Here is a 115,108-nt window from a genome sequence, read left to right as displayed (position 1 = left end):
CTTGCGGGACTTGCCTTCGGCGGAAAATTCCTCGATGGGCTGGCGCTGCTCCTGGACGTGGCGGGTGAAGCGGCGGCGGGTCACCTCCGCGATCGAGGCCACGTCATCGGAACGACCGCCGCCGGCGGCCTCGCGGATCGCGAAATGCCGGTAGTCGGACTTGCGCGGCAGACCATCCTCGAACACCACCAGGGAGGCCACCACGTCGGTGCCCTGGACATGGCTGATGTCGACGCACTCGATGCGCAGCGGTGCGTCGGCCAGTCCCAGGGATTCCTGAATATTCTGCAGCGCAGCCGATCTGGCGGTGAAGTCGCCGGCGCGCTTGAGCTTGTGCTGCTGCAGGGCATCCTGGGCGTTGCGGTGCACCGTCTCGGCCAGCGCCTTCTTGTCACCGCGTTGCGGCACCCGCAGGTCCACCCGCGAGCCGCGCAGCGCGGAGAGCCAGTCGGCCACCTGCTCGGCGTTCGGCGGTAGGCACGGCACCAGCACCTCGCGCGGCACCGGGTTGGTGGATTCGTCTGCGGCGCCACCCAATTCGGCCTGCTCGCCGTAGAACTGCGTGAGGAACTGCTCGACCAGCTGGGCTTCCGCGGAATCGCCTGGGTCGGCGGGCTTTTCGACCACCCAGCCACGCTGGCCGCGTACCCGACCGCCACGGACGTGGAAGACCTGCACGGCGGCCTCGAGGTCGTCATCGGCGAACGCGACGACGTCGGCGTCGGTGCCGTCACCGAGCACGACGGCCTGCTTTTCCAGTGCGCGCTTGAGCGCGGCGATATCGTCACGCAGCCGGGCGGCGCGTTCGAAGTCGAGCTCCGCGGATGCGGCATTCATCTGGTGTTCCAGCTCGCGGGCGAAGCGATCGGTCTTGCCGGACAGGAAGTCGCAGAAATCTCCGACGATCTTGCGGTGTTCCTCGGCGCTGACCCTGCCGACGCACGGTGCCGAACACTTGTCGATGTAGCCGAGCAGGCACGGACGCTCGATTTGGCTGTGCCGCTTGAACACTCCGGCCGAGCAGGTGCGGGCGGGAAACACCCGGGTCAGCAGATCGAGGGTTTCGCGGATTGCCCAGGCATGCGAGTACGGGCCGAAGTAGCGGACGCCCTTGCGCCGCGGCCCGCGGTAGACGAACAGCCGCGGGTACTCCTCGTTGAGGGTGACCGCGAGCACCGGGTAGGACTTGTCGTCGCGGTAACGGACGTTGAACCGAGGGTCGAACTCCTTGATCCAGTTGTATTCCAGCTGCAGTGCTTCGACCTCGGTGTTGACCACCGTCCACTCGACGTTGGCCGCGGTGGTCACCATCTGGCGGGTACGCGGATGCAGGGCGGAGATGTCCTGGAAGTACGACGTGAGCCGGCTGCGCAGGCTCTTGGCCTTACCGACGTAGATCACTCGACCGTGCGGATCCCGGAATCGATAGACACCCGGCTGGAGTGGAATGGACCCGGGCGCGGGGCGGTACGTCGCGGGATCGGGCACGCTAAACAGGTTAGTCCGAGCGTCCGACTGGCCGGCCACACCCATTACCGTCGACGACGTGCCCACGGCGCGGATCACCCGCCTCACCGAGTCGGACTGGGAGCAGTTCGCCGAACTTCGGCTGCGCGCACTCAGCGAGACGTTCGGCACCGCGGATCAGCAGTACCTCGTCGAGGCGCGCTTCACCCCCGCCGACTGGCGCCGGCGACTGCGCGATCACGCCCAGTTCGTGGTGGTGCTGGCCGGCCAACCCGTCGGCATGATCGCCGCCTACCAGGAGAGCGCTGAGACGGCCTACGTGTACTCGCTGTGGCTCGACCCGGCATCGCGTGGGCGTGGGCTGGGGAGCCGCCTGGTGGCCGCGGCGCTGGACTGGGCCGGCCGGCGCGGGGTGCGCACCGCGACACTGCGAATGGCCCGCGACAACACCGCGGCGCGCGCGGTGTACGAGGGCCTCGGATTCACCGAAGTGCCCACCGGCGGTGCCGTGGGCGAAGTGGTGATGAGACTCACGATCCGGTGACGTCGGGCCGGTACTTGGCCAGCATCGCGCGCAGCGTGTCCATCGACGCGACGGCGCGTTCGCCGTCGACGGACTGGACCGCGAGTACCGGGACGTATTCGTAGTCGGCCAGGTCGACTCGGGCCCACCGGGCGCCCTGCGGGAACGACACGTCAACCACGTCACTCCAGGGCACGACCCGCTCGGTCAGGATGTTGCGCACCCCGATACCGCCGGGGCCGATCCGGACCCGCGGAGTCGCCAGCAGCAGGATCGCGCCGGCCAGGATCACCCCGAGGACACCCATCGACACCTGGTCGGCGGTCTGGATGATGGCGCCGGTGTAGCGGATCTTCAGCAGCAGCCCGACCACGATGCCGGCCGTGGCGACGACGGCGGCCGCGAGGTAGGCGACGTACGGCGTCAGGCGGGGCCGCAGCACCACATCCCAGTCGCTGTCCGCCGTGGTCATGCCCTGCGCAGGTGGCGCAGCGTCAACGCGGTCGACAGTGCGGCGGCGGCGGCCTGTGCGCCCTTGTCCTCGGCCGAACCGGGTAGCCCGGCGCGGTCCAGCGCCTGCTCCTCGGTGTCGGTGGTCAGCACTCCGTTGGCCACCGGTGTCGACGCGTCCAGCGAGACGCGGGTCAGCCCCTGGGTGACCGCGTCGCAGACGTAGTCGAAATGCGGTGTCTGGCCACGGATCACGACGCCGAGCGCGATGACCGCGTCATGGGTGCGAGCGAGTTCCTGCGCGACGACCGGGATTTCGATCGCGCCGAGCACCCGGACGACGGTCGGACTCGGCACCCCGGAGTCGTCGGCCACTCGGCGGGCGCCGTCGAGCAGCGCGTTGCAGATCTTCGAGTGCCAGGTGCTGGCCACGATCGCCAACGACAGATCCGATGCGTCCATCTCCGGAAAATCCGGTACGCCGGCGCCTCCGCTCATTCGCCCGCTCCGCGAGTGTCGCGCGTGGCCCTCATCTAAAGCGCTCCCCCGAGATCGCCGGGTACGGCCTCGTCGTAGTCGTCGAGTCCGGTCAGGTCGTGACCCATCCGGTCACGCTTGGTCATCAGGTAGCGGATGTTCTCGGCGTTGGCCCGCACCGGCAGCGGCACCCGCTCGATGATGTGCAGCCCGTAGCCGTCCAGGCCCACCCGCTTGGCCGGGTTGTTGGTCAGCAGCCGCATCGAGCGCACTCCGAGATCCACCAGGATCTGCGCGCCGATGCCGTAGTCGCGGGCATCAGCAGGCAGCCCGAGTTCGAGGTTGGCATCGACGGTGTCGGCGCCGGCGTCTTGCAGCTGATAGGCCTGCAGCTTGTGCATCAGGCCGATGCCGCGGCCTTCGTGCCCGCGCATGTAGAGCACGATGCCGCGGCCCTCGCGGGCCACCATCGCTAGCGCGGCATCCAGCTGAGGACCGCAATCGCAGCGGCGCGAACCGAACACGTCGCCGGTCAGGCATTCGGAGTGCACGCGCACCAGGACGTCGTGACCGTCGTTCTCCGGTCCGGAGATATCGCCCTTGACCAGCGCGACGTGCTCGACCTCTTCGTAGATGCTGGAGTAGCCCACCGCCCGGAATTGGCCATGGCGGGTCGGGATCCGCGCTTCGGCGATGCGCTCGATGTGCTTCTCGTGCTTGCGTCGCCATTCGATGAGGTCCGCGATGGAGATCAGGGCCAGGCCGTGTTCGTCGGCGAAAACCCGCAATTCGTCGGTCTGGGCCATCGAGCCGTCGTCCTTCTGACTGACGATCTCGCAGATGGCGCCGGCCGGTTGCAGACCGGCCAGCCGGGAGAGGTCGACGGCGGCCTCGGTATGACCGGGGCGGCGCAGCACGCCACCGTCCTTGGCGCGCAACGGAACGACGTGGCCGGGCTTGGTGAAATCGTCCGAAACACTGGTCGGATCGGAGAGCAGCCGCATGGTCGTCGCCCGGTCTGCCGCCGAAATACCCGTTCCCACACCATTTTTGGCGTCAACGGTGACGGTGTAGGCGGTGCCGTGCTTGTCCTGGTTGACCGCATACATGGGCAGCAGGCCGAGCTTGTCGCAGATTTCGCCGGACAGCGGGACACACAGGTAACCAGAGGTGTAGCGGACCATGAACGCAACCAGCTCCGGCGTCGCCTTCTCGGCGGCGAAGATCAGGTCGCCTTCGTTCTCGCGGTCTTCGTCATCGATGACGACGACGGCCTTACCGGCCGCGATATCGGCAACCGCCCGTTCGACGGTGTCCAGCCTCGTCATCCTTGCCACCCTGTAACCGTGGGAGTTCCACATCGGGAATTCCAAGTGATCCTGCTGCAAACAGTATGAACCACCTCGCGCGGGCGGTTATTGCCCGTCTTGCTCAGCGGCCCGTTCACGGACCGTCACCGGGGATATCTGCAGGCCAGCTGCGCGGTGTGACGTATGTGACAGGGCGGACCCTTGGGTCATGCGGACGGGGCGGTGAGCCGCTGGTACTGCTCCCACGACGCCCGTTCCACCCAGTTCGTCAGCAGCTTGCCGTCCTCGCGTACCGCCCACACCGCGGTGCCGGTGACCTCGACGTCCTCCCCGTTGGGTGCGGTGCCGAACATCCCGTTGTTCTTCCCGGTCAGCACCCATCGTGACGCGACCCGGCTGCCGTCCTCGTTCTGGAACGACTCGCTGACCGCCAGATGCAGATCGTCGAGCACCGCCAAAAACCCCGCGATCCATGCCTTGAAATTCTCCCGGCCCACGATCGTCTCGCCGCCGCTGACGATGACGAAATCCTCGACCACGAAGCCGTCGACCGCGGAGGAATCGTGTGCGTTCCAAACGGCGTCCCAGAACGCATGCACGAGAGCTACCGAATCCTGCTTAGCCATGCCTGTGGAAACGCGATCGAGGCCGCTGGTAGTCCCGTGCCGCCGCTACGCTGGCGGTGCCGAAAACCAGCTGCGACGCCATGACACTGAGGAGTGCGATGAAGGGTCTCGGTCACGATGTCGGAGTGCTCGGTGTCCTACCGGTCCGGCCCGCCCAATTGGACTCGCCAGAGGCGGTCAACGCATGGCTGTACTCGGTCGGATCCGCCGAGCGAAGCCGCCAGGTGGGCGCCATGTCCCGCGAGAAGCTCACCAACTTCGTGGCACTGCTCGATGCGGCCACGGGTCCCGAGCTGCTCCGGTCGGTCGACCCCGGCCTGGCGACCCGCATCGTCGGATCGGCGGACGCCGCGCAGGCGGCCCGCTGGCTCGAGTCCATCGAAACCGACCCGGCCGCCGAAATCCTTCGGCGGCTGACGAATTCGGCCCGCGACAGGCTGCTGGACCAGATCGACGTGCCACAGGCGGAGACTCTGCGGGAGGTGCTGCAGTGGCCGCCGACCTCGGTGGCCGCGCACATGCACCCTGACGTCTTCACCGTCCCGGACTCGATCACCGCCGCCGAGGCCGCGGTGTTGGTCCGCACTCAGAGCACCCAGGTGCGCAACAGGATCCAGCACGGCGCCCTGATCTACGTGACCGACGCCGACCGCCGGCTGACCGGTTTCCTCGAATTCCAGGATCTGGTGCTGGCCCAGCCCGACCAGACCGTCGCGGAATTGGGCAGTGCGGATCCCGTCTGGGTGCGTCCCCGGATCGACGCCGAGCAGGCCGCCCAGTCGCTGGTCGACTACGACTTGGCCGCACTGCCGGTGGTCGACGAACAACACAGGCTGCTCGGCGTCCTGACCTACGACGCGGCGGCCGACATCATCGATTCCGCGGCGACCAGGGACGCCGAACGCCAGGGCGGCTCGGAACCACTCGAAGTCCCCTACCTCCGCGCCTCGCCATTTCGGCTGTGGCGCAAACGAATTGTGTGGCTGCTCGTGCTGTTCGTGGCCGAGGCCTACACCGGCACGGTATTGCGCGCGTTCGAGGACGAGATGGAGGCCGTCGTCGCATTGGCGTTCTTCATCCCGCTGCTGATCGGAACCGGCGGCAATACCGGCACCCAGATCACCACCACGCTCGTGCGGGCGATGGGAACCGGACAGGTTCGGCTACGCGATCTCCCGCAAATCCTGGCTAAAGAAATGTCGACCGGCTTCCTCGTCGCGCTGACGATGGCCGCTGCCGCGATCGTCCGGGCGTGGACACTCGGGGTTGGACCGCAGATCACGATCACGGTGTCCCTGACGGTCGCCGCGATTGTGCTGTGGTCGGCGCTGGTCTCGTCGATACTGCCGCTGCTGCTCAAGAAGTGCCGGGTCGATCCCGCGGTTGTGTCGGCACCGATGATCGCGACGATCGTCGACGGCACCGGGCTGATCATCTACTTCCTGATCGCCCACGCCACACTGCCTCAGTTGGCCGGGCTGTAGTTACCCGAACTGGTGCTTGTGCCGTTCCACTGCTTCCACACTCGAGACGGTGTCGGGGCGGAGATCAGACCTGCTTCTGGCCCGGCGTGCTGGTCACCACGCCGTTGGACGTCCTCCAGTACCCGTCGTAGACGGTGATGGTAAACGCGGAGAACTTGGTGAGGGCGGCGGTGCCGGAGTTGAGGTTGCCGGTCAGGGAGTCCCCGGTGGAGACGATGTACCCCGAGCCGGGGTTGGCGTCAGTGGGCACCGCGCTGAGTTTCGTGGTCGAGATCGTCTCGCCATCGGGATCGGTCGCTTTTATAGACGTCCAGCTATTGCCGACCTTGTTGGCGCTCGAACCCGGGTCCCTGTTTTCGGCGTAGATCGGGACGACCACTTTGACGGTGCTGGTGCCGCCGTAGCCGTCGGTGACGGTCAAGTTGAACCAGTCCGTCTTTTGCGCCGCGCTGGCCCCCATCTTGGCTGCGGCGTGGAAGTAGGCCGCGTTCTGGCTGATCGAGTACGACATGGTGCCGTTGGAGTTGACGGTCACAGTGCCGCCGTTGGCGGTGGCGATGGTGCCGCCGCTGGCCAGGGCGAATGTCGTGCCGGTGCCATCGAACTTGTTGTTGATCAGCAGTGCGTCGGCGTCGGCGTCGCTGGCGACGAATGTCATGCCGGTGACCGTCTGGACCCCGGCCGCGTTGGGGTTGGTCTTGGATCCCGGACCGGACAGCGTGACCGTCCCGGAGCTGCCGTTGACGGTCACGGTGGGTGCGTTGTTGATCTCCGACGGCGCCACGTTGATCGTCGCGATGATCACCGACTTCCCGGTGGCATCGGTGGCCTTGATCGTGAAGAAGTCGTTCGTGGTCGTGGTGTGGCCCAGACCCGCCGTCCGGGTGTAGGTGTACGTGCCGTTGGCGTTCACGGTCACGCTGCCCTTCGACGGCGCGCTGCCAAGGCTGTATGTCAGCCCCAATCCGGTATCGCCGGCCGGCACGTTCAGCGAGCCGTTGGTTACGCCGGCCACCCCGTTGGTGTTGGTCTGCGGCGACGGCGTCGTCAGCCCGTTCAGGGTGACCGTCGCCGTGGTCGTGCCACCGTGGTTATCGCTCACCTGGACTTGGAACGTGTCCGACGTGGTTCCCGACTTCGGGATGTAGGTGAACGAGGTGCCGCTCATCGTGATGATGCCGCCGCTGGATCCGTAGACCGAGCCACCGGTCGCACCGACCAGGGTGTAGGTCAGGCCGTCACCGTCACCGTCGGAGCCACCCGTAATGGTGCCGCGCACGACACCGAGGCCACTCGTGCTCGAACTGGCCACCCCGCCGCTCAAAGTCGGTGCGGCGTTTTGCTTTTCGATCGGAATGCCGTAGGTCACCGCGGTGGTACCACCGAAGGCGTCGCTGACATTGATCGTGAACGTGTCGCCGGGGTCACCGGTGACCGCATGGTCGTGCCAGTAGCTGTCTGAGACACCGAACCAGGCGTACTTCTGAATGGTGTAGGAGTAGGTGCCGTTGGCATTGACGGTGATCGAGCCGCCCTGTGCGGTGCTGTACGTGCCGGCCGCCCAGGTGACCGCATCGCCGTCGGCATCAATGGCCTTCAGCGTGCCAGTCGTATCCTGCTTGTCGTTCGGTCCGGTGACCCGGCTCAGCGACGAACTGCCCACTGTCACACCGTTACCCGCCGGTGCGGCGTTGGCGACTGTCGGGGTGACGCTGATCGTCGCGATCGTCACGGTCTTACCGGTGCCGATCTCCGTGGCGACGATGGTGAACGAGTCATTCGGCGTCGTGGTGTGGCCCAGACCGGCTGTGCGGGTGTAGCTGAAGGTGCCGTCGGCATTGAACGTCACGGCACCCTTCGACGGTCCGGTGCCCAAGCTGTAGGTGTACAACCCACTGTCACTGGCAGGAACGTTGAACTGGCCGGTGACCTTGCCCGGAGTGCCGGTATTGACATTCGTCGTCGGCGACGGAGTGGTGAGTCCGGTGAGGCTGACGGTCGCCTGCGTAATGCCCTCATGGCCGTCGTTGACGAGCACCTGGAACGTATCCGACGTGGCGCCGACGTTCGGGGTGTAGGAGAACGAGCCGTCCGAATTGATCCTGACGATGCCGCCACCTGAGCTGTACACCGAGCCGTTCGTGGCACCGACCATGCTGTAGGTCAGGCTGTCGCCGTCACCATCGGAACCCGCGATGTTGCCGCGCACCACACCCATGGCCGAGGTGGTCTTGTTGTTCACCGTTCCACTGTCGACAGTGGGCGCCGCGTTGAGCTTCGCGATCGGGACCGAGTACGTGACCGCCGTGGTGGCGCCGTAGCTGTCTTTGACATTGATGGTGAACGTGTCGCCGGGATCACCAGCGACGGCATGGTCATGCCAGTAGCTGTTGTGAACTCCGAAGGGAGCAAACACATTCTTGTCGTAGGTGAACGTGCCGTTCGCGTTGACCGAGATCGACCCACCCTGGGCCGTGGTGTAGGTGCCGGCCGTGAACGTCACCGGATCGCCATCGGCGTCCGTCGCGTGCAGCGTGCCCGTCGTGTGCTGCTCGTCCCGCGGACCGCCGCCCGCGTTGTACGTCGGCGCACCAACGGGAGAGTCGGTGGTCAGACCCGTGCCCACCGGCGCGCTGTTGCCCAGGGTCGCGTTGACGTTGACCAGAGCGACGGTCACCGTCTTCCCGGTGCTGTCGGTGCCCAGGATCGTGAAGGAGTCTGTGGTCGGCTGTGATCCAGCCGTCGACGACCTGGTGTAGACGAACGTGCCATCGGCGTTCACCGTCACCGTGCCCCTGGCGGGGTTGGGGCCGGTGCCGAGGCTGTAGTTCATCAGTCCGACGTCGGCACTGCCCGTGGGGATGGTCAGGCCGCCGGTCACCGTGCCGGTCCGGGTGTTGAAGGTGGTTACCGGCGACGCGGAGCTCACGGGCACCGACACGGCAGTCGTGTAGGCGTGGCCGAAGCTATCGGTGCTCGTCAGCTGGAACGTATCCGTCGTCGCGCTCGATGCCCGGTTCGGGGTGTAGACGTACGCGCCGGTGGCCGCATTGAGCTTGACGATGCCGCCGTTGGCGGTGTACGCCGTTCCCCCGCTGGCGCCGTTGAGCGTGTAGGTCGTCGGGTTGTCCGGGCTCGCCGGTGTCGAGACCACACCGCGAACCACGCCCAGCGCCGAGGTGCTTGCGACCGTGTTGGTCATCGACCCCACGGCTTGGTTGTAGTAGACGGTCACGGTGACGGTCTTCTGCGTGGTGGCGGTGTCGCCGTCCGGCATGTACGGATGCAGCACGCTGATCTCGCCGTCGCCTTGCGCCAGGACCGTCAGAGTGAACGTCAGAGTCTTGGGGGTCGAGGCGCCGAGCGGATTCCAGTCCCACACAGTCCAATTCATCCGCCCGTTGGTGCCGTCGACGACGGTGACGGTAAAGCGGCTGTCGTTGGGTTCGGTGAAGCCGTACGAGGTGATCGGGTCGCCGTCGGCATCGTAGAACTGCACGTAGCCAGAGACGGTGGTCCCGCTGGCGCCCGGTAGGCGCGTACTGGTCTGCTGCATGTCGGTCACGACGGGCGCGTGATCGGTCGCCACGTCCGCGAACCGCTGGAAGATCGCGACCACGACGACGTACATCATGAGCGACACCGGATTCGCCGGGACCCCCAGGTTGATCGTCGAGTCCAGGACGGTCTTCGGGGAAAGGAAGGCGCCGGACGCGGCCGACGTGATCGGATCCGACAAACCGTTGATCAGATCGCCACTGGCGAGCGCCACCATCGCCGCCCCGAGGCTCATCGCCTCGTTCCCCCACGCGATCGGGTCGGGATTCTGCGCGTAGTTGAAAACCACAATGGCGCCCGCGAGCACCGCCGCCGTCACCGACGCCGGCGTGATCGTGGACGGTGCGCCATCCACCATCTTGAACGGTGGCACGAACTGGTTGATGAGGCTCGCCAGGCCATTGAGCTGGTAGGAGAACCTGTCCGCCACGACCGAGGACGTGAAGAACGCGTTCAGGAATGTGATCGGGAATTTGAGCCAGCTGTTGGAATAGGTCAGCGGAGCCGCCAGCAAGGCGTTTATCTGCGCGCCCCAGGCGTCAAGTGAGGTCTGGAGGGCGTAATTCGCCGGGGTGGTGATCGGGCCCGCGTCGTCCTGAGCCGCCGACACATTGCCATTCATTGAGTACGCCGCTGCGGCGACGGCGGTCTTCCCCGCGCTGGCCTTGGCGGTGGTGGACTTCGGATCGACGACGGTCGTCGCGCTCGGGGTCGACGGAGTAGTGGCCGTGCCGGTCGTCGTGGTCGTGGTCGTCGTGGTCGTCGCGTCGGTCGGAGTGGCGTCAGTCGATGGCGTCGTCGTCGTGCCGTCGGTCGACGTAGTCGTTGCTGGCGTCGTGGTCGTTGCTGGCGTTGTCGAGGTTTGCGGTTGACTGGTCGTGCCCGTCGGCCGGACCGACACCGTAGAACCGCTGTTCGAGTCCGCGGTCTGCTGTTTGCCCGTCGAGCGAGTGCGCGCAGACCCGACAGATCCTTTTGCGCGGTTGGAGCTGGCGGAAGGGCCGGAATTGCTCCCCGAATTGCTCCCCGAATGCGATGCCGCGCCGGAATTCGATGACCCGCCGTCGGTGGTGGCCGAGGCCACCCCCTGCCCCATGCCTACGGCCAGACCCAGCCCCATCGCAGCGGCGAAAATGCCATTGCGGGCAGCGCGCTTCCGGTTGCGAGCGACGACTTTCCGGTGGCGAGCAGCCTGCTTCCGGTGGCGACCCACCTGCTTCTTCTTCGAAGCCACCAACTCTCCCGACACGTCCGATGTGACTGATCCCCGCAATCCAGCACGCGGAGATGAACGTCACTGACCGGCCCGCAACGTAACACTACTTACAACGTTTCGCCAAAGCTTGTCTCAGTCAAGTTTTTGCGAAACGCAGCGACCTGCGGTTTTATCGTCAAAGTTCCACACGCGTGTCGAAAACGAATGCTGAGCATTCGCCTAGCATCAGGAATTTAGCAAAGGTACGTTTCGGATGGTTTGACGGGCGCGTAAGACGCCGGAAAACGCTAAGCGTTCTGCTGAGCCGTATACGTCTTGGAGATGCTGGACGGGGTGGTGCTCACCACGCCGTTGTTCACCACGTAATAGCCGTCGTACACGGTCAGGACGATGGTGTCGCCCGTCTCGGTGCCGGTCGTGCTCAGGATCTGCGATCCCGAGTCGTAGCTCGCGATACCGTTCGCCGGCTGCTGGGTGATGGCGTAACTCACCGAATCGCCGTCGTCGATGTCACTACCGAAGACCGTCGTCCACGTGGTGGAACTGCCGAACATGGTGCTCCCGGGCCACCGGATGCCGTCGGTGAGCGACGGAGCGGTGTTGGTCGCATAGATCGGCACTACGGCCGTGAACGTCGTGCTACCACCGAAGCCGTCGCTGACCGTCACGATGAAGTTGTCCCCGACGGCGTTGCCGAGGGCGCCGATCTTTGCCGCGTCGTGGTAATAGCTGCTGACCAGCGATTTGCTGATGGTGTAGGTGAACGAACCGTCTGCTGCAACCGTCACCGACCCGCCATTGACGGTCGAGAGGGTCCCCGCGGTGAAGGTGAGCGCATCGCCGTCAGCGTCGGATGCGCCGATGGTGCCCGTGGTCGTCTGCTTCCGAGTGGCAGCCGACGTCAGCGACGAGGACGCGACCGTCACTATGCCTGCCGCCGGAACGGCGTTGTCCACCGTCGGAACGACGTTGATCGTCGCGATCGTCACTGTCTTGCCGGTGGCGACCTCGGTGCCGATCACGGTGAACGAATCGTTCGGCGTCGTGGTGTGGTTCAGACCGGACGTGCGGGTGTAGCTGAAACTGCCGTCGGGGTTGACGGTCACCGAGCCCTTCGATGGGCCAGCGCCGAGGCTGTAGGTCATCAGCGCGCTATCGGCCGCCGGGATGTTCAGGTTTCCGGTGACAGTCCCGTGGGTGGAGGTGTTGACGTTCGCCAGCGGCGACGGAGTACTCAATGACACGTTCACGGTGGCCGTCGTGGTGCCGCCATGGCCGTCAGAGACCAAGACCTTGAACGAATCCGACGTCGACGCCGACGCGTTCGGGATGTAGGTGAACGAACCGTCCGGGTTCAGCGCGACGATGCCGCCCTTGCTGGTGTACGTCGACGCGGACGTGGCGCCGCCCGGATTACCCGCGCCGGCAAGGGAATACGTGAACGAATCGCCGTCGCTGTCCGACCCCGACACCGACCCGCGCACCACACCGAGACCGTCGGCACTGCCGACCGAGGCGCTCGAGGACGGCGCCGCGTTTTCGGTCGCAAGCGGCACTGAGAACGTGACCTGGGAGACGCCGCCCATCGAGTCGGTGACGTTGATCTTCACCGTGTCGGCCTTGTCGGTGGCCGGCGCGTCGAGCGCGGCCGCTTTATGCCACTCGTCGTCGAGTGCGGTGTGCGAGTAGAGGAATCCGCCACCGGCGGCCACCGTGATCGTCCCGCCCAGAGCCGAGGTGTAGATACCGGAGGCGACCGTCACCGGCTGACTACTCGCATCGACGCCGCTGAACGTGCCGGTCGTGGTCTGGGTCCCCGGCACGGTAACAACACCGAGGAGCTTGGTGGGCGGAATGAACGTCCCGCCCGTGACAGTGGTCGTGGGTGTCACGGTAATCAGTGGGGGCGAGACCGAGACGGTCGGCAGAGTCACCGTCTTGCCGCTGGTATCGGTGCCGATGATCGTGAAGGTGTCGGAGGTACTGCCGGTGCTCGAGACGCTGCGGGTGTAGGTGTAGGTCCCGTCGGCGTTGATCACCACCGAGCCCTTCGACGGGCCGGCGCCGAGACTGTAGGTCAGCAGGCCCGAATCATCGCCCGGGACATTGACTTTGCCGTTCTCGGTGTAGGCGCTGGTGCTTGTTGTCGTGGTGCCGGGCGAGAGGTTCGAGAGCACCACGACCGATGCGGTGGCGGTGCCACCGTTGCCATCGGCGACCTGCACCTGGAACGTATCGGTATCCAATGCGGGAAGGAGGTCGGTCGACACCTTCGGGATGTACACGAACGCGCCGGTGGCCGTGTTCAGCGCAACGATGCCACCTTCAGTGGTGTAGATCGAGCTGCTGGTCGCGCCTGTCGTGCCCGGGTTGACCAGGCTGTACGTCAGGGAGTCCCCGTTGAAATCGACTGCCGTCACAGTGCCCCGCACGACGCCCATGCCGTCGGGCAGCCCCGCTGACCCGACAGCGACCGGTGCGACGTTCAGCGTGCCGGTGTAGCTCACGTTGACGACGACGGTGACCGTGTGACCGTCGGGCGCGTACGGATGGTCCAAGCCCCCTTGGCCGATCTGGCCCAAGCTGTCATCGATGGTGATGGTGAACGAGTCGGTGTCCGAGCTCGCGAGGTCGGAGGTGCGCGTGTAGGTCCACGAGCCGTCCGGCAGGACAGTGACGATGCCCTTGGCGGCCTGGGTGGAGGTGTAGATCAGCGGGTCGCCGTCGGCGTCGGTGGCGGTCACCTTGCCGGAGACGATGGTCAGAAGCTGGCCGGTCTGGGTACTGCTGGCCACCATCGGGAGGTGGTCGAGGGCCACCCATCGGAATCGGTCATAGACCGCGACCACAGCGATATACGCCATCAGCGAGAACAGGTTGGGTTGCGCACCCGTGGTGAACGTCATGTTCAGGACGCTCGACGGGTTCGTAATACCAGCCGTCCCGCCCGCGACGGCGGCGTCCCGCCAGTGCTCCGGGTTGAAGTCGCCGGCCAGCAATTCATCCATGACCTTCACCATCGCGCCGACGGCCGCAGCGGCCACCTGCGTCTTGGTCAGGGTGGCGCTTTGGGGGTCTTTGATCGTGAAGGGCGGCACGATCCGGTTCAGCAGGGAACCCAAGACGTTGAGCCCGATGGCGAACGTGTAGTCGGGGTCGATCGGCTGGATGAACAAGTGCACGATGCGCATGAGATCGGGGGCCCATCGAAAGGACGGGGTCGGATTCGCGAAGTTCAGGTCGATCGTGAGGTCGTGGGCATCGAGCGCTTGGTCCAGGAGGTAGTTCGCCGGGGTGACGAACTTGAAGGTCGGCGGCTCGGGCCAGCCCACGAGTTGGTTCAGCACAATCTGGAGTGTGTCGAGCGCCTTTTCGACAGGTGTTTCCGATGCGGACGCAGTCCTTGACGCCACGGTGGGCTGGGCCACGGTGGGCTGGGCCGCCGCACTGCTGGGAGCGGGCAGGATCTTGTTGAGTTCGCCTGTGATGCGGCCGATTTCGGCGCGTAACTCGTCGCCGGCACGGGCGCCGTTGCGGAGCACCGCGGTCCCCATCTCGGACAGGTTGTGCTGCATCAGACTGATTGCGTTGGCCACCGGGTCCGCGGCAGGCGCGGGCGTCAGCACGACGGTGCGGACCGCTGTGACGGGTTGGCTGGTCGACGTCACCAGCGCGGCGGCCGCACCCGATCGCGGACGGGGACGGGGCGTGGTCGCCGTCGCCGTCGCCGTCGCCGTCGACACGGGCGACCGTTTCGACCCGGCATTGCCCTGCGCGTTGCCCGGAGCGGTTCGCTGGTGATTTTGCGACGCTGCCCTGGCCGGTCCCGCCGACGGCGAGTTGTTGGCAGAGCCGGCATTCGATGAGCCATCCGTACTCGCCGACGCGGTGCCCTGGCCGCCGGCGACGGCCGCGGCCAGCCCGACACCGACGGCTCCGACACCCAGCCAGTGCGCGCAGTTCGAGGTTTCGAATTTGGACGGCTTGCGATGGCGGCCTTGAGTCCGGCGCGGTTTCCGCGGACTAACGGCGGCCATGGCTACTCCTTGTGCTCCGAGTGTTCTACGTCGACAGATTCACCACGGCCCCCCTTCTGCCGAAGGGCCGTACGGTTGCGACGCGGCTCACACACTTTGCTCGGGGGAGACGCAGGTTACGTACTGCTCCGCAACTTAACATCGCCGAGCGTTTTCGCCAAGGACAATTAAGAATGCAAATTCAAACAGTCCGCTGAACAGCCGATTCGGGACGGGTACTCCCGTTCTCATCCCGCAGGGAACACGTGAAGAATCACGAGGCAGGGCCGAGCAGCAAACGCCTGTGCCTGATCAAGTGATTAGCTGCGCGCTGCGGGTCACCCCGCGCGATCGGCGAGCAAACGCTCGACATATTTCGCGATGACATCCACCTCGAGATTCACCGGAGTCGCGACCGGAGAGCGACCGAGAGTGGTCAGCCCCAGCGTCGTCGGAATCAGCGACACCTCGAACCAATCCTGACCGAGTCCGGAGACCGTCAGCGAGATGCCGTCGACGGTGATCGAGCCCTTTTCCACGACATAGCGCGACAGCTCGGGCGGCAGCGCGATCCGCACGACCTCCCAATGCTCGGACGGCGTCCGGCTCACCACCCGACCGGTGCCGTCGACGTGACCCTGAACGATGTGGCCACCGAGCCGGCTGTTGAGCGCGGCGGCGCGCTCGAGGTTCACCGCACTGCCGACGTCGACAGCGGCCAGGCTGGACCGGTTGAGCGTCTCGGCCATCACGTCGGCACTGAACCGGCCGTCGGGCAGCACGTCGACCACGGTCAGGCACACGCCGTTGACGGCGATCGAGTCGCCGTGGCGGGCGTCGGTGGTGACGACGGGCCCGCGGATGACGAATCGGGCGGAGTCGGCCAAGTCATCCTTGCCGACCACCTCGCCCAGCTCCTCGACGATTCCGGTGAACACGCGCCCAATCTAGCCCGGGCCCGACGACACTCGCTTAGCTCCACTAAAATCGCAGGTCACGGCCCACGAGGCGGGGCCATGCCGCCCTGGCGACTGAAGTCAGGTCGGGTCGACCCTCTACGATGCACCTATGCCGACGCGCCGCCGAATGTTTGCCGTCCTTGTCGCCCTCTTCGCCACAGCAGCCCTGTTCGTCGCCGGCTGCTCGTCGTCGTCGAAGCCCTCCGAGCCACTGCCGGACGCAGCTGGACTGCTGCAGCAGTCCATCGCAGTCACCAAGGGCCTCAAGAGCGCCCACCTCGACATCAGCGTGAACGGCAAGATCGATGGCCTGCCGGTCAAGAAGCTCACCGGCGACCTGACCAACATCCCCGCCGTCGCGGTGTCCGGGAACTCCACGATCTCGATGGGCGGCTCTGACGTCGACATCCAGCTGGTGGTCGTGGACGGCACCCTGTATGCCGCGCTGACCCCCAACAACTGGCTCGATATGGGCCCGGCCAAGGACATCTACGACCCCTCGGTGGTGCTCAACCCCGACAACGGCCTTGGCAACTGGCTCGCCAACATCACCGACCCCAAGTCGGAGGCCAGCGAGACCATCAACGGCGTCGACACCGTGCGGGTCTCCGGCAAGGTCAGCGCCGACGCCATGAACAAGCTGATCCCGCTCAAGGCGACCAGCCCGCTGCCCGCCACCGTGTGGATCCAGAAGGCCGACCCCCATCAGCTGGTGCAGGCCAAGGCCGACACGGGCAATGGCGGCAGCATTCAGATCACGCTGTCGGAGTGGGACAAGCCGGTCACCGTCACCAAGCCCGCCGTCTGACGGTCTGAGTCATGGCTGACTCCCCCGATATCGCCGCGCACCCGGCGCCGACCTCCGGCCGCAGCCGCCGGATCGTGATCAGCGCGGGCAGCCTTGCCGTATTGCTCGGGGCGCTCGACACCTACGTCGTCGTCACGATCATGGTCGACATCATGTCGACGGTCGGCATCCCGGTGAACAAGCTCCAGCAGGTCACGCCGATCATCACCTGGTACATGCTGGGCTACATCGCGGCCATGCCGCTGCTGGGCCGGCTGTCCGACCGCTTTGGGCGCAAGCTGATGCTGCAGCTGTCCCTGGTCACCTTCGCGGTGGGCTCGGTGGTGACGGCACTGTCGACCGACCTGACGATGCTGGTGATCGGTCGGCTCGTCCAGGGCATCGCCGCCGGGGCCTTGTTGCCCGTCACGCTGGCGCTGGCCGCCGACCTATGGGCCGCCCGCAGCCGGGCCACGGTGCTCGGCGGTATCGGCGCCGCCCAGGAACTGGGCAGCGTGCTCGGCCCGCTATACGGCATCGGGGTGGTGCTCCTGCTCGGCAAGTGGCAGGACGTGTTCTGGATCAACGTGCCGCTGACCCTGATCGCGATGATCGCCATCCATTTCAGCCTGCCGGGCCACGATCGCACCGCGAACCCCGAGAAGGTCGACCTGGTCGGCGGCATTCTGCTCGCGATCGCGTTGGGCCTGGTCGTGATCGGTCTCTACAACCCGGCCCCCGATGGCAAGCAGCTGCTGCCGCCGCACGGCCTGCTGCTGGTCGGCGGGGCTGTCGTCGCGGCGATCGCCTTCTTTGTCTGGGAACGCTTCGCCCGCACCCGGCTGATCGAACCCGCCGGCGTGCGGTTCATCCCATTCCTGGCCGCACTGGGCACCTCGCTGTGCGCGGGCGCGGCGCTGATGGTCACCCTGGTCAACGTCGAGCTGTTCGGCCAGGGCGTGCTGGGCAAGGACCAGACGCAAGCCGCCTTCCTGCTGCTGCACTTCCTGATCGCGCTGCCGATCGGCGCCCTGATCGGCGGCTGGGTCGCCACCAGGATCGGAGACCGGATCGTCGCGGTGGTCGGCATGCTGATCTCCGCGGGTGCCTATTGGCTGGTGTCGCACTGGGGAACCAATGTCGCCAGTGCGCGCCACGATCTGGGCTTCGCGTCATTGCCGGTGATCGACACCGACCTCGCGTTGGCCGGTCTCGGGTTGGGCCTGGTGATCGGTCCCCTCACCTCGGCTGCGCTACGCGTGGTGCCGGCGGCCCAGCACGGCATCGCGTCGTCGCTGGTCGTGGTGGCCCGGATGACGGGCATGCTGATCGGCGTCGCGGCACTGAGCGCATGGGGCCTGTATCGGTTCAACCAGATCCTGGCGACCCTGCCCAGCCCGGGCGGCAACAGCCTGGCTGCCAAACTTGCCGGCGAGGCCGTGCGCTATCGCACCGCGTTCGCCATGCAGTACGGCTCGATCTTCTTCATCACGGTCATCGTGTGCCTGGTCGGCGCCGCACTGGCGCTGTTCATCGGCGGCAAGCAGGCGCACGCCGACGAGCTCGAAGCCGAAGAGACGCTACCCGCTTCGCGGTAGCTCCACGTCGCGGGCCAGCAGGTCGGCCCAGGTGTCCCGGCGCACCACCAGCCGGGCATCGCCGCCCGTGGCGAACACCACCGGGATCCGGCGCGCGCCGTTGTACTGGTTGGACATCGTGTAGCAGTACGCCCCGGTGACGGGCACGGCCAGCAGGTCGCCGACGGCGGGATTGTCAAGGCGCACACCGTCGATCAGTTGGTCTCCGGACTCGCAGTGCCGGCCTACCACCGTGACGGTGTCGCCGCCGCCGAGCCGGTCGACGAGCGCGGCCTCGAATCGCTGGCCGTACAGCGACACCTCGAGGTTGTCCCCCATCCCGCCGTCGACCGCGACGTGGGTGATCTGCCCGCGCTTGACGGTGGTGACCCGGTAGACCGTGCACGCGGCGCCCGCGGTCATCGACCGGCCCGGCTCGACGATGATGCGTGCGTCGGCGGGGATCAGCCCGCGGGCCTTGTCGATCATGGTCTGGGCGTAGACGTCCACTTCTGGCGGGTGATCGGCGTAGGTGTAGCGGACGCCGAGCCCACCGCCGAAGTCGTAGACGTCGAAGCTGCCGAGCTCGGCGATCGGAGCCACGGCGGCGGCCAGCTGCTCGGCATCGAGCAGCTGGGAGCCGACGTGGGTGTGCACGCCGTCGCAGCGCAGCACCCTGCTGCGGCGGATCTTCTCGATCGCCACCCTGGCATCTTCGGGCAGCAGACCGAACTTCGAACCGGCGTGCCCGGTCGCGACGGCCGCATGAGTGTCGGCCTCGATACCGGGCACCACCCGCACCAGGCAGGCCTGCCGGTGACCTGGTTCGACGATGCGCTCCAGCCGGTCGATGTCGTCGAAGTTGTCGACGACGATCAGGCCGACGCCCTTGGCGACGGCCAGTTCGAGTTCCTCGTCGGTCTTGGCGTTGCCGTGCAACAACATTCGCGCCGGGTCGGCGCCGGCGGCCAGCGCGGTCATGATCTCTCCCCCGCCCGCGACGTCGAGCATCAGCCCCTCTTCGCTGACGAGGCGCTGAATTGCGGTGCACGGGAACGCTTTTGATGCGAACGCCACATCGCTTCGGGCCCAGCGGCCGCGGAACGCCGCCAGATAGTCCCTGGCCCGCTGCCGCACCGCGTCCTCGGCGACCACCATGACCGGAGTGCCGAACTCGGCCGCGAGCACGTCCAGGCGGCAGCCGCCGACGGTGAGCATGCCGTCGTCGATCAGGGAGCCGGGCGGGAACAAACCGAGCACGTCGGGATCGCTCATCTGAGTCATCTTGCTCCACGCAGGCGTATTAATCGCGGGTCCGCGGGTACCCGAACGGCATGAGCAACGAACTTTCCGGCAAGCGAATCGCATTCCTGGTCGCCCCCGAGGGCACCGAGCAGGTCGAGCTCACCAAGCCGTGGGAGGCCGTCGAAGAGGCCGGCGGGACCCCGGAGCTGGTGTCGACGGAGGTCGGCAAGATCCAGGCGTTCAACCACCTCACCCCCGCCGACACTTTCGAAGCCGACAAGTCCGCCGACTCGGTGTCGGCGGACGAATACGACGGGCTGGTGCTGCCCGGCGGCGTGGCCAATCCGGACTTCCTGCGCACCAAGCCGGCCGCGGTCGGGTTGGCCAAGAGCTTCTTCGACGCCGGCAAGCCGGTGGCCGTCATCTGCCACGGACCGTGGACCCTGATCGAGGCCGACGTGGTCGAGGGCAGGCGGATCACGTCGTGGCCCAGCGTGGCGACCGATCTGCGCAACGCCGGCGCCGAGTGGGTCGACGAGGAGGTCGTGGTGTGCACCAGTGGCCCGAACACGTTGGTGTCCAGCCGCAAGCCGGACGATCTGCCGGCATTCTGCGGAAAACTGGTGGCCGCCTTCGCCGGCTAGCGCGGAACCAGGCTCAGCAGCACGTCGGGCCCGATCCGGTCCACGCCGTCGTACCGCCAGCGCAGCGCCCGCGCGATGCTGGGCACGCCGACATCGTCGACGGCGGTGACGGGGCCACCGAGCAGGATCGGGCCGACGTAGGCCAGGATCCGGTCGATCACCCCGGCCCGCAGGAAGGCGCCTGCCAGCGTCGGGCCGCCCTCGACGAGCACATCGGTGCGGTCCGACAGCGCCCGGATGACCTCGTTCGGATCGTGGGTGCGGATCACCATCGTGCGCGAATCATCGTTGAGCACATTGGCGTCCGAGGAGATCTCCCGTTTGCCGACGACCACCCGCAGCGGCTGGCGGTCGGCCAGTCCGCCACCGGGTAGCCGGGCGGTCAGCGTCGGGTCATCGATCAACACCGTGCCCGTGCCCACCACGATCGCGTCGCACGCCGCGCGGCGCACGTGCAGATCGGCGCGCGCCGCATCACTGGTGATCCACTGCGAGGAACCGTCGGCGGCGGCGCTGCGCCCGTCGACACTGGTGGCGTACTTCCAGGTGACGTGCGGCTGGCCGGTGCGCTGTTTGTGCAGCCATTCCCGCAGCGGGCCGCCGGTCACCTCCTCGTCGCCCACTCCCGCGGTCACTGTGATCCCCGCGCTGCGCAGCCGGTCGGCGCCGCCGGAGGCAACGGGATTGGGATCGGCCACGGCGTAGACCACGGCGGCCACCCCGGCCTGGATCAGCGCGTCGACGCAGGGCGGGGTCCGGCCGTGGTGATTGCACGGCTCGAGGGTGACCACGGCGGTCCCGCCTGCCGCGCGCTCCCCCGCCGCGCGCAGCGCGATCACCTCGGCGTGCGGGCCGCCCGCCGGCTGGGTGCCGCCGGCGCCCACGACGTCGCCCACCGCATTCAGGATGACCGCTCCCACTGGGGGATTCGGATACGTCGAACCCTTGACCCCCTGCGCCTCGGCGATGGCCAGTCGCATGGCGGCCTCGACCGCCGTCATATCCGCAGATGCTGCGAGGCACGCGCCGCCTGGCGGCGCAGCGCCTCCACCGCGACGGCGGGGTCCTGTGCGCCGTACACGGCCGAACCCGCGACGAAGCAGTCCACGCCTGCCTCGGCGGCCAGCTCGATCGTGTCGGCGTTGATGCCGCCGTCGATCTCCACCAGAATCGTCAGCTCGCCGGAATCGACCAGCCGTCGCGCCGTCGCAACCTTGGATAGCACCTCGGTGATGAAGCTCTGACCGCCGAAACCGGGTTCGACCGACATCACCAACAGGGTGTCGAAGTCGCGCAGGATCTCCAGATACGGCTCCAGCGGGGTGCCCGGTTTGACCGACAGCCCCGCCTTCGCGCCGGCGGCCCGGATATCGCGGGCGACCGCGACCGGATTCTCGGTGGCCTCGGCGTGGAAGGTGACGTTGTACGCCCCGGCTTCGGCGTACCCGGGCGCCCAACGGTCTGGGTTGTCGATCATCAGGTGGCAGTCCATCGGGATGTCGGTGGCCGCCAGCAGGCTCTCGACCACCGGCAGGCCGAGGGTCAGGTTGGGCACGAAGTGGCCGTCCATCACGTCGACGTGCAGCCAGTCGGCGCCCTCCACCGCGGCGGCCTCGTCGGCGAGACGGGCGAAATCGGCGGACAGGATCGACGGCGCGATCAGCGGACGGGACGGTGCGATCGTCGGGCGCATGGCTGCCACCCTAGGGGTTCTTCCGCAGGGCGGCCGCGAACATGGCGTCGGTCCCGTGCCGATGCGGCCAGAGCTGTACGTACGGACCGTCGCCCAGCTGGTCAGCCGGAGCGAACAGCGGCCGAGCGTCCAGGGCGGTCACCGGCTGACGGCGCAGCGCGTCGGAGACCACCCCGACGGTCTCGGCCAGGTGCGGCGAGCACGTGGCGTACAGGATCACACCGCCGGGACGGGTCAGCGCGATCGCGGCGGCCAACAACTCACGCTGCAGCTTGGCGAGCACCGGGACGTCGCCAGGGGTCCGCCGCCAGCGAGCCTCCGGCCTGCGCCGCAGCGCACCGAGCCCGGTGCACGGCGCGTCGACCAGCACACGGTCGAAACTGCCCGGCTCCAGCCCCGATTCGCGGCCGTCCACCCGCAGCACCTCGACCGGCAGGCCACGGGTGTTCTGCTCGACCAGCTCGGCGCGGCGCGGCGTCGGCTCGATCGCGGTCACGCTGCCACCGTGTTGCGCGGCGATCGCGGCGATCAGCGCGGTCTTGCCGCCCGGCCCCGAGCACAGGTCCAGCCAGCGCCCGCCGTCGTCGCCGATCAGCGGGGCCAGCGTCAGCGCCTGAGCCACCAGCTGGCTGCCTTCGTCCTGCACCAGCGCCTTGCCGTCGCGTATCGCCGCCACCCGGCCCGGGTCACCGCCACCCAGGTACGCCGCATACGGGGAATACCGGCCGACCGTCCCGTCGACCTCGGCGGCCAGCTCCTGTCCGGTCAGCACCCCCGGCCGAGCGGCCAGGTGCACGGCCGGGCGGGCGTCGTCCGCGGCCAGGGCGGCGTCCAGCTCCCCCGCGTCGGCGCCGAGCGCATCGGCGAACGCCTGGGCGATCCAGCGCGGGTGGGCATGCAGGAACGCCAGATGGCCGACCGGGTCGGTCGCCGCGGCAGGCGCCAGCTCGGCCACCCACGAGGCCTCGTCGCGACCGGAGATTTTGCGCAGCACGCCGTTGACGAAACCCGCTCTGACACTGTCGAATTCGATGCCGGCCTGCTCGACCGTGGTGGACACCGCGGCATGCTGGGCGACGTTGGTGCGCAACAGTTGGTAGCTGCCGAGGCGCAGCAGGTCCAGCAGCACGGGGTCGATCTGGTCGATCGGACGGCCCGCCGCCGCCGCGATGACAGCGTCGAGCACACCCAGCATGCGGCAGCTGCCGTAGGTCAATTCGGTGGCGAACGCCGCGTCGCGGCCGTGGATCCCGCGCTCGGACAGCATCGACGGCAACACCAGGTTCGCGTAAGCGTCGCGCTCCGACACCGCGCGCAGCACGTCGAAAGCGGCCTGACGGGCCGGATCCAGTGGCGTCCGCGGCGCGCGCCGGGGTGGACGCTGCTGAGCGCGATCACGACCGGGTGGCGCACCGGTGCGCTCACGCTTCTGGCCCGACTGTTGACGCGACTTTTGAAAATGCTTGCCGCCGTTGGGCTTTCCCTTATCGCCAGGGCCGGGACGCTCGCTCATGACGCCCGCACCGTTTCGTCGAGTCGGGCGCCGCGGGCCCAGTCGGCCGCGTTCATCAGCTTCTTGCCCGGCGGCTGCACCTGGCCGAGGAGCACCGGCTGCGACCCGGTGCCGACCCTGACCCCGGACCGATCCACCGCGATCTCCCCCGGCGCCAGCGGCAGCGCCGCCTCGTCGACACTGACCGGGCCGAGCTTGACCCGCAGGTCACCGATCATCGTCCAGGCGCCGGGATTCGGGATCACCGCGCGGATCCGACGGTCGACGACATGGGCGGGCAGGTCCCAGCTCACGCGCGCCTGCTCGACGGTGATCTTCGGCGCCAGACTGACCCCGTCGGCGGGTTGGGGTACGGGAGTCAGCGTGGCATCGCCGATACCGTCCAGCGTCGCCTCCAGCAGCCCCGCACCGGAGACGGCCAGCCGGTCCAGCAGATCGCCCGCGGTGTCGGCGGGCCGCACCGTCTCGGTGACCACGCCGTAGATCGGACCGGAGTCGAGGCTCGGCTCGATCAGGAAAGTCGTTGCGCCCGTTACCGTGTCACCCGCCGCGATGGCTGCCTGTACCGGTGCCGCACCCCGCCAGGCGGGCAGCAGCGAGAAATGCAGGTTGATCCAGCCGTGCGCCGGCACCGCCAGCAGCGCCTCGCTCAATAGCGCGCCGTAGGCCACCACCGCGCAGCACTCCGGTGCGAGTTCGGCCAGTTCGGCGATGAACTCACCGCTGTTGGGCCGCGTCGGGCGCAGCACTGGGATGCCCGCCTCGTCGGCCAGCCGCGCCACCGGCGACGGCGCGGGTTTGCCGCGACGCCCGGCGGCGGCGTCCGGGCGGGTGAGCACCGCGATCACGTCATGGCGCGGCGAGTCGATCAGCCGCTGCAGCGACGGCAGCGCCGGTTCGGGAGTGCCCGCGAAAACAATTCGCATACTTCTACTTTGGCACCTGATAGAACTCGCGCTGCGACACCCCTGCCATGCCGGCGACGAACATCGTCGGAATCGTGGTGATCAACCGGTTCACCGTTGCGACGGCGTCGTTGTAGTACTGCCGCGCGAAGGCCAGCTTGTCCTCGGTGTCGGCGAGGTTCTGCTGCAGGTTCAGGAAGTTGTTCGATGAGTTCAGCTGCGGGTAGGTCTGGCCCAGCGCCAGCACCTGGCCGACCGCGGTGTCGAATTCCTTTTCCGCCGAAGTGCGTTGTGCCACGGACTTTCCCGAGGTGGCGGCGGCAAGCGCGGTTTGCGCGTCGGCCACGTGATCCAGGATCGCCTTCTCATGGGCGGCGAAGGTCTGCACGGTGTGCACCAGCCCGGGGATCAGCGCGGCCCGCCGGGTGAGCTGCACATCGATACCGCCGAGAGCCTCGTCGACGCGGACGTCGGCGGCCCGAACCTTGTTGTAGCCCAACACGAAACCGATCAGCACCAAGACCGCCAGCACCAGCACCACGATCAGCACGAAGCTCACCATGAACCGCCTCCTCCTCCGCCTCCGCCACCGCCGCCTCCGCCACCACCACCGCCGCCACCGCCACTGCTGGACGACGACGAGGACTGTGAGGCGCTGTAGGCGCCGATCGACGACGACAACGCCGACTCGAAGCTGTCGAAACTAGCACCACCGCTGCTGGCCGCATGCCAACCGGTACCCGACGACGAGTGGTACCAGTCCGGCTGCGGGTCGACCTCGCCGGTGGCCGTCTGGTACTTACGGGCCCACAGGGCGGCGACCCCGCCGGCGATCGCGAACGGGATGTAGGCGGTGTACAGGTCCTTGCGGGCGGCGAAGTCGAAGCGCGACTCGGCCGAGTCGGTGGACAGCATCCGGTAAAAGCCGCCGGCCTGCGACCACAGTTCGCGCCCCGCGGCGGTGCGGCGGCTGCCGACCCCCATGGTCCACGATCGGGCCGAGAACAGGAAGAACAGCGCGAACGGCAGACCCCACAGGGTGATCGGGGACCAGATGAAGGCGCACACGGCCAGCACCAGGGCGAGGAAGGTGAAGAGCCGCAGCCACAGCTCCCGTGAGCGTTTGACCATGAAGCCGTCGAACGCCCACTTCGTCACCGACGCCATCATGTCCGTCTTGGCGCTGGACAGCTTCTTGCCGGAAGCCACGGTGCCGTTGGCGTCGAAGCGGGCGTCGGGTCCGATGATCTTGAGCGCGGAGCCGATGTCCACGCTGACCGGGTCGACGTCCGCCCACGCCGCCGACGGGGCGGCGCCGGTGACGGTCCACTTCTTGTCGCTGACCTGGTGCAGGGTGATCAGCTTGCGCTCGGCCAGGTAGAACAGCGTCGCGGTCACCCCGTTGGGCGGCACCTTCTCGGTGCGGATGTACTCACATTGCACCGGGCCCAGACCCGGCGGCGGCGCGTACTGCAGCGGAAAGCCGGGTGGGGGCTCGACGGTGGTCCGCCACCACAGAAAGCCACCCAGAGCGGCCGCGATGCTGGCGCCGACCAGCCACAGCGCCGCGGGCAGCGACCGGCCAAGGACCGGGTCCCAGCGGTAGGTCCACGGCAGCTCGGCGCGCGGCGGGGTGGGCACGTCGACGCCGACCCGCACTGTGACCGGTGTGCGCGGGTCCAGGTCGCGGGCCGACAGATGGACCCTGTTGCCACTGACCGTCACGTTGTCGCAGGCCCGCCCGACGCCGTAGCCGACCGAGCACTGGGCGCCGGTGACACCGCCGGGCAGTACGACGGAGATGTCGGCACGTTCGATCATGTTGTTCCACGCCGGGGCCACGACATTCCAGAAGAACGCCGACCGACCCGCCGGGTCACCGGTCGACGACGCGAACTTCCGGTCCGCGCCGGTGCCACCCGGGTCGAGGACACCGTCGATGGTGTAGCGGATCCGGAAGACGTGGAGCCCGTAGTCGAGGTACTGGCCCGGGTCGCCAATCTTGGCCACCCGGAAGCGTTTTCCGCTCTCCCACTGCATCTTGTAGGGCACCGGGCGGTCGTCCATGAGGATCTCGGTCACCCGCGGTTCCTGGCGGACATGCGCGCTGTTGAGGTTGGCGACGTCCCAGTACCGGAAGATGCCGTGCCGCCCGCTGGGGAAATTGCCGGTGATGATCTCGGTGGCGTCGAGCCTGCCGTTGGCGTCGACGACGAACTCGGCGTGGTAATCGGTGATGACCACCGGGTCCGCCGGCGGCCCGCCCTGCGAGCTGTTGGCGGCCACCATCGGCCACAACAACCCAATGACGATGAGCAGCAAGGCGATCGAGAACCAGATGATCCGGCCGGCCCACTTCATCTCGCCTCCCCCTGTCGGATTGTGGGCTTCACCCTATGTGCAACGGGTCGATCTGTACCCGAACCGCCTCGTGGTCGTGCCGGGCACTGGCGATGGCAATGGCATGGCGCAGCGACGCGGCCAGGCCAAGACCGTCGTCCTTACTCACCCGCACCAGCATCCGGATGACGGGTTCACCGGGCTTCGTCGCGGGCGGGCGACGAACGCCGGGCGGCAGGTCGACGGGGCCGAGTAGGTCGGCGTCCTCGGGCAGCTCGGCATGTTCGAGCAGCGCGCTGACCGCCTCCGAACTGCCGTCGACAGCGGCCATGTGCACGCACGGGGGCAGCCCGACCTCGGCGCGGGCTGCCAACTCCGCCTCCGCGTGCCCCACCGGATCCCACTTGATCAGCGCCTGCACGGTCGGGATCGCCGATTCGGCCACCACCGCCACCACCCCGCCGTCGCCGCGGGAACGCACCTGCGCGGCGACGGCCATCCAGCGCCTCAGGGTGTCCTCGGCGGCACGCAGGTCCTGGCGGCCCAGCATCGCCCAGCTGTCCAGCAGAAGCGCGGCGCCGTATCCACCCGGCACGTGGGGCTCCGCTCCCGGGGTGGCGACCACCAGCGCAGGGCCCGGCTCGATCTCGGTGTGCACCGCGTCCCCGGCCGAGGTGATGACCGTCGTGCCGGGAAACGCCCGGCCCATCTCCTCGGCGGTGCGGCGCGCCCCCACGATCACCGCGCGGATCGCATCGGAGCCGCAGCGCCGGCAGCGCAGCGAGCTGTCCATCCGGCCACACCAGCGACAGACCGCGCCGGCCGCATCCCGCTCGGACAGCGACAGCGGCCCCATGCAGTGCCGGCAGCGGGCGATCGTCCGGCAGCGGGCGCAGGCCACCGATGGCACGTAGCCGCGCCGCGGCACCTGGATCAGCACCGGGGCCTCCTGCTCGAGTGCGCCGCGGGCGGCGCGCAGCGCCAGCGACGGCAGCCGGGCCGACCGGGCGGCGGCGTCGCGTTCCTCGGCGTAGCCGGTGTCGTCGAGCGCGACCACCCGCGGCGCGGCCGCGCGTACCAGCGGCCGGGGCGCCACCAGGTCGTGCGCCCAGCCGCTCTGCACCAGCGCGTGCGCCTCGGCGGTGCGGGCGTAGCCGCCGATCACCGCCGCGCAGCGCAGCTGATGGGCACGCAACATCGCCACCTCGCGGGCGTGCGGGTAGGGCGCGCGCGGTTCGGCGAGGTTGTCGTCGCCGTCGTCCCACACGATGACCAGGCCGAGCCGCTCGACGGGCGCGAACACCGCGCTGCGGGTGCCGATGACCAGCCGGGCGTGCCCGCGCAGCGCCGCCAGCCAGCGCCGATATCGGGCCGAGGGGCCCAGCCCGGCCGATAAGGCGACGACCGCGGACGGGTCGATCCGCGCGGTCGCGGCCTGCCACAGCGCGTCGATATCGCGCTGGTCGGGAACCACGGCCAACACCCCGTAGCCGCCGCTCACCGCGGCGGCGGCGGCTTCGGCGATCCGGTCGCACCACTGCTCGCCGGGCAGCGCCTGCCATACCGCGCGGGCGGCGCGGCCGTCGCGCAGCGCGGTCAGAAATCCCTCACCGCGGGTGTAGCGCGCCCAGCCGGCGGGGTCGACCGGATCGATGACGGGCAACAGCGGCGTCTCGGTCTGGGTTTTTTCGGCCCTGGCATGCCGGGGCGGGATGGCCAGCCGGAGCACGTCCGGACGGGTGCCTGCGTAGCGGGCGGCGACCGCGTCGACGAGCCGGCGCACCTCGGGGGTGAGCACCGGCTCGGCCGAGATCACCCGGTCCAGCCAGCCCAGCTGGCCGACATGGTCGGTGTCCGAACGCCGTTCGAGTACGAAGGCGTCGACCAGCCGGCCGTGGAATCGGACCCGGACCCGCACCCCAGGCTGCGCGTCGTCGGACTGTTCGGCCGACACCAGGTAGTCGAACTCGCGGTCCAGGTGCGGCACCGACAGCATCGGCAGCACCCTGGCGATGGGTTCGTGCTCGGCGGCGCGCCGGATCGGCATCGTCGAAGACTATCGACGGGTCCGACAGGGTCGTAGTCGCCGGTGGCTCGGCCTGTTAGTTGCGCCCGGTTAGTCGCGCCCGGCCCGGCCGAAGAAGAACCCGGCGGTGATCAGCACCTGCGACGTGGCGTACACCCACCAGATCGGTACTTCGAGTGCCTGCGAGTCCAGCACGAAGCGGCCGATGCCGATCATGCCGTCGGAGATCGCGAAGCACACCGCTCCCAGTGCCGTCCACGGCGTGGGCAGCCGGGCCAGCAGCGCCGCGCACACCATCGCGGCCAGCACCGCCATGTAGACCAGGACGGGAATGGTCAGCCCGTCGGCGACCAGCCGCGGCCAGAACCACACCAGCAAACCCATGCACGCGACGACAACGACCGCCGAGGCGAGCAGGCGGGGCCGACTGGGCGCCCTCAGCGGCAGCAGCGCGCCCAGGTAGCAGAGGTGGGCCACCAGGAACGAGCCGAGCCCGAGCACGAACGACGGCTGCCACCACGGCATCGCCAGGAAGAAGTCGCCGCCGGCCGAGAACAGCAGCGCCGCGACCAGCCAGCGTCGCTCCCGTGCTTCTCCGTGCCACAGCGCGCCGACCGCCAGCAGGACGGCCATCAGCGCCTTGACCGCGGGCTGGCCCGCGAATAGGCCGGTGAGCTGGGAGTTCTCGGGCAGCCGCAGCGCGGTGATCAGCAGAAAGATGCCGTAACCGATCGCCACGGCGGCGCCGGCCAGCCACCACGGTGTCGGGGTGCGTAAGTACGGTGGGCTGATGACCAGCTTGGACCGACCGCCGGTGGATGCCATCCTGCAGAAGGTACTGGAAGCGGTGCCCTTCCAATTGACCATCGACGGCGGAATCGACGAGTCGCGCCGCCGGTTTCGCGACCTGCCGCGCCGCCCGCTCCATCCCGAGCTGCGGGTGGAGAACCACCACATCGACGGGCCGGCCGGCCCCATCCCCGTCCGGGTGTACTGGCCCGACGGAGTTGATACCCCGCCGGTCACGATGTATTTCCACGGTGGCGGCTTCGCCGTCGGCGACCTGGACACCCACGACGGGACGGCCCGCCAGCACGCGGTTGGCGCCGGCAGCCTGGTCGTCTCCGTCGATTACCGCCTGGCCCCCGAGCATCCGTACCCCGCCGCCGTCGACGACGCATGGGCCGCCACCCGGTGGGTGGCCGCCCATGCCGACAGCTTCGGCGCGGACGGCTCGCGGCTGGCGGTCGCCGGTGACTCGGCCGGCGGCACGCTCTCCGCTGTCGTGGCCCAGCTGGCCCGCGACAGCGCCGGTCCGCCGATCGCGTTCCAGCTGCTCTGGTACCCGTCGACGATGTGGGACAACTCGCTGCCGTCGTTCGCCGAGAACGCTGACGCGCCGGTGCTCGACAGGGCCAGCATCGACGCCTTCAGCCGCTGGTACGCGGGCGAAATCGACTTGGCCGACCCGCCGCCGGGCCTGGCCCCCGGCCGGGCGGCCGACCTGGCCGGCCTGCCACCCGCCTACATCGCCGTCGCCGGCCACGACCCGCTGCGCGACGACGGCGCCCGGTACGCCGAGCTGCTGGCCGCCGCCGGTGTAACGGTCGAGCTGCATCAGGCCGACACACTGGTGCATGGCTATCTCGGTTACGCCGGGATCGTTCCGGCCGCCACTGAGGCGACCGAACGTGGATTAGCCGCACTGCGCGCAGCGTTGCACGCATGAGCAGCTTTGAAGAGCAGTGCTAGCAGCAAACCTTGTCGGGACCGTCCGGACAGGCCACAATGGCAACAGAATTCAAATGTGGAGGGATTTACCCCATGAAAATTGCTGAAGCCGCCGGAACCCGGCGAACACTCGGCATCTGTGTCGGCGCCATCACCGCCGGCCTGGTCTCGGCGGTCATCGCCGCCCCGGCCGCCGTCGCCGCACCCGACTGCAGCCAAGGCAACATCGACGCCCAGGTCGCGACCGCACAAGGCGGGATTCAGGGCTACCTGGCCACCCACCCGGACGGTCAGAAGATGCTGATGACCGCGGCGATGCAGCCGCGCGCCCAAGCCAGCGCCACCCTGCAGGCCTATTCGGTGTCCCACCCGCAGGAATACCAGGAGTTCACCGCGATCCTCGCGCCGCTGGGCACGCTGCAAAAGCAGTGCGGCGTTCAGGTCATCCCGCCGCAGTACCAGTGGGCGTTCGACCAGTTCGTCGGCTAGTCACATAACGGTGCACGACGGCCGGGGGTAACCCGGCCGTCGTGATCGTTGCGCATACTCGCGTGGTGAATGATCGAGCGATGCCGGCGCAACGGACACCGGAGTACGGCTCCTGGCTGCTGGGTCGCGTCTCGGAGAGTCAACGCCGCCGACGCATTCGCATCCAGATCATTCTCACGGTGTTTGTGGTGGTCGCCAATCTCATCGGCGTCGCCGTCGCCTTGTCCGTCATCACGGTCGCGATCCCGGTGCCCAACATCTTTGCCGGCCGCGCGCACCTGCTCACCACCCGCGTCGCGTCGACCTACGTCGTCGTCGCGGTCGTCATCGGCTGGATCTGGGCGACGCGCCGCGTTCTCGACACGCTCCGCTGGGCGATCGAACAACGCCCTCCCACCCCGCGCGATCAGCGCAACACGTTCCGCGCCCCCTGGCGGCTGACCGTTATCCCGTTGGTGCTCTGGGGTTTTGGTGCGGCGCTGCTAACCACTCTGTACGGATTGGTCGACACGGCATACATCCCCAAGATGTTGTTCGCCACCACGTTCAGCGGCATCGTCGTGTCAGCGAGCTGCTACTTCTTCACCGAATTCGCACTGCGCCCGGTGGCGGCGCAAGCACTCGAGTCCGGTAAACCCGAGCACCGCGCCGGCCCGGGAGTCTTGGGCCGCACGATCATGGCCTGGGTGCTGGGCTCCTGCGTGCCGGTCGTGGGAATCGCGTTGGTGGCAGCATTCACCCTGACGCTGCGCAACATGACGGTGACCCAACTCGCGGTCGCCGTGCTGCTGTTGGCTGCCGCCGCAGCGATTTTCGGTTTCATCCTGATCGTGATCGTGTCCTGGTTGATCGCCACGCCGGTTCAGGTTGTGCGTGCCGCGATGCAACGCGTGGAAGACGGCGACCTCGACGCCCACGTGGTGGTCTTCGACGGCACCGAACTCGGTGAACTGCAACGCGGCTTCAACACGATGGTCGAGGGCCTCCGCGAACGCGACCGCGTTCGGGATCTGTTCGGACGCCACGTCGGGCGCGACGTGGCGCTGGCGGCCGAACAACGCAACATCAATCTTGGCGGCGAGGAATGCCGCGCCGCAGTGCTTTTCGTCGACATCGTCGGATCGACCGAGGTCGTCGGCAGCCGTCCCCCCGTCGAGGTCGTGGAACTGCTCAACCGGTTCTTCGCGGTCGTGGTCGAGGAAGTCGAGCGTTGCGAGGGATTGATCAACAAGTTCGAAGGCGACGGCGCATTGGCGGTGTTCGGTGCACCGGTCGCGCAGGAACAGCCCGAAAGCAACGCACTTCGCGCCGCCCGGGCGATCGCGGAACGCCTGCGGCATGACGTCCCCGAGATCGCCGTCGGCATCGGCGTTGCCGCAGGAATCGTGGTGGCAGGCAACATCGGATCGCACCACCGTTTCGAATACACGGTCATCGGGGACCCGGTCCACGAGGCCGCCCGGCTGTGCGAGTTGGCGAAGAAGACGGATGCAAAAGTGCTGGCTTCCGCAGACGCCATGGACGCCGCCGACGCCGAAGAACAGCGGTTCTGGAGAACCGGTGACGAGGTCGTCCTGCGCGGACGCAGTACACCGACCCGCTTGGCCGTCCCCGTCCAGCCGGAATGATTCCGGGTTGCAGCCACTTGTTCACAGGTGGCAACCCCATGGTGGGAACTCCATGGTCCGACTGATCAACAACGGAGGAACCCGATGACCACTCCCCTGGCCGGCCGGCGCGCGCTGGTCACCGGCGGCTCGCGCGGTATCGGCGCCGAGATCGTGCGGCGCCTCGTCGCCGACGGCGCCGCGGTGGCGTTCACGTATCAGTCCTCGGCGCAGACGGCTCAAGCCCTGGCCGACAAACTGGTGGCCGCCGGAGGCACCGCGGTGGCGATCAAGGCCGACAGCGCGGATGCTGCCGCCGTCTCCGCAGCGGTCGACGAGACCGTCTCAACCCTCGGCGGCCTTGACATCCTGGTCAACAACGCCGGTATCGCGTCCGCGGGGACGATCGAAGACTTTCCGCTCGAGGAGTTCGACCGGCTGGTCGCCGTCAATGTGCGGGGCGTCTATGCCGCCATCCAACGCGCGGTTCCGCATCTGGGCGAGGGCGGTCGGATCATCACCATCGGCAGCGTCAACGCCGACCGGGTCCCGATGAACGGCTTGGCGGTGTACGCCCTCACCAAGGCCGCTGTCGCCGGCCTCACCCGCGGCCTGGTTCGCGAGCTCGGGCCCCGAGGTATCACGATCAACACCATTCAGCCCGGCCCGGTGGCCACCGATATGAACCCCGAGGTGGGCGGGTTCTCCAATGAGGTCCGGCCGTTCATCGCCGTGGGCCGCTACGGGCAACCACGCGATATCGCCAGCGCGGTGGCCTACCTGGCCTCCCCGGAGGCCAGTTACGTCACCGGCGTGACGTGGAACGTGGACGGCGGTTTCGTCATCTAGAACCCTTGCCATCCGGTGCGGCCGGAGGCCAGGCTGGGGCAATGACGCCCGACTACGAGACGCTGATCGTGGGCGCCGGGTTCTCCGGCATCGGCGCGGCGATCCTGCTCGACAAGGCCGGCCTCGGCGACTACCTGATCATCGAAGCCGGCGAGGGCCCAGGCGGAACCTGGTACTGGAACACCTATCCCGGGATCGCCGTCGACATCCCGTCGTTCTCCTATCAGTTCTCCTTCGAGCAGAGCCCGCACTGGTCGCGCACCTACGCACCGGGCCGCGAGCTGCGCGCCTACGCCGAACACTGCGTCGAGAAGTACGGACTGCGCAGCCGAATCCGGTTCAACACCAAGGTGACTGGGGCGGTGTTCGACGAGGAGCACGACGTCTGGCAGGTGGAGCTGGCCTCGGGTGACGTGCTGAGCGCGCGGTACCTGATCAACGCCAGCGGTGTGCTGACCATCCCCAAGCCGCCCGACATCGACGGGGTGGACTCGTTCGCCGGGCTGACCATGCATACCGCGCGCTGGGACCACGGCCAGGATCTCTCCGGCAAACGGGTCGCCGTCGTCGGTACCGGCGCGTCTGCCGTGCAGGTGATCCCCGAGATCGCGCCGATTGCCCAGCGGCTCACCGTTTTTCAGCGCACCCCGATCTGGTGTTTCCCGAAGGCGGATCTGCCGATCTCACGGGTCGCCCGCTTGGCGATGCGGGTGCCCGGCGGCATGGCCCTGCAACGACTCGTCAGTCAGGCCTACGTCGAGCTGACCTTCCCGCTGGCCGCCCACTATTTCACCATCAACCCGCTGGCCCGGCAGATGTCCGAAATCGGAAAGGCCTACCTGCGCAAGCAAGTTGACGATCCGGAGGTGCGGGACAAGCTCACCCCGCGCTACGCCGTCGGCTGCAAACGACCGGGGTTCCACAACACCTATCTGTCCACGTTCAACCGGGATGACGTCGACCTGGTCACCGACCCGATCGACACGATCACCGGCTCGGGGGTGACCACCGTCGACGGCGGGTCCTACGACGTCGACGTCCTGATCCTGGCCACCGGGTTCAAGGTGATGGACACCGACAGCGTGCCGACCTACCCGGTGACCGGGGTCGGTGGCCAATCACTGGCCGGATTCTGGGACGAGAACCGGCTGCAGGCCTACGAGGGTGTCAGCGTGCCGGGCTTTCCGAACATGTTCACGGTGTTCGGGCCGTACGGCTACGTCGGGTCGTCCTACTTCGCGTTGATCGAGGCGCAGAGTCACCACATCGTCCGCTGTCTGACGCAGGCCCGCCGCGCGCGGGCCACCCGGGTCGAGGTGACCAGCGAGGCCAACGACCGGTTCTTCGCGTCGATGATGGCCAAGCGGCACCGTCAGATCTTCTGGCAGGACAGCTGCAAGCAGGCCAACAGCTACTACTTCGACAAGAACGGCGACGTGCCGCTACGGCCGGCCAGCACGGTTGAGGCGTACTGGCACAGCCGGCGCTTCCCGCTTGACGACTACCGCTTCACGGCCTAGCGGCCGGTTAGACCGAGTTCTTGAGGTCGTCGACCTTGTCCAGGCGCTCCCAGGGCAGGTCGATGTCGGTACGGCCGAAGTGGCCGTAGGCGGCGGTCGGCGCATAGATCGGACGCAGCAGGTCAAGGTCGCGGACGATCGCACCGGGCCGCAGGTCGAACACCGCGGTGATGGCCTTCTCGATGCGGGCCGGGTCAACAGTCTCCGACCCAAAGGTCTCCACGAACAGCCCGACCGGGGCGGCCTTGCCGATGGCGTAAGCGACCTGCACCTCGACCCGCTCGGCCAGACCGGCGGCGACGACGTTCTTGGCCACCCAGCGCATCGCGTAGGCCGCCGAGCGGTCCACCTTTGACGGGTCCTTGCCGGAGAACGCACCGCCGCCATGGCGGGCCCAGCCGCCGTAGGTGTCGACGATGATCTTGCGGCCGGTCAGGCCGGCGTCACCCATCGGGCCGCCCAGCACGAACTTGCCGGTGGGGTTCACCAGCAGCCGGAAGTCCGAGGTGTCCATCGAGTCGTGATTCAGGTCGGCCAGCACGGTGTTGACGACCTTCTCCCGGATGTCCGGGGTCAGGGTGCCTTCCAGATCGATGCCGGCGGCGTGCTGCGTGGAGAGCACGACGGTGTCCAGCCGCACCGGGGTGGTGCCGTCGTACTGCACGGTGACCTGGGTCTTGCCGTCCGGGCGCAGGTAGTCCAGCACACCGCTCTTGCGCACCTCGGTCAGGCGGCGGGCCAGTCGGTGCGCCAGCGCGATCGGCAGCGGCATGAGCTCCGGGGTGTCCGTGATCGCGTAGCCGAACATCAGGCCCTGATCACCCGCGCCCTGCAGGTCCAGCGGATCGGCGCCACCCTCGACGCGGGTCTCATGGGCGGTGTCCACGCCCTGGGCGATATCGGGTGACTGGCGGCCGATGCCGATGTTGACGCCCGCGGTCGCGCCGTCGAAACCCTTCTCCGAGGAGTCGTAGCCGATCTCCAGGATGCGATGGCGGACGGTGTCGTTGATATCGGCGAACGCTTCCTTGGCCAATGTCGTCACCTCGCCGATGACATGGACCTGGCCGGTGGTGACCGCCGTCTCGACCGCAACCCGCGACTTCGGATCCGCAGCCAACAGCGAATCAAGAATCGAATCGCTGATGGCGTCGCAGATCTTGTCGGGATGACCCTCGGTCACCGACTCACTGGTAAACAGCCGACCTGCGCTCACGTTGTCATCCCTTCCAAGCACTTAGTTCTGCGAATCATATATTCGCCCCTGACAGACCAAACCGGGACGGTACGTCCCGCGCAACCGTTAAGCGCAACTTTCTTCTAATCGACGCCGTTCTGATTGCCGACCGCTAGGCCTCGCGCCGCAGCAGCGTGGCGATCGCGTCAACGATACGACTTGCCATCAATGTCTTCGACCCGTGCTCCAGAGCCGCCTCGGTGCCGTCGGCGCCCAGCAACCAACCGTCGTTGCTGTCGACCTCGAAGGCGCGACCCTCCCCGACCGCGTTGACGACGAGCAGATCACAGCCCTTGCGGGCGAGCTTGGCGCGGGCGTGGAACAGCACGTCGCCGTTGGCGTCGCCGGTTTCCGCGGCGAAGCCGACGATGGCCCGCATGTTCGGCAACTGCCCGTCGGCACGCTGACGCACCGCGTCGGCCAGCACGTCGTCGGTGCGCAGCAGGTCAATGGCGGGCGCATCCACCACGTCGGGCTGCTTCTTGATCTTGCTGGTGGCCACCTGGGCGGGCCGGAAATCGGCGACGGCAGCGGCCATGACGAGCACGTGGGCGTCCGGCGCGTGCTTGGTGATCGCCTCGTGCAACTGTGCCGCGGAGGTGATGTTCAGGACATCCACGCCGGCCGGCTCGGCCAGTCCGGCGGTGTTGCCGGCGATCAGCGTGACGTCGGCGCCGCGCTGGGCGGCGACCCTGGCCACTGCGTAGCCCTGCTTGCCGGAGCTGCGGTTGCCGATGAAGCGGACCGGGTCGATGGCCTCCCGCGTGCCGCCAGCGCTCACCAGCAGCTTGATGCCGCTCAGGTCGTACGGCATTGCGTCGGAGCGGGCCAGCAGCAGCTCGGCGAAGGTGGTGATCTCCTCGGGCTCGGGCAGCCGCCCTGGCCCGGTGTCGGCACCGGTGAGCCGTCCGGAAGCGGGTTCGAGCACCACCGCGCCGCGGCTACGCAATGTCGCCACGTTCTCAACGGTGGCCGGGTGCAACCACATCTCGGTGTGCATGGCCGGCGCGAACAGCACCGGGCAGCGGGCCGTCAGCAGGGTCGCGGTCAACAGGTCGTCGGCGCGGCCGGCGACGGCGCGGGCCAGTAGGTCCGCGGTGGCCGGTGCGACGACGACGAGGTCAGCTTCCTGCCCGAGCCGGACGTGCGGGACTTCGTCGACGTCCTCGAAGACGCCGGTACGGACCGGATGCCCGGACAGCGCCTCGAACGTCGCGGCACCGACGAACCGCAATGCCGATTCGGTGGGGACGACGCGGACGTCGTGCCCCGCCTCGCTGAGCTGGCGGACCACCGAGCACGCTTTGTAGGCGGCGATGCCTCCGGCGACGCCGACGATGATCCGCTTGCGGTTCATCAACTAGCCCGGGCTTGGTGAGCTACTCGCCTTCGGTGTGTTCGAGCAGATCGCCGTGGATTTCGCGCAGCGAGATCGACAACGGCTTCTCCTGCAGGCCAGGCTCGACCAGCGGTCCGACGTATTCGAGGATGCCGTCGCCGAGCTGGTTGTAGTAGTCGTTGATCTGGCGGGCGCGCTTGGCGGCATAGATGACCAGGGCGTACTTGCTCGACACCCGGTCCAGCAACTCGTCGATGGGCGGGTTGGTGATGCCCAGCGGTGTGTCATAGGCGGTTGCGGCACCCGGGGCCGGATCGTAGTGATCCGAGGTGGCTTGCGTCACGTAGAACTTCTTCCTGGCGGATTATGTGGGGCAAAAATTGGAGTTATCGACGTCTCACGCCGGCTTCGGGGCGTCAATCTTGCGCGCCCACCAGCAAGGATACCAATTCGGCGCAGGCCGAATCCAATTGGCTGTTCACGACGACGACATCGAAGCCGCCCTGAGCGGCAAGTTCAGCTCGCGCGGTGTCTAATCGGCGCGCCCTGACCTCTGGGGTCTCGGTGCCCCGGCCGGTCAACCGCGCTTCGAGCGCCTCCCAGCTGGGCGGCGCCAGAAACACCGTCAGGACCTCGGGCATCGCCCGTTTGACGGCCTCGGCACCGGCCAGATCGACCTCGATGAGGACGGGATGTCCCGCCGCCACCGCGTCGGCCACCGGTGCGGCCAGGGTGCCGGAGCGCTGCAAACCGTTGTGGATCTCTGCCCATTCGAGCAAGTCACCACCGTCGATCAACTGCTGGAACTGCTCGGGGGTGACGAAGTGGTAGTCGACGCCGTCCACTTCACCCGGGCGCCGGTCCCTGGTGGTTGCCGACACGCTGAAATGCAGGTCGGGCACCTGCTCGCGCAGGCAACGGACGACTGTCGACTTGCCTACCCCGGATGGCCCGGACAGCACCACCACTCGGCCACGGCCGCGGTGGTCGGGCATAACGCCCGCGCTGTCCGGCCCTCCGCCGGCATCCACTACTTAGTCGGCAGTGAAGTCGAACTTTTCCAGCAGTGCCTTGCGCTGCCGATCGCCGAGGCCGCGCAGGCGGCGCGTCGGGGCGATCTCCAACTCCGTCATGATTTCCTGCGCCTTGACCTTGCCCACCTTGGGCAGGGCTTCCAGCAGTGCGGAAACCTTCATCTTGCCGAGAACCTCGTCGGACTCAGCGTCCTTGAGCACCTGCTTGAGGTTGGTGCCACCACGCTTGAGCCGATCCTTGAGCTCAGCTCGTGCACGACGCGCGGCAGCAGCCTTCTCCAACGCGGCTGCGCGCTGCTCGTCGGTCAACTGGGGAAGGGCCACGGGTTCCTCCGTCTCATCACAATCATTGTTTTGCCTGGGCCGGGTACTTCAGCCAGCGACGCCGACCGTACCCACGGCCTCTGACGAAATCTAACCCCACCCCCTGTTTGGCGGTGCAAACCCGCAGGATATGGCCCAAGATCACGTTGTCCGGACAGCTGTCGAGACAACATTCCGGGCCATGTGTGCGGCCATTCAGAAACCCGAGCGCTGCCCGATAAAGGTAGGTCTACCTGCGGTTTTCCCGGGACGCCCCGGGCGACCAGGGCTTGCGGGCAGAGCAGCGGGAGCCAATTGAGGTCAAATTTCACCTCACAGGCAGGTCGCGGCGTGTCGGGCGTGTCGACGCCGCACTCGGCGGTCACTTACCGCACACACAGCTGCGCGACAGATTTTGCATAGCCGGGCTACCTAGCGTGGGCGGTGTCGGGGGTTCAGTGCTAGTTCAGCGGCCGATCCGAACCTCGAAGGGGCGTGCCATGTCCATCACCCAAACCACCCGCACCCAATCCACCCGCACCCGATCCATCCGCATTGGCAGCCGGATCGCCACCGTGGCGATCGGGATCACGATCGCGGGGCTGACGGTGGGCGCGGCTCCCGCCCTCGCCCAGCCCGGCCACGGCGGACCAGGCGGTCCCGGCGGCCCATGCGGATTCCAGGGCTGCCAGGGACCCGGTCAGCGCGGCCCTGACGGACCAGGGCCGGATCGACGCGGCCCCGGTCCGGCCGACTGGCGCGGCGGCCCTGGTGGCGGGCCTGGTGGGCCGCAATGGCGCGGTGGCGGCGACGACCGCGGCTGGCGGCCCGGACCTCCGCCACCCGAGCTGGGCTGGCGTGGCATCGACCAGGGCCGCTGGGATCACCAGCCGTTCAACTACGGCGGCAACTGGGTCAACCCGATCTTCGACCCGGGCTACCAGACCTGGGGCTTCTGGCTGTTCGGGACGTGGATCCCGCTGTAGACCCGGCTAGGCCAGGTAGGCGACCTCGTCGCGCAGCTTCTCCCCTGCCGCCCGGACCGCGGCGACGTCCGGTCCGGCGCGCAGGACTTCCCGCGATACCGCGGGCAGCAGCTGGCCGGGCCGGGCGCCCCCGAGACCGCCGAGCGCCGCGGGGCGTCCGCCCTGGGCACCTACCCCGGGCACGAGTACCGGCCCGCCCAGCTCACTGAGATCGGGCACGACGTCCAGCGTGGCGCCGACGACCACACCGACCGAGCCCGGGTGCGGCAACGTGGACCGGTTGACGGCGGCCGCGTCGTCGACGATGGATTGCGCCACCGTGCGTTCGCCGGCGACCGCCCGCTGCACCGATGCGCCTTCGGGATTGGACGTGGCGGCCAGCACGAACACTCCACGCCCGTTGGTGGCGGCGACATCCAAAAGTGGCTGCAGCGAACCGAATCCGAGATACGGCGACGCGGTGACAGCGTCAGCGGCCAGCGGTCCGGTACCGGCCCACGCCTGCGCGTAGGCGGCCATCGTCGACCCGATGTCGCCGCGCTTGGCGTCGGCGAGCACCAGCACGCCGGCATCGCGCAGTGCGGCGATGGTGTGCTCCAGCACCGCGAAACCCGCTGAGCCGTAGGCCTCGAAGAACGCCACCTGCGGCTTGACGATGGCGAATCCGGCGAAGGCCTGCACGCAGATCTCGCTGAACCGGGCCAGGCCGTCGGCACTGACCGGCAGGTCCCAGGACCGCAACAGCTCCGGGTGCGGATCGATACCCAGGCACAGCGGCCCGCGGTCGGCGATCGCGGCGGCCAGCCGGGCGCCGAACCCCGGCTCAGTCATTGGCCCATCTCAGTCATGACCCAGGCTGGCGTGCAGTTCCTGCAGGGAGCGCACGTCGATATCCCCGCGGATACCGGCTTCGATGCCCTGCACGGCCGCCGAGGCGCCCTGCACGGTGGTGATGCACGGGACGTTCATCTGCACCGCGGCCGACCGGATCTCGTAGCCGTCGATGCGCGGGCCCGAGTTGCCGTACGGGGTGTTGATCACCATGTCGATGCCACCGGCGAGGATGGCGTCCACCGCCGACATCGCGGGCCTGCCGTCACCCGGCTCCTCGAAATGCTTGCGCACCACGTCGCAGGGAATACCGTTGCGCCGCAGCATCTCCGCGGTGCCCTCGGTGGCCAGCACCCGGAAGCCCAGATCGGCCAGCCGCTTGACCGGGAACACCAGCGACCGTTTGTCGCGATTGGCCACCGAGACGAAGATCGTGCCGGTGCTCGGCAGCGAGCCGTAGGCGGCGGTCTGGCTCTTGGCGAACGCGCTGCCGAAATCGCGGTCGATGCCCATCACCTCGCCGGTGGACTTCATCTCCGGCCCGAGCAGCGAATCGATGGCCGAACCGTCGGCCTTGCGGAACCGGTGGAACGGCAACACCGCCTCCTTCACCGCGATCGGCGCGTTGGGCGACGGCGTCGCTCCATCGCCGGTCAGGGCCAGCACACCTTCGGCGCGCAGCTGGGAGATGCTGGTGCCCAGCATGATTCGCGCACACGCCTTGGCCAGCGGTATCGCGGTGGCCTTCGAGACGAACGGCACGGTGCGGCTGGCCCGCGGGTTGGCCTCGAGCACGTAGAGCACGTCGTCCTTGAGCGCGTACTGCACGTTGAGCAGCCCGACCACCCCGACGCCGTGCGCGATGGCCTCGGTGGCCCGCCGGACCGCCTCGATATCGCTGCGGCCCAACGTCACCGGCGGAAGCGCGCACGCCGAGTCGCCGGAGTGGATGCCGGCTTCCTCGATGTGCTCCATCACACCGCCGATGTACACCTCGGTGCCGTCGCAGAGGGCGTCGACGTCGATCTCGATGGCATCCTCGAGGAACCGGTCAACCAGAACCGGATGCGCAGGTGAGAGCTGAGTGGCCCGGGTGATGTAGCCGTGCAGCGTCTTCTCGTCGTACACGATCTCCATACCGCGTCCGCCGAGCACATAGGACGGCCGCACCAAGACCGGATAGCCGATGCGCGCGGCGATTTCGCGTGCCTGCTCGAAGCTGGTGGCCAGCCCGAACTTCGGCGCAGGCAGCCCCGCGTCCTTGAGCACCTGCCCGAACCGGCCGCGGTCCTCGGCGAGGTCGATGGCCTCGGGCCGGGTGCCGACGATCGGGACCCCGGCATCGGCCAGCCGCTGAGCCAGCCCCAGCGGCGTCTGCCCGCCGAGCTGCACGATGACCCCGGCCACACCCGGACCGCCCTGCCCGGACTCGGTTTCGGCGTGGAAGACCTCCAGCACGTCCTCGAACGTCAGCGGCTCGAAGTACAGCCGGTCGGCGGTGTCGTAGTCGGTGGACACCGTTTCGGGGTTGCAGTTGACCATGACGGTCTCGAATCCGGCCTCGCTCAACGTCGTCGCCGCATGCACACAGCTGTAGTCGAATTCGATGCCCTGCCCGATTCGGTTGGGCCCCGATCCCAGGATCAGCACCTTCGGCCGCTCGGTCTGCGGCGCCACCTCGGTCTCGGCGGCGGGGTCGAGCTCGTAGCTGGAGTAGTGGTAGGGCGTCTTGGCCTCGAACTCGGCCGCACAGGTGTCGACGGTCTTGAACACCGGGTGAATGCCGAGGCGCTGGCGCAGCGTCCGCACACCGTCCTCGCCGGCCAATTCGGTACGCAGCGCGGCGATCTGGCGATCGGACAACCCGTTGTGCTTGGACCGGCGCAGCAGGTCCTCGTCGAGGACCGGGGCCTCGATCAATTCCCGGCGCAGGCCCACCAGGCAAAAGATCTGCTCGACGAACCACGGGTCGACACCGGAGGCCTCGGCTACTTCTTCGACGCCCGCGCCAAGCCGCAGCGCCAATTCGATGTCGTAGAGCCGTCCCTCGGTTGGGGTACGCAACCGCTCCAGGATGTCGGCAACTGAACCGTCCTCGTCGGGCCCGGTCCAGAACCCGGCCCGGGTGGTCTCCAGCGAGCGCATCACCTTGCCGAGCGCCTCGATGAAGTTGCGGCCCAACGACATCGCTTCACCCACGGACTTCATCGTGGTGGTCAGCGTCGGGTCGGCGCCCGGGAACTTCTCGAACGCGAACCGCGGCGCCTTGACCACCACGTAGTCCAGCGTCGGCTCGAAACAGGCCGGGGTTTCCTTGGTGATGTCGTTGACGATCTCGTCGAGGGTGTAGCCGATCGCGAGCTTGGCGGCGATCTTGGCGATCGGGAATCCGGTGGCCTTGGAGGCCAGCGCACTGGACCGCGACACCCGCGGGTTCATCTCGATCACGATGAGCCGACCATCTTTCGGGTCCACCGCGAACTGGATATTGCAGCCGCCGGTGTCCACGCCGACCTCACGCAGGATCGCGATGCCCAGGTCGCGCATGGTCTGGTACTCGCGGTCGGTGAGCGTCATCGCCGGCGCCACGGTCACCGAGTCACCGGTGTGCACACCCATCGGGTCGAGGTTCTCGATCGAGCACACCACCACCACGTTGTCGTGATGGTCGCGCATCAGTTCGAGCTCGAATTCCTTCCAGCCGTAGATGGATTCCTCGATGAGCACGTTGGCAGACGGGGACGCCGCGAGTCCGTCGCCGGCCATCCGCTCCACATCCGCGAGCGAATGCGCCATGCCGGACCCCAGCCCGCCCATGGTGAACGACGGGCGCACCACGACGGGCAGGCCCAACTCGGCGACGGTCTCGCGAACCTCGGCCATGGTGAAGCAGACGGCCGATTTTGCCGACTCGCCACCGACTTTGGCGACGATGTCCTTGAACTTCTGCCGGTCCTCGCCGCGCTGGATCGCGTCGAAGTCGGCACCGATCATCTCGACGTTGTACTTCTCGAGGACGCCGTCATTGTGCAGGGCGACAGCGGTGTTCAGCGCGGTCTGCCCACCGAGGGTGGCCAGCACGGCGTCGATCTTGTTGCCGCGGGCGGCCTGCTGGGCGATCACCTTCTCGACGAACGCCGAGGTGATCGGCTCGACGTAGGTGAAGTCGGCGTACTCGGGGTCGGTCATGATCGTGGCCGGGTTGGAGTTGACCAGGCTGACGGTCAATCCTTCGGCGCGCAACACCCGGCAGGCCTGGGTGCCCGAATAGTCGAATTCACAGGCCTGGCCGATGACGATCGGCCCGGAGCCGATGACGAGAATGTGGTTGAGGTCGGTCCGGCGTGGCATTTAGCGCTTCCCCTCGTCCATCAGGTCCACGAATTGGTCGAACAGGTAGTTCGCGTCGTGTGGTCCGGCCGCGGCCTCCGGGTGGTACTGCACCGAAAAGGCCTTTCCGTTGGCGAGTTTGATGCCTTCGACGACGCCGTCGTTGGCGCAGGTGTGGCTGACCAGAGCCGGGCCGAAGTCGGTGTCGAAGTGCTCACCGGCCTCACCTTCCAGCGCGAAGCCGTGGTTCTGCGCGGTGATCGCGACAGTGCCGTTGGCATGGTCGATCACCGGCACGTTGATACCGCGGTGGCCGAAGACCATCTTGTAGGTGGACCGCCCCAATGCTCGGCCCAGGATCTGGTTGCCGAAACAGATTCCGAACAGCGGGATTTCCGCCCCGAGAACCGCCCTGGTGACTTCGACGACGTGGTCGGCGGTGGCCGGGTCGCCCGGGCCGTTGGACAGGAACACCCCGTCCGGCTTCAGCTCCGCGATCTGCTCGAAGGTGGCCGACGACGAGAGCACGTGAGTCCGGATGCCGCGGTTGGCGAAGTTGCGCGGCGTGTTGGTCTTGATGCCGAGGTCGAGCGCGACGACGGTGAACCGTTGCATCCCTTCGGGTTCGACGATGTAGCTCTCGGGTGTGCTGACCTCGCCGGCCAGGTCAGCGCCCAGCATGGCGGGCTGGCTGCGCACCCGGCGCACCAGCTCCTCGGTATCGGCCAGCGCCGGACCGGAGAACACCCCGGCCTTCATCGAGCCGCCGGAGCGCAGATGGCGCACCACCGCGCGGGTGTCGACCCCGGCGATGCCGACGATGTGCTGACGCTTGAGCTCGTCGTCCAGCGTGCCGGTGGCCCGCCAGTTCGACGCCCGTGGCGAGGGGTCGCGCACCACGTAGCCGGCCACCCAGATCTTGTCACCGCGGCTTTCGGCGTCCTCGTGGTTCCAGCCGGTGTTACCGATCTGCGGGGCGGTGGCCACCACGATCTGACGGTGATAGCTGGGGTCGGTCAGCGTCTCCTGGTAGCCGGACATCCCGGTGGAGAACACCGCCTCTCCGAGAGTCTCTCCGACGGCACCGAATTCGGTGCCGGTGTAGACCCGCCCGTCCTCCAATACCAGATGGGCTTTACCCGTCACGCTGCTTCTCCTGTTGTCGTCCATCGTGCATAGTCGCGGCGGTCGTCGCCGCGAAAGCCTGTGTCGATCTCGGCGCCCGACGGCAACCGCCACCGAATCGCCAGGATGCCTGCCACTTTTCCCGCCAGGGCCCGCTCGGTGCGGACGGCGGTGATCGCGTCCTGCGGAATCCAGATCGGGGTGGCACCGGAGCGCTCGAGCAGGATCCCTTCGGGGTAGCGGGTCAACACCGCCTTGGACCGGAAACCCAAGTCACCCGCGGCAATACGTTCCAGCCACTTGCCTGCGAGGGTACTGCCCACGTAGAGGCCCCTGGTCGGTGCGATGACAGCCGAGCTCAGCAGGTCGGGCATCGACGGCAGTTCACCGAGCAGTGCCATTTGTCGTGTGGCGCGGTGCTTCCAGCCGCGCAGCATCCGCCCGATCAGCACGCCGATGACGACGACGACCACAAAGGCGAAGATGTACGCCCCGATCGCCGTGCCGGTATTCATGCGGGGCTCTTCCCATCCCGTGCTGTCACGGTCCCCCGCAACAGCGTCGCGGTCACCGTCGCGGGCAACGTCATCGCCGCGAACGGGGTGTTGGCCGAGCGGCTGGCGAGGTCGCCGCCATCGACGATCCAGCTGGCGTCGGGGTCGACGACGACGAGGTTGGCGGGCTCCCCCACCTCCAGCGGGCGACCCTGGTCGTCCAGTCCCACGATGCGGGCCGGGTTCTCGCTCATCACCCGCGCCACGCCGCGCCAGTCCAGCAGGCCGGTCTGCACCATCGTCTCGACGACGACCGACAGCGCCGTCTGCAGGCCCAGCATGCCCGGCCGGGCCTGGGAGAACTCGCAACACTTCTCGTGCTCGGCGTGCGGCGCGTGGTCGGTGGCCACACAGTCGAGCACCCCGTCGGCCAGCGCCTGGCGCAGGGCCTGCGCGTCACTGGCCTCCCGCAGCGGCGGGTTGACCCGGTTCACTCCGTCGTAGCTGGCCAGCCGGCTGTCATCGAGCAACAGGTGGTGCGGGGTGACCTCGGCGGTGATCGAAATGCCCTGCTGTTTAGCCCATTTGATGAGCTCGACGGTCCCCGCCGTGGAGGCGTGGCAGATGTGCACCCGGGCGCCGGCGTCGCGGGCCAGGATCGCGTCGCGGGCCACGATGGATTCCTCGGCCGCCCGCGGCCAGCCGGCCAGCCCGAGCCGGGCGGCGTTGGGGCCCTCGTGCGCGATGGCGCCGACGGTCAGCCGCGGCTCCTCGGCGTGCTGCGCGATCAGCACGCCAAGGCCCGTCGCATATTCGAGCGCCCGGCGCATCACCAGCGGGTCGTCCACACAGACGCCGTCGTCGGAGAACATCTTGACCTGCGCCACACCGGCTGCCATCAGGCCCATTTCGGTGAGCTGCTTGCCTTTCAGACCCACCGTGATGGCGCCGACCGGGTGCACGTCGACCAGGCCGACCTGCTGACCGCGCCGCCAGACGTGATCGGTGACCACCGGGCTGTCGGCCACCGGGTCGGTATTGGCCATCGCGAACACCGCGGTGTAGCCACCCAATGCCGCTGCCGCCGAACCGGTTTCGATGTCCTCGGCGTACTCCCGGCCGGGCTCACGCAGATGGGTGTGCAGATCGACGAAGCCGGGCAGCAGCACCTGGCCAGTGGCGTCGATCACGTCGAGATCTTTTTCAAATCCTTGGGCCCCCGCCAGCTTCGGGCCGATCTCGGCGATCTGACCATCGGCCACCAGGACGTCGACCTGATCGCCCTCACCGTAGAGGCGGACACCGCGAATTAACACGCTCATACCGAAACCGCCTCGTCCGTGCCGACCAGCAGATGGAACAGCACCGCCATCCGCACGTGCACACCGTTGGAAACCTGTTGCAGCACAGCCGATTGCGACGAGTCGGCGGCAGCGAAGGAGATCTCCATACCGCGCAGCATCGGGCCGGGGTGCAGCACCACCGCGTGCCCGGGCAGCAGCGCCTGGCGGCGATCGGAGAGCCCGTACCGAATCGAGTACTCCCGCTCCGAGGGAAAGAACCCACCGTTCATCCGCTCGGCCTGCACCCGCAGCATCAGCGCCGCGTCGGCGGCGGGCAGTTCGGCGTCCAGGTCGTGCGACACCGTGACCGGCCAGTCCTCCACTCCCACCGGCAGCAAAGTGGGCGGCGCGACCAGCACCACCTCGGCGCCCAGGGTGGACAGCAGGCTCACGTTCGAGCGGGCCACCCGGCTGTGCAGGATGTCGCCGACGATCACCACCCGACGGCCCTCGATGTCACCGAGGCGCTGGCGCAGGGTGAGCGCGTCCAGCAGCGCCTGGGTGGGGTGCTCGTGCGTCCCGTCACCGGCGTTGATGACGCTCGGCCCTCCCCCGTCGTCTTCGGCCGTCCACTCCGCGAGCTGCTGGGCCGCACCGGAGGCCGGGTGCCGGATGATCAGCGCATCGGCGCCGGCCGCGCGCAGCGTCAGCGCGGTGTCGCGCAAGGATTCGCCCTTGGCCGCCGAGGACCCCGCAGCGCTGACGTTGATCACGTCGGCGCTCATCCACTTGCCTGCCACCTCGAACGACACCCGGGTGCGGGTGGAGTTCTCGTAGAACATCGTGATGATGGTGCGCCCGCGCAGGGTCGGCAGCTTCTTGACCTCGCGGCCCAACAGCGCCTGCCGGAACCGGTCGGCGTCGTCGAGGATCGCGGTGGCCTCGTCGCGGGTCAGATCGCTCGCCGACAGCAGATGCCTGATCGTCATCTGGCGGGACCTCCCTGGGGTGCGATCCAGATGCCTTCGACCTCGTCGTCCTCCACGAGCCGCACCTTGACGTTCTCGCTGCGCGACGTGGGCACGTTCTTGCCGACGTAGTCCGCCCGCAGGGGTAGCTCGCGGTGGCCGCGGTCGACGAGAACCGCCAGCTGCACCGCCGTCGGCCGGCCGATGTCACGCAGGGCGTCGAGGGCCGAGCGGACCGAGCGCCCGGTATAGAGGACGTCGTCGACCAGGATCACCAGGGCGCCGTCGATTCCGCCCGCGGGGATCGACGTCTTCTCCAGCGCGCGCGGCGGCTTGAAGTCGAGGTCGTCGCGGTAGAGCGTGATGTCGAGGCCGCCGCACTCGACGGAGACGCCGGAGAACTCGTTGATTTTCTCGGCCAGCCGGTTGGCCAGGGTGACGCCCCTCGTCGGGATGCCGAGGAGGACGACGCGGGGTGCGTCGAGGGCGTCGAGAGCGGTCTTTTCGATGATCTGGTGAGCGATGCGGGAAACGGTTCTACCGACGTCCGCACCGGACATCAATTCACGGTCGGTGGAGCCCACGAGCTGACCGGACCTCCTTCTCCGCCTCTCTGGACGGATCGTTAAAGGATGTCGAACTGCCGGGCAGCTTAACACCCACCTGTCCATCTTCCCGAACCGTGCAATCGCGTTTCGGGTTAGCCTCGATCAGGTGACCACACCGCACCCGTCCCAGTGGGATTTCGACGCCCTCTACCGCGGTGAGAGCCCCGCCGCGGGAATCCCTTCCGTCACTACCGTGCCTTGGGACACCAAGGGCCCCAAGGAAAGTGTCGTCGCCTGGCAGGAGCAGGGCCTGGTCACCGGCGATGTCCTCGACATCGGCTGTGGGCTCGGCGACAACGCGATCTACCTGGCCCAGCACGGCCATCACGTCACCGCTCTCGATATCTCGCCGACCGCGCTGATCACCGCCGAGCGCCGGGCCGCCGACGCCGGCGTCGACATCCGGTTCGCGGTGACCGACGCCACTGAACTCACCGGCTACCAGGACGCGTTCGACACCATCGTCGACAGCGGGATGTTCCACTGCCTCGACGAGGACGGCAAGCCCGCGTACGCCGCCGCGGCGTACCGTGCCGCACGGCCCGGCGCGCGGCTGCTGATCGCCTGCTTCTCCGAGGCCAACGACGACGCGATGCGCGGCCAGCGCGCGGTCAGCGAATCAGCTGTGCGCAGCATTCTGGGCGGTGCCGGCTGGACCGTCAGCTCCCTGACGCCGACGACGGTGCATCGCCCCGACGGCGTCGACATGGGATTCTGGCTCGTGACGGCGCAGCGCCCGTCAGTAGACTCCCTCGGATGAATCTCGGGGACAATCGCAGTTCTGTCGTGCAGGCCGTGGACGCCGGGCTCTTGGCAGGCGCCGTCACTCTGGTCTGGCAACACGGGAATGTGGTGCAGGTCAACGAGATCGGTCACCGCGACGTCGAAGCTGAACTACCGATGCAGCGCGACACCATCTTTCGCGTCGCCTCGATGACCAAACCGGTGACGGTGGCGGCGGCGATGGCGCTGGTCGACGAGGGCAAGCTGGCACTGTCGGACCCGGTCAGCCGGTGGCTACCGGAACTGGCCGATATGCAGGTGCTCGTCGATCCGACCGGCCCACTGGACCGCACCGTGCCCGCACAACGGCCGATCACCATCGACGATCTGATGACCCACCGCAGCGGCCTGGCCTACATGTTCTCGGTCGTCGGCCCCATCAGCCGGGCCTACGCGAAGGTGTCATTTCGTCAGGACCAGGACCACTGGCTTGCCGACATCGCGAAGCTGCCGCTGGTGCACCAGCCCGGCGACCGACTGACCTACAGTCACGCCACCGACGTCCTCGGCATCATCGTCTCGCGGATCGAGAGCAAGTCGCTGCACACCGTGCTCACCGAGCGGATCTTCGACCCGCTGGGCATGGCCGACACCGGGTTCTACATCTCCCCCGACAAACGCGCCCGCGCCGCCACCATGTACCGACTCGACGAAGAGACCGGCCTGCACCACGACGCGATGGGCCCGATCCCGGTTACCGAACCCCGGTTCTGTCAGGGTGGGGCGAGCCTGGTGACGACCGTCGACGACTACCTGCGGTTCGCCCGAATGTTGTTGGGCGGCGGCGAAGTCGACGGAATACGGGTGCTGTCCGAGGAGTCGGTGCGGCTGATGCGCACCGACCGGCTGACCACCGAACAGAAGCAATACCCGTTCCTGGGGATGCCGTTCTGGGTGGGCCGCGGCTTCGGCCTGAACCTGTCGGTGGTCACCGATCCCGCCAAATCCGCACAGCTCTTTGGCCCGGGCGGGCTTGGCACCTTCAGCTGGCCCGGCGCGTACGGAACCTGGTGGCAGGCCGATCCGGCCAACGACCTGATCCTGATCTACCTGATCCAGAACTACCCGAACCTCAGCGCGCCCGGCGCCGCGGTGGCCGGCAACACCTCGCTGGCCAAGTTGCAGGGCGTACAGCCGAAGTTCGTGCGCCGCACCTACCAGGCGCTGGGGCTCTAGACCATCGCGATCGGCGAGATCGGCACGCCGACCTCGAGCGCACCGGCCAGTTCCCGGCTCACGTCGTAGTCGAACACCACGTGGCCGCAGATCACGTCGATGTCGCGCTTGGCCCGCTGTAGCGGATTGGTCAGGAAATGCGCACTGGCACCCGATGATTCGAGCAGGTCGGCGACGACGGCGCGGGACTCGTGCACAATGTGCGCGGCCGAAAGACGGGCCTGCGCACGTACCGACCGCGGGATCCGGACGCCGTCGGCGACCATGGTCTCGATAACCGCGACGGTGTCGCCCAGCAGTCCGCTCAGCGCGCGCAGCCGCACCCGAGCGTCGCCAAGGCGAATCTGCGCGGCGGGCTGCTGCTTCTGGGCTACCCCCGAGTAGGCCAGCACCCGCTCACCCAGACGGGTGGCGAACAGGTCGGCAACGTGCTCGGCGGCGCCCAGCGCCGGCATGGCCGCGAGCAAGGCCAGTGCGGGCACCATCGGCCAGCGGTAGGCACTCGCATCGTGCAGCGCCGCACCCGGCGCGGTGCCGCCGTAGATATCGGTGACCTTGACCAACCGATGGTCGGGGACTTTCGTGTCGGTGACCACGACGTCGTGCGAACCGGTCCCCCGCATCCCGTCGGTGTGCCAAACATCCTCCACCGCAACATCGTTGGCGGGCAGCAGCGCCAACGCCGGATACATCGCATCGTCTGGTCCACACAGGGCACCGACCATCACCCAGTCGGCCGCCATGATCCCGGTCGCCCACGACCATCGGCCGGACAACCGCACCCCGCCGTCAACCGGCACACCGCGCCCGGTCGGTGCCAGCGGCGCCGGGCACAATACCGGGCCGTCGGCGAACACCTCGTCCTGCGCCTGCTCGCCGAACAGCGCCAGCATCCAGTTGTGCAGGATGTAGAACCCGAGCGTCCAGGCGCTGGAGGTGCAGCCGTGCGCCATCCGGCGCACCGGATCCAGGATCGCGGGGAACGACGCCTGCTCGCCGCCGTAGCGGGCCGGCAACAGCAGCCGGGCCATGCCACTGGCCCGGAAGTCCGCGATGGTGGCGTCGGGAAGCCGGCGCAGGTCTTCGGCTTCGGCAGCCCGCTCGGCCAGACATGCCACGAATTCGTCACTGGCCGTCAGCACGACCCGACGCTACCATACCGTTTGGTACGGAAATTGGGACCTCAGTGCCGCAGCATGATGTCCAGGAAGCGTTGTTGCTGCGCAACGGCTTTGGCGCCGGGCGCCGCGGCCGACAGGTGCAGGAATCCGACGCCGGCCGCGAATGTCGCATCAGCCCGCACGTCGGCCTCCTCGGTGCTGAATCCGTCGTCCAGGTAGGCCTGGCGCACCGCACGGCGCACCCGCCGGTCGGAAGACGCCACCGCCGCGGCGACGTCGGCGTCCGAGCGCGCCCATTCCCGCATGGCCCGTTCCAGCATCCAATGCCGTTGGCCGAGAAGGACTCCCATCATCCGGGTGAGCCGCTCACGCGGCGAGAGTCCCGCACTCGCGGTGAACTCGGCGCGGTCGCTGTCGTGTACCTCGGCCCAGGTGTCCACCAACGCGGACCGGTAGGCGCCCAGATCGACGAAATGCCAGTAGAAGCTGCCCTTGGTGGCGCCGACCCGCTTGCAGAGCCGGTCCAGCGTCAGCCCCTTGGCGCCCTCGTCGGCGAGCAACGAGAATCCCGCCTCCACCCAATCGGTCGCGGCCAGCATGGCGGGGAGATTACGCCTCGGGCGCGGCGCCCCGGACCGCGGCGGAGGCCGCACGGATCTGCGGAGTGACCAGCATGATCTGGCCCAGCACGCCGTTGACGAAGCCGGGCGACTCGTCGGTGGACAGCTCCTTGGCCAATTCGACCGCCTCGTCGACGGCCACCGGCTCGGGAACGTCCTCGGCGTGCAACAACTCCCACACCGCCACCCGCAGGATCGCGCGATCCACCGCGGGCAGTCGCTCCAGCGTCCAGCCCTGCAGGTGGGAGGTGATCAGCTCGTCGACGTGAGCCGTGTTGGCAGCCACGCCCCTGGCGACGGTCACCGTGTACGGGTTCAACGCGGACACGTCGGAGTTGGACTCGGCAAGCGCGATGCGCGCATCGGCCACCTCGGCCGGGGTCAGCCCCTGGGCTTCGGCCTCGAAGACCAGATCGACGGCGCGCTTGCGCGCCTGATGCCGACCCTTGTCGGCCTTACGATCAGCCATTTAGGTGTTGACACGCCCTAGGTAGCTGCCGTCGCGGGAGTCCACTTTGAGCTTGTCGCCGGTGTTGATGAACAGCGGAACCTGGATCTCGGCCCCGGTCTCCAGCGTCGCCGGCTTGGTGCCCGCGCTGGACCGATCGCCCTGCAGCCCTGGCTCGGTGCTGGCGACCAGGAGTTCGACGGTCACCGGAAGCTCCAGGTACAGCGGCGCGCCCTCGTTGAACGCGATCTGGACCGGCATGCCTTCGAGCAGGAAATCGGACAGCCGGCCCACCAGCGGCTCCGGCAGCGGATGCTGCTCGAAATCCTCGGAGTCCATGAACACGAAGTCCGAGCCGTCCCGGTACAGGTAGGTGGCGTCGCGCCGATCGACGGTCGCGGTCTCCACCTTCACCCCGGCGTTGTAGGTCTTGTCGACGACCTTGCCGGAGAGCACGTTCTTGAGCTTGGTGCGCACGAACGCCGGGCCCTTGCCTGGTTTGACGTGCTGGAACTCGGTGATCTGCCAGAGCTGGCCGTCGATGTTCAGCACAAGGCCGTTCTTGAAATCGGCAGTGGATGCCACGGTCGGTCGTTCTCCTCGTTTATCTGGTCCTAGATGACCTGTAGTTCCTTGGGGAACCGGGTCAACAGTTCGGGGCTCCGCTCGCACACGACCAGGGTGTCCTCGATGCGGACACCGCCACGGTCAGGCAGGTAGACACCGGGTTCCACGGTCACCACGGAGCCAGCAAGCAGTGTACCGGCGGCCGCGGAGTTGATTCCCGGCGCTTCGTGGATCTGGAGTCCGACGCCATGGCCCAGGCCGTGGCCGAAGTGCTCGCCGTAGCCCGCGTCGACGATGACCTGCCGGGCCGCGCCGTCGACATCGCGCAGTTCCGCCCCGACGTCGAGCGCATTGCGGCCGGCCCGCTGGGCGGCCGCGACCAGCTCGTAGATCTCCCGCTGCCAGTCGGCCGCGGCGCCGAGTACGAAAGTGCGCGTCATATCGGAGTGGTAGCCGCCGACCAGCGCGCCGAAGTCGATCTTGACGAAATCGCCGCCGGCCAGCACCGCGTCGGTGGGCCGGTGATGCGGAATCGCCGAGTTGGCCCCTGTGGCCACGATGGTCTCGAACGACGGCCCGTCAGCACCGTGGTCGAGCATCAACGCCTCGAGTTGGCGGCCGACCTCCCGCTCGGTGCGCCCCGGGCGTAGGCCGCCGCCGTTCACCAGCTCGGCCAGCGCCGCGTCGGCGGCCTCGCACGCCAGCCGCAGCAGCGCGATCTCCCCGGCGTCCTTGATCTCCCGCAGCGTCTCGACGGTGCCGGAGGCCCGCACGAGCTCGGCGGCGGGCTGCTCGGCCAGTTCCCGAGCCAGGACGTCGAAACCGTCGACCGTCACGACGTGACTCTCGAACCCGATCCGGGCGGCTCCGTCGGCCACCGCCCGCCCGACCAGATGGCGTCCGCAGGCCCGTTCGATGACCGTTTCCACATCGGGCGCCTGCCGCGCGGCCTGCGTGCGGTAGCGCGAATCGGTGGCCAGCACCGTCGGCGTGTCGCCTGCGAACACCAGTAGCGCCGCATTCGAGCCACTGAATCCGGACAGATATCGGACGTTGACCAGGTCACTGACCAGGAACGCGTCCAGTCCCTCGGCGGCCAGCCGGGCAGCCAACCGGTCCCGACGTTGGGAATGTGTCACGGTCGCTGACGGTACTCGCTACCCTGACTAACCATGCATACGTGGTTATTGCGCGGACTGGCCTTCGCGGCCGGCATGGTGGTCGTCCGTCTCGTGCAGGGCACGCTGATCAATATCTACGAAACCAAGGCGGGACTCATCAGCATTTCGCTGGTGGTGCTGTTCGCGATCGCGTCGTTCATCTGGGGTCTGCTCGACGGCCGCGCCGACGCCAACGAGAATCCCGACCCGGACCGCCGCCGCGATCTGGCCATGACCTGGCTGCTGGCCGGGCTCATCGCGGGCGTGCTCAGCGGCCTGGTCGTCTGGCTCGTGTCGCTGTTCTACAAGAACGTCTACGCCGAGGGCCTGATCAGTGAGGTCACCACGTTCGCGGCGTTCACCGCGCTGGTGGTGTTCATCCCCGCCATCGCCGCGGTCGCCATCGGCCGCTTCACGGTTGACCGCAAGCGGCCCCCGCAGGAGCGACGCCGCGAAGACGGCACCCAGGCCGACGTGTTCGACGCCGCCCGCGAGGACGACCGGACCGGACCCATCGCCGGGCTCGGCACCCACGAGGCCGCGGCCACCGAAGAGCACACCTCCGCGGTGGCGACCGCCGAGCGCGACGAGCCGACCGAGCAGATCGACATGACGGGCAAAACCGACAAGTCGTAGGTTCGCCCGCCCAGACCGGCTAGATCGGGTCGATCGGCGCCCAGTCGCCGACGTCGAAGCCGTCGCCGCTCGCGGCGATCACCGGCGCGCCGTGCCCCGGATAGTGCGCGGGAAAGACCCTCGCATGGGCGTGGGCCGCCTCGGTGAACACCCGCCGGCGCGTGCCGCGTGCGGCGGCCGGGTCGACATCGAACGCACACGCGTCGTCGGGGCGCCGGATCTGGATCGGACAGTGCGTCAGGTCGCCGACGAACACCGCCGGACTGCCCGCGTCGAGCCACAGTACCGACGAACCGGGCGTGTGCCCGGCCGCCGGGCGCAGCCGCAGTGACGGACTGAGCTGCAGGTCGTCGGTCCACAACTGGATCTGATCGGTCACCGGAATCACGCTGTCGGCCAACACCGTTCGCATGCCGTCGTTCTCGCCCACTCCCCCGGGTCCGAAGAAGCGGTAGTCCGGCTCGGGCATCACGTAGCGGGCGTTGGGGAACGTCGGCACCCATCGGCCGTCGACCAACTGGGTGTTCCAGCCAACGTGGTCGGTGTGCAGGTGGGTGTTGATCACAATGTCAACGGCCGCCGGATCGAAGCCGGCCGCAGTGAACGCGCCGAGGAAGTCAGTCGACAAATGGTCCAGCGGCGGCATGTGCGGACGGTCGCGGTCGTTGCCGACCCCGGTGTCGACCACCACGACCAGACCATCGACCTCGAGCACCCACGACTGCATCGCGATCCGCCACTGTTCGGCCGCACGCTCCCAGAAGTGCGGCTCCAACAGATCGGCGTGGTCGTCCCAGGCCTGCGCCGGAGTGTCTGCGAACAACGACGTCCGCATCTGGATCTGAGTTTCGACGACGCGGGTGACGGTGGCGGCACCCACAGCCATCCGATTCCGCACCGCGGGCATCCCGGCTAGTCGACGGCGACGTCGAGGGTGGCCAGATAGCGCAGTGCCAGCAGGTAGCCCTGCACGCCGAGCCCGACGATCACGCCGGTGGCCACCGCACTCAGATACGAGTGATGCCGAAACTCTTCACGCGCATGCACATTGGAGATGTGCACCTCGATCAGTGCTGCCTTCAGCTCGGCGCAGGCGTCCCGCAGCGCGATCGAGGTGTGCGTCAGCGCGCCGGCGTTGAGGATCACCGGGTCGCCTGCGTCGGCCGCGGCGTGCACCCAGTCGATCAGCTGCGCTTCACTGTTGCTCTGCCGCACCACCGCGGTGAGCCCGAGTTCGGTCGCCTGCGCCTCGATCAGCATGACGAGATCGTCATAGGTGGTGCTGCCGTAAACCTCGGGTTCGCGGCGGCCGAGCCGATCCAGGTTGGGTCCGTTGAGGACCAGGACTGTTGTCATTTCGCCACCTCCGCGTAGGCCGCCGCCAGCAGCGCCGGGTCGGGACCTTCCAGCCGTCCGGGCTTGCCCAGTCCGTCGAGCACCACGAACCGCAGCACCCCCGAGCGAGTCTTCTTGTCGCCGGCCATGATCTCGACGAGTTCGGGCAGCACGCCGGGCTCGTAGCTGACCGGCAATCCCAGCGACGTGAGCACGTCGCGATGCCGCTTCGCCGTGGCGTCGTCGAGCCGGCCGGCCAGCCGGCCCAGTTCAGCGGCGAACACCAGTCCCACCGAGACCGCGGCGCCATGGCGCCACCGGTAGCGTTCCCGGCGTTCGATGGCGTGCGCCAAAGTGTGTCCGTAGTTGAGGATCTCGCGCAGCGCCGACTCTTTCTCGTCGGCGGCCACCACCTCGGCCTTGACGGCGATCGCCCGCCGGATCAGCTCCGGCAGCACCGACCCTGCCGGGTCGACCGCGGCCTGCGGGTCGGCCTCGATGAGGTCAAGGATCTTGGGGTCGGCGATGAAACCGGCCTTGACGATCTCGGCCATCCCGGCGACGAGTTCGTTGCGCGGCAACGTTTCCAGCATCGCGAGGTCGACCAGCACACCGGCCGGCTGATGAAACGCGCCGACCAGGTTCTTGCCCGCATCGGTGTTGATCCCGGTCTTGCCGCCGACAGCGGCGTCGACCATGGCCAGCAGCGTGGTCGGGACGTGCACGATGTCGACGCCACGCAGCCAGGTCGCCGCGGCGAACCCGGCCACATCCGTCGCCGCCCCGCCACCGAGGCTGACCAAGGCATCCTTGCGGCCAATTCCGATGCGGCCCAGCACTTCCCAGATGTAGCCGACGACGGCCAGATCTTTACCGGCCTCGGCGTCGGGAATCTCGATGCGGTGGGCGTCGATTCCCTTGTCGGACAGGTGCGCCCGGATGGCTTCGGCGGTCTGGGCCAGCACCGGCTGGTGCAGGATCGCCGCCTTGTGCCGGCCGGCGAGCAGCTCACCGAGCTCGCCGAGCAGGCCGGTGCCCACGATCACCGGGTAGGGCGGATCGACGGCGACCTCGATGGTCACCGGCGTGATGTCGGTCATTTGCGAACTCCGGCGCGGCGGGCGGCCAGCGCCGCCGGGGTGGCGGGCGTGACCGGGGTGGACTCCACCGGTGCATCCGGTGGTGTTGGGGTGGAACGCTTTTCGGTCGCCGACGGCGAGCGGCGCCACGGCGGCCTGCGCCGGCGGGGTGGCTGCGGGTTCTCCATCCGCGCGATGATGTGGCGCACGACGGCACCGGGGTTGCGGCGGTTGGTGTTGACCCGGATCGTGGCGACCCGCCGGTAGACCGGCACCCGCTCGTTCATCAGCGTGCGGTACTTCTCGGCGTGGTCGGGTCCGGCCAGCAGCGGACGGACGGTGTTGCCGCTGGTGCGGCGCACTCCCTCGGCCGCACTGATCTCCAGGAAGATCACCGTGTGCCCGGCCAGCGCGTCACGCACACCGGGTGTCGTCACCGCACCGCCACCCAGCGACAGCACACCGTCGTGGGTCTTCAACGCGTCGTGGACGACCTCTTCTTCGATACGGCGGAATTCGGTCTCGCCGTCGTTGGCGAAGATGTCGGCGATGGTGCGGCCGGTCTTCTCCTCGATCGCGGCGTCGGTGTCGAGCATGTCCACATCCATCGCCTTGGCCAGCCGCCGCCCGATGGTCGATTTCCCGGAGCCGGGCAACCCGATCAGCACGGCCTTCGGCGCCATCGTGCTACCCCGACACTCGCACTGGCGAATCTCGAGTGTCCGCGGGCATGAGCTCGGCCACCGACCGCAGGTACCCGTCGACGTTGCGCCGGGTCTCCGACAGCGAGTCGCCGCCGAACTTCTCCAGCACCGCGCGGGCCAGCACCAGCGCCACCATGGTTTCGACGACGACAGCGGCGGCGGGCACCGCGCACACGTCGGAGCGCTGATGGATGGCCACCGCCTCTTCGCCGGTGGCCATGTCGACGGTGGCCAGCGCCCGCGGCACCGTGGAGATCGGCTTCATCGCCGCCCGCACCCGCAGCGGGAGGCCGTTGGTCATGCCACCCTCAAGGCCGCCCGCCCGGTTGGTCGAGCGGACCACGCCGTCGGGGCCGGGGTACATCTCGTCGTGGGCCTGGCTGCCGCGCCGGCGGGCGGTCTCGAAGCCGTCGCCGATCTCGACGCCCTTGATGGCCTGGATGCCCATCACCGCGCCGGCGAGCTGGCTGTCCAGCCGGTTCTCGCCGCTGGTGAACGAGCCCAACCCGATCGGCAGGCCGTGGACGACGACCTCGACGACGCCGCCCAGGGTGTCGCCGTCGCGCTTGGCCGCCTCGATCTGCTCGATCATGTCGGTCTCGGCGGTCTTGTCCGAGGCGCGGACCGGGCTGTCGTCGATGCGGGCCAGATCGTCGGCCGCGGGCGGGGGTCCGTCATACGGCGCCGACGCGCCGATCGAGATGACGTGGGACAGCACCTCGACGCCGAGCGCCTGGCGCAGGAACGAGCGGGCGACGGTGCCGGCCGCGACCCGCGCGGCGGTCTCACGGGCGCTGGCCCGCTCGAGTACCGGGCGGGCGTCGTCGAAGCCGTACTTGAGCATGCCTGCGAAGTCGGCGTGGCCGGGCCGGGGCCGGGTCAGCGGGGCGTTGCGGGCTACATCGAGCTCGTCGGCGGCGACCGGATCGGACGCCATCACGGTTTCCCATTTGGGCCACTCGGTATTGCCGATCTCGATGGCGATCGGGCCGCCAAGGGTGGCGCCGTGGCGGACCCCGGCCAGCACGGTGACCTGGTCCTGTTCGAATTTCATCCGCGCGCCGCGGCCGTAGCCCAGCCGCCTGCGGGCGAGCTGGTCGGCGATGTCCGTCGACGTGACCTGCACACCGGCGACCATGCCCTCGACCACGGCTACCAGCGCGCGGCCGTGGGATTCACCGGCAGTCGTCCATCGCAACACGCGTCCCATCTTCCCACGCCGGTCACGGCAGACCAATTTGCTTTCCACCGGCCCGCGACGCGGCGGGGTGTCCGGCACCCGTGCGGCGGGTAATCGGAGTCAGCAACCGCACCGAAAGGCATCGATGACCACGGCACGACTACGCACCGACCGAGGCGACCTCGACCGAGCCCGACGCACCGTGGATGCGGTGTCGGCGGCCTTCTCCGCGATCGTCGTCGGCCAGGACAACCTGCGGGAGTCCCTGCTCATCGGGCTGGCCGCCGGGGGCCACGTGCTGATCGAGAGCGTTCCCGGGCTGGCCAAGACCACCGCCGCGCGGGTCGTCGCCGAATCCATCCACGGCGGCTTCCAGCGCATCCAGTGCACCCCCGACCTGCTGCCCAGCGACATCATCGGCACCCAGGTGTACGAGGCCGCGACCAATTCGTTCGTCACTCAGCTGGGCCCGGTGCACACCAATGTCGTGCTGCTCGACGAGATCAACCGCTCCAGCGCCAAGACTCAGAGCGCCATGCTCGAGGCGATGGAGGAACGGCAGACCACGATCGCCGGCACGGTCTACTCCATTCCTGAGCCGTTCCTGGTGGTCGCGACCCAGAACCCTGTCGACCAGGAGGGCACGTATCCACTGTCGGAGGCGCAGACCGACCGGTTCATGCTCAAGGACGTCCTGGCCTACCCGTCGGTGACGGAGGAAGTCGAGATGATCCACCGGATGGACGCCGGCCTGTACGACAAGGACCGCCGTGTCGGTGCCGTGATCGGCCTCGACGACATCCGCAACCTGCAGGAGGTCGTGCGCGGGGTGCAGCTGGATCCGGCACTGATGCGCTACGCCAGTGAGCTCGTCGCGGTCAGCCGCGACCCGCAGCAGTACCTGCAGCCCCAGCTGGCCCGGCTCGTCGAGTACGGCGCCAGCCCGCGCGCGACGATCGCGTTCTGCCGGGCGGCTCGCGCGCTGGCGGTGCTGTCCGGACGCGGGCACGTCATCCCCGACGACATCGCCGGCCTCGCCCATCGCATCCTGCGGCACCGGCTGATCCTGGGCTTCGAGGCGGCCGCGTCCGGCATCACGGCCGAGACCGTGATCGACGCCATCCTGCACTCGGTACGGGTGCCCTGAGGCCGGCGTGGGTCAGCATCTCAATCAGGCCATCCGGCATTTCGGCCGCGACACCCGAGGGCTTCTCGAAGGGGGCCGCTACGCGCTGCTGCACTCGCGCAGCATGGAATTCGACGACCTGCGGCCGTACGTGCCTGGCGACGACGTCCGCGATATCGACTGGAAGGCCACTGCACGATCGGGCTCCGTGCTGATCAAGAGGTTCGTCTCAGAAAAGCACCACAAGATCCTGCTGGTGGCCGATGCGGGCCGAAACATGACCGCGCTCGCGGCCGGCGGCGAGACCAAACGTGATGTGGCGGCGGCGATCCTGGGTGCGTTCGGGCTGATCACGCTGGGCCGCTCCGACGAGATCGGGATGGTCTACGGCGATGCGCGGGGTTCGGTCAGCATCCGCGCAGGCCGCGGGGAAACCCACGTCGAGGCCCTCCTCGACCATTTCTACCGGCACACCACGACCAGCCCGGGAGTCAGTGATATCGAGAGTCAATTACGTTATGTGGCAACGCATTATCGGCGTCGAATGCTGGTCATCGTGGTGTCCGACGAGCCCGACGTGGACACTCGGCTCAGCGAGGTCACCGGGCGGCTGGCCGCCCGCCACGACGTGTTGTGGGCGATGGTGTCCGATCTACCCGCGGTCAGCGGCGAGCTCGACGGCTACGACGTGAGCACCGGCGCCTTGGTGCCCAACCGGACGCGACTGGGCCGGCGGGTCGAGGCCGCCTACCGGCGCGCCGAACAGCAGCGGCGGGCGCGACTGGAGGCATTCCTGGCTGATCACGCCATCCCGTTCACCACGATCGGCCGCAGCGACGAGATCCGGCCCCGACTGACCGCGATGGCGGAGGTGTTCGCCCGTGCCGGGTGACCTGCTGCGCTATGTCGGCGGCCCGACCGCCTATCTGTCGTGGTGGCCTTGGCTGGCAGCAATCCTGCTGGTGGCCGTGATCGGCTGGTACACAGCTGTTTTCGTGGCGACCCAGCCGACCTCCCGACTCCGGCAGATCCCCGCACTGCGGGTTGTACACGCCCGGCTGACCCGCAGGCGGTTTGCCGGCGGCATCCGGCACATCGGTGAGCAGCGCCGGCGCGGGCAGCTCTCCGATGCGCAGGCCTACGACCAGATGAGTCATACCGTGCGCAGCTTCCTGCACCAGGCGACCGGAGTCGGGGCGCAGTACCTCCACGTCGACGAGATCGCCGCCGGCGATCTCGCGCCGGCCGCCCCGCTCATCGCGGCGCTGCGCGACGCGCGGTTCGACACCACCACCGATGCCGACCCCGACCAGCTGGGCGCTCAGGCCGAGGAGTTGATCCGGTCGTGGACCTGAGGTGGTGGCCCGTCGCACTCGCGGGGCTGGTCGGCCTGCTCGTGTGCGTGGCCGTTGCGGTGGCCCTGCCCAGCGCGCGGGCCGACCGGCGGCTGCGGCCGCTGGCGCACGTCGACCGGCTCACCGGCCTACCGGAATACGCCCGGATCCGGCGCCGGGAAACGCTGGCGGCCGCTGCGACGATCACCATGCTCGTCGTCCTGTTCGGCACCGCCGTGCTGACCGCAGCGCGACCGTCGGCCACCGGGCGGGAAATGGACGCGCTGCACCCCGAGGATGTGATGCTGTGCGTCGGCGCCCCGGTCACCGATGGCACCACCGCGCAGTTCCTCAACCACTTCGCCAGGAAGGCAACGACATTCGACTCTGAGCGCATCGGTCTGACATCCCCAACGGTGCGAGTGATGCCGTTGACCCGCGACTACCAGTACGCGGCGCAGATCCTCGGCGACTACGGGGCGCCCACCACCGAGCAGGCCGAGGCCTTCGCCAAAACGGTCGGTTATGCCGACTACGCCCCCACCGTGGCCGACACCCTCGCGCTGTGCATGACCGGTTTCGGGACCGCGCCGACAACCCACCGCCGGTCGTTGATCTACCTGGGACCCAGCACATTCGGGCCAGGTGATCAGCACGGGTTGTTCAGCGAGCAGCAGGTCGCCGACATGGCAACGCGGGCCGGCATCCAGGTCAACGCCATCGCGGGCGTGGACGTCACCGACTCGGCACAACGCGGTGAGGCCGAGCTGGCCGCGCTCGCCGAACACTCCGGCGGGCTGTTCTTCCGCTACCACGCCGCGGGGCCCGGGGGCTCGGATCCCACGCTGTCCGCCGATCTCGACGCGATCGGCGCCAACCCCGCGCCTGTCACCGGGCAACTGCCCGACGACCCCGACCCGCTGCTGCTCACCGGTCTCGCCGCCGCCGTCCTGCTGAGCATCGCGCTAATGGTGGCGCGACGGTGAGCGCGCAACCCGTGGTGCCGGCCGCGCTGCTGCTGGTGCTGGCCGCCGTCATCGTCGCCGCCCGCGCACAGACGCTGCCCGCAGTATTGGCGCACAGCGGCAGCCACCGGCGCACCGCGCTGTTGCGTTGGATCGCACCCACATTGGCGATGCTGCTGCTGGTGGTGGCGGCCGCCCGCCCGGCGCTGGCCTCCCCCGCGCTGCCGCCACCCGACCGTGACGCGGCGAGCCAGGGCGAGAACGTGAACGTGTTCTTCGTCGTCGACCGCTCGGTGGACTCCCGGGTCGAGGACTACGGCGGGGCATCGCGAATGTCGGGGATCCGCAACGACATGTCCGCGATCGTCGATGCCTACCCGAAGGCGCGATTCGCGGTGATCGGCTTCGCCTCGGCACCGGAGATCGACTGGCCGCTGTCCGAGGACACGTGGAGTCTGAAGGCGGTGATCGCGGGGCTGTCGCCCTACGTCAGTGTGCCGCCCGACGCCGCCGCCCGCGTGGATGCCGGCGCTGCCGCCAATCCGCTTCGCTACCAACTCATCCAGGCCACCCAGCAGTACCCGGGTGCGCAGAACCTGGTGTTCTATCTCGGCGAGGGGGCCGGCGGGTCGACGGCGCCGCAGGGTACCTTCTCGGTCGGCGACCGGGTGTCCGGCGGGGCGGTCTTCGGCTACGGCACCCCGGCCGGCGGCCCGGTTCCCGGCGCGTACGTCGACGGAGCGGTGACGTATCTGTCCGACACACGATCCGGCGCGCCGCTGACCTCGTCGCTCGACGAAGCTGGATTACGCCGTGTCGCAGGTGAACTCGGCGTGCCCTACGTTCACCGCGACCCGGGCCAACCGGTGACCGCCGCCCTGCCGTCCAGCGGTGCCCAGGAATCCGCCCCGGCACCCGATCGCGTCGAGCTGTACTGGCTGTTCGCGCTGCTGGCCGCGATCCTGCTGCTGCCCGAGATCTACCTGACGACGCGCGAATTCCGTCGTGACCGCACGCCGCGGCGGCAGGCGTGACCCGCCCGGCCCGGCTGCGGCTGCGCCGGCGGCTCTTGGTGTGGTCCGCGCCGGTGGCCCTGCTGGCGGTGGTGGCGGCGATCAAGATGATCTCTGTTGCCCTGGCCGGAGAGTCGGCGGTGTCGCACTTCGCCCGCGGCGACGGTGCGGCACTGCACGCCGATGCGTCGATGCTGGGCGTCCTCAATGTGATCGAGCCGGCGAAGGCACCGTTCGCCGGCGGGGCCGCCGCAATGCTCGACGGCCAGCTCGGTGATGCCGACGCCGGCTTCTCGCGGGCGCTGGACAGCACCGCGTCCGACCAGTCCTGTCCGGTGCGGATCAATCTCGAGCTGGTCCGTGAGACGCAGGGTGACGTGGCGGCATTCGCGGGCCGGCCCGTGGATGCCGAGGAGCGCTACCGAAGCGCGCAGAGCATCATCGCCGACGCCCCTGCGGGCTGCTTCGCCGACAACGCCGATCCGCAACCCGACCGGCGTACTGTGCGGGCCGAGGCCAGCGCTCGACTCGAGTCGAAACTTGCTGCGCTGCAATCGGGTACCCCGCCACCTCCGCCGCTGAGTGCGGCACCACCACCACCACCACCGCCACCGGCCGGCGCGGCAGCCGCCGAATCGCAGCCGCCGCCACCGGCGATGGGCCGTTCGGGCCAGGGATTGTCCGATATCGCCCCGGATCGGCTGCCCAGTCCGGGAGCCCCGCCACCGCAGCCGCACCGACTGGGTGACGGCGATCCGCTGGACCGGCTGCGCCAGCTGCTTACCGACACCGCGTCATCGGGCAGCGACGCCGAGAACGGCTGACCGGGCCGGTCTGCCGCATGTCGCAGTGATCAGGTATCAAATACTGGTGAAATCCCCCATCGCGAACCTGGACGACTTCACCGCACTCGACCCGTTCTTCCGGATCATCGAGCGCGGACTCGAGGGACTCGTCGATCCGGGGCACTTCTTCGACCTGATGGCCGAGGACGTCCTCACCGAATACGTGGTCACCGTGCCGGGCTACCCCCGGCGCGTCGAGGGCCGTCACGAGCTGGCCGAGCTGTATCGGCCCTACGGGACCGCCATGCGCCTCGACCGCTGCTTCGACCTTGCGGTCTACCACGACGCCAAACAGAACGTCGCGGTGCTCGAGTACACGGCCGAAGGCCGCACGGTCCACGGAAACCGGCGCTACGCCAACCACTTCATCTCGGTGATCACAATCGGCGACCGCGAGATCGTGCGCTGGCGCGACTACCTCAACCCGGTAGCCGTCTTCAACGCGCTCGGCTGGCCCCAGAACTGAAACAACACAGCACTAAAGCACCACCAGCGCCGTGGCGGCCAGGCTCGCCACGCACATCGACGGGCCGTGGGGCACCGTCGCCGTCCGATCCCGCACCGCGATGACCGCGGCCAGCAGCGCCGTCAACATCGGCGCGCCCAGCGCCGCCAGCAGCCACACGTCGGGCCCGAACGCGCCCGTCAGGCCGCCAACACCGAGCGCAAGCTTGACATCACCGCCGCCCAAACCGGCCGGAATCGCAAGGTGCACAACCAGATACATCGCCGCCAAGCCGAGCGCACCGGCCAGGGCGGGCAGGCCGCGGCCACAACCGGCGGCAACCGCGAGGACCGCAACCGCCCCGGGCAGCGTCAGCGCGTTCGGCAACCGCCGGTGACGGATGTCGTACACCATCAGCGCCGCCACCCACAGCAGCACGACTCCGAACGCTGATGCGCGCATCGGCAGGACGTTAACCCAGTGCGGCGGCCATCTGCTCACGCGGCGCCGGCCGGCCTGTGAATTGTTCGACCTGACTGAAGGCCTGGTGCAGCAGCATCTGCACACCGCTGATCACCTCGCCGCCTGCGGCCTGCACGGCGGCGGCCAGCGGGGTGGGCCACGGGTCGTAGAGGGCGTCCAGCAGCACCGGGACCCCGGCGAACACCCCGGCGTAGGCAGCGGCCGCATCCGCGGGAATGGTGCTGACCAGAACGTCGGCGGTCGCCGCGATTTCCGGAAGCCGCGGATCGCTCAGGTCGCAGAACGTCGTGGTGACGTCGACGGCCGCACCGAGGTCCAGCAGCCTCCCGGCCTTGTCGCGGTTGCGGGCCACGACGGTGATCTCGATGGCCCCGAGGTCGGCCAGGGCCACGATGGCCGCGGGTGCGGTGCCGCCCGAGCCGAGCACGATCGCGTGCCGAAGATGACGAACGTGCCCGAGGGCACCGGCGACCCCGTCGATGTCGGTGTTGTCCGCGCGCCAGCCGTGGGCGGTGCGTACCAGGGTGTTGGCCGCGCCGACCAGTTCCGCACGTTCGGTGTGTTCGCCGGCGAACTGCAGGGCGGCGAATTTGCCCGGCATGGTGACTGAGACACCGACCCAATCAGGACCCAAACCCCTTACCACCGAAGGCAGTTCATCGGCCGTGCACTCGACGCGCTCGTAGGTCCAGTCGGTCAGGCCGAGTGCGCGGTAGGCCGCCAGGTGCAGCAGGGGCGATTTGGAATGCGCGACGGGCGAGCCCAGCACCGCCGCCCTACGCGCAGTCATCGCGCTCCGGCCCAATTGCGCTCTTCACTTCGTTCATCGCGCGGAGTCAAGCACGCCATTGCGCTTGGCCAGCTCGATATTCGCGAGGTGCTGTGGGTAGTCGCGGGTGAACAGGGTGGTGCCCTCGGTATCCACGGTGACGAAGTAGAGCCAGTCCCCCGGCTCGGGCCGCTCGGCGGCCGCCAGCGCGTCTTCGCCGGGCGAGCAGATCGGCGTGGCCGGCAGACCCTCCATCGCGTAGGTGTTCCACGGCGTCACCTGTGCCCGGTCAGCGTCGGTGGTGGCGACTTCCTGCCGATCCAGCGGGTAGTTGACCGTCGAATCGAATTCCAGCTTCTGCGGCACGGCCAACCGGTTGTAGATCACCCGCGCGACCTTCGCGAAGTCGTGCGGCTTGGCCTCACGCTGCACCAGCGAGCCGACGATCAGAATCTGGTAGGGCGACATGTTCATCGCCTTGGCGGTGTCCAGCAGCCCACCGGCGACGTAGTGGTCCGCACTCTGGCCGACGAGCTTGGCCAGGATCTCCTGCGGCGACGCCGACGGGTCGACGTTCCAGGTGCCCGGGGCGATCAGCCCTTCCACGCGGCGATGGTTCTTGCCCAGTGAGGTCACCGGTTGGGTCGCCCATTGCGGCACGTTCAACTGCTCCGGCGGCGCCTGCTCGGCCACCTTGCGCAGATCCTCGGCGGGCACACATTTCTGCTCGCCGTTCAGCGGGACGCAGGTGGCCTTGGAGATCAGGGTGAAGATGCCGTCGGTGACCTTGCCCGAACCGACCTCGGCCACATCGTCGAGCTGGCGGCCTTCGGGGATCACCAGCTTGCCCACCCGGTTGTGCGGGTCGGCAAGGCGTTGCACCGCAGCCGAGGCCGACATCTCGGTACGGACCACATAGAACCCGGGCTGGATGGCGGCGATCGCCGCGTTGTCCTTGGCGGCGTCCACGAAACTCTTGACGTTGGAGATGACGTTCTTGTCGCGCAGTGCCTGGGCGATCTGGGTGGTGGAGTCGCCGTCGTGGACCTGCACGACGACGTCGTCCTTGCCCTCGCCTGCGAAGTCACCGGAGCTGCTGAACAGCTTGCCGCCCAGGTATACCGCGGCGACCACCACGACAATCAGCAGGGCCGCTGCGGCGGCCCCGATCATCCTGCGGCGGTTACGGTTTCGCCGGGCGCGGACCCGATCGAGGCGACTCATCCGGCTCCGCGGCGGGCCTACCGCCAGCGGTGCCGAGCGGTCGTCGAAGTCGTCAGGCATCGTCACCTTCAGGCGTCATATTTCGGCGCTGGTCGAGCCAGCCCTGCAGAATCCCGACCGCGGCAGCCTGATCGATCACCCCGCGTTGGTTTTTGGCGCGCACACCGGCCTCCCGCAGCGATCGCTGGGCCACGACCGTCGTCAGCCGTTCGTCGGCCAGCCGCACCGGCACCGGGGCGATCCGCGCGGCCAGCGCGTCGGCCACCTCGAGTGCGTCCTGCGCCGATGTCCCGGCTCGGTCGGCGAGCGTGCGCGGCAGCCCGACGACCACCTCGACGACGCCGAGTTCGGTCACCAGATTGCTCAGCTGCCGCAGATGCCTGCCGGTTCGTTCCCGCCGCACGGTTTCCACCGGAGTGGCAAGGATGCCGTCGGGGTCACTGACCGCGACGCCGATCCGCACAGTGCCGACGTCGACGCCGAGCCGCCGACCCCGCCCGGGATCGTCTGCGCCGGGCCGGTCGGGCACACGGTTCTGTGCGGAGAGCACTGAGGCTAGCTCCGCGCGATCTCTGCGCGAACCGCCGCCAGTGCCGCATCGATTCCGGCCGCGTTCTTGCCGGACCCCTGAGCCAGGTCGGCCTTGCCGCCGCCCCGCCCGTCGACAGCCGACGAGATCTGTTTGATCAGCTCGTTGGCGCTGAGACCGGCGTCCTGTGCGGCCGGGTTCGTCGCGACCACGAAAGGAACCGTGCCTACCCCGTCTGTTTCGGGACCCTCGGAGATGAGCACCACAACACCCGGCTCGGAGCCCATCTTGCCGCGGATGTCACCGACCAGGGAGCGCAGATCACCGGCGTTCATTCCGGCCGACATCCGTTGCGCCACAAGACGGACCTTACCCACCTGCTCGGCGCCTGCGGCAGCGTTCGCCCCCGCCGCCTTCGCGCTGGCCAGGCGGATCTTGTCGAGTTCCTTCTCGGCGGTCTTGAGCTTCTCGACGAGGGTGGCCACGCGGGCGGGCACCTCTTCGGACGGCACCTTCAACGACGTGGCCAGGCCTGCCATCAGCGCGCGCTCCTTGGCCAGATGCCGGAACGAATCCAGGCCGACGTAGGCCTCGACGCGGCGCACACCGGAGCCGACCGAGGACTCACCGAGGATCGTGACCGGACCGATCTGAGCCGAGTTGTGTACGTGGGTGCCACCACAGAGTTCCAGCGAGAACGGGCCACCGATCTCGACCACTCGGACCTCGTCGGGATAGGACTCGCCGAACATCGCCATGGCACCCATCGCCTTGGCTTTCTCCAGCTTCTCGTTGAAGGTGTGCACCTCGAAGTCGGCCTGCACAGCCTCGTTGGTGACTTCCTCGACCTGAGCGCGCTGCTCGTCGCTCAACGCGCCCTGGTAGTTGAAGTCGAACCGCAGGTAGCCCGGGCGGTTGAGCGAACCGGCCTGAACGGCGTTGGGCCCCAACACCTGTCGCAACGCGGCGTGGACCATGTGCGTGCCCGAATGGCCCTGGGTGGCGCCGCGACGCCACTCGGGGTCGACGGCCGCGGTGACGGTGTCGCCCTCGACGAACTCGCCGGACTCGACGTTGATCCGGTGCACCCACAGCGTCTTGGCGATCTTCTGCACATCGGTGACGGCGGCCTTGGCCGCGCCGCTGCCGCCGATCCAGCCGACGTCGGCGATCTGTCCGCCGGACTCGGCGTAGAGCGGGGTGCGGTCCAGCACGATCTCAATACGCTCGGGAGCGTGCTCCCTGCCACCGTGGGCCACCACCGGCACCCGCTTGCCGTCGACGAAGATGCCGAGAATCCGGGCCTCGGAGGTCAGCTCGGTGAATCCGGTGAACTCCGTCGGCCCGGCGTCGACCAGCTCGCGGAAGGCCGACAGGTCGGCGTGGGCGTGCTTGCGGGCCGCGGCGTCGGCCTTGGCCCGGCGGCGCTGCTCGGCCATCAGCTCACGGAAGCCCAGTTCGTCGACGGACAAGCCGGCCTCGGCGGCCATCTCCAACGTCAGTTCGATCGGGAAGCCGTAGGTGTCGTGCAGGGCGAACGCCTCCGAGCCGCCGAGCACGGATTTGCCCGCGGCCCTGGTGGTGGCGGCGGCCTCTTCGAACAGCTTCGACCCCGACGCCAGCGTCCGGTTGAACGCGGTTTCCTCGGCCACCGCGATGCGCTGGATGCGGTCGAAGTCGGTGGCCAGTTCGGGATACGACGGGCTCATCGCGTCGCGGACCACGACCATCAGTTCGGCCATGATCGGCTGCTCGACACCGAGCAGCTTGGCCGCCCGGATGATCCGGCGCAGCAGGCGGCGCAACACGTAGCCGCGGCCCTCGTTGCCGGGGGTGACGCCGTCGCCGATGATGATCGCCGCGGTCCGGCTGTGATCGGCGATCACCCGGTAGCGGACGTCGTCCTCATGGCTGCCGGCCCCGTACCCGCGTGGCGCGACCGCGGCTACAACGTCAATGACCGGCCGTAGCAGGTCGGTTTCGTAGACGTTGTCGACGTTCTGCAACAGGCAGGCGATGCGCTCAATGCCCATGCCGGTGTCAATGTTCTTGCGCGGCAACGGGCCCAGGATCTCGAAGTCGTCCTTGCTGGTGCCTTCGCCGCGCTCGTTCTGCATGAACACGAGATTCCAGATCTCGATGTAGCGGTTCTCGTCGGCTTCCGGGCCACCCTCGACGCCGTACTCCGGCCCGCGGTCGTAGTAGATCTCCGAGCACGGACCGCACGGCCCGGGAATGCCCATCGACCAATAGTTGTCGGCCATGCCGCGGCGCTGGATGCGTTCGATCGGCAGGCCGGCGACCTCCTGCCACAGCTGCACGGCCTCGTCGTCGTCGTAGAAGACGGTCGCCCACAGCCGCTCCGGGTCGAAGCCGTAACCACCCTCGTCGACCGGCGCGGTCAGCAGCGTCCACGCCAGCTCGATCGCGCGGCGCTTGAAGTAGTCACCGAACGAGAAGTTGCCCGCCATCTGGAAGAAGGTGTTGTGGCGGGTGGTGATGCCGACCTCGTCGATGTCGGGGGTGCGGATGCATTTCTGGACGCTGGTGGCGGTCGCATACGGCGGCGTGCGCTGTCCGAGGAAGAACGGCACGAACTGCACCATGCCCGCATTGACGAACAGCAAGTTCGGGTCGTCGAGGATCACCGAGGCGCTCGGCACCTCGGTGTGACCTGCCTTCACGAAATGATCCAGGAACCGCTTCCTGATCTCGTGTGTCTGCACTGGCTTTCCTTGCGTTCGAGTCGGACGCTTCGACCGCCCCACATTACCGGTCGGAAACCTCCGCTCACCCAGGCAGGAAGCTCAGCCGGACCGATCGGCGCGGGTTGTCCCGATTCAGGTCGACCAGCACCACGCTCTGCCAGGTACCCAGCAGTGGGGAGCCGTCAGCCACCGGAAGCGTCACCGAGGGCGCCACGATGGCCGGCAGCACGTGGTCGGCGCCGTGGCCGGATGACCCGTGGGGTGCCGGTACCGGTCGTCGCGCGGCAGCAAGCGTTCCAGGGTGTCGAGCAGATCGTCGTCGGAACCGGCTCCGGTCTCGATCACGGCGACGCCGGCAGTGGCGTGCGGGACGAACACGTTGCACAGCCCGTCCCCGCGGCCGCGGCAGAACGACCGCACCTCGTCGGTGAGGTCGACGATCCGGCGCCGCGAGCTGTCGATGTCGAGCACGTCGCTGTCCACAATTCCCAGCGTAGGTGACGTGAAAGAAAACGCTGCCAAGTCATATCGAGGGGAGGAAGGTGGACAGAGCCGGTAGCGCCACCGGGGCGCTGCCCCGACTCGAAGGAGGTGGACCGTGCACGCACGCTCTACCACGTTTGACGCGCGCCCCGAATGTGTCGTCGACGGGATCGCCGTGTTCCGTGACGAGGTCATGCCGGCGCTGCAGGCCATGACCGGATGTGTCGGGATGTCCCTGCTGGCGGACCGGGAATCGGGCCGCTGCATCGCCACCACGGCCTGGGATGACGTCGAGGCGATGCACGCCAGCGCCGACCGGGTGCGCCCACTGCGCGCGCATGTGGCCAAGGCATTGGGGGCCGCCACCTCGGTGGACGAATGGCTGATCGCCGCGCTGCATCGCGACCACCGCTCGAAAGACGGCGCCTGCGTACGGGCCATCTGGCTCAAAGCCAGGCCCGACCAGTTCGGCCAGGCCGTCGAGTTCTATAAGACGACGGTGCTCCCGGAGATCGAACAGCTCGACGGGTTCTGCAGCACCAGCCTGATGAGCGACCGCACCACGGGCCGTGCGGTGGTCTCGACGACCTACGACAGCCAGGACGCGATGGAACGCAGCCGCGATGCGGCGAGGTCACTGCGGACCGCGCTGCTCCGCGATCTGGGCGCCGACCAGCTCGACGTCGGCGAGTTCGAACTGACGCTGGCACACCTGCGCGTGCCCGAAATGGCTTAGACCGGCACCGCTTCCACGACGCTGATCGGGGCGGCGGTTCCCACCACCCCGGTCATCCGGAATCCGGCCTGCGCCAGCAGCGACCGGTACTGCTCGGCGGTGCGCTCCCGGCCGCCGGCTTGCACCAACATCTCGAGGTCCACCCACTTGCCGATGAAGTCGCCGTCGTGATCCGGGATCACGAACTCGAGCAACAGAAGTGTGGCGCCGGGATCGATTGCGGCACGGACATTGCGCAGGATCGTCAGCGCCTGCTCATCAGCCCAGTCGTGAATGATGTGCTTCATCACGTAGGCGCTGCCGCCGGCGGGCACGGCCTCGAAGAACGAGCCGGCCTGCACGTCGACCCGCTCGGTCAGCCCGAATTCGGCAAGTAACTTGGGCGCCTTTGCCACGACGTCCGGCAGGTCGTAGAGCACGCCGCGCGCCGTCGGCGTGGCGCCCAGGATGGCCGCCAGCAACCGGCCGTGACCGCCGCCCACATCGACGATGGTGGCGTAACGGCTGAAGTCGTAGGCGGCGACCGCCGGTTGTACCGTCATCTCCGACATGCCCGTCATCGCGTCGTTGAACAACCCCGCGAATTCCGGGTCGTCACCGAGGTATTCAAAGAACTCCTTGCCGCGCAGTGACTCCACGACGGGCTTGCCGGTCCTGACCGCCTCCAGCAGGTGGGTCCAGTGCTCGCGCTGCTGGCGGGATCCGTAGAACAGGCCCGCCGCGCGCATCGGCGACCCGATATCGGATCGCAGTGTCTCGCCGAGAGCATTGAGTGCGTAGCGGCCGTCGCGGCCTCGCCGAAACACCCCGCGGCTGACCAGCGCTCGCATCAGCCGGTCCACCCCGTCCGGATCCGCGTCGACCCGCTTCGCGAGTTCAGCAGCAGGCAGCGGACCATCAGCCAACGCGTCGGCGATGTCAAGGGCGGACGCCACCTGGATGGCCTGTGACACCCATGTCCCCAGCACCAGTTCGAGCATCGCGATCGGCGGTGGCACCATGCGCCCGCTCAGTTGCGACAGGCGGAAGCGGATGCGCTCGACGAGCCGTACGACTCGTGCCGGTGGGACCTTGGCCTGCGCGGTCATGGATATCTTTCCCCTCGAGTGTGCTCAGCGCTTACGCCGGATGATCGCCCGCAGCTTATCCAGCCGGCCGGCGATCTCCCGTTCCGCGCCGTGGGTGGTCGGCTTATAGTAGTCGACCCCCGCCACCTCGTCAGGCGGATACTGTTGCGGTACAACACCATCCGGGTCGTCGTGCGGGTAACGATAGCCGACGGCATTGCCCAGTTTGGCCGCTCCCGCGTAATGCCCGTCGCGCAGATGGGCCGGCACCAGGCCGGCCTTGCCTGCCCGGATGTCGTTCATCGCGGCGCCCAGTGCGGTGGTGACCGCATTCGATTTCGGCGCGGTCGCCAGGTGCACGGTGGCGTGCGCGAGGGTCAGCTGCGCTTCGGGCATGCCGATGAGTGCGACGGTCTGCGCGGCGGCGACGGCGGTTTGCAGCGCCGACGGGTCGGCCATGCCGATGTCCTCACTGGCCAGGATCATCAGCCGGCGCGCCAGGAAGCGCGGGTCCTCCCCCGCGACCAGCATGCGGGCCAGATAGTGCAGCGCGGCGTCGACGTCCGAGCCGCGGATCGATTTGATGAACGCACTGATGACGTCGTAGTGCTGATCGCCGTCGCGGTCGTAGCGCACCGCCGCCTTGTCCAGCGACTGCTCAATGGTGTCGACGGTGACGTGCTCACCGGTTTCGGCGGCGACCTCCAGCGCGGTCAGCGCCCGGCGGGCATCACCGGCCGACAGCTGCACCACCAGCTCGACGGCGTCGTCGTCGACGGGGACGGCACCGCCCAGCCCGCGCGGGTCAGAAATCGCGCGCTGCACCACGGCGCGGATGTTGTCGGCAGTCAGCGGCTGCAGCTGCAGGATCAGCGAGCGGGACAGCAGCGGGGCGACGACCGAAAACGACGGGTTCTCGGTGGTGGCGGCCACCAGCAGCACGATGCGGTTCTCCACCGCGGCCAGCAGGGCGTCCTGCTGCGTCTTGGAGAACCGGTGCACCTCGTCGATGAACAGCACGGTCTGCTCGCCGTAGGCCGCCGCGCGCCGGGCGTTGTCGATGACCGCGCGCACTTCCTTGACCCCGGCGCTCAGCGCCGAGAGCGCCTCGAACCGCCGGCCGGTGGCCTGTGACACCAGCGAGGCCAGCGTGGTCTTGCCGGTGCCTGGCGGCCCGTAGAGGATGACCGACGCCGCGCCCGCACCCTCGACGAGCCTGCGCAGTGGCGAACCGGGGCGCAGCAGGTTCTCCTGCCCGACGACCTCGTCCAGGCTGGCCGGACGCATCCGGACCGCCAGCGGAGCCGACGTGGGCGCAGCCGAACTGAGCCGGCCTTCGTCACCGGGCACGTCGAACAGGCTGTCGGACACGCCCTCAGACTTACCACGTTCGTAATGTGCCACGTTCGTAATGTGGTCGTCGTGACTGCACGCGGCTGGGTTCTGTTCGCCGCGATGAGTGTCATCTGGGGCATCCCGTATCTGTTGATCAAGGTGGCCGTCGACGAGGTGTCGGTGCCGGTGCTGGTGTTCACCCGATCGGCGGTCGGTGCGCTACTGCTGCTGCCGCTGGCACTGTCCCGCGACGCCCGCACGTTGCTGCGCCGGCACTGGAAAGCGGCGGCGGCGTTCGCGTTCTTCGAAATGATCGCGGCCTGGCTGCTGCTCTCGGACGCCGAGCGGCACCTGACGAGTTCCCTGACCGGGCTGCTGATCGCCGCCGCGCCGATCATCGCGGCGGCGCTCGACCGGCTGACCGGCGGCGAACGGCTGGGTCCGCTGCGGATGGCCGGACTCGGCCTCGGGTTGGCGGGGGTCGCGGTGCTGGCCGGACCCGGCCTGTCCGCCGGTGGCGCCTGGCCAGTGATCGAGGTGCTGCTGACGGCGACGTGTTATGCCATCGCGCCGCTGATCGCCGCGCGCTATCTGGCCGACGTGCCCGGCCCCGCGCTGACGTCGGCCTGCCTGGGGCTGGCGGCGCTGGTGTATCTCGTCCCGGCGGCGCTGACCTGGCCACAGCATGGGCTGACCGGGCATGCGTATGCCGCCATCGCTGCGCTGGCGGGCATCTGCACGGCGCTGGCGTTCGTGGTGTTCTTCGCACTGATCCGGGAGGTGGGGCCCACCCGGGCGCTGCTGTTCACCTATGTCAACCCCGCGGTGGCGCTGATCGCCGGGGTGACGCTGTTGAGCGAGCCGCTGACCTGGTTCCACATCGCCGGGCTGGTGTTGATCCTCACCGGTTCGGTGCTGGCCAGCCGGGTTGGCGCCCGGGATGGCGCTCAGAATCCGTCAAAAAACGTCGCCGACGAGTAGCCGGCAGGCGACGTCGACGTCGGCCAGTGCATCTTCTGGCCGCAGCGCGCCGCCGACCGTCCACGTCAGGATGCCGAATGCGGCCTGCTGCACCAGCCGGGAGCGGCGCACCTGTTCGGCAGTGGGGTGGTCGATGCCGGCGATCTCGAGGATGAGCTCGCGCAGGGCGGGATCGTCGGGCGCATCGGCCTGAGCGCGCACGATCTGGGTGGAGGTGATCATCGCGTGCGCAAGATGCTTGTGGCGCAACAGGTTTCGGCACGCGGCGACCATCAGACTGGCGATGTCGCCGGCGGCGTCACCGCTGGGCGGCGGCGGGCGGAAGCGGGCCACCTGGTCGTCGAGCACCGCGGCGAACACGTGATGCTTGGACGGGTAGTAGCGGTAGAGCGTCCGCAACGCGACGCCCGCGTCGGCGGCGATCTCCTGGGCCTGGATCCGGTCGATCTCCTTGACCGAACCGAGCCGCGAGGCGGCGGACAGGATGGCGCCACGGCGATTCTCCTGGTCATCGGTCGCCGGCCGGGCCGGCGCCCGGGGCTCTCCGATCCGCGGCATGCGTCTCAGTATCCGGTATGGGCCTACTCGCCGCGCACCTGTACCGATCAGCGAGACCCTGGTCACGGGTTGGGCCGGCACGGGTGACGATCGGTGTGTGTCGTATGCGAAGTACGGTCCGTGGGCGGTCATCGCCGGCGGTTCCGAAGGCGTGGGTGCCGAATTCGCCCGCCTGCTGGCCGAGGCGGGCGTCAATCTCGTTCTGGTGGCCCGCAAGCCGGAGCCGTTGGCGGCGACGGCGTCGGCATGCCGTGTGCTCGGAGTCGAAGTGCGAACGCTGGCAACCGATCTCGTCGATCCAGCTGCGGTCGCCGAGCTGAGTGCGCTGACCGATGAGCTTGAGGTCGGTCTGTTCATCTACAACGCCGGCGCCAATACCTGCAGTGCGGAGTTCCTTGACGCCGAGCTCGCCGATTTCCAGCGGGTGGTCGAGCTCAATATCACCACGATGATGGCGCTGACCCAGCATTACGGCCGGCTGATGCGCGAGCGTCGGCGCGGCGGCATCCTGCTGGTCGGGTCGATGTCGGGATATCTGGGATCGGTGCGCCACACGGTGTACGGCGGGGTGAAGGCCTATGGGCGGATCTTCGCCGAGGGACTGTGGCTGGAGTTACGCGACCATGGCGTCGACGTGCTGGAGCTGGTTCTCGGGGTGACCCGCACGCCCGCGATGGAGCGGGTGGGCCTCAACTTCGATGTGCCCGGCATGCGGGTGGCCGATCCGGCGGACGTCGCCAGGGAAGGGCTCGAGCAGCTGCCGAACGGTCCGGTGTTCGTCGCCGGTGGTAACGCCGAAGACGTTGCGCGGCGCAATGATCCGGATCGCACGAAAGTGGTCGCCGGCGCGCACCGGATGATGCAGAAGTTGATGGGGCTGAGCTAGTTGTTCGCGCCGGCCAGTGCCCGGGCGATCCGTGCCGCCGATGCGGAAACCAACGGCTGACATCGCTGCGCGAGCACCCGGTCCGAGGTGACGATGCCGATCGCCGCGCGCGAGCCGATCGTCGCCGCCACCGACAACATCGGGGCGGTGTAGTCGCCGCTGCGCACCACGACGCGCCTGCGGACCTTGTGCAGCTCGCCCCACCATGCCGCGTCGGGCTCCCAGCCACGCACGTGACTCAGCTCGGCCACCACATCCTCGGGCGAGAGGCCGGCCAGCGCGGCGACGCCGAGCGCCACCCGATGAGCCGGGATGCGCACACCGACCGACGTCGGCACCTGGCGAGCCGACGGCCCGCCCAGCTTGTCCAGATGAACGATCTCGCCGCGATCGAGCAGACCCAGATGCACTACCGCGCCCGTGCGCAGTTGCATTTCGTGCAGCACCGGCGCCGCGATCGACCGCAGCCGGACATCGGCGCCGTCGCCGGCACCCCACGCTGACGTGCGCGCCCCGAGCCGGTAACCCCGGCCGGAGTGGGTCAACCACTGCAGGCGCACGAGCTGGTCGAGGATGCGGTGCGTCGTCGAGCGCGGCAGGTGCGCCCGCGCGGCGATCTGATCCAGCGTCAGCCCTGCGGAAGTGTCCTCAAAGGCATCGATGATGGCCGTGAACCGATCCAGCATCGATGCGGGAGCAGTGTCAGTCAAAGCCGCGGTCATCAGCACTCCTGTCCGCTTGGCGAGAATTCGTTCTACCGCACCGTAGCGGTCCCGATCACCGGGACGCAAGCATTCCGCCGGTGTGGCGCCGGTTAGAACAGCACTGTGCGGATCGGACTGTCGACGCCGATGGTGATGCAGTTGCCCGGGGTGTCCTCGGAGTGGGAGACGGACGCCGACATTGCCGACCTGGCCCGCATCGCGCACACCGCCGACGAGCTGGGCTTCGACCACATCACCTGCGCCGAGCACATCGCCTTGCCCGTTGCCGAAGGCGCTGCGCGCGGCCTGACCTACTGGGATCCGCTCTCGACGCTCGGCTTTCTGGCCGCGCACACCAGCCGGATTTCGCTGACGACGTCGGTGGTCGTGCTCGGCTATCACCACCCGTTGGAGATCGCGAAGCGCTTCGGCACGCTGGACCGGCTCAGCGGAGGCCGGCTGGTACTCGGCGTCGGTGTCGGCTCATCGGCCGAGGAGTTCGAACTGCTGGGCGCGACGTTCGACGGCCGCGGCGAACGCGCCGACGACGCCATCCGCGCGCTGCGTGCGTCGCTGTCCACCACCCGGCCCAGTTACCAGGGCACCCACTACCAGTTCGACGGCTTCGCCGTGGAGCCCTGCGCCGTGCAGCCGCGGGTGCCGATCTGGGTCGGCGGGTACACCAAGCGGTCGCTGCGCCGGGCGGTCGGGCTCGCCGACGGCTGGATGCCGTTCGGGCTGGGCAACGCCGAGATCGAGGCCATGCTGGCCGGAATCGACGCGCCGCCCGGCTTCGAGGTGGTGCTGTCCACCGGGTATTCCGTCGATCCGATCGCCGATCGCGATCGAACCAGCAAGCGCCTCACCGCATTACGCGATGCCGGCGCCACCACCGTCACGGCTTCGGTGACCGCCGACTCCCCCGACCACTATTGCGATCAACTCGCCGCGCTACGGGAGCTGGCCGACGAGCTCTAGAGAGGAAAGCGCTGTGAGTGACACCCTGGAGAACCTCGAAAGACGCCTCAAAACCCTTGAAGACGAACGGGATGTCGCGCGGCTCATCGCCTCCTACGGGCCGCTGGTCGACTCCGGTGACCCCGACGCCGTCGCCGCGCTCTGGGCCGTCGACGGCGGCTACGACACCGGCGACTGGACGATGTCCAGCCGCGCCGACGTCGCCGCGATGGTGCGCTCCGAGGAACACCGGGGGTTGATCGCCCGGGGCTGCTGCCACTTCTTCGGTCCGCCAGCCGTCACTGTCGACGGCGACGAGGCCGTTGCGATCTGCCAGTCCATGCTGCTCGTGCGCCGGGAGCCGCGCGGCTACAACGTCGGTCGTGCCGGCGTGCACCTGATACGGCTGCGCCGGGCAGCGCACGGCTGGGAGATCGTCAGCCGCACCGCCCGCCAACTCGACGGCAGCGGTCAGGCCAACGAACTGATCTCGGCCGGATTGGCCGGTGACGCGCGATGAGCGGCGCGCTGGACGGCAAGGTCGCGCTGATCACCGGCGCCGGCGCAGGGATCGGCGCCGGTATCGCCCGCAGGTTCGCCGACGAGGGCGCCCGGGTGGTGGTGGCCGAATTCGACCCCACCAACGGGACCGCGGTAGCCGATGAGATCGGTGGACTGTTCGTCGCCACCGACGTGTCCGACCGCAACCAGGTCGAAAGTGCGGTCGCCGCAGCCATTTCCGAATACGGGGCCATCGATGTTCTGGTGAACAACGCCTGGGGCGGCGGTGGGATCGGGCGGGTGGAGAACAAGACCGACGACGAGCTCGCCCACGGTTTCGCGGTGGGCTACTACGGTCCGCTGTGGGCCATGCGCGCGGCCTTCGGCCACATGAAGGAGCGCGGCTGGGGCCGCGTGATCAACATGTGCAGCCTCAACGGCGTCAACGCCCACATCGGCTCCCTGGAATACAACTCGGCCAAGGAAGCGCTGCGCGCCCTGACCCGCACCGCCGCCAGGGAATGGGCGCCGACCGGGGTGACCGTCAACGCCATCTGCCCCGCCGCCAAAAGCCAAGCCTTCCTTGCGATTACCGCGCAGCATCCGGAGATCGCGGCGATTGCCGACGCCGCCAACCCGATGGGCCGGATGGGCGATCCGTACGAGGACATCGCTCCGGTCGCGGTGTTCCTGGCCAGCGAAGGATCGCGATACCTCACTGGCAACACGCTTTTCGTCGACGGCGGCGGCCACATCAACGGCGTCGCCTGGGCCCCGGATCTAGGGCCGCAGTAGCACCGGGATCGACCGTGGTGTGATAGTCACTCGCAGATGCCCTGGGGGCGTGCGCTCATTCCGGGAACCCGATGGTCTTGATGTGCAGATACTCCACGAATCCCTGATCTCCGTTGCGGTATCCCAGCCCCGACTGCCTGGTGCCGCCGAACGGGCTGCTGATGCCGAAATGGCTCTTCCCGTTGATGCTGACGTTCCCGGTGCGCATCCGCATCGCCACGTTGAGCGCCCGCTCGACGTCGGCACCGGACACTTCCCCCGACAGCCCGTAGATCGAGTTGTTGGCGATGTCAATGGCCTCGTCATCACTGTCGTACGGAGTCACGGTCAGCACAGGGCCGAAGATCTCCTCTTGGGCTACAAGCGAATTGGGGTCGACATCGGCCAGCAGCGTCGGCTGTACGTAGTAACCGGTGGGCAGACCCTCCGGAATGCCTCCGCCGGTGATCAGCCGGGCACCGGAGTCCTGACCCGAGCGAATCAGGCCAAGAACCTTGTTCCGCTGCGCCTCGCTGATCTGAGGTCCCTGCATAATGCCAGGCACCCAGGGATCACCAAGGGGAAAATTCTCCATGGCGGCCTTGAGGATCGCCACGCCGTCGTCGTATCTGCCGCGCGGCAACAGGATCCGCGACGGCAATATGCAACTTTGGCCGGACATCACACAAGCCATCATGGCCGCCAATGGCAACGCCGAGTCGAAGTCGGCGTCGTCGAGCACGATATGGGCCGACTTGCCACCGAGTTCCAACAATGTCTTCTTCACCGTCGGCGCGCCGGCGGCCAGAATCGCTCGACCCGTCGCGGTCGAACCGGTGAACGTGATCATGTCAACCCGCGGATCGGCAGATAGGGCCGCACCCACCTGGTTGGCGTTGGAGGTGACGACGTTGAACACCCCCGCTGGGATGTCGGTTTCCTCAGCGATGATCCGTCCCAGTTCGCTGCCCGACCAGGGCGTCAGCTGTGCGGGTTTGAGCACCACGGTGTTGCCGGCGATCAAGGCCGGCACGGTTTCGGCGATGTTGAGGTACAGCGGTACGTTCCACGGCGTGATCGCGCCGACCACGCCGAGCGGCTCGTAATGCAGCCAGCGCCGGGCCGGGCCCAGCGCGGTGTCGTGCAGACCGGTGTCGGGCAGATACTCGAAGTCACGGCCGTGCTGGGCCCAGTGCTTGACCTCGTCGATCGGGCTTTCGATCTGTGAGCCGGTGACCGAGACCGGACATCCGACTTCGGTGATCAGGATGCGTCGTAGCCGTTCGGTATTGCGTTCGAGAGCCTCATGCAACTGCAACAGGCAGTGGTAACGGAAGTCGAGGTCGCGCGACCATTCCGTGGTGTCGAACGCCGTACGGGCCGCGCCGACCGCGCGCTCCATATCGGCGACGGTGCCGTCCGCCGCCTGACCGACCACTTCCTCGCTCGCCGGATGGACCACGTCGAACACCGCTTTCGCGGTGGCATCGACTAGTTCGCCGTCGATGAGCATCCGCCGCTCACCGGCCAACACGCCGCCCTCGGCTTGCACAGCAGTCATGATTCACCTCTCCGTGCCGCACGGGCATCAAAATTACTGTCGGACAGTTTGTTCCACCGCCCGACACACTGCCTCCACTCTACTAACATAGAGTAGAGCTCGGGCGTCATTCGCCGCAATTCGTCAGCTGCGTGGTGCTGGCCGGCGCAGTTTCGCAGCGGGCGGGGTGTTCGCGGCACGCACGGCAGTGCCAACGCCGTCGACGATGCCGCAGATCAACACGTCGAGTTCGGCGGCCGTTCTGATCCGGTGATCGCCCCTGTTGAACGCCAGCATGACACCGCTAATGAACGTCATGACGGCATATGCCTGTTCGTCGACGAGTACGGGATCGGGCTCGCCCTTCGGCTGCAGTCGAATGACCACGTCGCGAATCAAGGCGAAGAATTCCTCGTTGTAGCTGCTCAACGCCTCGTCGAGGTTGCCGTCTCGAGAAGCCTGCAGTGCAAGCTCATTGCGCGCCTTGGTCCTCATCAGACGGGCGCCGGAGGCGGAACGGATCACCAGATTCGAGAGCCCCCATGCCGGCGAGGACACCTCCGATTGCTCCGAACCGGCGGTGGCGGAGCTCAGATCCTTAAGGTCGAGTTCGGCGACACGGGCCGCCGCGGCGTTCACCAGCGCGGTCCGGGTCCGGAAGTAGAACGACGTCGTGCCGTCCGGCAGTCCCGCAGTGCGGTCCACCTTCAGATGGCTCAGGCCCTTCACACCATCGTGGGCAAGCAACCGGATCGCCACATCGCACAGTTCGCGACGACGTTGCTCGGGATTGGGTTTACGTCGCATGTCGATCGAGAAGTCTAGCTATCCCCGCGAAAATCCGTAACGCTCCCGGCGGTTCCCTTCCTTCTCTATCATCGTAGAGTTACCGGAATCCGATCGCGGTCGCTGTAGCGCGATGATGGCAGGGGGCCTGTGAAACTCGTCTTCAATCTCCCGCACATGTTGCGACTCAAAGCGATGTCGCAACCATGGGAAGCCGCGGTCACCGGCGCCGACCAGGCTCGCATGGTCAAGTGCGCAGACCAGTGGGGTTACGACATGGTCGCTGTGCCAGAGCATTTCATTATTCCCAACGACCACGTCGAGCTGTCAGGCCCGCATTATCTGCATTCCACGGTGGCCCAAGCCTATATCGCCGGCGCCACGGAGCGGATACGCGTGAACTCCTGCATCACCGTGCTCCCCTTGCAACACCCGGTGGTGTTGGCGAAGGCACTCGCGACGGCTGACTGGATGAGCACCGGTCGTATGATGGTGACCTTCGGAGTCGGCTGGCTCAAGCCGGAGTTCGACGTGCTCGGCGTTCCGTTTCACGAGCGCGGCCGCATCGCCGACGAATACCTGGCGGCGATTGTGGAGCTCTGGACCAGCGCGACACCGCGGTTCGACGGGAAATACGTGCAGTTCGACGACGTCGCGTTCGAGCCCAAGCCAATACAGAAACCCCACCTGCCCATCTGGATCGGCGGTGACGCCGACGCCGCATTACGACGAGCGGCCAAGTACGCGTCGGGCTGGTGGTCGTTTCTGACGCCACCCGACCAGCTCGCGGAGCGAGTGGACTTCATCAAATCCCAGCCCACTTATGACGGAAGGCCTTTCGACGTCGTCCACGGGATGTCGACCGCCCGCGTCGGCGAGGGACACACCGTGCGTGACGACCAGCACGGCCGGCCGGGCATGAGCGCCGAAGAAATCGTGGACCGATTGAGTTGGCTTGGCGAACAGGGTGTCACGGTAAGCGCAGTCCCCCTGCCGACGGTGCGCGGCGTCGACGAGTACCTGGACTACGCCCAGTGGGTGATCGAGGAGATCAAACCGAAAGTCCCCTGACGCCGACCACTAACGAATCGGCAGACCGGTCAACCTGCGCGCGATCACCAGGCGCTGAATCTCGCTGGTGCCCTCGAAGATCGTGAAGATCTTGGCGTCGCGGTGCATCCGCTCCACCGGGTAATCGCGGGTGTAGCCGTTGCCGCCGAGGATCTGGATGGCCTCGTCGGTGACGTACACCGCCGTCTCGCTGGCGTGCAGCTTGGCCATCGAACCCTCGGCCGAGGTGAACGGTTTGTTGTTGCGCTGCATCCAGCCGGCCCGCCAGATCAGCAGCCGGGACGCGTCGATGCGGCTCTTCATGTCCGCCAGCTTGAACCCGATCGCCTGGAAGTCGCCGATCTTGCGACCGAATTGCTCACGCTCACAGGCATATTCAAGGGCATACTCGTAGGCGGCCCGGGCTACGCCCAGCGCCATCGCGCCGACAGCAGGCCGAGTGCGTTCGAAGGTCGCCATCGCGGCCTGCGTGGAGGTGCGCTGCCCTTCCCTGGCTTTCGCCGTCCGCTGCTCGAAGCGTTCCAGCCCACCGAGGATCAGGTCGCCCGGTACGCGCACGTTGTCCAGCACCACCTCGGCGGTGTGCGAGGCGCGGATGCCGTGCTTCTTGAACTTCTGCCCCTGGGAGAAGCCGGGCGTGTTCGGCGGAATGATGAACGTGGCCTGGCCCCGGGTGCCCAGGTCGGGATGGACCGAGGCCACCACGATGTGGACGTTGGCGATGCCACCGTTGGTGGCCCAGGTCTTGGTGCCGTTCAGCACCCATTCGTCGGTGGCCTGCTCGTAGCGGGCGCGGGTGCGCACCGAGCCGACGTCGGAGCCGGCGTCGGGTTCCGAGGAACAGAACGCGGCCAGATGCGGATCCCCGGGCGTGCCGAACATCTCGGGCAGCCAGTGCCCGATCTGTTCCGGCGTGCCATTGGCGGCCAGCGCGGCCGCGGCGAGTCCGGTGCCAAGGATCGACAGCCCGATACCGGCGTCGCCCCAGAACATCTCCTCGAACACGGTGAGGATTCCGATGCCGGAGGGCTCGGTCGACATCTCGGCGAACAATTCAGGGGTGTAGAGGCCGACCTTCGCGGCCTCCTGGATCAGCGGCCAGGGCGTTTCCTCGCGCTCGTCCCATTCGGCGGCCGCGGGTCGCACCACGTCGGCCGCGAACTGGTGCACCCAATCCCGGACGGTGGCGACTTCTTCAGGCACATCAAGGGAGAAAGTCATGACGGTCTAGCTCCGGATCAAGTCGTACCGCGTCGGCCGGCATCGGATGACGACGACCAGACTGCAGTCGGCGGTAAAGCTCCTACGGTGAACAACTGTACACCGAACCGCGATGAATTCCGCCTGCGACATGCGTCACACGTGCATGTCCACGTTAGGCGGGTTGCGTCACGAAATCGATGAGTTCCTCGACCCGGCCGATCAGCGCCGGCTCCAGGTCGGTCCAGTCCCGCACCGAGGATCGGATGCGTTGCCAGGCCCTGGCGATATCGGCCTGGTCGCGGTGCGGCCACCCCAGCGCCGCGCAGATCCCGTGCTTCCATTCGATGCTGCGCGGCACCGTCGGCCACTCCTTCAGGCCCACCCGCTCGGGTTTGACGGCCTGCCAGATGTCGACGTAAGGATGGCCGACAACCAGCGTGTGCGCCCCGCCCGGCCCGCGCCGCACCGTGTCGGCGATCCGGGCCTCCTTGGACCCTGCCACCAGGTGGTCGACCAGCACACCCAGGCGTCGCCCCGGCGCAGGCCGGAACGACTCGACGATGCCGGCCAAGTCGTCGACGCCGCCGAGGTACTCCACGACGACACCCTCGACCCGAAGATCGTCACCCCACACCTGTTCGACGAGTTCGGCGTCGTGACGGCCCTCGACGTAGATGCGGCTGGCGAGCGCGACCTTGGCGCGGGCGTCGGCGACCTTCACCGAACCCGACTTGGTGCGCTGCGCGGCAGGCGCCGAGCGGCGCAGCCCGGTCAGGATCACCGGCTTGCCCTCGAACAGAAACCCGGGGCCCAGCGGGAACACGCGCCGTCGACCCTTGCGGTCCTCGATCTCGACCCGCGACCCTTCGACGCCGACAACCGCACCGACGAATCCGGATTGCGGGTCTTCGACGACCATTCCCAGCTCGACGGCCTGTTCTGTCGAACGGGGCTTGCCCGAGTTGTGCGGGTTGTTGGCCAGTACGTCGGCGCCATAGCGATCAGCCACCCGGCGATCGTAGAAGCCGTGCCCGCGAATGCGGCCATGACGCGCGGCGCGTCGACATATCCTCCTCGAGACCACAGAAGGGCTCGACAGTGCTCAAAGTTGTAGTGCCACCTGACTTGATGGGCGGCGACGTCGCCGAGGGTTACGGGAAGGTCGCCGACGCGTTCCGGCGCAACCTCGCCTCCGGCGCCGAAGTCGGGGCCGCCGTCGCCGTCTACCGGGACGGGGTCAAGGTCGTGGATCTGTGGGGCGGCTATAGGGACGGAGTGGCGAAAACCACGTGGCAGCCCGACACCATGGTCAACATGTTCTCCACCACGAAGGGGATCACCGCGCTGACCTTCGCCGTGGCGGTGTCGAAGGGCTTACTGTCCTACGACGCCAAAGTCGCCGACTACTGGCCGGAATTCGCCCAAGGCGGCAAGGGTGACGTGACTGTGCGCCAACTGCTCGCCCATCAGGCCGGTCTGCCCGCACTCACCCCTGCACCAAGCCTGGCCGATATCACCGACCCGGCCCGACTGGCACCGATACTGGCCCGCCAGCCACCCGCGTGGCCGCCGGGGACTCGGCACGGCTACCACGCGATCACGTTGGGCTGGTACCAGTCCGAGCTGATTCGCCGTACCGATCCGGCCGGGCGCACGGTGGGCCGGTTCCTGGCCGAGGAGATCGCCGCACCGCTGGGATTGGATCTGCACATCGGGCTGCCTGCCGACGTGGACCGTGCCCGCGTTGCGACGCTGCACCAGTGGAAGCGGTCCGAAATACTGCGGCATCTCAACGTGATGCCGGCCGGCTTCGTCGTTGCCGCGCTCAACCCCGTCGGTCTGTCCGCCCGCGCCACCAACGTCCCGAGCGACGTCAAGCCGTGGGACGGCGACTACAACCGCGACGAGGTGCGTTCCGTGGAGATGCCGTCCAGCAATGGGATCGGCACGGCACGGGCGGTGGCCAACCTCTATGGCGCCGCCGCGGCGGGAGGCGCCGAAATCGGTCTGAGCAAGGACGTTCTGGATCAGCTGACCGCCCCGGCGAGCATCCCCAGCGGCGGGACCCGTGACAGGGTGCTGAACGTCGATCTGCAGTTTTCCCTCGGCTTCAGCAAGCCGATGCCGAATGTGCATTTCGGATCGTCCGACAACGCTTTTGGCACACCAGGTTTCGGCGGATCGTTCGGGTTCGCCGACCCCGACACAGGGGTCGGATTCGGCTACGTCATGAACAAGCTCGGCTTCCACCTGTACAGCGACCCGCGCGAGCTTGCCCTGCGCCAAGCGGTGTTTCGCGACGTACTCGGAGTGCGCCCGCAGTCCTAGACGGACGCCATCTCGTCGATGACGGCGTGGATGAAGCGCATCTTCTCCAGGACCGGCACCGGCAGCACGAACGGGTAGAGATCGTCCTTGCCCATCGACCGGTTCACCATGTTCAGCGACCAGGACAACGGCAGCCACATCTCGATAATATTGTCGAACCCGCTGGGCCCCAACACTCTTCGCTCGTAGGTGGCGTTGGCCGGGGCCAGCCCGAAGGCCGCGGCGGTGTCGAGAGTGTCGCGGATGTGCAGGTAGTGCGCGAACGTCTCGGCCCAATCCTCGGCGGCATGCATGGTGGCATACGAGGAGACGTAGTTTTTCTTCCAGCCCTTCGGCGGGCCCTCGTTGTAGTGGCGGTCCAGCGCGGCCTGGTAGTCGGCGTCGGGATCGCCGAACAATTCGTTGAACCGCTCCAGGTGCGGCGGTGAGTTACCGACCAGCCGGTAGAAGTAGTAGTGGCCGATCTCGTGGCGGAAATGGCCGAGCAGCGTGCGATACGGCTCATCCATCGAGGTGCGCAACTGCTCACGGTGGACGTCGTCGCCCTCGGCGAGATCCAGTGTGATCACGCCATTGTCGTGGCCGGTGAACACCTTTTCCTTGGCGCTGGACAACAGATCGAAGGTCAGCCCGTACTCCGGATCCTCGTCGCGCCCGACGATCGGCAGCTTGAGTTCCTGGAGCTCGGCGATCAGGCGCCGCTTGGCCCGCTCGGCCAGTGCAAAGGCTGCCATCGCGGCCTTGTCGTCATCGTCCGGCCGGGTGCGGGTGAGCCGACACGACGCACACAACTGGCGGATGGGCTGCACCTTGACCAGCCAGTTGCATTCGGCCAGATACAGATTGGCGCACAGTTGATAATCGGCGGCGTCGACAGCCCCGCCGTGCTCACTGCCCTCACCGGAAGCGATCACCAGAAATGCCATATCGTCCAAGGAGAATCCCAGCCTGCTGCTGCACGACAGGCAGACCGAGTTCTCAAAAGCCAGATGCTGGCCGCAGTTGGGGCAGATGAAATCACGCATGGAGCACGCCCTCGTCGTATGGTGCGACGTCTACCGAGACCTTGATGACGCTCTTCTCGGAATCCGTGTAGATGATGCCCCGCAGCGGCGGGATGTCGGCGTAGTCGCGACCCCAGCCGACGGTGATGTAGCGCTCGTCGACCAAATTGTCATTGGTGGGATCAAGCCCGAGCCAATCGTTTTGCGGAGTCCACACCGCGGCCCAGGCATGGGTGGCGTCTACGCCGTACATCCGTTCCTTTCCCGGCGGCGGGTCGGTGGCGAGGTATCCCGACACGTAACTCGCCGCCAATCCGTTGGCGCGCAGGCAGGCGATCGCCAGCCGAGCGAAGTCTTGACATACCCCTTCGCGGGCCTGCAAAACCTCGCTCACCTGTGTGGACACCGTGGTGGAACCGGACTTGTAGGTGAAGTCGGAGAAGATCCGGGCATTGAGGTCGCGGAGGACCTCGACGAGTGGACGGCCCGGCGTGAAACTGAGCGCGGCGTATTCCCGTACTGCGTCGGTGATTTCGGCCGGACGCAGGTCGAGGGTGAACTCGGATGCCAGCGCTCCGTTGTGGCCGACGGGCCGAACGGCTTCCCAGGGAGCCGATGCCCAGCCCGCCTCGTAGAGCTCGGCCGGCGGCGGGTCAACCTCGACGACCGAACGACTGGTGACGGTCAGGGCGTCGTGGCGTTCGGTGATGTGGAAATAGGAACTGATGTTGCCGTACACATCGCGGCTGGTGGACCGATCGGCGGGGACGGGATCGATGTCGAGTTCGTAGGCCAGGCAACGTTGCCCGGTGGTGTCACGCGGGGTGAGGTGCCCACGGCCGTACGAACTGGTGACCACATCGGAGTAGCTGTACTCCGTGCGATGCGTGACCCGATAGGAGCGGGTCTGTGTTGATCCCCCGATCGCTTCGCTCATGGCACGACCCGGCGCTGGTCGGGTCCCCACAGCGGCTGCATGCCGCCGGGCAGGGACAGCTGGGCGCGGGTGATGACGTCGGACAGCTCCCGCAGCGCACTGTGAATCCAGCCCAGCAGCGCGTCGAGGTCGGCCCGGCGGCCCGTGTCGTCTACGGCTTCGAGGTCGGCCGGATTCAGCCTGCGCAGCCGCGTGCTGATGTCATCGACCAGCCGCTCCGGCCGCGACGAGCCCGACGCACCCGGCAGCGCGCGCAGGTTCAACCGCAGTCGTTCCAGTTGGTAGATCAGCGATCTGGGGTTCTCCCCGTCAAACAACACGAGGTCGGCCACAGCCGCCACACTAACCTTGCCCAGGTTGCGCCTGCGGTAGATCACCGAGGACTCACACACCACCAAGGCGGACTCGGTGATGGTCTGTTCGGCGTCCGGGCTGCGCGCGGTCGTCAGCGTCGCCCGCAGCAGCGCGGACAGCGCGAGCCCGCGCTCGATGCGCTTGCCGATGTCCATCATCGTCCAGCCGGCGTCGTGCACCATCGACTCGGCGGCCACCCCGGACAGCGCCAGCATGCCGGCCAGCGTCTGCTGCTGGGCCGTCGCCAGCTGAGTGTCGTCGGTGATCCGTGTCCCGCGGTGCGGGCCAGGCGCCGAGCCCGCCTGCTCGGCCAGCGCCCGCTCGACGGCGCCGAGCACCATCCAGGTGTCGTTGGACATCTGGTCGCGCACCGACCGAGCGGCCAGGCCGAGCCGTTCGACGGACTGGGCCAGCGACCCCGAGCGCATCCGGTCGACCGTCAGCGACCACAGCGTGCGCTGAGCGCCGGCCACCGCGTCGGCGTAGGTCCCGCCTGCCTCGGTGTCACTTCCGGTGAGCGCACCCAGCGCCCCGAGCAGAACGGGCACGCACTCGCTGCCCTCCATGTCCTGCCGGTAGCGGTATTCGTGATAGCGCTCGCGGGCCACGATCAGCAGGCGGGCCAGGTTCTCCGTCCGCTCGCCGTAGCGGCCCATCCAGAACAGGTCGGACAGCACCCGCGGCGAGCTGATGAACCGGGTCCCGCTGGGCAGGTCGACCGACGGGACGGTCAGCGTCTCGGCTGTCACCCGAGTCGGCGGCCGCACCCAGATATCCTTGGCAGCAAGAGTTTTCAGCTTGTAGGCGGCATTGCCGGGCGCCAGCACGTAGCCGAGCCCGCCGATCATCGGTGCGTACCCACCGCGCTGCGACACGGTGAACAACCGCAAGCCCACACTTGCTGCCGACAGCCCACCCGGGTAGTGGTCGGTGGGCGCCGAAGAGAATTGCGGGAGTTCCTGGCCGACCCATTCCCATGGCTGCGCCTCGATCCGGGCGGCCAGCTCGCTGCGCTGCGCGGTCGACAGCGCCGGACCCACGATGGTCTCGCCACCGACGGTCGACTTGATCAACAGGGTGTTCAGCCGCGCCAGCAGATGAGACCGCTCCCGCTCGAACCCGCCCCAGTACAGCTGCGGAGTGTCCAGCAACGGCTTCTCCCCCAGCAGCCGGTCGGCCAGCTGAGGAAGAAACCGTTGCAGCCCAGGGCTTTCCAGAATCCCGGCGCCGAGGGTATTGACTACTGTCACCGCGCCGCGGCGCTGCATCTCGACCAGGCCGACGACACCCAGGTGTGAGTCAGGTCGCAGATCCAGCGGGTCGGCGTAGTCGGCGTCGACCCGGCGAAGCACCACGTCGACCCGCTTCAAGGTGCCCAGCGACCGCATCCATAGCTTGCCGTCGCGCACCACCAGATCGGCGCTCTCGACGAGCGGGAAACCCAGTACCGACGCCAGGTAGGCCTGGTCGAACGCGGTCTCGGAGTGGATACCGGGGCTGAGCACCACGACCACCGGGTCCTCGGCGGCCTCGGGTGCGGCCTCGATGAGCGCCAGCCGCAGCGCCTGGGCGAACGGGGACGCCGGGCTCGGGCCGATGCGCTCGTAAACGTCGGGCACCGCGTGTGCCACCACCCGGCGATCGGCCAGCGCATAGCCGGCCCCCGACGGCGCCTGCGCCCAGTCGGCGTTGACCATGAACCGCGCGTCGGCAGCCCGACTCACGTCGCAGCCGAGCATGAACAGCTGATGCCGGCCTGGGTTCTCGATGCCACGCGCGGCGCGGATGTAGCCGGGATGGCCGAACAGCAACTGCGGCGGCAGAATCCCGCTGGTGATCGCGCGGCGCGCGCCGTACAGGTCGGTCAGTACCCCATCGAGGATGCGGGACCGTTGCACCACACCGGCTTCCAGCGTCTCCCAGTCCGACGCCGAAAGCAGCAGCGGTATCCCGTCGAGATGCCATGGGCCGGGCATCGCGATGCCCTCTTCGTTGGTGACGGCCTCGCCGTCGTGGTCCAGCTCGATGTAGGTGATGCCGTCGTTGTCGACGAGCCCGCGGACCACACCGCGCAGCCGTTCCAGCCCGGCGCGACCGCGCTCGCCGATGAGGTCAGCGAGCTCCTGCCACGAGGGGCGGACGGTGCCGGTGGCGTCGACGAACTCGTCGTACCCGGTGCCGCCAAAGGTGCCGGCCCCGCCACGAAGGTCGAACAGCGTGTCCTGGGCGCGGGCGGCCCCGTAGCCGGCAAGCAACCGATCGGGGTCATGGCTGGGCCGGCTTAAGCCAGAACCGGCGGCCGACAGCGACAACGGCCCACCTCCTGACTGAAGTACTCCTGCAAACTTACGAGAATGGCCCGCCCCGACCACATTCGGGTCGGCCGTATCCATCAGTTCTGCAGCACTGTGCGCACCCGGCGCAGGTCGAGGATCCCCGCGGCGCCGACGTCGGTCGATTGCCGGGCCTGCTTCTCCCGGATGTCTGCGACGTCGACCTTGCCGGGAGTGAACCCGGTGGCCTCGAAGCGCCTGCCGCGCCGTGACTCGGCCTCGACGGCGTTGACCGGCGGGCTGTCGTAGGACCGGCCGCCAGGATGGGAGACGTGGTACGTGCAGCCGCCGCGGGAGGTGCCGGTGGCGGTGTCCACCAGCTCGAAGCGCAGCGGGCCGTCGACGGTGATCGTGGGATGCAGCGCGCTGGGCGGCTGCCACGCGCGGTAGCGGACCCCGCCGACCTGGATGTCGGGGTTGTCGGTGGCCAGCATCGGGACCGGGTAGCCGTTGCAGGTCAACACGTGGCGCTGCCGATCGGCGCCGATGGTGCGCACCTGGATCCGCTCCACCGAGGAGTCGACGTAGCGCGCGGTGCCGGTGCCGGCGGATTCCTCACCCAGGGTGTTCCACGGTTCGATGGCGCCACGCAGCTCGATCTCCACATGGTCGAACACCGCCGTGCCGATCCGCGGGAACCGGAATTCGGTGAACGGGTCCAGCCAGCTGGTGTCGAAGTTGATGTCGTGTGCCCGCAGGTCGGCGGCCACATCGGCGATATCGTGAATGATGTAGTGCGGCAACAGATATCGGCCGTGCAGGTTCTGCCCGTGCCGGATCAGCGGGGCCCGCAGCGGCTGCTCCCAGAACCGGGCCACCAGCGCGCGCACCAGCAGCGACTGCACCATCGCCATCTGGTAGTGCGGTGGCATCTCGAAGCCACGCAGCTCCAGCAGGCCCAGCCGGCCGCGGGGGCTGTCGGGGCTGTAGAGCTTGTCGATGCAGAACTCGGCGCGGTGAGTGTTGCCCGTGATGTCGGTGAGGAGGTGGCGCAGCGCCCTGTCTGTCACCCACGCAGCGGAGCTTTCGGATTCTGCCGCGGTCAGCCGGGCGATCTCGGCGAAGGCGATCTCGAGTTCGTACAGCGCCTCGGAGCGGCCTTCGTCGACTCGGGGGGCCTGCGATGTGGTGCCGATGAAGCGCCCGGAGAACAGATACGACAGCGCAGGGTGGCGCTGCCAGTAGGTCAGCAGCGACACCAGGAGGTCCGGCCGGCGCAGCAGCGGTGAGTCGGCCGGGGTGATGCCGCCCAGCGTGATGTGGTTGCCACCGCCGGTGCCGCCGTGGGTGCCGTCGAAGTCGAACGACTCGGTCGACAGCCGGGCCTTGCGGGCCTCGTCGTAGAGGGTCGCCAGTTGGTCGCGCTGGTCGGCGAAACTCGTGCTGGGCGCCACGTTGACCTCGATGACACCGGGGTCCGGTGTGACTGACATGGATTCCAGCCGCCCGTCGGACGGCGGCCCGTAGCCCTCGATCACCACCGCGCAGCCGACCTTGGCCGCGGCCGACTCCACCCGGGCGATCAGGTCGACGAAGTGTTCCAGCTCCTCGGTGGGCGGCAGGAAGATGTAGAGCAGCCCGTCGCGAACCTCGGCGACCATGGCAGTGGTGGGTGCGTCGTCGGCGTCGTCCACGGCCGCGTCGGCGCTCTCGGGATCCACCGGCAGCGTCCGACGCCCGCTGGCGATCGGATCGGCGGGCACCGACGGGCGCGGCGGCTCCCAGCTGATCGAGCCCAGCGGCAGCCGCAGCCCGGCAGGCGAATCACCGTCCAGCAGCACGATACGGCCGCGGCGAAGCCGCCAGTCGGCACTGGCCCAGCCTGCGTCGTCGTCGCGGCGATGCACCGGCAGCAGGTAGGCCGCCGGATCGACGACCGACTCCTCCAGCAGGGCGAGCAGGTCCGCGCGGGCGGCCGGGCTGTCGTTTTGCAGATCTTCGTCGGGTTCGACCGGATCGCCGGCCGGCAGTCGGACCGCCTGGGCCAGCCGGCTCAACGCATCCTCGTACGCCGGGCGCACCTGGCTGGCCGGCAGTCCGAGACCCTCGGCGATCAACGACAGCACCTGCTGGGCGGCTTCGGGGTCCACCTCGTCGTGTTCGGTGCCCCACGGGTCAGCAAGCAGCGCGGGGTCGTTCCACAGCGGCTGGCCGTCGCGGCGCCAGTGGATTCCGATCTGCCAACGCGGCAACGGTTCTCCGGGATACCACTTGCCCTGGTTGCGCTGCACCAGACCGCCCGGCGCCCACACCGCCTTGAGCCGCGCGGCCAGCACCGATGCGCGTTCCCGCTTGTGCGGCCCGTCGGCGGCGGTGAGCCACTCCTCGTCGACCTGGTTGTCCACCGAGACGAATGTCGGCTCGCCGCCCATGGTCAGGCGGACGTCGCCATCGGTCAGCCGCTGATCGACGCGGACGCCGAGCGCGTTGATGGCCGCCCATGCCGCATCGGTATACGGCAGCGTGACCCGCGGGTCCTCGTGGACGCGGGTGACGATGTTGGCGAAGTCCAGGGTGGCCTCGGCCACGCCGGTGGAGCCGGTGATCGGCGCGGCCGACGATGGGTGCGGGGTGGCCGCCAGCGGGATGTGTCCCTCCCCGGCGAACAGTCCCGAGGTGGCGTCCAGCCCGATCCACCCGGCGCCGGGGATGTACACCTCGGCCCAGGCGTGCAGATCGGTGAAGTCCGCGGCCGGCCCGGACGGCCCGTCGAGGGCCTCGATGTCGGAGGACAGCTGCACCAGATAGCCGGACACAAACCGAGCGGCCAGGCCGAGCTCACGAAGGATCGACACCAGCAGCCAAGCGGAGTCGCGGCAGGAGCCGATCCCGGTCTGCAACGTGAAGTCCGGGGCCTGCACCCCGGCTTCCATCCGCACGCTGTAGCCGACGTCGCCGTTGACGGCGCGGTTGAGAGCGACCAGGAAGTCGATCGTCCGCGTGCCGGGCCTGACGACGAAATTGCGCACCCAGGACCGCACCAACTCCCCCGGACCCGAACCCTCCTCGGCCTCGTCGACGGGCCGCAGGTAGGGCTCGAGATCGTCCTTGAGCGCCTTGGTGTACGTGAACGGGAACGTCTCGGCGTAGTCCTCGATGAAGAAGTCGAACGGGTTGATCACCTTGAGATCGGCGATCAGGCCGACCTTGATGGTCAGCGTCCGCGTCCGGGTCGGAAAGACCAGCCGGGCCAGGAAGTTGCCGAACGCATCCTGCTGCCAGTTGACGAAGTGGTCAGCGGGCTCGACCTCCAGCGAGTACGCCTCGATCGGCGTGCGGGAGTGCGGCGCAGGCCGCAGGCGGACGACGTGCGGGTGCACCTCGACCAAGCGGTCGAAGGTGTAACTGGTGCGATGCTCCAGCGCCACTTTGATACCCATAGGCCGCTAATCCCACCACAACGCGCGCAGGCGCGCAGGACGCGACGGTTCTACAGGCGGGTGATCTTCTTTAACTACGCCGTCCACCGTTGGGAAGCACATCAGACTGCGCGTGTGTAGGCCGAATGGGGAAAGCAGGCTGCTCGCTGGGACCAGTCGTTGCCGTAGTGGTGGGCGTCGCGCTCGAAGTGGGCGTCGATGGGGCGCTATACGTCGGCGTCGAGCTGTACGTAGGCGCAGGGCTATCCGTCGTCCGCGGGCTGTCGGTCGGCGGGCTGTAGGTCGGCGGGCTGTAGGTCGGGGCAAGGCTTTCGGCCGGCGTGGTTACCGTGGGCTGAGCCGTCGGCGGCGCAGCAGGTGTGGAAATCGGCGTCGTAACCAGAGGACCGGGGGCGAGCCAGGGTGCGGTTACGGGAACCGTCGTGCTCGTCGGGGCGGGCGAGACAGGAACATCGTCGGGAACGCTCGGTGTGTAGCGCAGCGTCGCGACTGCCAGCCCGGCGACCACCACGCTGAGGACCGTCATCACGATTCCCCGAAGTGATACGTGTTCCTTGAATTTCGCGATGCTCGTCATCCACCCCACAGGGGCTAGACACTAGCTGGTTTGTCAGCGGCGCGGATGTCAGCCCCGCCGGTAAGCGGGTGCAAGAATCTTCGATGTGGATCAGCCCAAGCCGCGCTGGATACCTGCCCCGCTATGGCCCTGGCTGAACAAGCGCTGGGTCAAAGCACTACTCGTGATCGCGGTGTTCGCACTACTCGGCGTGATCTTCATGCTGACCTCCGACCGCAAGGACTCCGCGTACTGGGCGGGCTATACCGACGGGCAGCGCTGGGTCGACGCCGGCGGCTACCGGGCCCACGAGGAGTCCATCTCCGCGTACTGCGCCGGCCAGGCCGCGCAGCAGGCCATCAACTACCAGCGCGGCTGTGTCGACGGCGCGCACAACGCCATGCACTAGCCGAAGTGGTTGGCCCGAAGGGGTTGGTTAGGACTGAGATTCGACGCGGATCGGTTCGGTGTTCTCCGCCGCGGGCCTCGGCCACGGGCTCGGCACCGGGCGCGGGCGCGGGCGCTGCGGCCACCAGAACCAACGACCCATCAGCGCGGCGATCGACGGCGTCATAAACGATCGGATCACCAGCGTGTCGACCAGTAGACCCATCCCGATGGTCGTGCCGACTTGCGCCAGAATCGTCAGCTCACTGAATGCCATGGCCGCCATCGTCACCGCGAACACCAGTCCCGCAGACGTGACCACCGAGCCGCTGCCGCCCATCGCCCGGATGATGCCGGTCCGCAATCCGGCCGGGATCTCCTCCTTGAGGCGGGCGACCAGTAGCAGGTTGTAGTCCGAACCCACCGCCAGCAAGATGATTACCGACATGATCAGCACCATCCAGTGCAGCGGGCGGCCGATCAGGTCCTGCCAGATCAGCACCGACAAGCCGAATGACGTGCCCAGTGACAACACCACCGTGCCCACGATCACCGCGGAGGCCACCACGGCGCGGGTGATGATCAGCATGATCACGAAGATCAGGCACAGCGCAGCCACACCGGCGATCAGCAGGTCGTAGTCGGCGCTGTCCTGCATGTCCTTGAAGCTGGCCGCGGTGCCGGCCAGATAGATCTTGGACCCCTCAAGCGGAGTGCCCTTGATCGCCTCGAACGCCGCGTTCTTGATCGGGTCGACGTGGGTGAGGCCTTCCGGCGACATCGGATCACCCTCGTGAGAGATGATGAACCGCACCGCTTTTCCGTCCGGCGACAAAAACATCTTCATGCCGCGCTTGAAGTCCGGATTGTCGAACGCCTCAGGCGGAAGGTAGAACGAATCGTCGTTCTTGGCCTCGTCGAACGCCTTGCCCATCGCGCTCTGGTTGTCCTGCATGGCCGCGATCTGGTCCTGCTGACCGGACTGAGTGCTCTGCATCGTCAACTGCATGGTCCGCATGGACTTCATGGTGTCGATCATCGGCGGCATCAGCATGCGCATCTGAGACGTCAGCAAGTCCAGCTTGTGCAGGTCGGGCACCAAAGTCTGGAAGTCGTCGGTCATCGTGTCGATGCCGTCGAGGGTGTCGAACACCGACCGGATCGACCAGCACATCGGGATGTCGTAGCAGTGCGGTTCCCAGTAGAGGTAGTTGCGGATCGGCCGGAAGAAGTCGTCGAAGTCGGCGATGTGATTGCGCAGTGTCTGGATGTCGGCCAGCGTCAGGTCCATCTTGCCGACCATGCTGTGGGTGACGGCATTGAGCTCACCCAGCAGGTCGTACATCTGCGTCATCGTGTTGACCGACACCTGCATGTCGTCGCCCATTTTGAGCAAGTCCTTCATGCGATCCTGCATGTAGGACTGGTTCAGCGTCTGCGTGGTGCCCTGCATACCCAGCAGGAACGGAATCGAGCTGTGCTCAATCGGGGTGCCGAGCGGCCGCGTGATGGTCTGCACCCGCCCGATGCCCGGCGTGTGGAAGATGGCCTTGGCGACCCGGTCGATGACCAGGAAGTCCGCCGAGTTGCGCAGGTCGTGATCGCTTTGCAGCATCAGCAATTCGGGGCTCAGCCGAGCCTCCGGGAAGTGCCGCTCGGCGGCCGCGAACCCTTCGCTGGCGGGGATGTCCGGCGGCAGGTAGTGCCGGTCGTTGTAGTCGGTGTGGTAGCCGGGCAGCGCGACGAGTCCGATCAGGCAGACGAAGGTCGTCGCGACCAAGATCGGTCCGGGCCAGCGCACGACGGCGGCGCCGATGCGGCGCCAGAACCGTTCGCGCGAGGCGCGTTTGGGCTCCAGCAGACCGAAGCGGCTGGCGGCAGTGACGACCGCAGGTCCCAGCGTGAGCGCCGCGCCCACCACTACGAGCATGCCGAAGAACAGCGGCACGCCCATCGAGCTGAACATCGGGCTGCGGGTGAAGTGCAGACAGAACAACGCACCGGCAATGGTCAGACCGGATCCGAGGATCACATGTGACGTGCCGTGATACATGTCGTAGTACGCCGCCTCTTTGTCGGCGCCCTTACTTCGAGCCTCTTGATAGCGCCCGAACAGGAAGATCACGTAGTCGGTGCCGGCCGCGATGGCCACCATCACGAGCAGGTTGACCGCGAACGTCGACAGCCCGATCAGATGGTGATAGCCCAGGAAGGCCACCACACCGCGGGCGGCGGCCAGTTCGAGGAACACCATGAACAGCGCGAGCAGCACGGTGACGATGGAGCGGTAGACGAACAGCAGCATCACGGTGATGACGCCGAACGTCAGGCCGGTGATGATCTTGAGGCTTCGGTCACCGGCGATGTGGGTGTCGTTGATCAGCGCCGCGGAACCGGTGACGTAGGCCTTGATCCCGGCCGGCGCGGGCACGCTCTCGACGACCTGCTTGACCGCCTCGACCGACTCGTTGGCCAGTCCCTCGCCCATGTTGCCGGCCAGATAGGCCTGCACGTATGCCGATTTCCCGTCGGAGCTCTGCGAGCCGGCGGCGGTCAGCGGGTCGCTCCAGAAGTCCTGGATGTGCTCGACGTGCTTCTTATCGGCGTCGAGCTTCTTGATGATCTCGTCGTAGTACTGATGCGCGGAGTCGCCGAGGGGCTGATCGCTCTCCAACACGATCATCACCGAGGTGTTCGATTTGAACTCCTGGAACGTCGTGCCGATCGTGCTCATCGCGATGGACGACGGCGCGTCCATGGCCGTCATCGGCACCGACTGCGATTGGCCGACCACTTCGACCTGGGGCACCACGATGTTGGTGATGACCGTGAGCGCCAGCCAGCCAAGGATGATCGGGACGGACAGCCAACGCACCCACTGCGCGATGTGCGGGCGCTTGCCGTCCTCGGTCTGCGGCTTGTCGCCTTTGTTCAGTGTGATCATGCGGACTTGACCAGGCAGAAGGTCTGGGCGCTCACCCCGGTCGAGGTCTTCTCGTCCTTGAGTTCGCCGTTCACCGTGATGCGGCAGCCGATGGTGTCACTGTCGCCCTGGGCGACGATGTTGGCCGAGGCTGCCGGCGCGGTGGTCGTCAAGGTGAGAGACCACGGAAGGGTGACGTCCCGCGCGATCTGCGGCTGGGCGTCCAGGTCGAGATAGTTGATGGTCGCTACGGAGCCGGGCGGACCGTAGATCTCGTACACGACAGTCTTGGGATTGAACGGCTTGGTGTCGTTGGCCAGGCCACTGCCCGGGCGGGTCAGCTCGGTCTTGCCGAACACACCGTGCAGACGGAACACGCCGAACGCGGCGATGACGACCACCAGAACGATCACGACGGGCAGCCAGACCTTGCGCAGCAGCTTCATCGGTCCACCGCGCCGCTTGGTGCCGTGACCGGCGGATTGGGCCTGCTTCTGTTCCGGGCCGGCCTGGGCGCCGTCGTCCGCCGACGCGCCCGACGAGGTGTAGGTCTGGCTCTCCGTGGTCATGACCTGCCCCCCTTCCGGCCTTGCAGTTCAGCCTGTCGATTCACCGCGGCTGCATTTAGCACCGCTACATAGTAGGACTAACGGATCTCGTCAGCATAACCCGTGTGATGAGCCTCATGGGTCAGGAAAAGTTCGGGCGGCCGTCACAGCACCCCAGCTATTCGAGGGTGGCGGTGAGCCCGAATTCGTCGAGCACCTGCGCGACCGCGACCTTCAACTGGTCCTTGCCGTTCGGGCCGCCGGGCTGCCACGCCGCTACCGAGAGCGAGACTTTTCCGTTGACCTGGGCGGATGCCACAAACAGCGTCCCGCCGAGCCGGTCGAGGATGTCGGCGGTGGTCCTTGACTCGATTTGCCGCACGACGATGCACTCGGCGTCGGTGCCGTCCGGCCGGTTCACCGGCGCGTCGAGTTTCCCGAGGTTGGAACAACCGACGGGGGCACCCGCGCCCAGCGCCATCCCCTCGAGCCGGCGCGCCAGACCGGCCGGCACCAACGGTGCGAGCGCCACCGGGCCCAGCAGTTCGAAGCGCGTCTCGGACAGCGCTGCCAGATTTCGCTTCAGTTCGGCCCGCACGTCACGCAGGCTCGTCGTGACATTGGCCGGGTCGATCATCAGCGTCATTCCACTCAGCGCATTGGCCCTGGTATCACCCTCGGTGCGCTCGCTGACCGGGAACTGCAGCCTCACCAGTCCGGAGCCGTCGACCCGGCCGAACAACTGCCCGAGCCTGGCGCCGATCCCGGCGAACAGCGAATTACTGGTTCCACCAAGGCTTTCCATGCGGCCCTGCCACTGAGCCTCGTCGATCTGCGCCACCACAGATGGCACGGTGACCAGCGCCACGCCGTCCAGCTTGGCGGGCGCCGGGCCCGAGCGGCCTGCCGACGAAGCGATGTCCCTGGCGTTGTTGCGCGCGAGCTTGATCCCGGCGACCACCGCCTTGGCGATGTCGGGAATCGCGCGCAGGACCTGCGCCCCATCCTGGCGCAGCGCCTGGCCGCGGGTGCGCGCACCCGGCTCTGGGTAGCCCAACTCCCAGGTCTCGCCGCGGGAGGCCTTGGAGATCGCCTGCGTGATCGCGAGGCCGTCGCAGATCGTGTGCGAGCCGATCAGCGTGATCGCGGCCCCGCCTTCGATCAACGGCTGCACCGCCAGCCGCCAGGACGGCCCGGCTTCGGGGTCGATCGGGACGCGCAGCTGCTCGTCGAAGAAGGCCATCGCCTCAGTACGTGGGCGGGCGGTGGCGGCGAGGTCGATGTCGGCGGGACCGCGCCAGGTGACCCAGTGGTCCCGCGCGAAGGGCAGCGGCGACCTCTCGACCCGGCGCCCGAGCAGGCCGTGACCGAGGTTGTGGTGGAACCGCCGCACCGCGTCGAGGTCCACCGGATGCTCGTAGATCCAGCAGTACTGGGCGAGCGGCCCACGACCAAGCGCCCGAAGTCCGAGGAAGGATCCCTGATCGATGTACGCCAATGTGGAGTCCACGACCGGCATTTTACTCAGCCTGCGGTATCACCCCCGCACAGCCGTCGGGCTTCCTTTTCGCTTGAGCTCCACACCGAGCTCGGCCGGTGGCACGAGATGACCTTCGGCACAGCGGATTTCGACGGTTGCGTCAGCCCCGCAGTCGAGGTGGGTCAGCCGAAGCCGGCTGTCGTTGCTCAGGTGGCGCCGCCCCCACTCGAACATCGACCACACCACCGGCATCAGTTCGGTGCCGGCCGGCGTGAGCACGTACTCGTCGCGGACCCGCTGCCCCGGCTCGCGGTAAGGCTGCCTGGTCAGCAGGCCGGCATCGACCAGTTCGGCAAGGCGGGCCGCAGTGGCGGCCTTGGTGATGCCCACCCGGCGCGCGAAGTCGTCGAACCGGGTGGTGCCGTAGTAGGCCTCGCGCAGGATGAGCATCGCCGACTTGGTTCCGATGACTGCCATGGTCTTCTCGATCGGGCATCTGCCCACCGCCGACCAGGTATCGCGGTCGACCAGCGGGCCCTGCAGCACTGTCACGTAAGTCACTCCAATCCTGAGTTGTTTTCACTATACCTAGGTGTTATAGCTGAGTATAGGAAGCAATACTCAGTGACGAGTTCAGGAGGACACAATGGCCGGTTACGCAGGACGTGACGCCGTCATCGTCGGAGCGGTCCGCACGCCGATCGGCAAGGGTAAGCCAAGCGGTGCCCTGCATTCAGTGTTGCCCGCCGATCTACTCGCCCATAGCCTGACCGAGCTGGTCGCCCGCACCGGGGTCGACCCGGCCGAGGTCGACGACGTTATCGCCGGCGCGGTATCGCAGGTCGGCGACCAGGCGGTCAACATCGCCCGCAACGCCTTGCTGGGCGCGGGCTTCCCCGACACGGTTCCCGGCACCACCGTCGATCGTCAGTGCGGTTCCAGCCAGCAGGCGATCTCGTTCGCCGCGCAGGGCGTCATCGCCGGCGCCTACGACGTGGTGATCGCCGGCGGCGTGGAGTCGATGAGCCGGGTACCGATGGGGTCGTCGGTGCTCCCCGGCAGCGATCCGTTCGGCACCCGCTTCGCCGAGCGCTACTCCGAGGGGCTGGTACCTCAGGGCATCAGCGCTGAGCTGATCGCCGCGCGCTGGGGGCTGTCACGCGCCGAGCTCGACGAGTTCTCCGCCGGCAGCCACGAGAAGGCGGCCAGGGCCACCAAGGACGGCTTGTTCGACAACGAGCTGGTGCCGATCGCGGGCCTGCAGTACGACGAGATCATCCGGCCTGGCACCACGGTCGACACCCTGGCCGGGCTCAAGCCGGCGTTTTACAACGAGGCCTACGCGGCGCGCTTCCCCCAGATCAACTGGGAGATCACGCCCGGCAACTCGTCGCCGTTGTCCGACGGCAGCGCCGCGGTGCTGATCACCTCGTCCGAGGTGGCTCGCAAGCACGGTTGGAAGCCGCTGGCTCGGATCCACACCACGACCGTCGTGGGCTCCGACCCGCTGTACATGCTGACCGGCGTCATCCCGGCGACCGAGAAGGTACTGGCCCGGGCGGGACTCACGTTGGCCGATATCGACCTGTTCGAGGTGAACGAGGCCTTCGCGCCGGTGGTGTTGAGCTGGGCCCACGACACCGGGGCTGACCTCTCCAAAACCAACGTCAACGGCGGCGCCATCGCGATCGGGCACCCGCTCGGTGCCAGCGGCGCGCGGATCATGACCACGCTGGTCAATGCGCTGGAGCAGCGCGGCGGGCGCTACGGCCTGCAGACTATGTGTGAGGGCGGCGGCATGGCCAACGCCACCATCATCGAGCGGTTGGGCTGATCATGACTGAGATCGCGTTCACCGGAGTGCGGGTGCGCTATGACAGCACCAAGAGTTACGACGAACTCCTCGCCGCGCTGCTCGCCGACATCGGCGAGCAGCCGGTGCCGATCGACAAGATCGGGGCAGCGGGCGGCGATTGGCAGTCCTACCAGGAGAAGGTGGAAAAGTACGTCGGGCCAAGCGGATTCATGCTGTTCGCCTTGTTCGACCACGGTGGCTGGATTCCGAAAGCCGGCATCGACCGCAAGGCGCTGCGCGTCATCCTCGGTAACCCGTTGATCGCGATCACCATGATCCGTCACGACGTGACGGCGGGCCTGTTCGCCCCTGTCGAGCTGTTGCTTGTCGACGAGCCCGAGGGCAGGAGCAGCCTGACGTACGTCAAGCCGTCGTCGCTGATGGTCGTGGAGCCCAACCCCGCTCTCCTCAGCGCCGCCGAGGACCTCGACGCCAAGCTCGCGGCCTTGGCCGCCAAGGTCACTTAAACCGCGCCGAAGTGCAGCCGGCTGGACAATACTTTTGCCGATGCAACCTCATCGGTTTTGTATCGCGGGCATGGTCGCCCTCTCAGTGATCGCAGCGGGATGCTCGAGCAACGACTCGTCCTCGGAATCGACCTCGAGCCAGGCGTCATCCTCGACATCTGCCGCCCCATCCAGCTCGGCAGCGCCGACCACGACCTCGGCGTCGGCCTCCTCGTCAGCGCCGGCCGGAGCCTTGGACGACAACACCTGCTACGACATCGGCTTCGCCAAGGACGGTTTGATGCTGGCCAGCACCCCCGACAAGGCACGCACGTCGGCCGACACGCTGGAAAAGTACAGTCCCCCCGACCCGGTGAAGGCCGCGATCGAGCACTTCGTCACGACGGTCGGCGCGCAGCCCACTGATGCCGATCTCGATGCCAACCGGAACGCGATCACCGCTTGGCTCAAGCAGATCTGCCCGATCCTCAACTAAGCGATTTCGGCTGGACAATACTTTTGCCGATGCAATTACGCCGGGTTCCTCTCGCAGGGATGATGGCCGTCGCATTGATCGCGGCGGGGTGCTCGACCAACCACTCCTCCGGATCGACGTCGACCTCGACGACGACGACCTCGAGCTCTTCTGCCAAACAAGCGACGACCTCCACAACATCGGCGCCGACCACCACCTCAGCTCAGGCCGGGGCGTTGGACACGGACACCTGCTGGGACATCAGCAGCGCCAAAGACGATTTGATGGTCGCCGACAATTCCGAGAAAGCGCGCGCAGCCGCCGACTCGCTCGAAAAGTACAGCCCTCCCCACCTGGTGAGGGACGCCATCGAGCACTACGTCACCACTCTCGGCGCGCAGGCCGACGATCCCGACAACTCCGCATTGGCGTACCTGCTCAACGATTGGGTCAAGCAACTCTGCCCGAACCTGAAGTAGCCGGGCGGAATTGGTCAGAGCGCGATCAGCGAGACCGTGTTACCAGGGTTCGAGCCGCCCACGACCGAACCCTGGACGTAAGCGAAGCGGCCGTCGGCCGTGACCGCGAAGGTCGACGGGAAACCGTTGTAGAGGATGGTTCTCAAGACGGAATTGTCGGTGGCGTCGACCACCGACAGCCGGCCGAAGACGCCCTGGCCGATCAACCCGCTGCTGAGTACATACACCCGAGTGCCGTCGTCGCTGAGCTGGACCTGTGATGCCGGGTCGGAGATGAACTGGCGGTTGTCCAACGAGATTCGCGCGACGACGGTGTTGGTGGCGGTGTCGAAGACCATCAGCGGGTTGGGCACGGAGTTGGTGGCCGACGGGATGTAGACGCGGCTCCCATCGGGACTGACGGCCAGCTGACCGGGGCCGAAATGACCGCTGGACCCGTAGTCGATTGTCTTCGAGATGTAGGTGCTGGCAGCCAGATCGATCGCGTAGATCGTGCCACTGTAGGCACTGACGACATAGAGATTCTGACCATTGGGGCTGATCGCTACCGACGTCAACGGCGCATATCCATCGCTGGGCACGAGCGAGAAGGTGATTTTCGCGGTGGTTCCGGTCGCTGTGTCGAATTCTGTTATGACACCGTCGGTTTGGCTGGCATCACCGACGGTGTAGACGTACTTCCCGTCCTTGGTGATGACGGTGCCCGCATTGGATGCGGCCACCGACACCGTCTTGATGACCGTGTTGTCGGCTGCGTTGACCACGACGAGTTGACCACCGTGCGCGGCGTAGATACGGCTGCCGTCGGGGCTGAACGTCAGGTAGGTGGGATTCGATGAGGCGATACGTGAATCGAGCGGACCGCCGACCGTGTTGGTGGCCGTGTTCACGACATACAAGCCTCTGCTTGAGGTTTCGACGTACAGGCGGCTGCCATTCGGGTTGAGCCAGATGTTCGTAGGACCGAGGCCGGCCAGACCGGCAATCGTTCCGATGACCGTGCCTGGTGCCGGATTGATGGGACTCACTGTCACACTGACGGATTCATCCGTGGACGCCAGGCCGTTGCTGGCAGTCACCGTGAAGGAATCGATGACGGCGGTGACGCTCAAACCGGCGGCTTGGCGGGCCTCCGGAGTCGGCGTGTAAGTGTAGTCCCCGGTTGGGCTCACATCGACTGAGCCTTGACCGGGCTTGGTTGTGACGCTGTAGCTCAACGGTTTTCCGGCAGGATCGGTGAAATTGAGGTTCCCGATCACCACACCGGTGACAGGGTCCGGCTTACCGACGGTCGGGATACCGGCCACCGGCTTGTCGAGCTGCAGCACTGGCACGGTGATGAATTGAACGGTCGAGGCGGCGCCGTCGCTGGCGGTGATGCTGAACATGTCGGTGGTCGTCGGGGTGGCCAATACTCGGGCGGCCTCCGCCGGTGTATAGGAGAACGTCCCGTTGGTGTAGACGTGCACCACGCCACTGGCGGCCTGGGCGAAGATGTAAGTCATGGGCAGTCCGGCCGGCACCGTGAACGCCCATGTGCCGGTGACGGCGCCCGTAACAGGGTCGGGTGTGCCGACGGTTGGGGTGCCGGCCACCGGGACGAACCCCAGAGCCCTGTCGAGGCTCCGGAACACGCCCCACAGGAATCCGCCGATCGGGTTCCGCGGTGGCGTTGGCGTATTGACCTGGAAGAGGCGCACCAGTGCCGACATCAACCCCGACGTCAGACCCGTGAGCGGGTTCACCGGAGCCTTCAGTGGCGCGGCAACCATTTCCGACGCGATGCGGCCAGCGCTGACAGTGCCGACCTTGACGGTTCGGGTTACCGGTCGACTGCCCGCGGCGGCGCGCGGGCGAGGTGTGACGTTCCCCGTCACCCGGGACGATTTGTTGGGCGCGGGCCTCGAGTGTGGGCGGCCAGACTGGCCGGTGGCGTGACTCGACGGTGACGTGGCAGGTCCCGCGCTATCGGCACGGGCAACACCCGTCCCACCGACGAGGGCAGCACCGACACCGAGAGTGACCGCTCCTGCGCCCAACCATGTGTACGGTTCCAGGCGCCGACGCCGCCGTGCGCGATTCCGAGCAGCCATGGTCGAGCACCCCCGAACTGGCAGCCCTGGCGCCGGCGTGTTGCCGGGCTGCGACTGCTCAGTACGAGATTTTGCTATTAGACAGGCTTCGGCGCTAGAGATAACCCCGAATCGAGTAGTCGACTACCTACGTCTGCCGACGTCAAAAATTTGCTGTCGCGACGGATCTTCCCGAGAGCTACGCCCTGGTCAGCTCGAACAGCGGGATGACCCGGCTGGTCTTGGCCTGGTACTCGCCGAATCCAGGCGACACCGCGACGACCTTCGGGTAGGCCTCGTCCCGCTCGGCGAGGGAGAGCTCGCGGGCGACCACGTCGTAGGCATCCGTGCCGATTTCGATGTGCGCCTGCGGGTTAGCCCGCAGGTTGTGCACCCAGTCCGGATTCGTGTCCGCGCCGGCCTTCGAGCCGATGATGATCAGCTTGCCGTCGACCTCGAAATACGCCAGCGGCACGAGCCGCTGCTTGCCGGACTTCGCGCCGGTCGTGGCGAGGAGCAGCAGCGGCCTGCCCTCGAAGGGCCCGCCTACGACGCCGGCGTTCGACCGGAACTCGTCGACGATGTTGGTGTTGAAATCGTTCATGAACGACGCGTCCGGTGAGCTCATGGCTTGTCCAGCGTGGCTTTGAAATCTATTCCGGATTCCTTGCGCTGCTGAGCGGTGATCGGAGCCGGGGCGTCGGTCAGCGGGTCGACCCCACCGCCGGACTTCGGGAACGCGATCACCTCGCGGATCGAGTCCACCCCGGCCAGCAGCGCGACGATGCGATCCCAGCCGAACGCGATACCGCCGTGCGGCGGCGCGCCAAAGGTGAAGGCATCCAACAGGAATCCGAACTTCTCCTGCGCCTCGGCGTGGTCGATGCCCATCATCGCGAACACCCGCTCTTGGACATCGCGGCGGTGGATACGAATGGATCCGCCGCCGATCTCGTTGCCGTTGCAGACGATGTCGTACGCGTTGGCCAGCGCCGAACCGGGATCGGTGTCGAACGTCGCCTCCGACTCGGGCATCGGCGAGGTGAACGCGTGGTGCACTGCGGTCCAGCCTCCCGAACCCACCGCGACGTCGCCGGCGGCCGTCGCCTCGTCGGTCGGCTCGAACAGCGGCCATTTCACGATCCAGGTGAAGGCCCACTGGTCCGGATCGATGAGGTCGAGCCGCTTGGCGATCTCGATACGCGTCGCACCGAGCAGCCCGCGGGCACCCTTGGGAGTGCCGGCCGCGAAGAACACGCAGTCCCCCGGGTTGGCGCCGACATGCGCGGCGAGGCCGTCACGTTCGGCGTCGGAAAGATTCTTGGCGACCGGGCCGCTCAGTTCACCGTCGTCACCGATGAGCACATAGGCCAGCCCCTTGTGTCCGCGCTGTTTGGCGAACTCCTGCCAGCCGTCCAGCGTCCGGCGCGGCTGCGACGCCCCGCCGGCCATCACGACGGCGCCGACATAGGGCGCCTGGAACACCCGGAACGGCGTGTCCGCGAAGTACTCGGTGCACTCGACGAGCTCGACGGCGAATCGCAGGTCGGGCTTGTCGGACCCGAAGCGTCCCATCGCCTCGGCGTAACACATCCGCGGGATCGGCGTCGGCAAGTCGTAGCCGATCGTGGACCACACCGCCCGCAGCACTTCTTCCGAGACGGCGATGACGTCGTCGGCGTCGACGAAACTCATCTCCATATCCAGCTGGGTGAACTCCGGCTGGCGATCGGCGCGGAAATCCTCGTCGCGGTAGCAACGCGCGATCTGGTAGTAGCGCTCCATGCCCGCCACCATCAACAGCTGCTTGAACAGCTGCGGGCTTTGCGGCAGCGCGTAGAACGAGCCGGGCTGCAGCCGGGCCGGCACCAGGAAGTCGCGGGCACCCTCCGGCGTCGAGCGGGTCAGGGTCGGCGTTTCGATTTCGACGAAGTCGTGGCCGGCCAGCACCGAGCGCGCGGCCGCATTGACCTTGGAGCGCAACCGGATCGCGTCACCGGGGCCACCCTCGCGGCGCAGGTCGAGATAGCGATACTTGAGCCGGGCTTCCTCGCCGGCCTGATCGTCGAGCTGGAACGGCAGCGGGGCGCTCTCCCCCAGGACCGTCAGCGATGTCGCGTTGACTTCGATCTCGCCGGTCGGGATCTCGGCGTTGGCGTTGCCCTCGGGGCGGACCTCGACCACACCCTCGACGGCGACGCAGAACTCGGCGCGCAGCCGGTGCGCCTGAGCCAAGACCTCCGCGTCGCGGAACACCACCTGGGACGTCCCGGACGAGTCGCGCAGATCGATGAAGATGACGCCGCCATGGTCGCGCCGGCGGGCCACCCAACCGGCCAGGATGACCGTCTGTCCGGCATCGGTGGCCCGCAACGTACCGGCGGCGTGACTGCGCAGCACTGGAAACTCCTGGGTGATCTAGACAAAACAAGTATGGAAATCGAGGGCTCAGTCTATGAGGTGGACCCGACCGGACATTCGCCACCTCGGTGTATGGTCGGCGCGGAGGTAGCCCGATGACCACGATGTATCCCTGCGAGCGCGTCGACCTGAATTGGATCAAGAGCGCGCCGTCGCGCCTCTCCAACAGCGTGGACCTGGCCATCACGCCCGAGCAGTTGTTCGATGTCCTCGCCGACGCCGAATCCTGGCCGAAGTGGGCGAAGGTCATCACCAAGGTCACCTGGACCAGCCCCAAGCCGTACGGCATCGGCACCACCCGTACCGTCGACATGCTCGGCGGGCTGGTCGGCGACGAGGAGTTTCTGGCCTGGGAGCCGTTCCGCTACATGGCTTTTCGTTTCAACACGTGCTCGAACAAGGTGGTCGCGGCGTTCGCCGAGGAGTACACCGTGGTGGAAACGCCGGGTGGCTGCCGGCTGACGTGGACGCTGGCGCAGAAGGCCAACGGTCCGGCCCGGCTCGGCCTGGTCGTGGGCGGCCCGCTGATGAACCTGTCGTTCAAGTGGTTCCTGGCCAACCTGCGCCGGTACACCGACAAGCACTACGGGTAATCGATGGGGCTAGTAGAGCCCCAACCAGGCTTCCCGGCGCTGCGCGTCCGGATCGTTGACGGAGACGTCGCGGTTCGACTGGATGACGCGGGTGCGCCGCCGCTCGGTGTCGTAGCGCGGCCAGTCCTCGAGCGTGCCGTGGGTGGCGAAATTCAGCCAGGTGCGCTGCATCCGGCGGCCCACCGAGGGCTGCACATGCCGGCCAAGCGGGTGCAGCTTGCGGCCCAGATACGAGCCGTAGCTGTGTTGGATGTGCACGATCTCGCTGCCATGGGTGGCGCCGAGCCCGAGCATCCGCAGGGTCCAGGTGGTGTGGTCGAACCGGTAGACGTGGGTGATCGCGTGCGAACTGTAGGCGTCGGCGAACGCCCAGGTCGGCGCCCCGAACATCACATCGGAGCCCACCGCGATCTGCGACCGCCTGCGCGGATAGTCCGGATAGCTGGCCAGCACCCGGTCCCGCGCGTCGGGCGCCACCCGGTCAAAGTACGCGTCGATGCTGCTCTGCGTGGTCGGCAGCATGGGGGGTTTGGACCAGGCGAACATCGACGCCTCGTGACTGTTGGTCCCCACGATCAGCGGCACCGGGTTGAGCTCACCGGCCCGCGCTGCCTCGATCGGGTGTCGCGGCAACAGGTCGACCCCGTAGGTGAGCCCGTAGGCCAGCGTCGGGCTGGTCGCCACGCTGCGGCGCTGGATCTCACCCGCCGCACGACGCAGCACCCGCTGCGGCAGGACCGGGAAGGCCGCGGGATCGGAGCCGACGACGTCGACGAACTCATGCGCGCGCCACGCCCGGGTGGCGCGGTCGGCAATCAGCGGCAGCGCCGGGCTCTGCGCGATCGCGCGGGCGAACAAGCCCTCACCCGCGGGGCTGGCCAGCAGCGCCAGCACCGACGTCGCCCCCGCCGACTCACCAAAGATGGTGACGCGCTGCGGATCTCCTCCGAAGGCCGCGATGTTGTCCTGCACCCAGCGCAGTGCCGCGATCTGGTCGCGCAAACACAGGTTGTCAGCGAACCCAGCACCGAGGTCGCCGAGTTCGAATCCGCCGAACACGCCAAGCCGATAGGTCACGTTGACCACGACGACGTCGCCGTTGGCGGCCAGCCGCGAGCCGTTGTAGAGCTGCAGCTGCCCGGCGCCGTAGACAAAGGCTCCGCCGGGGATCCAGACCATGACGGGTAGTGGCTTGTTTGTAGGAGGCGCCCACACCGTGAGGGTCAGGCAGGCCTCATCGCGGATCTTCGGGTCGTCGCGCCCGCCACCGACGAACGAGCGGCCTTGCGGGGGCATCGGTCCGAACTCCACGGCATCGCGCACGCCCGACCACGACTGCAATGGGATGGGCGCCCGGAACCGGCGGTCCCCGATGGGTTGCTCGGCGTAGGGAATGCCGCGCCAGACTCGGACGCCGCTCTCGGTGGTGCCGCGCACCGCACCTAGGGAGGTGTGGACCACGGTCGACGGATCCGCGACGACGGTCACGGCGCAATCGTAGTGTGGCAAGGTGAACGAGCCGGTAAGTCTGCGCTGGGGTGTCGATCTCGAGGAGTGGCCATGACCTTCAACGAGGGTATGCAAATCGACACGAGCACCACCTCGACCGGCGGGGGCAGCGGTCGCGGCATCGCCATCGGTGGTGGTCTCGGCGGCCTGGTGGTGGTGCTGCTGGCGGTGTTCCTCGGCGTCGACCCCAGCCAGGTGCTCCCCCAGCAGCCGGCCTTGCCGCCCGGCGCCGAGCAGTCCTCGGGCTATGACCTGAGTAGGTGCAAGACCGGCGCCGACGCCAACGAGTACGTCGAGTGCCGGGTCGTGGCGACCGGCAACTCCGTCGACGGTGTGTGGGCGGACCTGATCAAGGGCTACACCCGCCCCAAGATGATGCTGTTCAAGAACAGCGTGCAAACCGGCTGCGGACCGGCCACCAGCGACGTCGGGCCGTTCTACTGCCCGGTGGACAAAACCGCCTATTTCGACACCGATTTCTTCGACGTCCTCAAGACCCAATTCGGTTCCAGCGGTGGACCGTTGGCGCAGGAGTACGTGGTCGCCCACGAGTACGGCCACCACGTCCAGGACCTGCTCGGGGTGCTGGGCCGCGCGCAGCAGGGTGCGCAGGGCGCCACCGGCGGCAGTGTGCGCACCGAACTGCAGGCCGACTGCTACGCCGGGGTGTGGGCGCATTACGCCGCGATCACCAAGCAGCCGGGCACCGACGTGACGTATCTGCAACCGTTGACCGATAAGGACATTGCCGACGCGTTGTCGGCGGCGTCGTCGGTGGGCGACGACCGGATTCAGAAGCAGGCGACCGGACGAGTCAACCCCGAGCAGTGGACACACGGCTCGTCAGCCGAACGCCAAAAGTGGTTCACCACCGGGTATCAGACCGGCGATCCCAAGCAGTGCGACACGTTCAAGGCCGGGGATCTGGGCTAGGCAGCGCGGCCACCACGTCGACACGGGCCGGGTCAAAGCTGAAATAGCCCTTGATGGGCAGGGTTTCGGGTAGCGGTTCGTCGTAGCTCCAGGCCACGTCCTCGATCCCGCCGGCAGCCCAGTAGGTCGCGTACCCCTTGTAGTTGCAGTAGCTCGACGTGGCCGTCGGGCGCAGCAGATCGGTACGCACGTGGGCGGGCGCGACGTAAAGCCTTGGCGCCAAGGATGTTTCGAACACAATCATGGTGTCGTCGGTGTCCACCAGCACGCCGCCCGCAACCTCGACGCGCAGCCGCCGCCGGGTGGGCCGGCAATCGACTCGGTGATACGGGTTGGGCGGATAATGCACCAGGGTGCGCCCCTCCTCCACCCACGTGTCAGCGGCGTCCCATGGCACCCGCACATAACCGGGCGCGACCTCTTCGGGTTCGGTTGGCAGATCGGCTGTTTCACCGACCGGGAAGACGTAGCTCAACGGCGCCCCGGCGCGGTGGACCAGCAGCGCGTTCTCGGTGTCGATGACCAGCTGCCCACCGCGCAGCGCCTGGACTCGGCGCGGATGGGGCTCGACGAACACGATCGGCTCGGCCACCGGCGCGGAGAACCAGCCGGCCCGGTCCGGACCGAGCGGGCCGCGGCCGGCGACCAGGCTCATCGGGCTAGATCCGGGCTTCGGCGGCGATCGCGTTGTCGGTGGTCCGCAGTGGCCGGATCAACGCGTCCTGGGTGAACGACGCGATCAGCTCACCAGCCTCGGTGTGGATCGCGCCGCGGATGTAGGACATGCCGGCACCGACCTGGGTGCTCTCGTGGGTGTACAGCAGCCAACCACTCCAGCTGACCGGCTCGTGAAAGCTCACCGTGACCGTCATCGGCGCGGTCGAGACCGTGAAGTGCGACTGCGCGGTGCCGATGCCGGCATGCGCGCGCATGGTCGTCGAGATGCCCAGATGCCCGGTGAAGTACGCAATCAGGGCCTTGGCCAGGTCATCGCGGGTCGGGATGGGCTCGTAATGCAGCCACGCGTAGACCTCGGGTGGGCCAACCTCGTCGGGGCTGTTGATGTCGACGACGTCGACGAGCTTGACCTGCCGGCCCTGCATCGGCATTTCGCAGACATTGGACTGATCCGGCCCGGCCACCGTCGGGCGCGGCAGATGGTGGCGGATCACGTCAGCGGTGGGCACGTCGGCCAGGACCGTGAACGTCATGCAGCGCTTGTCGTTCTGCGAGGCGGTGATGATCGCGGACGCCGTCGAGCGCCCCTCGGAGACGACGTCGATATCGAGGACCACCGGCGGGCCCACCAGCACCGCGCGGGCGAACACACTGTGCACCGAGCGAATTGACTTGCCGTCGAAGCGCTTTGCCGCTGCCACGATCGCCTGGGCGAGCACCTGGGTGCCCTCGACCACCTGTCGCTCGTCGGCGTCGGCGATGCCCGTCGGGGCGATGAAGCGATCCTGGCCGTCGGCCTTGACGTCAAAGAGCTCGAGCAAGGCCGCCACTGTCCAGTGGTCCGCGCCGGAGTCTCCGGGGTTCGAAGCCATGTGTTCCCTCACCTCGTCGTATGCCAAGACGGTAACGTCATTCTCGTCACTGTAACCCGACCGATAAGCTGACCCGATGGCCAAGGCCGATGAACGATCGCCCGACGCGATGAGCGCCGATCCGGACACCCGGGAGAGCCGCTTCATGCGGTCGGCCCTGTCGATTCTGGCCGAGACCGGCCGCACCGACTTCACCGTGCTGGAGGTTGTGGAGCGCTCGAAGACCTCGCTGCGCTCCTTCTACCAGCACTTCACCACCAAAGACGAGCTGCTGCTGGCGCTGATCGACACCATCATGGCCGAATCCACCAAGCAGTGGCGCAAAGAGACCGACGGCCTGCCCGCCGCCGATGCGATGCAGTTGTTGATCGACCGGATCTGCACGCCGGCCGAATCCACCAAGCAGGACAGCATCAACCGCGGCCTGACGTACTACAACGACCACCTCGCCGAGACCCTGCCGCGGGAGTACTCGCGCGTCCTGTCGCCGCTGCATCAGCTGATCGGCGAGATCCTCGAACGCGGCAAAGGCGAGGGCACATTCCGGCCCGACCTGCAGTCCAAGACCACCGCCGCGCTCATCATGCAGGCGGTGCTCGGCGCGATGCGGCTGCGCAGCCTGGGTGCCGAACTCAACGGCGTGCCCATCGACGCGGCGCACATATACGACTTCTGCGTGCGCGGCCTGCTCCCCTGACCCGTTTGCACTGGTAGATACACCTTTTTCGGTCGATGTGTTTGCCCAGCTCTTCGCGTGGTAACGTCATTACCGTTAGCCACTCATCAGACTCTCTGGAGGCGGGCCATGCCCTCACGCGAGATGCCCTATCCCATTTTCGATGCCGACAACCACTTCTACGAGCCCAAGGAAGCGCTGACGCAATTCCTGCCGGAGCACCGCAAGGGCGTCATCGACTACATCGACGTCCGTGGCCGCACCAAGATCATGGTGCGCAACCAGGTCAGCGACTACATCCCGAACCCGACCTTCGAGGTGGTCGCCCGGCCCGGCGCCCAGGAGGACTACTTCCGGCACGGCAGCGGCGGCAAGTCCTTCCGCGAGGTGATGGGCAAGCCGATGAAGGCCATCCCCGCGTTCCGCGATCCCGCGGCGCGCCTCGAGGTTCTCGACAGCCTCGGCCTGGACTACACGCTCATGTTCCCGACGCTGGCCAGCCTGGTCGAGGAGCGACTCAAGGACGATCCGGACCTGATCCTCGACATCGTGCACGGGCTGAACCAGTGGATGTACGAGACCTGGCAGTTCAACTATGAGGACCGCATCTTCTCCACGCCGGTCATCAACCTGGCCAACGTCGATCGTGCCCTCGAAGAGCTCGACTGGTGTCTCGAGCGGGGCGCCAAGACCGTCCTGGTCCGGCCCGCGCCGGTGCCCGGTTACCGCGGTAGCCGCTCCATGGGCGTGGAGGAGTTCGATCCGTTCTGGGCCGCCTGCGTCAAGGCCGGCATCCCCGTCTCGATGCACGCATCGGACTCGGGTTACTCCGAATACCTCAACGACTGGGAGCCGGCAAGCGAGTTCAAGCCGTTCTCGCCGACCTCCTTCCGGATGGTCGCGATGGGTAAGCGGCCCATCGAGGACACCATGGCGGCGCTGGTCTGCCACGGTGCACTCACCCGCAACCCCGATCTGCGCATTCTCTCGGTCGAGAATGGCGCGTCATGGGTGCCCACCTTGTTGAAGCAGTTCAAGGACGTGTATTCGAAGATGCCGCAGGGATTCCTCGAGGACCCGATCGAGGCGTTCAAGCGCGGTGTGTACGTCGCCCCCTTCTGGGAGGACGACTTCGCCGAGATGGCCGACCTGTGCGGTGTCGACCGGATCATCTTCGGGTCCGACTGGCCACACCCGGAAGGCATGTCCGATCCGATCACCCTGGTCGACGACCTGCAGGGCCTCGACGAAGAGGGCCAGCGGAAGGTCATGGGCGGCAACATGATCGACCTGTTCAAGGTCCCCAACAAGATCGTCCACAAGCCCGACGTGCCCGCGCTCGTCCTTGCTTGACCCGATCGAATTTGTCGTGATGGACGTGGGGGGGGGGGGGGCGGGGGGGCGCGCGCGGGGGGGGGGGGGGGGGGGGGGGGGGCCCCGCACCAACGCCCCCACCCCCCCACAAACAACAGACACGAGCAACCCAC

105 protein-coding genes and 2 pseudogenes (1 of these 107 cut by a window edge) are annotated in these 115,108 nt (G+C 67.7%); 39 read left to right on the top strand and 68 right to left on the bottom strand.

The features are described 5' to 3' along the window. Positions 1–1,488, bottom strand: the 5' portion of a protein-coding gene (gene uvrC / locus SLQ31_RS22745) for an excinuclease ABC subunit UvrC (protein WP_319436385.1). The gene continues 513 nt to the left of window position 1, outside the view; only the first 1,488 of its 2,001 coding nucleotides appear in the window; the start codon lies at positions 1,486–1,488; its stop codon lies off the left edge, out of view. 58 nt (positions 1,489–1,546) lie between these two features. On the opposite strand from uvrC, the gene SLQ31_RS22740 reads away from it, so the two are divergent. Next, complete coding sequence (locus SLQ31_RS22740; RefSeq protein WP_319436384.1) at positions 1,547–2,011, top strand: GNAT family N-acetyltransferase; 465 nt, start codon at positions 1,547–1,549, stop codon at positions 2,009–2,011. On the opposite strand, the gene SLQ31_RS22735 is transcribed toward SLQ31_RS22740, so the two are convergent. The 4 genes from SLQ31_RS22735 to SLQ31_RS22720 form a co-directional block, all read right to left on the bottom strand. Continuing rightward, complete coding sequence (locus SLQ31_RS22735; protein ID WP_319436383.1) at positions 1,998–2,462, bottom strand: PH domain-containing protein; 465 nt, start codon at positions 2,460–2,462, stop codon at positions 1,998–2,000. The genes SLQ31_RS22740 and SLQ31_RS22735 overlap by 14 nt on opposite strands. Beyond that, entirely contained in the window at positions 2,459–2,938 is a 480-nt protein-coding gene (ribH, locus tag SLQ31_RS22730) for a 6,7-dimethyl-8-ribityllumazine synthase (protein ID WP_319436382.1), read from the bottom strand. The genes SLQ31_RS22735 and ribH overlap by 4 nt, the downstream gene beginning before the upstream one ends. A 35-nt stretch (positions 2,939–2,973) precedes the next feature. Further along, entirely contained in the window at positions 2,974–4,245 is a 1,272-nt protein-coding gene (locus SLQ31_RS22725) for a bifunctional 3,4-dihydroxy-2-butanone-4-phosphate synthase/GTP cyclohydrolase II (RefSeq protein ID WP_319436381.1), read from the bottom strand. 188 nt (positions 4,246–4,433) lie between these two features. After that, positions 4,434–4,853, bottom strand: coding sequence for an ester cyclase (locus SLQ31_RS22720; protein WP_319436380.1), 420 nt, complete (start codon positions 4,851–4,853; stop codon positions 4,434–4,436). Positions 4,854–4,933: 80 nt separating this feature from the next. On the opposite strand from SLQ31_RS22720, the gene mgtE reads away from it, so the two are divergent. Beyond that, the gene (mgtE, locus tag SLQ31_RS22715) at positions 4,934–6,337 is read left to right on the top strand and encodes a magnesium transporter (RefSeq protein ID WP_413642785.1); all 1,404 of its coding nucleotides are present in this window, start codon (positions 4,934–4,936) and stop codon (positions 6,335–6,337) included. Between the two features lie 64 nt (positions 6,338–6,401). On the opposite strand, the gene SLQ31_RS22710 is transcribed toward mgtE, so the two are convergent. Beyond that, positions 6,402–10,505, bottom strand: coding sequence for a beta strand repeat-containing protein (locus tag SLQ31_RS22710; protein ID WP_319436379.1), 4,104 nt, complete (start codon positions 10,503–10,505; stop codon positions 6,402–6,404). Position 10,506: 1 nt separating this feature from the next. On the opposite strand from SLQ31_RS22710, the gene SLQ31_RS22705 reads away from it, so the two are divergent. Beyond that, positions 10,507–10,767: a hypothetical protein gene (locus SLQ31_RS22705; RefSeq protein ID WP_319436378.1), complete on the top strand. Its 261-nt coding sequence runs from the start codon at positions 10,507–10,509 to the stop codon at positions 10,765–10,767. Positions 10,768–11,398: 631 nt separating this feature from the next. Here SLQ31_RS22705 and SLQ31_RS22700 read toward each other — a convergent pair. Both SLQ31_RS22700 and SLQ31_RS22695 read right to left on the bottom strand, forming a co-directional pair. Continuing rightward, positions 11,399–15,148, bottom strand: a complete 3,750-nt coding sequence (locus SLQ31_RS22700) for an Ig-like domain-containing protein (RefSeq protein ID WP_319436377.1) — start codon at positions 15,146–15,148, stop codon at positions 11,399–11,401. A gap of 317 nt (positions 15,149–15,465) precedes the next feature. Beyond that, positions 15,466–16,065, bottom strand: coding sequence for a riboflavin synthase (locus SLQ31_RS22695; protein WP_319436376.1), 600 nt, complete (start codon positions 16,063–16,065; stop codon positions 15,466–15,468). A gap of 130 nt (positions 16,066–16,195) precedes the next feature. On the opposite strand from SLQ31_RS22695, the gene SLQ31_RS22690 reads away from it, so the two are divergent. Next, a complete protein-coding gene (locus SLQ31_RS22690; RefSeq protein WP_319436375.1) occupies positions 16,196–16,894 on the top strand; it encodes an LppX_LprAFG lipoprotein in 699 nt (232 codons plus the stop codon). An 11-nt stretch (positions 16,895–16,905) separates the two neighbouring features. Beyond that, positions 16,906–18,471 carry an MFS transporter gene (locus SLQ31_RS22685; RefSeq protein ID WP_319436374.1) on the top strand — a complete coding sequence of 522 codons (1,566 nt, stop codon included), beginning with the start codon at positions 16,906–16,908 and terminating at the stop codon, positions 18,469–18,471. On the opposite strand, the gene lysA is transcribed toward SLQ31_RS22685, so the two are convergent. Then, complete coding sequence (gene lysA / locus SLQ31_RS22680) at positions 18,454–19,725, bottom strand: diaminopimelate decarboxylase (RefSeq protein WP_319436373.1); 1,272 nt, start codon at positions 19,723–19,725, stop codon at positions 18,454–18,456. The two genes, SLQ31_RS22685 and lysA, sit on opposite strands and share 18 nt — an antisense overlap. Positions 19,726–19,784: 59 nt before the next feature. Between lysA and SLQ31_RS22675 the strand changes: the two genes are divergently transcribed. After that, positions 19,785–20,339 (top strand): type 1 glutamine amidotransferase domain-containing protein, encoded by a 555-nt coding sequence (locus tag SLQ31_RS22675; RefSeq protein ID WP_319436372.1) that lies wholly within the window; start codon positions 19,785–19,787, stop codon positions 20,337–20,339. Here SLQ31_RS22675 and ribD read toward each other — a convergent pair. The 8 genes from ribD to SLQ31_RS22635 all read right to left on the bottom strand — a co-directional run bounded on the left by ribD (position 20,336) and on the right by SLQ31_RS22635 (position 29,641). Further along, positions 20,336–21,340 (bottom strand): bifunctional diaminohydroxyphosphoribosylaminopyrimidine deaminase/5-amino-6-(5-phosphoribosylamino)uracil reductase RibD, encoded by a 1,005-nt coding sequence (gene ribD, locus SLQ31_RS22670; protein ID WP_319436371.1) that lies wholly within the window; start codon positions 21,338–21,340, stop codon positions 20,336–20,338. The genes SLQ31_RS22675 and ribD overlap by 4 nt on opposite strands. Further along, positions 21,337–22,032, bottom strand: coding sequence for a ribulose-phosphate 3-epimerase (rpe, locus tag SLQ31_RS22665; protein ID WP_319436370.1), 696 nt, complete (start codon positions 22,030–22,032; stop codon positions 21,337–21,339). Before rpe ends, ribD begins: the two co-directional genes overlap by 4 nt. A 10-nt stretch (positions 22,033–22,042) precedes the next feature. Continuing rightward, a complete protein-coding gene (locus SLQ31_RS22660; protein WP_319436369.1) occupies positions 22,043–23,545 on the bottom strand; it encodes an rRNA small subunit methyltransferase B in 1,503 nt (500 codons plus the stop codon). Further along, positions 23,542–24,471, bottom strand: coding sequence for a methionyl-tRNA formyltransferase (fmt, locus tag SLQ31_RS22655; protein ID WP_319436368.1), 930 nt, complete (start codon positions 24,469–24,471; stop codon positions 23,542–23,544). The genes SLQ31_RS22660 and fmt overlap by 4 nt, the downstream gene beginning before the upstream one ends. A gap of 4 nt (positions 24,472–24,475) precedes the next feature. Then, positions 24,476–25,012, bottom strand: a complete 537-nt coding sequence (locus tag SLQ31_RS22650) for a LemA family protein (protein WP_319436367.1) — start codon at positions 25,010–25,012, stop codon at positions 24,476–24,478. After that, the gene (locus tag SLQ31_RS22645; protein ID WP_319436366.1) at positions 25,006–26,811 is read right to left on the bottom strand and encodes a DUF2207 domain-containing protein; all 1,806 of its coding nucleotides are present in this window, start codon (positions 26,809–26,811) and stop codon (positions 25,006–25,008) included. The genes SLQ31_RS22650 and SLQ31_RS22645 overlap by 7 nt, the downstream gene beginning before the upstream one ends. Positions 26,812–26,839: 28 nt before the next feature. Continuing rightward, positions 26,840–28,837, bottom strand: a complete 1,998-nt coding sequence (locus SLQ31_RS22640) for a primosomal protein N' (protein WP_319436365.1) — start codon at positions 28,835–28,837, stop codon at positions 26,840–26,842. Positions 28,838–28,906: 69 nt separating this feature from the next. After that, positions 28,907–29,641, bottom strand: coding sequence for a lysoplasmalogenase (locus SLQ31_RS22635; protein WP_319436364.1), 735 nt, complete (start codon positions 29,639–29,641; stop codon positions 28,907–28,909). Here SLQ31_RS22635 and SLQ31_RS22630 point away from each other — a divergent pair. The 5 genes from SLQ31_RS22630 (at position 29,607) to SLQ31_RS22610 (ending at position 35,012) form a co-directional block, all read left to right on the top strand. Continuing rightward, positions 29,607–30,545 carry an alpha/beta hydrolase gene (locus tag SLQ31_RS22630; protein WP_319436363.1) on the top strand — a complete coding sequence of 313 codons (939 nt, stop codon included), beginning with the start codon at positions 29,607–29,609 and terminating at the stop codon, positions 30,543–30,545. The genes SLQ31_RS22635 and SLQ31_RS22630 overlap by 35 nt on opposite strands. 95 nt (positions 30,546–30,640) lie before the next feature. Further along, positions 30,641–31,036, top strand: coding sequence for a hemophore-related protein (locus SLQ31_RS22625; RefSeq protein ID WP_319436362.1), 396 nt, complete (start codon positions 30,641–30,643; stop codon positions 31,034–31,036). Between the two features lie 80 nt (positions 31,037–31,116). Further along, complete coding sequence (locus tag SLQ31_RS22620) at positions 31,117–32,664, top strand: adenylate/guanylate cyclase domain-containing protein (RefSeq protein WP_319436622.1); 1,548 nt, start codon at positions 31,117–31,119, stop codon at positions 32,662–32,664. Positions 32,665–32,748: 84 nt separating this feature from the next. After that, complete coding sequence (locus SLQ31_RS22615) at positions 32,749–33,492, top strand: 3-oxoacyl-ACP reductase family protein (RefSeq protein ID WP_319436361.1); 744 nt, start codon at positions 32,749–32,751, stop codon at positions 33,490–33,492. A gap of 41 nt (positions 33,493–33,533) precedes the next feature. Further along, positions 33,534–35,012: an NAD(P)/FAD-dependent oxidoreductase gene (locus SLQ31_RS22610; protein WP_319436360.1), complete on the top strand. Its 1,479-nt coding sequence runs from the start codon at positions 33,534–33,536 to the stop codon at positions 35,010–35,012. Positions 35,013–35,019: 7 nt separating this feature from the next. On the opposite strand, the gene metK is transcribed toward SLQ31_RS22610, so the two are convergent. The 5 genes from metK to mihF form a co-directional block, all read right to left on the bottom strand. Beyond that, a complete protein-coding gene (metK, locus tag SLQ31_RS22605) occupies positions 35,020–36,228 on the bottom strand; it encodes a methionine adenosyltransferase (protein ID WP_319436359.1) in 1,209 nt (402 codons plus the stop codon). 133 nt (positions 36,229–36,361) lie between these two features. Next, positions 36,362–37,606 (bottom strand): bifunctional phosphopantothenoylcysteine decarboxylase/phosphopantothenate--cysteine ligase CoaBC, encoded by a 1,245-nt coding sequence (gene coaBC, locus SLQ31_RS22600; protein WP_413642777.1) that lies wholly within the window; start codon positions 37,604–37,606, stop codon positions 36,362–36,364. A gap of 22 nt (positions 37,607–37,628) precedes the next feature. Next, positions 37,629–37,931, bottom strand: coding sequence for a DNA-directed RNA polymerase subunit omega (gene rpoZ / locus SLQ31_RS22595; RefSeq protein WP_319436357.1), 303 nt, complete (start codon positions 37,929–37,931; stop codon positions 37,629–37,631). Positions 37,932–38,004: 73 nt separating this feature from the next. After that, complete coding sequence (gmk, locus tag SLQ31_RS22590) at positions 38,005–38,583, bottom strand: guanylate kinase (RefSeq protein WP_319436356.1); 579 nt, start codon at positions 38,581–38,583, stop codon at positions 38,005–38,007. A gap of 39 nt (positions 38,584–38,622) precedes the next feature. Then, entirely contained in the window at positions 38,623–38,946 is a 324-nt protein-coding gene (gene mihF, locus SLQ31_RS22585; protein WP_057165041.1) for an integration host factor, actinobacterial type, read from the bottom strand. 479 nt (positions 38,947–39,425) lie between these two features. Here mihF and SLQ31_RS22580 point away from each other — a divergent pair, with 479 nt between their 5' ends. Then, positions 39,426–39,911, top strand: coding sequence for a hypothetical protein (locus tag SLQ31_RS22580; protein WP_319436355.1), 486 nt, complete (start codon positions 39,426–39,428; stop codon positions 39,909–39,911). A 6-nt stretch (positions 39,912–39,917) separates the two neighbouring features. Here the strand turns inward: SLQ31_RS22580 and pyrF are convergent, their stop codons facing one another. From pyrF to pyrR, 7 genes are read right to left on the bottom strand one after another with little or no spacing between them, the layout of a single operon-like run. After that, a complete protein-coding gene (gene pyrF, locus SLQ31_RS22575; protein WP_319436354.1) occupies positions 39,918–40,742 on the bottom strand; it encodes an orotidine-5'-phosphate decarboxylase in 825 nt (274 codons plus the stop codon). A 9-nt stretch (positions 40,743–40,751) separates the two neighbouring features. Further along, positions 40,752–44,093: a carbamoyl-phosphate synthase large subunit gene (carB, locus tag SLQ31_RS22570; protein WP_319436353.1), complete on the bottom strand. Its 3,342-nt coding sequence runs from the start codon at positions 44,091–44,093 to the stop codon at positions 40,752–40,754. Beyond that, entirely contained in the window at positions 44,094–45,242 is a 1,149-nt protein-coding gene (carA, locus tag SLQ31_RS22565; protein ID WP_319436352.1) for a glutamine-hydrolyzing carbamoyl-phosphate synthase small subunit, read from the bottom strand. It lies immediately after the preceding gene. After that, the gene (locus SLQ31_RS22560; protein ID WP_319436351.1) at positions 45,215–45,712 is read right to left on the bottom strand and encodes a transporter; all 498 of its coding nucleotides are present in this window, start codon (positions 45,710–45,712) and stop codon (positions 45,215–45,217) included. Before SLQ31_RS22560 ends, carA begins: the two co-directional genes overlap by 28 nt. Beyond that, a complete protein-coding gene (locus SLQ31_RS22555) occupies positions 45,709–47,013 on the bottom strand; it encodes a dihydroorotase (protein WP_319436350.1) in 1,305 nt (434 codons plus the stop codon). The genes SLQ31_RS22560 and SLQ31_RS22555 overlap by 4 nt, the downstream gene beginning before the upstream one ends. Beyond that, a complete protein-coding gene (locus SLQ31_RS22550; protein WP_319436349.1) occupies positions 47,010–47,963 on the bottom strand; it encodes an aspartate carbamoyltransferase catalytic subunit in 954 nt (317 codons plus the stop codon). The genes SLQ31_RS22555 and SLQ31_RS22550 overlap by 4 nt, the downstream gene beginning before the upstream one ends. Next, a complete protein-coding gene (gene pyrR, locus SLQ31_RS22545) occupies positions 47,960–48,526 on the bottom strand; it encodes a bifunctional pyr operon transcriptional regulator/uracil phosphoribosyltransferase PyrR (RefSeq protein WP_319436348.1) in 567 nt (188 codons plus the stop codon). The genes SLQ31_RS22550 and pyrR overlap by 4 nt, the downstream gene beginning before the upstream one ends. A 130-nt stretch (positions 48,527–48,656) precedes the next feature. Here pyrR and SLQ31_RS22540 point away from each other — a divergent pair, with 130 nt between their 5' ends. Together SLQ31_RS22540 and SLQ31_RS22535 are read left to right on the top strand one after the other, a co-directional pair. Further along, positions 48,657–49,310, top strand: coding sequence for a class I SAM-dependent methyltransferase (locus SLQ31_RS22540; protein ID WP_319436347.1), 654 nt, complete (start codon positions 48,657–48,659; stop codon positions 49,308–49,310). After that, positions 49,307–50,509: a serine hydrolase domain-containing protein gene (locus tag SLQ31_RS22535; RefSeq protein WP_319436346.1), complete on the top strand. Its 1,203-nt coding sequence runs from the start codon at positions 49,307–49,309 to the stop codon at positions 50,507–50,509. Before SLQ31_RS22540 ends, SLQ31_RS22535 begins: the two co-directional genes overlap by 4 nt. Here SLQ31_RS22535 and SLQ31_RS22530 read toward each other — a convergent pair. Genes SLQ31_RS22530 through SLQ31_RS22510 form a run of 5 tightly spaced genes read right to left on the bottom strand, consistent with a single transcriptional unit; the run spans position 50,506 to position 54,404 of the window. Beyond that, positions 50,506–51,648: an acyl-CoA dehydrogenase family protein gene (locus SLQ31_RS22530; protein ID WP_319436621.1), complete on the bottom strand. Its 1,143-nt coding sequence runs from the start codon at positions 51,646–51,648 to the stop codon at positions 50,506–50,508. The two genes, SLQ31_RS22535 and SLQ31_RS22530, sit on opposite strands and share 4 nt — an antisense overlap. Before the next feature lie 44 nt (positions 51,649–51,692). Continuing rightward, complete coding sequence (locus SLQ31_RS22525) at positions 51,693–52,229, bottom strand: TetR/AcrR family transcriptional regulator (protein WP_319436345.1); 537 nt, start codon at positions 52,227–52,229, stop codon at positions 51,693–51,695. Between the two features lie 10 nt (positions 52,230–52,239). Further along, positions 52,240–52,719, bottom strand: coding sequence for a transcription antitermination factor NusB (gene nusB, locus SLQ31_RS22520; RefSeq protein ID WP_319436344.1), 480 nt, complete (start codon positions 52,717–52,719; stop codon positions 52,240–52,242). After that, complete coding sequence (gene efp, locus SLQ31_RS22515) at positions 52,720–53,283, bottom strand: elongation factor P (RefSeq protein ID WP_319436343.1); 564 nt, start codon at positions 53,281–53,283, stop codon at positions 52,720–52,722. Positions 53,284–53,312: 29 nt separating this feature from the next. Continuing rightward, a complete protein-coding gene (locus SLQ31_RS22510) occupies positions 53,313–54,404 on the bottom strand; it encodes a Xaa-Pro peptidase family protein (RefSeq protein WP_319436342.1) in 1,092 nt (363 codons plus the stop codon). Positions 54,405–54,437: 33 nt separating this feature from the next. On the opposite strand from SLQ31_RS22510, the gene SLQ31_RS22505 reads away from it, so the two are divergent. Beyond that, positions 54,438–55,061, top strand: coding sequence for a B-4DMT family transporter (locus tag SLQ31_RS22505; protein WP_319436341.1), 624 nt, complete (start codon positions 54,438–54,440; stop codon positions 55,059–55,061). Positions 55,062–55,080: 19 nt separating this feature from the next. Here the strand turns inward: SLQ31_RS22505 and SLQ31_RS22500 are convergent, their stop codons facing one another. The 5 genes and pseudogenes from SLQ31_RS22500 to aroC form a co-directional block, all read right to left on the bottom strand. Then, positions 55,081–55,968, bottom strand: a complete 888-nt coding sequence (locus SLQ31_RS22500) for an MBL fold metallo-hydrolase (RefSeq protein WP_413642768.1) — start codon at positions 55,966–55,968, stop codon at positions 55,081–55,083. 5 nt (positions 55,969–55,973) lie between these two features. Continuing rightward, positions 55,974–56,417 (bottom strand): type II 3-dehydroquinate dehydratase, encoded by a 444-nt coding sequence (gene aroQ / locus SLQ31_RS22495; RefSeq protein WP_319436340.1) that lies wholly within the window; start codon positions 56,415–56,417, stop codon positions 55,974–55,976. Continuing rightward, the gene (aroB, locus tag SLQ31_RS22490; protein ID WP_319436339.1) at positions 56,414–57,496 is read right to left on the bottom strand and encodes a 3-dehydroquinate synthase; all 1,083 of its coding nucleotides are present in this window, start codon (positions 57,494–57,496) and stop codon (positions 56,414–56,416) included. Before aroB ends, aroQ begins: the two co-directional genes overlap by 4 nt. 149 nt (positions 57,497–57,645) lie before the next feature. After that, positions 57,646–58,158: pseudogene (locus tag SLQ31_RS22485) on the bottom strand (shikimate kinase); the annotation flags it as partial. Positions 58,159–58,162: 4 nt separating this feature from the next. After that, the gene (gene aroC / locus SLQ31_RS22480; protein ID WP_319436338.1) at positions 58,163–59,380 is read right to left on the bottom strand and encodes a chorismate synthase; all 1,218 of its coding nucleotides are present in this window, start codon (positions 59,378–59,380) and stop codon (positions 58,163–58,165) included. A 124-nt stretch (positions 59,381–59,504) separates the two neighbouring features. On the opposite strand from aroC, the gene SLQ31_RS22475 reads away from it, so the two are divergent. The 7 genes from SLQ31_RS22475 to SLQ31_RS22445 are packed head-to-tail and all read left to right on the top strand — an operon-like array spanning position 59,505 to position 65,108. Further along, positions 59,505–60,506 carry an AAA family ATPase gene (locus SLQ31_RS22475; RefSeq protein ID WP_319436337.1) on the top strand — a complete coding sequence of 334 codons (1,002 nt, stop codon included), beginning with the start codon at positions 59,505–59,507 and terminating at the stop codon, positions 60,504–60,506. Positions 60,507–60,513: 7 nt separating this feature from the next. Next, positions 60,514–61,377 (top strand): DUF58 domain-containing protein, encoded by an 864-nt coding sequence (locus tag SLQ31_RS22470; protein ID WP_319436336.1) that lies wholly within the window; start codon positions 60,514–60,516, stop codon positions 61,375–61,377. Next, positions 61,367–61,840 carry a hypothetical protein gene (locus SLQ31_RS22465; RefSeq protein ID WP_319436335.1) on the top strand — a complete coding sequence of 158 codons (474 nt, stop codon included), beginning with the start codon at positions 61,367–61,369 and terminating at the stop codon, positions 61,838–61,840. Before SLQ31_RS22470 ends, SLQ31_RS22465 begins: the two co-directional genes overlap by 11 nt. Next, positions 61,831–62,805, top strand: coding sequence for a hypothetical protein (locus tag SLQ31_RS22460; RefSeq protein WP_319436334.1), 975 nt, complete (start codon positions 61,831–61,833; stop codon positions 62,803–62,805). Before SLQ31_RS22465 ends, SLQ31_RS22460 begins: the two co-directional genes overlap by 10 nt. Then, positions 62,802–63,818, top strand: coding sequence for a VWA domain-containing protein (locus SLQ31_RS22455; RefSeq protein WP_319436333.1), 1,017 nt, complete (start codon positions 62,802–62,804; stop codon positions 63,816–63,818). The genes SLQ31_RS22460 and SLQ31_RS22455 overlap by 4 nt, the downstream gene beginning before the upstream one ends. Continuing rightward, on the top strand, positions 63,815–64,621 hold the full coding sequence (locus tag SLQ31_RS22450; protein ID WP_319436332.1) for a hypothetical protein: 807 nt from the start codon (positions 63,815–63,817) through the stop codon (positions 64,619–64,621). Before SLQ31_RS22455 ends, SLQ31_RS22450 begins: the two co-directional genes overlap by 4 nt. Positions 64,622–64,667: 46 nt before the next feature. Further along, complete coding sequence (locus SLQ31_RS22445) at positions 64,668–65,108, top strand: hypothetical protein (RefSeq protein WP_319436331.1); 441 nt, start codon at positions 64,668–64,670, stop codon at positions 65,106–65,108. Between the two features lie 12 nt (positions 65,109–65,120). On the opposite strand, the gene SLQ31_RS22440 is transcribed toward SLQ31_RS22445, so the two are convergent. From SLQ31_RS22440 to SLQ31_RS22415, 6 genes and pseudogenes are all read right to left on the bottom strand, one after another. After that, positions 65,121–65,549 carry an A24 family peptidase gene (locus SLQ31_RS22440; protein ID WP_319436330.1) on the bottom strand — a complete coding sequence of 143 codons (429 nt, stop codon included), beginning with the start codon at positions 65,547–65,549 and terminating at the stop codon, positions 65,121–65,123. 10 nt (positions 65,550–65,559) lie between these two features. After that, positions 65,560–66,360, bottom strand: coding sequence for a shikimate dehydrogenase (locus tag SLQ31_RS22435; protein WP_319436329.1), 801 nt, complete (start codon positions 66,358–66,360; stop codon positions 65,560–65,562). A gap of 33 nt (positions 66,361–66,393) precedes the next feature. Then, a complete protein-coding gene (locus tag SLQ31_RS22430) occupies positions 66,394–67,623 on the bottom strand; it encodes an endolytic transglycosylase MltG (RefSeq protein ID WP_319436328.1) in 1,230 nt (409 codons plus the stop codon). Then, the gene (gene ruvX, locus SLQ31_RS22425) at positions 67,616–68,113 is read right to left on the bottom strand and encodes a Holliday junction resolvase RuvX (RefSeq protein WP_319436327.1); all 498 of its coding nucleotides are present in this window, start codon (positions 68,111–68,113) and stop codon (positions 67,616–67,618) included. The genes SLQ31_RS22430 and ruvX overlap by 8 nt, the downstream gene beginning before the upstream one ends. A gap of 5 nt (positions 68,114–68,118) precedes the next feature. Next, a complete protein-coding gene (gene alaS, locus SLQ31_RS22420; RefSeq protein ID WP_319436326.1) occupies positions 68,119–70,818 on the bottom strand; it encodes an alanine--tRNA ligase in 2,700 nt (899 codons plus the stop codon). A 64-nt stretch (positions 70,819–70,882) separates the two neighbouring features. Beyond that, positions 70,883–71,271 (bottom strand): annotated as a pseudogene (locus SLQ31_RS22415) (secondary thiamine-phosphate synthase enzyme YjbQ). Positions 71,272–71,398: 127 nt separating this feature from the next. Here SLQ31_RS22415 and SLQ31_RS22410 point away from each other — a divergent pair. Beyond that, the gene (locus tag SLQ31_RS22410; RefSeq protein WP_319436325.1) at positions 71,399–72,019 is read left to right on the top strand and encodes a hypothetical protein; all 621 of its coding nucleotides are present in this window, start codon (positions 71,399–71,401) and stop codon (positions 72,017–72,019) included. Here the strand turns inward: SLQ31_RS22410 and SLQ31_RS22405 are convergent. Continuing rightward, positions 72,016–73,107, bottom strand: coding sequence for a methyltransferase (locus SLQ31_RS22405; protein ID WP_319436324.1), 1,092 nt, complete (start codon positions 73,105–73,107; stop codon positions 72,016–72,018). The genes SLQ31_RS22410 and SLQ31_RS22405 overlap by 4 nt on opposite strands. A 24-nt stretch (positions 73,108–73,131) precedes the next feature. Beyond that, positions 73,132–74,490, bottom strand: a complete 1,359-nt coding sequence (locus SLQ31_RS22400) for a replication-associated recombination protein A (protein WP_413642760.1) — start codon at positions 74,488–74,490, stop codon at positions 73,132–73,134. An 18-nt stretch (positions 74,491–74,508) separates the two neighbouring features. Here SLQ31_RS22400 and SLQ31_RS22395 point away from each other — a divergent pair, with 18 nt between their 5' ends. Next, positions 74,509–75,402: a DMT family transporter gene (locus tag SLQ31_RS22395; RefSeq protein WP_319436323.1), complete on the top strand. Its 894-nt coding sequence runs from the start codon at positions 74,509–74,511 to the stop codon at positions 75,400–75,402. Here the strand turns inward: SLQ31_RS22395 and SLQ31_RS22390 are convergent. After that, on the bottom strand, positions 75,379–75,960 hold the full coding sequence (locus SLQ31_RS22390; RefSeq protein WP_319436322.1) for a TetR family transcriptional regulator: 582 nt from the start codon (positions 75,958–75,960) through the stop codon (positions 75,379–75,381). The two genes, SLQ31_RS22395 and SLQ31_RS22390, sit on opposite strands and share 24 nt — an antisense overlap. Before the next feature lie 97 nt (positions 75,961–76,057). On the opposite strand from SLQ31_RS22390, the gene SLQ31_RS22385 reads away from it, so the two are divergent. After that, on the top strand, positions 76,058–76,846 hold the full coding sequence (locus tag SLQ31_RS22385) for an SDR family NAD(P)-dependent oxidoreductase (protein WP_319436321.1): 789 nt from the start codon (positions 76,058–76,060) through the stop codon (positions 76,844–76,846). On the opposite strand, the gene SLQ31_RS22380 is transcribed toward SLQ31_RS22385, so the two are convergent. Further along, complete coding sequence (locus tag SLQ31_RS22380; protein WP_319436320.1) at positions 76,843–77,568, bottom strand: IclR family transcriptional regulator; 726 nt, start codon at positions 77,566–77,568, stop codon at positions 76,843–76,845. The genes SLQ31_RS22385 and SLQ31_RS22380 overlap by 4 nt on opposite strands. Before the next feature lie 105 nt (positions 77,569–77,673). Here SLQ31_RS22380 and SLQ31_RS22375 point away from each other — a divergent pair, with 105 nt between their 5' ends. From SLQ31_RS22375 to SLQ31_RS22365, 3 genes are read left to right on the top strand one after another with little or no spacing between them, the layout of a single operon-like run. Beyond that, on the top strand, positions 77,674–78,528 hold the full coding sequence (locus tag SLQ31_RS22375; protein ID WP_319436318.1) for an LLM class F420-dependent oxidoreductase: 855 nt from the start codon (positions 77,674–77,676) through the stop codon (positions 78,526–78,528). Between the two features lie 13 nt (positions 78,529–78,541). After that, entirely contained in the window at positions 78,542–79,027 is a 486-nt protein-coding gene (locus SLQ31_RS22370) for a nuclear transport factor 2 family protein (protein ID WP_319436316.1), read from the top strand. Beyond that, complete coding sequence (locus SLQ31_RS22365) at positions 79,024–79,803, top strand: SDR family oxidoreductase (RefSeq protein WP_319436314.1); 780 nt, start codon at positions 79,024–79,026, stop codon at positions 79,801–79,803. Before SLQ31_RS22370 ends, SLQ31_RS22365 begins: the two co-directional genes overlap by 4 nt. A gap of 55 nt (positions 79,804–79,858) precedes the next feature. On the opposite strand, the gene SLQ31_RS22360 is transcribed toward SLQ31_RS22365, so the two are convergent. Together SLQ31_RS22360 and SLQ31_RS22355 are read right to left on the bottom strand one after the other, a co-directional pair. Further along, the gene (locus SLQ31_RS22360) at positions 79,859–81,343 is read right to left on the bottom strand and encodes an aldehyde dehydrogenase family protein (RefSeq protein WP_319436312.1); all 1,485 of its coding nucleotides are present in this window, start codon (positions 81,341–81,343) and stop codon (positions 79,859–79,861) included. 123 nt (positions 81,344–81,466) lie between these two features. Beyond that, on the bottom strand, positions 81,467–82,129 hold the full coding sequence (locus SLQ31_RS22355; protein WP_319436310.1) for a TetR/AcrR family transcriptional regulator: 663 nt from the start codon (positions 82,127–82,129) through the stop codon (positions 81,467–81,469). Between the two features lie 129 nt (positions 82,130–82,258). On the opposite strand from SLQ31_RS22355, the gene SLQ31_RS22350 reads away from it, so the two are divergent. Next, complete coding sequence (locus SLQ31_RS22350) at positions 82,259–83,179, top strand: TIGR03619 family F420-dependent LLM class oxidoreductase (RefSeq protein WP_319436308.1); 921 nt, start codon at positions 82,259–82,261, stop codon at positions 83,177–83,179. A 9-nt stretch (positions 83,180–83,188) separates the two neighbouring features. Here SLQ31_RS22350 and SLQ31_RS22345 read toward each other — a convergent pair whose 3' ends face one another. Both SLQ31_RS22345 and SLQ31_RS22340 read right to left on the bottom strand, forming a co-directional pair. Further along, the gene (locus SLQ31_RS22345) at positions 83,189–84,400 is read right to left on the bottom strand and encodes an acyl-CoA dehydrogenase family protein (RefSeq protein ID WP_319436306.1); all 1,212 of its coding nucleotides are present in this window, start codon (positions 84,398–84,400) and stop codon (positions 83,189–83,191) included. Between the two features lie 154 nt (positions 84,401–84,554). Then, positions 84,555–85,391, bottom strand: a complete 837-nt coding sequence (locus tag SLQ31_RS22340; protein WP_319436304.1) for a DUF3097 domain-containing protein — start codon at positions 85,389–85,391, stop codon at positions 84,555–84,557. 119 nt (positions 85,392–85,510) lie between these two features. On the opposite strand from SLQ31_RS22340, the gene SLQ31_RS22335 reads away from it, so the two are divergent. Beyond that, positions 85,511–86,710, top strand: a complete 1,200-nt coding sequence (locus SLQ31_RS22335) for a serine hydrolase domain-containing protein (protein WP_319436618.1) — start codon at positions 85,511–85,513, stop codon at positions 86,708–86,710. Here the strand turns inward: SLQ31_RS22335 and SLQ31_RS22330 are convergent. The 4 genes from SLQ31_RS22330 to SLQ31_RS22315 are packed head-to-tail and all read right to left on the bottom strand — an operon-like array spanning position 86,707 to position 94,718. Further along, positions 86,707–87,735 (bottom strand): putative zinc-binding metallopeptidase, encoded by a 1,029-nt coding sequence (locus SLQ31_RS22330; protein ID WP_319436302.1) that lies wholly within the window; start codon positions 87,733–87,735, stop codon positions 86,707–86,709. The two genes, SLQ31_RS22335 and SLQ31_RS22330, sit on opposite strands and share 4 nt — an antisense overlap. After that, positions 87,728–88,651, bottom strand: a complete 924-nt coding sequence (locus SLQ31_RS22325) for a transglutaminase family protein (RefSeq protein WP_319436300.1) — start codon at positions 88,649–88,651, stop codon at positions 87,728–87,730. The genes SLQ31_RS22330 and SLQ31_RS22325 overlap by 8 nt, the downstream gene beginning before the upstream one ends. Next, the gene (locus SLQ31_RS22320) at positions 88,648–91,398 is read right to left on the bottom strand and encodes a circularly permuted type 2 ATP-grasp protein (RefSeq protein ID WP_413642754.1); all 2,751 of its coding nucleotides are present in this window, start codon (positions 91,396–91,398) and stop codon (positions 88,648–88,650) included. Before SLQ31_RS22320 ends, SLQ31_RS22325 begins: the two co-directional genes overlap by 4 nt. Further along, entirely contained in the window at positions 91,398–94,718 is a 3,321-nt protein-coding gene (locus tag SLQ31_RS22315) for a transglutaminase family protein (RefSeq protein WP_319436296.1), read from the bottom strand. Before SLQ31_RS22315 ends, SLQ31_RS22320 begins: the two co-directional genes overlap by 1 nt. Positions 94,719–95,380: 662 nt before the next feature. Between SLQ31_RS22315 and SLQ31_RS22310 the strand changes: the two genes are divergently transcribed. After that, positions 95,381–95,683, top strand: coding sequence for a hypothetical protein (locus SLQ31_RS22310; protein ID WP_319436295.1), 303 nt, complete (start codon positions 95,381–95,383; stop codon positions 95,681–95,683). Positions 95,684–95,710: 27 nt separating this feature from the next. On the opposite strand, the gene SLQ31_RS22305 is transcribed toward SLQ31_RS22310, so the two are convergent. From SLQ31_RS22305 to SLQ31_RS22290, 4 genes are all read right to left on the bottom strand, one after another. After that, on the bottom strand, positions 95,711–98,605 hold the full coding sequence (locus SLQ31_RS22305) for an MMPL family transporter (protein ID WP_319436293.1): 2,895 nt from the start codon (positions 98,603–98,605) through the stop codon (positions 95,711–95,713). Next, complete coding sequence (locus SLQ31_RS22300) at positions 98,602–99,030, bottom strand: MmpS family transport accessory protein (protein ID WP_319436617.1); 429 nt, start codon at positions 99,028–99,030, stop codon at positions 98,602–98,604. The genes SLQ31_RS22305 and SLQ31_RS22300 overlap by 4 nt, the downstream gene beginning before the upstream one ends. 280 nt (positions 99,031–99,310) lie before the next feature. Then, positions 99,311–100,651, bottom strand: a complete 1,341-nt coding sequence (locus SLQ31_RS22295) for a hypothetical protein (RefSeq protein WP_319436291.1) — start codon at positions 100,649–100,651, stop codon at positions 99,311–99,313. 18 nt (positions 100,652–100,669) lie between these two features. Next, positions 100,670–101,164, bottom strand: coding sequence for a helix-turn-helix domain-containing protein (locus SLQ31_RS22290; RefSeq protein ID WP_319436289.1), 495 nt, complete (start codon positions 101,162–101,164; stop codon positions 100,670–100,672). Positions 101,165–101,258: 94 nt separating this feature from the next. Between SLQ31_RS22290 and SLQ31_RS22285 the strand changes: the two genes are divergently transcribed. Both SLQ31_RS22285 and SLQ31_RS22280 read left to right on the top strand, forming a co-directional pair. Further along, the gene (locus tag SLQ31_RS22285) at positions 101,259–102,446 is read left to right on the top strand and encodes an acetyl-CoA C-acyltransferase (RefSeq protein WP_319436287.1); all 1,188 of its coding nucleotides are present in this window, start codon (positions 101,259–101,261) and stop codon (positions 102,444–102,446) included. Positions 102,447–102,448: 2 nt separating this feature from the next. Continuing rightward, a complete protein-coding gene (locus tag SLQ31_RS22280; protein WP_319436285.1) occupies positions 102,449–102,934 on the top strand; it encodes a DUF302 domain-containing protein in 486 nt (161 codons plus the stop codon). 48 nt (positions 102,935–102,982) lie between these two features. On the opposite strand, the gene SLQ31_RS22275 is transcribed toward SLQ31_RS22280, so the two are convergent. Then, the gene (locus tag SLQ31_RS22275; RefSeq protein WP_319436283.1) at positions 102,983–103,180 is read right to left on the bottom strand and encodes a hypothetical protein; all 198 of its coding nucleotides are present in this window, start codon (positions 103,178–103,180) and stop codon (positions 102,983–102,985) included. Between SLQ31_RS22275 and SLQ31_RS22270 the strand changes: the two genes are divergently transcribed. Further along, complete coding sequence (locus SLQ31_RS22270) at positions 103,167–103,409, top strand: hypothetical protein (protein ID WP_319436281.1); 243 nt, start codon at positions 103,167–103,169, stop codon at positions 103,407–103,409. The genes SLQ31_RS22275 and SLQ31_RS22270 overlap by 14 nt on opposite strands. Positions 103,410–103,471: 62 nt before the next feature. Next, entirely contained in the window at positions 103,472–103,867 is a 396-nt protein-coding gene (locus SLQ31_RS22265; protein WP_319436279.1) for a hypothetical protein, read from the top strand. 14 nt (positions 103,868–103,881) lie between these two features. Here the strand turns inward: SLQ31_RS22265 and SLQ31_RS22260 are convergent, their stop codons facing one another. The 3 genes from SLQ31_RS22260 to aspS form a co-directional block, all read right to left on the bottom strand. After that, positions 103,882–105,639 (bottom strand): VCBS domain-containing protein, encoded by a 1,758-nt coding sequence (locus SLQ31_RS22260; RefSeq protein WP_319436278.1) that lies wholly within the window; start codon positions 105,637–105,639, stop codon positions 103,882–103,884. A gap of 499 nt (positions 105,640–106,138) precedes the next feature. Next, on the bottom strand, positions 106,139–106,567 hold the full coding sequence (locus SLQ31_RS22255; protein WP_319436277.1) for a nitroreductase family deazaflavin-dependent oxidoreductase: 429 nt from the start codon (positions 106,565–106,567) through the stop codon (positions 106,139–106,141). Continuing rightward, positions 106,564–108,339 (bottom strand): aspartate--tRNA ligase, encoded by a 1,776-nt coding sequence (aspS, locus tag SLQ31_RS22250; RefSeq protein ID WP_319436275.1) that lies wholly within the window; start codon positions 108,337–108,339, stop codon positions 106,564–106,566. The genes SLQ31_RS22255 and aspS overlap by 4 nt, the downstream gene beginning before the upstream one ends. Before the next feature lie 125 nt (positions 108,340–108,464). Here aspS and SLQ31_RS22245 point away from each other — a divergent pair, with 125 nt between their 5' ends. After that, complete coding sequence (locus SLQ31_RS22245) at positions 108,465–108,953, top strand: SRPBCC family protein (RefSeq protein WP_319436616.1); 489 nt, start codon at positions 108,465–108,467, stop codon at positions 108,951–108,953. A gap of 9 nt (positions 108,954–108,962) precedes the next feature. Here the strand turns inward: SLQ31_RS22245 and SLQ31_RS22240 are convergent, their stop codons facing one another. Further along, complete coding sequence (locus tag SLQ31_RS22240) at positions 108,963–110,441, bottom strand: carboxylesterase/lipase family protein (RefSeq protein ID WP_319436274.1); 1,479 nt, start codon at positions 110,439–110,441, stop codon at positions 108,963–108,965. 72 nt (positions 110,442–110,513) lie between these two features. Here SLQ31_RS22240 and SLQ31_RS22235 point away from each other — a divergent pair, with 72 nt between their 5' ends. After that, a complete protein-coding gene (locus tag SLQ31_RS22235) occupies positions 110,514–111,395 on the top strand; it encodes a neutral zinc metallopeptidase (RefSeq protein WP_319436273.1) in 882 nt (293 codons plus the stop codon). Here the strand turns inward: SLQ31_RS22235 and SLQ31_RS22230 are convergent. Together SLQ31_RS22230 and SLQ31_RS22225 are read right to left on the bottom strand one after the other, a co-directional pair. After that, positions 111,373–112,050: a DUF427 domain-containing protein gene (locus SLQ31_RS22230; RefSeq protein WP_319436272.1), complete on the bottom strand. Its 678-nt coding sequence runs from the start codon at positions 112,048–112,050 to the stop codon at positions 111,373–111,375. The genes SLQ31_RS22235 and SLQ31_RS22230 overlap by 23 nt on opposite strands. 4 nt (positions 112,051–112,054) lie before the next feature. Next, positions 112,055–112,945: an acyl-CoA thioesterase gene (locus SLQ31_RS22225; RefSeq protein ID WP_319436270.1), complete on the bottom strand. Its 891-nt coding sequence runs from the start codon at positions 112,943–112,945 to the stop codon at positions 112,055–112,057. A gap of 76 nt (positions 112,946–113,021) precedes the next feature. Between SLQ31_RS22225 and SLQ31_RS22220 the strand changes: the two genes are divergently transcribed. Both SLQ31_RS22220 and SLQ31_RS22215 read left to right on the top strand, forming a co-directional pair. Then, entirely contained in the window at positions 113,022–113,642 is a 621-nt protein-coding gene (locus SLQ31_RS22220; RefSeq protein WP_319436269.1) for a TetR/AcrR family transcriptional regulator, read from the top strand. A 108-nt stretch (positions 113,643–113,750) separates the two neighbouring features. Beyond that, positions 113,751–114,974, top strand: a complete 1,224-nt coding sequence (locus tag SLQ31_RS22215) for an amidohydrolase family protein (RefSeq protein WP_319436267.1) — start codon at positions 113,751–113,753, stop codon at positions 114,972–114,974. Positions 114,975–115,108 lie beyond the last annotated feature (134 nt).

The sequence above is a fragment of the Mycobacterium sp. RTGN5 genome, assembly GCF_033804465.1.
GTDB lineage: Bacteria > Actinomycetota > Actinomycetes > Mycobacteriales > Mycobacteriaceae > Mycobacterium.
The sequence above is the reverse complement of the archived record's forward strand: the minus strand, read 5'-3'. Positions and strand labels throughout refer to the sequence as shown.

Bases quoted from the DNA above. Each gene is read 5' to 3' on its own strand.
- SLQ31_RS22260 (WP_319436278.1), bottom strand. From the start codon at position 105,639: ATGGTTGCCGCGCCACTGAAGGCTCCGGTGAACCCGCTCACGGGTCTG.
- SLQ31_RS22685 (WP_319436374.1), top strand. From the start codon at position 16,906: ATGGCTGACTCCCCCGATATCGCCGCGCACCCGGCGCCGACCTCCGGC.
- SLQ31_RS22660 (WP_319436369.1), bottom strand. From the start codon at position 23,545: ATGAGCGAGCGTCCCGGCCCTGGCGATAAGGGAAAGCCCAACGGCGGC.
- carA (WP_319436352.1), bottom strand. From the start codon at position 45,242: ATGGACGACAACAGGAGAAGCAGCGTGACGGGTAAAGCCCATCTGGTA.
- SLQ31_RS22285 (WP_319436287.1), top strand. From the start codon at position 101,259: ATGGCCGGTTACGCAGGACGTGACGCCGTCATCGTCGGAGCGGTCCGC.
- pyrF (WP_319436354.1), bottom strand. From the start codon at position 40,742: ATGACTGAGCCGGGGTTCGGCGCCCGGCTGGCCGCCGCGATCGCCGAC.
- ribD (WP_319436371.1), bottom strand. From the start codon at position 21,340: ATGACGGCGGTCGAGGCCGCCATGCGACTGGCCATCGCCGAGGCGCAG.
- SLQ31_RS22550 (WP_319436349.1), bottom strand. From the start codon at position 47,963: ATGACGATCAGGCATCTGCTGTCGGCGAGCGATCTGACCCGCGACGAG.
- SLQ31_RS22555 (WP_319436350.1), bottom strand. From the start codon at position 47,013: ATGAGCGTGTTAATTCGCGGTGTCCGCCTCTACGGTGAGGGCGATCAG.
- SLQ31_RS22220 (WP_319436269.1), top strand. From the start codon at position 113,022: ATGGCCAAGGCCGATGAACGATCGCCCGACGCGATGAGCGCCGATCCG.
- lysA (WP_319436373.1), bottom strand. From the start codon at position 19,725: ATGAGCGATCCCGACGTGCTCGGTTTGTTCCCGCCCGGCTCCCTGATC.
- SLQ31_RS22300 (WP_319436617.1), bottom strand. From the start codon at position 99,030: ATGAAGCTGCTGCGCAAGGTCTGGCTGCCCGTCGTGATCGTTCTGGTG.
- SLQ31_RS22360 (WP_319436312.1), bottom strand. From the start codon at position 81,343: ATGACTGCTGTGCAAGCCGAGGGCGGCGTGTTGGCCGGTGAGCGGCGG.
- SLQ31_RS22615 (WP_319436361.1), top strand. From the start codon at position 32,749: ATGACCACTCCCCTGGCCGGCCGGCGCGCGCTGGTCACCGGCGGCTCG.
- nusB (WP_319436344.1), bottom strand. From the start codon at position 52,719: ATGGCTGATCGTAAGGCCGACAAGGGTCGGCATCAGGCGCGCAAGCGC.
- SLQ31_RS22620 (WP_319436622.1), top strand. From the start codon at position 31,117: ATGCCGGCGCAACGGACACCGGAGTACGGCTCCTGGCTGCTGGGTCGC.
- SLQ31_RS22690 (WP_319436375.1), top strand. From the start codon at position 16,196: ATGCCGACGCGCCGCCGAATGTTTGCCGTCCTTGTCGCCCTCTTCGCC.
- SLQ31_RS22440 (WP_319436330.1), bottom strand. From the start codon at position 65,549: ATGCGCGCATCAGCGTTCGGAGTCGTGCTGCTGTGGGTGGCGGCGCTG.
- SLQ31_RS22435 (WP_319436329.1), bottom strand. From the start codon at position 66,360: ATGACTGCGCGTAGGGCGGCGGTGCTGGGCTCGCCCGTCGCGCATTCC.
- SLQ31_RS22230 (WP_319436272.1), bottom strand. From the start codon at position 112,050: ATGAGCCTGGTCGCCGGCCGCGGCCCGCTCGGTCCGGACCGGGCCGGC.
- SLQ31_RS22430 (WP_319436328.1), bottom strand. From the start codon at position 67,623: ATGCCTGACGACTTCGACGACCGCTCGGCACCGCTGGCGGTAGGCCCG.
- SLQ31_RS22365 (WP_319436314.1), top strand. From the start codon at position 79,024: ATGAGCGGCGCGCTGGACGGCAAGGTCGCGCTGATCACCGGCGCCGGC.
- SLQ31_RS22295 (WP_319436291.1), bottom strand. From the start codon at position 100,651: ATGCCGGTCGTGGACTCCACATTGGCGTACATCGATCAGGGATCCTTC.
- rpe (WP_319436370.1), bottom strand. From the start codon at position 22,032: ATGCGCCCGACGATCGCACCGTCCCGTCCGCTGATCGCGCCGTCGATC.
- SLQ31_RS22355 (WP_319436310.1), bottom strand. From the start codon at position 82,129: ATGCGACGTAAACCCAATCCCGAGCAACGTCGTCGCGAACTGTGCGAT.
- SLQ31_RS22650 (WP_319436367.1), bottom strand. From the start codon at position 25,012: ATGGTGAGCTTCGTGCTGATCGTGGTGCTGGTGCTGGCGGTCTTGGTG.
- SLQ31_RS22700 (WP_319436377.1), bottom strand. From the start codon at position 15,148: ATGGCCGCCGTTAGTCCGCGGAAACCGCGCCGGACTCAAGGCCGCCAT.
- mgtE (WP_413642785.1), top strand. From the start codon at position 4,934: ATGACACTGAGGAGTGCGATGAAGGGTCTCGGTCACGATGTCGGAGTG.
- SLQ31_RS22630 (WP_319436363.1), top strand. From the start codon at position 29,607: ATGACCAGCTTGGACCGACCGCCGGTGGATGCCATCCTGCAGAAGGTA.
- SLQ31_RS22560 (WP_319436351.1), bottom strand. From the start codon at position 45,712: ATGAATACCGGCACGGCGATCGGGGCGTACATCTTCGCCTTTGTGGTC.
- SLQ31_RS22610 (WP_319436360.1), top strand. From the start codon at position 33,534: ATGACGCCCGACTACGAGACGCTGATCGTGGGCGCCGGGTTCTCCGGC.
- SLQ31_RS22330 (WP_319436302.1), bottom strand. From the start codon at position 87,735: ATGCGTGATTTCATCTGCCCCAACTGCGGCCAGCATCTGGCTTTTGAG.
- SLQ31_RS22325 (WP_319436300.1), bottom strand. From the start codon at position 88,651: ATGAGCGAAGCGATCGGGGGATCAACACAGACCCGCTCCTATCGGGTC.
- SLQ31_RS22320 (WP_413642754.1), bottom strand. From the start codon at position 91,398: ATGGATACGGCCGACCCGAATGTGGTCGGGGCGGGCCATTCTCGTAAG.
- SLQ31_RS22675 (WP_319436372.1), top strand. From the start codon at position 19,785: ATGAGCAACGAACTTTCCGGCAAGCGAATCGCATTCCTGGTCGCCCCC.
- SLQ31_RS22380 (WP_319436320.1), bottom strand. From the start codon at position 77,568: ATGACCGCGGCTTTGACTGACACTGCTCCCGCATCGATGCTGGATCGG.
- SLQ31_RS22265 (WP_319436279.1), top strand. From the start codon at position 103,472: ATGGCCGTCGCATTGATCGCGGCGGGGTGCTCGACCAACCACTCCTCC.
- SLQ31_RS22255 (WP_319436277.1), bottom strand. From the start codon at position 106,567: ATGAGCTCACCGGACGCGTCGTTCATGAACGATTTCAACACCAACATC.
- SLQ31_RS22280 (WP_319436285.1), top strand. From the start codon at position 102,449: ATGACTGAGATCGCGTTCACCGGAGTGCGGGTGCGCTATGACAGCACC.
- SLQ31_RS22735 (WP_319436383.1), bottom strand. From the start codon at position 2,462: ATGACCACGGCGGACAGCGACTGGGATGTGGTGCTGCGGCCCCGCCTG.
- coaBC (WP_413642777.1), bottom strand. From the start codon at position 37,606: ATGAACCGCAAGCGGATCATCGTCGGCGTCGCCGGAGGCATCGCCGCC.
- SLQ31_RS22335 (WP_319436618.1), top strand. From the start codon at position 85,511: ATGGGCGGCGACGTCGCCGAGGGTTACGGGAAGGTCGCCGACGCGTTC.
- SLQ31_RS22390 (WP_319436322.1), bottom strand. From the start codon at position 75,960: ATGCCGCGGATCGGAGAGCCCCGGGCGCCGGCCCGGCCGGCGACCGAT.
- carB (WP_319436353.1), bottom strand. From the start codon at position 44,093: ATGCCACGCCGGACCGACCTCAACCACATTCTCGTCATCGGCTCCGGG.
- SLQ31_RS22645 (WP_319436366.1), bottom strand. From the start codon at position 26,811: ATGAAGTGGGCCGGCCGGATCATCTGGTTCTCGATCGCCTTGCTGCTC.
- SLQ31_RS22580 (WP_319436355.1), top strand. From the start codon at position 39,426: ATGTCCATCACCCAAACCACCCGCACCCAATCCACCCGCACCCGATCC.
- SLQ31_RS22720 (WP_319436380.1), bottom strand. From the start codon at position 4,853: ATGGCTAAGCAGGATTCGGTAGCTCTCGTGCATGCGTTCTGGGACGCC.
- SLQ31_RS22505 (WP_319436341.1), top strand. From the start codon at position 54,438: ATGCATACGTGGTTATTGCGCGGACTGGCCTTCGCGGCCGGCATGGTG.
- SLQ31_RS22235 (WP_319436273.1), top strand. From the start codon at position 110,514: ATGACCTTCAACGAGGGTATGCAAATCGACACGAGCACCACCTCGACC.
- aroB (WP_319436339.1), bottom strand. From the start codon at position 57,496: ATGACCGACATCACGCCGGTGACCATCGAGGTCGCCGTCGATCCGCCC.
- aroQ (WP_319436340.1), bottom strand. From the start codon at position 56,417: ATGACAACAGTCCTGGTCCTCAACGGACCCAACCTGGATCGGCTCGGC.
- SLQ31_RS22475 (WP_319436337.1), top strand. From the start codon at position 59,505: ATGACCACGGCACGACTACGCACCGACCGAGGCGACCTCGACCGAGCC.
- SLQ31_RS22640 (WP_319436365.1), bottom strand. From the start codon at position 28,837: ATGCCGATCCGGCGCGCCGCCGAGCACGAACCCATCGCCAGGGTGCTG.
- SLQ31_RS22405 (WP_319436324.1), bottom strand. From the start codon at position 73,107: ATGACCGCGCAGGCCAAGGTCCCACCGGCACGAGTCGTACGGCTCGTC.
- SLQ31_RS22625 (WP_319436362.1), top strand. From the start codon at position 30,641: ATGAAAATTGCTGAAGCCGCCGGAACCCGGCGAACACTCGGCATCTGT.
- SLQ31_RS22345 (WP_319436306.1), bottom strand. From the start codon at position 84,400: ATGACTTTCTCCCTTGATGTGCCTGAAGAAGTCGCCACCGTCCGGGAT.
- SLQ31_RS22215 (WP_319436267.1), top strand. From the start codon at position 113,751: ATGCCCTCACGCGAGATGCCCTATCCCATTTTCGATGCCGACAACCAC.
- fmt (WP_319436368.1), bottom strand. From the start codon at position 24,471: ATGCGAATTGTTTTCGCGGGCACTCCCGAACCGGCGCTGCCGTCGCTG.
- SLQ31_RS22725 (WP_319436381.1), bottom strand. From the start codon at position 4,245: ATGACGAGGCTGGACACCGTCGAACGGGCGGTTGCCGATATCGCGGCC.
- SLQ31_RS22225 (WP_319436270.1), bottom strand. From the start codon at position 112,945: ATGGCTTCGAACCCCGGAGACTCCGGCGCGGACCACTGGACAGTGGCG.
- SLQ31_RS22535 (WP_319436346.1), top strand. From the start codon at position 49,307: ATGAATCTCGGGGACAATCGCAGTTCTGTCGTGCAGGCCGTGGACGCC.
- SLQ31_RS22525 (WP_319436345.1), bottom strand. From the start codon at position 52,229: ATGCTGGCCGCGACCGATTGGGTGGAGGCGGGATTCTCGTTGCTCGCC.
- ribH (WP_319436382.1), bottom strand. From the start codon at position 2,938: ATGAGCGGAGGCGCCGGCGTACCGGATTTTCCGGAGATGGACGCATCG.
- gmk (WP_319436356.1), bottom strand. From the start codon at position 38,583: ATGCCCGACCACCGCGGCCGTGGCCGAGTGGTGGTGCTGTCCGGGCCA.
- SLQ31_RS22635 (WP_319436364.1), bottom strand. From the start codon at position 29,641: ATGGCATCCACCGGCGGTCGGTCCAAGCTGGTCATCAGCCCACCGTAC.
- SLQ31_RS22305 (WP_319436293.1), bottom strand. From the start codon at position 98,605: ATGATCACACTGAACAAAGGCGACAAGCCGCAGACCGAGGACGGCAAG.
- SLQ31_RS22315 (WP_319436296.1), bottom strand. From the start codon at position 94,718: ATGGGTATCAAAGTGGCGCTGGAGCATCGCACCAGTTACACCTTCGAC.
- SLQ31_RS22500 (WP_413642768.1), bottom strand. From the start codon at position 55,968: ATGCCCGCGGTGCGGAATCGGATGGCTGTGGGTGCCGCCACCGTCACC.
- SLQ31_RS22245 (WP_319436616.1), top strand. From the start codon at position 108,465: ATGTATCCCTGCGAGCGCGTCGACCTGAATTGGATCAAGAGCGCGCCG.